The sequence below is a fragment of the Kitasatospora sp. NPDC049258 genome (genome assembly GCF_040678895.1).
GTDB lineage: Bacteria > Actinomycetota > Actinomycetes > Streptomycetales > Streptomycetaceae > Kitasatospora.
In genome coordinates, this window is the sequence record NZ_JBFAQT010000012.1 from 1 (window position 1) to 115343 (window position 115343).

The window sequence follows — 115343 nt, forward strand, 5'->3', positions numbered from 1 at the left end:
GGCTCCCAGTAGACGACTGGGTTGATAGGCCGGATATGGAAGCCTCGTGAGGGGTGGAGTTGACCGGTACTAATAGGCCGAGGGCTTGTCCTCAGACGCTCGCGTTCACTGTGTGGTTCCCGGGTAGCGAACAGCTATCGCCGGCGAATCCGCCCAATATTTGGCTCAGGCCAATGGGCAAAGAAACACTTATCAATTGAAGAGTGTGTTTCGCTGAATACCCGATAGGGTTTCGGTGGTCATAGCACGAGGGAAACGCCCGGTCACATTCCGAACCCGGAAGCTAAGCCTCGTAGCGCCGATGGTACTGCAGGGGGGACCCTGTGGGAGAGTAGGACGCCGCCGAACAATTATTCAAAGGCCGCGGCCCCAGCGATTCGCTGGGGCCGCGGCCTTTTTTGTTTTTCACAGCTCATGGAGTACACCGGCAAGGCCGGTTTGGCCCGCACGCGGGCTCGGACCGGATGCCGGACAATAGAGGTGGTGTGCGGTCAGGCGGCCGGCACCAGGATGCGATGACGCTGGTGCCCTTCCTGGCAGCGGCGGCAGAGGTCGAAGCAGCAGACAGAGGAGTCACCAGGATGTCGAACCCGCCCCAGGACCGTCCGGAGCGTCGATCGGACGAGGGCCGCGGTTACGAGCCCCGGTCGCGTGGAGGATCGTCGAACGACCGCGGCCCGCGCCGTGACGACCGTGATGACCGTCCGCGTCGGGATGACCGGCCGTCGTACGGTGACCGTGACCGTGGCAGCCGTCCGTCCTACGGTGACCGCCCCTCCGGTGGCGGCTACCGCGGTGGCGGCGACCGCCCCTCGGGTGGTGGCTACCGGGGCGGCGGCGACCGCCCCTCCGGCGACCGTCCGTCCGGTGGCGGCTACCGCGGTGGCGGCGACCGTCCGTCCGGTGGTGGTGGCTTCAACCGTGATGACCGTCCGCGTCGGGACGACCGGCCGTCGTACGGTGACCGTGACCGTGGCAGCCGTCCGTCCTACGGTGACCGCCCCTCCGGTGGCGGCTACCGCAGTGGTGGCGACCGCCCCTCCTACGGTGACCGTCCGCGCCGCGATGACCGCCCCTCCGGTGGTGGCGGTTTCAACCGTGACGACCGTCCGCGTGGCGACTTCCGCCGCGACGACCGTCCGTCCGGTGGTGGTGGCTTCAACCGCGATGACCGTCCGCGTCGCGACGACCGGCCGTCCTACGGCGACCGTGACCGTGGCAGCCGTCCGTCCTACGGTGACCGCCCCTCCGGTGGCGGCTACCGCAGTGGTGGCGACCGCCCCTCCTACGGTGACCGTCCGCGCCGCGATGACCGCCCTTCCGGTGGTGGCGGTTTCAACCGCGATGACCGTCCGCGCCGTGACGACCGGCCGTCCTACGGCGACCGCGACCGTGGTGCCCGTCCGTCCTACGGTGACCGCCCTTCCGGTGGTGGCGGTTTCAACCGTGATGACCGTCCGCGCCGTGACGACCGGCCGTCCTACGGCGACCGTGACCGTGGCAGCCGTCCGTCCTACGGTGACCGCCCCTCCGGGGGTGGCGGTTTCAACCGTGACGACCGTCCGCGCCGCGACGACCGGCCGTCCTACGGCGACCGTCCGCGCCGCGATGACCGCCCCTCCGGTGGTGGCGGTTTCAACCGTGACGACCGTCCGCGTGGCGACTTCCGCCGCGACGACCGTCCGTCCGGTGGCAGCTTCAACCGCGATGACCGTCCGCGTCGAGACGACCGACCGTCCTACGGCGACCGCGACCGCGGTGCCCGCCCCTCCTACGGCGACCGCCCCTCCGGTGGCGGCTACCGCAGTGGTGGCGACCGCCCCTCCTACGGTGACCGTCCGCGCCGCGACGACCGCCCCTCCGGTGGCGGCGGCTACCGCAGCGGTGGCGACCGTCCGTCGGGTGGCGGCTACCGTGGCGCCGGCGACCGCGGTGCCCGTCCCTCCTACGGTGACCGGGACCGCGGCGGCGACCGTGGCGGCCGCTTCGAGGGGCGTCGTGACGACCGTCGGGACGACCGCCGCGACGGTGGCGGCTACGACGACCGCCGGGGCAACTTCGAGCCCGTCCGGCGGCTGCCGATTCCGGAGGACGTCACCGGCTTCGAGATCGACGCGGATGTGCGCCAGGACCTGAAGAGCCTGCCGAAGACCCTCGCCGACGACGTCGCCCGCAACCTGGTGATGGTCGCCCGCCTGCTCGACACCGAGCCGGAGGAGGCCTACAACTACTCGCGGGTCGCCCTGCGGCTGGCGTCGCGGGTCGCGTCCGTCCGGGAGGCGGCCGGCTTCGCCTCGTACATGACGCAGCGTTACGCCGAGGCGCTCACCGAGTTCCGGGCCGCGCGCCGGATGACCGGCCGGGCCGACCTGTGGCCCGTGATGGCCGACTGCGAGCGTGGCCTCGGCCGCCCGGAGCGGGCGCTGGCGATGGCCGGCGAGCCCGAGGTGAAGCAGCTGGACAAGGCCGGCCAGGTCGAGATGCGTCTGGTCGCCGCGGGCGCCCGCAGCGACCTGGAGCAGTACGACGCGGCCGTGGTGACCCTGCAGAGCCCGGAGCTCGCCTCCAGCGCGGTGCACCCGTGGACCGCCCGCCTGCGGTACGCCTACGCCGAGGCCCTGATCGCGGCCGACCGTGCCGACGAGGCCCGCGACTGGTTCGCCAAGGCGGCCGAGGCGGACACCGACGGTGCGACCAACGCCTCCGAGCGGCTGGCCGAGATCGACGGCCTGGAGTTCGTGGACACCCTCGACCCGGAGCTGGTCGAGGACGAGGAAGGCGCCGAGGACGTGCGGGGCGACGAGCCGGCGGCCGAGCCGCGGGCCAAGTCGGTCGCGCCGGACGAGGTCGGCGACGACCGGGTGATCTACGAGGACGACGAGGACGTCGAGGAGTACTACGACGAGGACGACCTCGAGATCGACGAGGACGAGGACGACGAGGCCCGCCCGGCGCGCTCCGAGGACGAGCGCCGCTGACCGGCACCCCCGCCCTACGCCGAAGGCCCCATCGCACCCGCGGTGGGGCCTTCGGCGTACGCCCGTCCGGGCGGTCAGCCGAGTTCCAGGCTCCGGAGCACCAGGCCGGTGGCCGGCTTGGGGCCGAACGAGGTGGACTTGCGCGGCATGGTGACGCCCTGCTCCGCCAGTCGCCGCACCACCCGCTCCTCCACCGGGTGCAGCAGCACGGCGGTGCCGCCGGAGCGGGCGGCCTCGCGCTCGGCGCCCTCGGCGGAGTGCAGGTAGCCGATGTCGTCGGGGCCGTCGGGGATCCGCCAGGTGTGGTCCAGCAGGGTCGCGTGCAGCACGGTGGCATCCAGGTGGCGCCACTCCTGCGGCCGGTCGGTGCGGACGGTGGCGGCCAGCAGGGCCTCGTCCGGCTCGCCGGCCAGCCAGAAGGTGCCCCCGCCGGCCGTGAGCAGGAAGGCGTTGCCGCCGTGCCGCTTGGCCTCCGCGAGCGCCTCCAGCGCCGCCGGCAGCGGGCCGGGGACCTCCTTGACCTGCCAGTGCTCGGCCAGCGCCGCCAGCGCCTCGGCGATCGGCAGGCGGTACAGCACCCGGTGGATGGCCCGGACCTGCAGCGGGTAGCGGGCGGTGTCGACCAGCAGCACCAGGCCGCGGTCCCAGGGGCTGCGGGGAAGGTGGCGGTGCTCGCGCTGGAGCCGCAGGTACATCTCCCACCGGTGGTGGCCGTCGGCGATCAGCGCCCGGCAGGTGCTCAGGTCGCGGCTGACGGTGGCCAGGTCGATCGGCGAGGTGACGGCCCAGAGCCGGTGGTCGGTGCCGTCCGAGGTGGTGGTGGACAGCAGCGGCTCGTCCTGCACGGCCCGTTCGACGACCAGGGCCGCGCCGCCGTTGCCCCGGTAGGTGAGCAGCAGCGGTTCGAGGTTGGCCTTGGTGGTGCGCATCAGGCCGACCCGGTCGGCCACCGGTCTGGGCATCACGTCCTCGTGCGGGAGGACCACGCCGGCCTCCCGCCCGCTCACCGCGAGGGCGCCGATCAGTCCGCGCTGCAGCACGCCGCCGCCGGGGGCGCCCGGCTCGTGGGTGCGCTGCTCGTAGACGTACAGGGCGGGGTGCGGGTCCGGTGCCAGGATGCCCTCGCGCTGCCACTGGGCGAGCAGGCGGGCGGCGTGCCGGTAGCGGGTGTCGCGGTCGGGCCGGTCGCCGCTGTCCTCGGGCTCGGGGCGCGGCAGGATCAGCCGGACGATGTTGTGGGGGTCGCCGGTCTCCAGGTCGAGCCGCCGGTTGGGGTCGACGACGTCGTACGGGGGCGAGGTGACCGCGGCGAGCGTGCCGACCCGGTCGGGGACGTAGCGCAGGCCGCGGAAGGGGTACAGGGAGAGGCCTGCGGTGGCGACGTGCCCGGGGTCCCCGGGGCCGCCGGTCGCAGGCTCGGCGCCGCTTTCGGCACTGGGTGCACTCATTGTGGGCATGTTAGTCGGGGTATGGGTGTTGAGTGATCGAAAGTGCTCGGTGCCGCTCAGCCGGATCGAGCCGGGAGCTCCGGGAACGAGGTACGGCATGAGTGGTGGGCAGGAGCGGCCGTCCGGCGACGACAGGGACGGCCGGACGGAGGTGCCCGTCCCGGGGGAGCCCGAGGGCGACGTGTACGACTGGTACCGGCGGGGTGTCCGGCTGCTGGACGAGCGCCATCCGGCGGCCGCCGTCCAGCTGCTCTCCCGGGCGGCGCAGCGCGAGCCGCAGTCGCTGAGCATCCGGGAGGCGCTGGCGCGGGCGCAGTTCGACGCCGGCGCGTACCGGGAGGCGCTGGAGAACTTCCGGGCGGTGGCGCTGGCCGATCCGTCCGACGACTACGCTCAGTTCGGTTGGGGCGTGGCCGCGGCCCGGACGGGTGACTTCGAGAGCTCGGCCGAGCACCTCGCCCTGGCCGTCGCGATGCGGCCGGGGAACGCGCACTACCGCTCGGCGCTCCGGCAGTCCAGAGCCACTCTGGCGGCCCGGGCCGGTGCGTACGGACCGCTGCAGCCCGGTGCACCGGGCTACCTCGCCCCGCCGGAGGACGAGAGCGGCGCCCGCTGAGCCCGGCCGGGCGGCGGGGACGACGGAACAGGGAGAGCCCGCATGACCAGCACGGCAGTCGGCACCGCACGAACCGCGCCGGGTGGCAGCGACCGCCCGCTGACCGAGGCGTACGACGTCGCGCTGCTCGATCTGGACGGCGTGGTCTACGCGGGCCCGCACGCGATCGAGCACGCGGTGGACTCGCTGGCGGCCGCCCGGGAGGCCGGCATGCGGTTGGCGTACGTGACCAACAACGCCTCCCGGCCGCCCCGGGTGGTGGCCGAGCACCTGACCGAGCTGGGTGCGCCGGCCGAGGCCTCGGACGTGATCAACTCCGCCCAGGCGGCGGCCCGGCTGATCGCCGGGAAGGTGCCGGCCGGGTCGAAGGTGCTGGTGGTGGGCGGTGCCGGGCTGGTCGAGGCGCTGGCCGAGCACGGCCTGGTGGCGGTCGGCTCGCTGGACGAGGAGCCGCTGGCGGTGGTGCAGGGCTACGACCCGTCGGTGGGCTGGCAGCAGCTCGCGGAGGCCTCCTACGCGGTGGCGAAGGGGCTGCCGTGGGTGGCCTCCAACACCGACCTGACGGTGCCGACCGCGCGCGGCATCGCGCCCGGGAACGGCACCCTGGTCGCGGCCGTCCGGACCGCCACCGGGGTGGAGCCGGAGGTGGCGGGCAAGCCGCTGCCGCCGATGCACCGGGAGACCGTGCTGCGGACCGGGGCGAAGCGGCCGCTGGTGGTCGGCGACCGGCTGGACACCGACATCGAGGGCGCCCACAACGGCGGGGTGGACAGCCTGCTGGTGTTCACCGGCGTCACCACGCCCGCGCAGCTGCTGGCCGCCGAGCCCAGGCACCGGCCCACCTACCTGGCGGCCGACCTGCGCGGCCTGCTGACCGCGCAGCCCGCGGTGGCCGCCGGGGCGGACGGGGAGCACCGCTGCGGCGGCTGGAGCGCCCGGGTGCTGGACGGCACGCTGCTGATCTCCGGCGACGGCGGGGACCGCTACGACGGGCTGCGGGCGCTGTGCGGTGCGGCCTGGACGGCGCTGGACCGCGACGGTGTGTCTGCGGACGGCCACAAGGCCCTCGCCGAGCTGGGCTTCTGAGCCCGGGGCCGCCGCGGCACGCTCGTTGACGGCCGATGCCCGTTCTGCCAGGTTGGGGCGGACCAACGAGGGGGAACCATGGCACGGACCGTACTGACCAAGGGCGCGAACGCCCCACTGCCCGGGGCGACGGTGACGGTGACCGTCAGCGCGACCGGGGTGCCGGTGGACGTCTCGGCCCTGCTGGTGGACGCCGGCGGGAAGGTGCGGGACGACCAGGACCTGGTCTTCTTCAACAACCCTTCGCGGGACGGGGTGTCGGTCGCCGGACCGGTGGTCACGGTGCAGCCGGGCGCGGTGCCGGCCGGGGTCGAGTCGGTGGTCGTGGTGGCCAGCGTGGACGTGGACCGGCCCGGGGTGGTGTTCGACGCCGCGGGGACACCGCGGGTCACGCTGGCCTGCGCGGGGACGGAGCTGGAGTTCGCGCCGCCCGCGCTGACCGGCGGCGAGACCATCGTGGTGCTGGTGGAGCTGTACCGGCGCGGCGCGGACTGGAAGGTCCGGGCGGTCGGGCAGGGCTACGCGGGCGGGTTGGCGGCGCTGGCCACCGACTTCGGCGTGGACGTCGGGGAGGCCCCGGCGGCCGCGCCCGCACCGCCGGTGGCCGCTGTGCCGCCGGCGCCCGTCGTGCCGCCCGGGTACGGGCAGCCCCAGCCGTTCGGCCAGCCTCCGGCGTACGGGCAGCCCCAGCCTCCGGCGTACGGGCAGCAGCCCGCCGGCTACCCGCCGCCGGTGCCGCCCGCTCCGGTGCCGGCCGGGCCGGCGCCCGCGATCAGCCTGGAGAAGGTGCGGGCGGCGGCGCCCGCGCTGCTGCAGAAGTACGAGTCGGCCGGGGTCTCGCTGGCCAAGCGGGGGATGACGGGGCACCGGGTCGCGGTGTACCTCGTGCTCGACTACTCGATGAGCATGAAGGGCTACTACGGCGACGGCAGCGTGCAGCACCTGGCCGAGCAGGTGCTCAGCCTGGCCGCGCACCTGGACGACGACGGCAGCGTCCCGCTGGTGCTGTTCTCCAACAAGGTCGAGCTGGTCACCGACATCCAGCTCGCGGGCCACCACGGGCGGATCGACGAGGCCCGGCGCTCGGTGCGGATGGGCGGCACCAGCTACGCGCCCGCGATGCAGGCGGTGCTCGACCTCCACCAGCGGCGTGGCGGCGGGGCCCCGGCCCTGGTGATCTTCCAGACCGACGGTGACCCCTATGACCGCCGGCCGACCCAGAAGCTGCTGAAGGAGGTGTCCGGGCTGCCGCTGTTCTGGCAGTTCGTCGGCTTCGGCAAGCGCGAGGACCTGACCTTCCTGGCCGGCCTGGACGACCTGGTGGGCCGGGTGGTCGACAACGCCGACTTCGTCGCGGTCGGCCCGCAGCCCCGGGCCTGGCCCGACGAGGCGCTCTACGACGCGCTGATGGCGGAGTTCCCCCGCTGGCTGGCGGAGGCGAGGGCGCGCGGCATCGTCCGCTGACGGGTGATCCGGGGCCCGGCTGGGTCCCGGCGGACCGCTCAGAGCAGCGAGCGCAGCCGGAGCAGGTCGCGGAAGCCGGCTTCCAGCCTGACCCGGCCGGAGGCCCAGGCGGTGGCGAAGTTGAGCCGGCCGCCGACCATCGCCACCAGGTCGTCGCCGGCCATCGCCAGCCTGATCTCGGCCCGCTCGGCCGGTGCCCCGGGGGCGCTGGTGATGTCCTGGATCCGGCCACCTCGCAGCCGCCCGGAGAAGGTCAGGTCCAGGTCGGTGATCCAGCAGCTCAGCGAGCGGTCGAGCTCGGCCGCCTTGCGCACGCCGCCCTCGGCCCGGGACATGTTGCGGCTGAGCTGCTCCAGGGCCTCGCGGCACTCCTCGATGCTGGCCATGGTCTTCGGCGGCTCCCGTCGGCTGCTGCTCTGCTGGGGTCGGTCGGCGGCCGGCCGTTGCTCGGCCGCTGGTCGGCGCCCCACGCTATCGCAGCGGGGCGGTCGGCCGATCGGCCCCGCAGGGGCGGGAAGGTGCAGCGGGCCCGGGGTACGAGGGGGTAGCGTCGGGGAGAGGTGGCGGGCCTCGAAGGGGCAGACAGGCCCTGGGCCGGGCCGCCGCGGAGCTGGGCGCCGGTCGGCGCCGGAGGAGGCGGGCGGATGCTGCGGGATGCGGTGCGGGGCGCGGTGGCGGTCGCCACGGCGGTCGCCGAGGAGACCGGCAGGCGGGTGCTGACCACGGCGACCGGACTGCTGGAGCGCGGTGGGGTGGACGTGGCGGCGGTGGAGCGGGTGATCGCCGAGCAGTTCCCGCCGTCCGGGCGGTCGTTGCAGAGCCTCACCCAGGAGGCGTTCACCGTCGGCCGGGCCGGGGTGGATCTGGCCGTCGGGGTCGCCCGGAGCGAGGCGGAGCGGATCTTCGAGCGGGTCGGCGACCAGGTGATGAAGGTCGGGGTGGTGCTCAGCTTCCTGGAGAGCCAGCTGCGGGACACCGAGGAGCAGCCCGTGGCCGAGCAGCCGGACGGCCGGGCTCCCGGCAGGCCGGCGCCGCGGGCCGAGGGCCTGTTCGAGGCGGGCTGGGACGACGAGGAGTGGGGCGGCGCCGCGGAGGAGGTCCCGGCGGACGCCTGGGCCGTCCCGGAGCCGGCCGAGCCGGTGACCGAGGCCCCGGCCCGGCCGGCGTCCGCGAAGAGCACGCCCACCGCGAACGGCAGGGCGGCGGGTGGGAGCAGCGCAGCGGCCGCGGGGAAGGCGCCGGAGGAGAAGGCGCCCGCGAAGAAGGCCAGCGCGAAGAAGGCCAGCGCGAAGAAGGCGCCGGCCGAGAACGCGGCGTCCGAGAAGGCACCGGCCAAGAAGACCACGACCAAGAAGACCGTCGCCCGCAAGACGGTCGCCACCGGCACCGAGGCCAGGAAGCCGGCCGCCCGCAAGGGCGCCGCCAAGAAGACCGTGGTGCGCAAGGCCACCTCCGCCCGGTCCGAGCCGGAGCCGGGCGCCGATGGCTGAGCCCGCGGCACCGTTCGAGGCGGCGGTCACGCCGACCGGTCATCCTGCCGTGGACGCGGCGCTCGGCCGGCTGGAGTCGCTGGACGGGGTGGAGACCGAGGCACACGTCGCGGTGTACGAAGATGTTCACCAGCGGTTGACGGACACCTTGGCCGCGCTCGACCACGAGCAGTGACCGCAGGAACAGCAGTAGGAGCTGAAGCACCAGTGGCAGTGGCACGACGCCGACTCGACGCGGAGCTGGTCCGCCGCAACCTGGCCCGTTCGCGGGAGCACGCCAGCGAGCTGATCGCGGCCGGCCGGGTGACGGTCGGCGGCGCCACCGCGACCAAGCCGGCCACCCAGGTGGAGACCTCCGCCGCGGTGGTGGTGGCCAAGGACGACAGCGACCCGGACTACGTCTCGCGCGGCGGCCACAAGCTGGCCGGCGCGTTCGCCGCCTTCGTCCCGCAGGGGCTGGTGGTCGAGGGCCGGCGGGCGCTGGACGCGGGTGCCTCCACCGGCGGCTTCACCGACGTCCTGCTGCGCTCCGGCGCCGCGCACGTGCTGGCCGTGGACGTCGGCTACGGGCAGCTGGCCTGGTCGCTGCAGAGCGACGAGCGGGTCACCGTGATGGACCGGACCAACGTCCGCGAGCTGGGCCTGGAGCAGATCGGCGGGACGGCCGTCGACCTGGTGGTGGGCGACCTCTCGTTCATCTCGCTCGGCCTGGTGCTGCCGGCGCTGGCGGGCTGCTGCGCGGCCGACGCCGACCTGGTGCTGATGGTCAAGCCGCAGTTCGAGATCGGCAAGGATCGCCTCGGCAGCGGCGGGGTGGTGCGCAGCCCGCAGCTGCGCGCCGAGACGATCCGTCAGGTGGCGGCCCAGGCCTGGGAGTCGGGCCTGGGCGTGCGGGCGGTGACCGCCAGCCCGCTGCCGGGGCCGTCCGGCAATGTCGAGTACTTCCTGTGGCTGCGCCGGGACGCGCCGCCGCTGGATCCGGCCGAGGCGGACCGGGCCGTGCAGGAGGGCCCCCGATAGGGTGCTCGGCAGACGTCCGAGCGCCGCGCGCACGGCCGCGGCCGGGACCGGGTCGAGGGCGAGCCGGCAGACGTGAGGGAGAGGGCAGCGGGCATGAGTGACGGACGTACGGTCTTCCTGATCGCGCACACCGGACGGGAGGCCGCGCTGCGCAGCGTCGAGGCGCTGGTGCACGGCCTGCTGAAGGCCGGGATCAGAATCCGGCTGCTGGCCTCCGAGGCGGTCGACCTGGACCTGCCGGAGGGCGTCGAGCGGGTCACCGGTGGGCCGGGTGCGGCGGCCGGTTGCGAGCTGATCCTGGTCGCGGGCGGGGACGGCACGCTGCTGCGCGGCGCCGAGCTGGCCCGCGAGTCCGGGCTGCCGATGCTCGGCATCAACCTGGGCCGGGTGGGCTTCCTGGCCGAGGCGGAGCGGGACGACCTGGCGGTGGTGGTCGAGCGGGTGGTCGACGCCGACTACGAGGTCGAGGAGCGGATGACCATCGACGTCCTGGTGCGCACCAACGGCGATGTGGTGCACGAGGACTGGGCGCTGAACGAGGCCTCGATCGAGAAGGCGGCGCGGGAGCGGATGCTGGAGGTGGTCACCGAGGTGGACGGCCGCCCGGTCTCCAACTTCGGCTGCGACGGGGTGGTCTGCGCCACCCCGACCGGCTCGACCGCGTACGCCTTCTCCGGCGGCGGACCGGTGGTGTGGCCGGAGGTGGAGGCGCTGCTGATGGTGCCGATCAGCGCGCACGCGCTGTTCGCCCGGCCGCTGGTCACCTCGCCGGCCTCGGTGCTCGCGGTGGAGGTGCAGCCCAAGACCCCGCACGGGGTGCTGTGGTGCGACGGCCGGCGTTCGGTGGAACTCCCGGCCGGGGCACGGGTGGAGGTCCGCAAGGGCCGGATCCCGGTCCGGCTGGCGCGGCTGCACCGGGCCCCGTTCACCGACCGGCTGGTGGCGAAGTTCGCGCTCCCGGTGACGGGTTGGCGCGGGCGCTCGCAGACCCGCTGAGCCGATTGGCCTGAATCCGCTGCCGCGCGGCGGAACATGATGAGGTGTCAGATGCGTTCGACGGTGTACGGAGTTCCGTCGGACGAGGAGTAGCACGTGCGAGTTCTGTTCACCGGCCCGGGCGCGGCGGGCCATGTGTTTCCGATGGTGCCGACGGCCCAGGCGCTGCGGGCGGCCGGCCACCAGGTGCTGTTCGCCGGGGCGTCCCCGATCGACGTGCTGCGCGGCACCGGGCTGCCGGTGGCCGACGTCGGCGACGGTTCCACGGTGCTGGACGGCTTCCGCCGGGCGGCCGAGCTGGAGCCCGGCTGGGGCGAGCCGCAGTACGTCGCGGAGGGTCGTTCGCACGAGGAGTCGATCCGGCTGGCGGTGCTGGGCTTCGCCGAGCACGGCCGGTCGGCGGTGCCCGGGCTGCTGAGGCTGGCCGAGGCCTGGCGGCCGGACCTGCTGGTGCACGCCGCGTTCCAGGCGGCGGGGCCGGTGGTCGCCGCCGCGCTGGGGATCCCCTCGGTGGTGCACAACTTCGGTGTGATGCCGACGCTGGAGGTGGTCGACCGGATGGCCGGCCACCTGGGCGACCTGTACGAGGCGCACGGCCTGCCGGTCGGCCCCGGGCGGCGGACGGTGCTGGACGTGGTGCCGGCCGTGCTCGGCGGCTCCGGCGGCGGGCTGCGGGTGCGCTACGTGCCGTACAACGGCGCCGGCGAGGTGCCGCCGGACCTCGCCGGCCGGTCGGGGCGGCGCCGGATCGCGGTGACGCTGGGGACGGTGCTGACCGAGGTCGACGGGGTGCGGGCGATCACCGGGCTGGTCCGGCAGGCCGCCCGGGTGGACGCGGACTTCCTGCTCGCGGTCGGCGGTGCGGATCTGGGCGCCCTCGGCGAGCTGCCGGACAACGTCCGTCCGCTGCCGTGGGTGCCGCTGGCCGAGCTGCTGGACGCCTCCGACGCGATCGTGCACCACGGCGGCTCCGGCACCATGCTGACGGCCGCGGTGGCCGGGGTTCCGCAGCTGCTGCTCCCGCAGGGCGCCGACCACTTCACCAACGCCGACGCCGCCGAGACGCTCGGCTTCGCGCTGCGCTCGACCGGTGAGGGGGTCGACGCCGAGCTGCTGGAGCGGCTGCTGACCGACGAGGGGCTGCAGAAGGCGGCCACCACCGTGCGCGCCCAGATCGCCGAACTCCCCACGCCGGCCGAGCTGGTGGCCGAGCTGGAGGCCGTCGTCCGGCGCTGACCTCGGGCTGCCGGGGGGCGCCCCGCCGCCGCGCTCAGGCGGCGGACGGGGCGCTCTCGACCGCACCGCCGTACCCGCCCCGGGCGGCCTGCGCGGCGGCCTCGGCCAGCCGGGCGACCGCCTCCGGCGCGGCGGTGGGCGGGACGGTCAGCGGGATCCGGAGGTAGTCCTCGAAGGCGCCGTCCACCCCGAACCGGGCGCCGGCCGCGAGCCGGACGCCGGTGCGCTCGCCGGCCCGGGCGAGGGCGGTGCCGGACACCCCGCCGGTGGCCAGCCACAGGGCGAGGCCGCCGGGAGGCATGGCGAAGCTCCAGTCCGGCAGTCGCCGGCGGAGCTCGCCGGCCAGTGCCTCGGCGCTGGAGCGCAGCCGTTCGTGCTGGTGCGCGCGGACCTCGGGCAGCCGGTCGGTGAGCAGCGCGGCGGCGATCAGCTGGTCCAGCACCGGGGTGCCGATGTCGCTGAACGCCCGGTCCGCGGCCAGCTCCCTGACCAGGGCGGGGGTGGCGCGCAGCCAGCCGATCCGCAGGCCGCCCCAGAACAGCTTCCCGGCCGAGCCGACGGTGACCACCTGGGCCGAGCGGTCCAGCGCGGCCAGCGGCCGCGGGAGGGCGCGGTCCGGTACGCCCCAGCCGAGTTCGGCGGTGGTCTCGTCGACCAGCAGCACGGTGCCGGCGGCCCGGGCGTCGGCCAGCAGGCGCCGCCGCTGCTCCTCGTCGATCAGCGCGCCGGTGGGGTTGTGGAAGTCGGGGATGACGTAGGCCAGCCGGGGTGCGGCGCCGCGCAGCACCCGCTGCCAGTCGCCCGGGCTCCACCGGGTGGGCCCGGCCGGGCCGTCGGGGCGGGCCAGCGGGACGGGGACCAGCCGGGCGCCGCCCCGGCGCAGGGCCTGCAGGGTGTGGGCGTAGCTGGGCGCTTCGACGGCGACCCGGTCGCCGCGGGTGAGCAGGGCCCGGCGGGCCAGGTGCAGGGCGCCCATCGCGCCGGTGGTGATCAGGATCTGCTCGGGGGTGGTGGGCAGTCCCCGCGCGGTGAAGCGGCGGGCCACGGCCTCCCTGAGCACCGGCACGCCGGTCGGGTAGTGCCCGTGTCCGGCGGCGTAGGCGGGCAGTTGCTCCAGGGCGCGGGCGGCGGCCTCGCCGAGGTACGGCTGCGGGGCGGGCAGTGCGGCCACGCCCAGGTCGACGGTGTCGGGCTGGTCCGGTGGCACGGGGTGCAGGGCGTCGGTGGGCGGCCGGCTGCCCTCGGGCAGCGCCGTCCAGCTGCCGGCGCCGCGGCGGCTGCGCAGGTAGCCCTCGGTCCGCAGAGCCTCGTAAGCGGTGGCCACGGTGGTGCGGCTGACGCCGAGCTCGGCGGCGAGCTCCCGCTCGGCGGGCAGCCGGGTGCCGACCGGCAGCCGGCCGTCGGCGACCAGGGTGCTGATCCGGTCGGTGAGCGTGCGGTAGGCCGTGCGGCGGCCGGGCCGCTCGGGCGGGCGGGCGGTGCGCAGCAGGCGGGCGAGGGCGGGCGGGGTGAGGGTGCTGTGCCAGTCGGTCATCGCTTCCGGTCCACTTTCCTCGGATTGGCCCTGTTTCGGCGTCGGGTGGCTCTCCCATGATGGCAGTGCGGCCCGCTCGGCCGCCATGCGGTCGACGCGGTCCGGGTCGCGGTTCGGGCCGCGGTCCGCGTCGCAGTCCACGTTGCGAGGAGATTCGATGGCCATCACCGCTTCCGGGCCGGCCTGGTCCGCCGACGCGCCCGCGCGCCGCCTGGGCCAGCTGCTGGTCGGGTTGGCGCTCTACGGGTCGAGCATGGCGCTGATGCTCCGTGCCTCGCTCGGCGCCAACCCCTGGGACGTCCTGCACCAGGGCCTGACCAGACACCTGGGCCTGAGCGTGGGTGCCTGGGTCACCATCACCGGTGCCTGCGTACTGCTGCTGTGGATACCGCTGCGGCAGCGGCCCGGGGTGGGCACGATCGGCAACGTGCTGGTGCTCGGCGCCGCGATGGACCTCACCCTGGGGCTGGTCGACCCGCCCTCCGGGCTGCCGGCCCGGGTGCTGCTGCTGGCCACCGGCATCGTGCTGAACGGCCTGGCCACCGGCCTGTACATCGGGGCCAGGCTCGGCCCCGGCCCCCGGGACGGCCTGATGACCGGCCTGCACCGCCGCACCGGCCGCTCGCTGCGGCTGATCCGGACCGGGATCGAGCTGGTGGTGCTGCTGGTCGGCATCGCGCTCGGCGGCACCTTCGGGGTGGGCACGGTGGCGTACGCGCTGGCCATCGGCCCGCTGGCGCAGTTCTTCCTGCGCTGGTGCACGGTGCCGGTGGCGGCCGCGGCGGGAGCGCCCGAAGCCGCCCGGAAGGGATGAACTTGGGCATCCGACCCCGCCGCTCGTCGCGCGGTGTGGGCAGAACCTCGTAAGGTCGTCTCCGTGTTGGACGAGATGCGGATACGAGATCTTGGTGTCATCGACGACGCCGTGGTCGAACTGGCTCCGGGCTTCACCGCTGTGACGGGTGAGACCGGGGCGGGCAAGACCATGGTGGTGACCAGCCTCGGCCTGCTGCTCGGCGGCCGGGCCGACCCCGGGCTGGTGCGGCGGGGTGCGGAGCGGGCCGTGGTGGAGGGCCGCCTCACGCTGCCCGCCGGCTCCCCGGTCGTCGCCCGCGCCCTGGAGGCCGGCGCCGAGCTGGAGGACGGTGAGCTGCTGGTCAGCCGGACGGTCTCCGCCGAGGGGCGCTCGCGCGCCCACGTGGGTGGCCGCTCCGTCCCGGTCGGCCTGCTCGCCGAGCTCGGCGAGGACCTGGTCGCCGTGCACGGCCAGACCGACCAGCAGCGGCTGCTGCGCCCCTCCCGGCAGCGCGGCGCGCTGGACCGCTACGCGGGCGAGCACGTCGCCGAGCCGCTGGCCCGCTACCGCGAGAGCTACCGCCGGCTGCGCGAGGTCTCCGCGACCCTGGCGGAGCTGACCACCCGGGCCCGCGAGCGCGCCCAGGAGGCGGACCTGCTCCGCTTCGGCCTGGAGGAGATCGCGGCCGCCGAACCGGTGGCCGGCGAGGACGCCGAGCTCGCCGCCGAGGCGGAGCGGCTCGGCCACGCCGACTCGCTCTCCTCCGCCGCCACCCTGGCGCACGCCGCGCTGGCCGGTGACCCGTCCGACCCGGAGGGGGTGGACGCCGGCACCCTGGTCGCCCAGGCCCGCCGGGCCGTGGACGCCGTCCGCCATCACGACGAGCGCCTGGCCGCCCTCTCCGACCGCCTGAACGAGGTCGGCTACCTGCTCGCCGACGTGGCCGGCGACCTGGCCGGCTACGCGGACGACCTGGACGCCGACCCGGTCCGGCTGGCCGCCGTCGAGGACCGCCGGGCCGTGCTGGCCCAGCTGCTGCGCAAGTACGCCGGGCCCGAGGGCACCCTCGCCGAGGTGCTCGCGTGGGCCGAGGCCGGCGCCGTCCGACTGCTGGAGCTGGACGGCGACGACGAGCGGATCGACGAGCTGGGCATCCAGGAGACCGAGCTGCGCGCCGAGTTGGCCGAGCTGGCCGCCGAGGTCTCGGCCGCCAGGTCCGCCGCGGCCGACAAGTTCGCCGCCGCGGTCTCCGCGGAGCTCGCCGAGCTCGCCATGCCGCACGCCCGGGTGACCTTCGCGATCGGCCAGAGCGAGGACCCGGCCGGGATCGAGGTCGGCGGCCGCACCGTGGCCTACGGCTCGCACGGCGTGGACGAGGTCGAGGTGCTGCTCGCCCCGCACCCCGGGGCCCAGCCCCGGCCGATCGCCAAGGGTGCCTCCGGCGGTGAGCTCTCCCGGGTGATGCTGGCCGTCGAGGTGGTCTTCGCCGGGGCCGACCCGGTGCCCACCTACCTGTTCGACGAGGTCGACGCCGGCGTCGGCGGCAAGGCGGCGGTGGAGATCGGCCGCCGGCTGGCCAAACTGGCCCGCAGCGCCCAGGTCGTGGTGGTCACCCACCTCCCGCAGGTCGCCGCCTTCGCCGACCGGCACCTGGTGGTGGAGAAGACCAACGACGGCACGGTCACCCGAAGCGGCGTCAAGGTGCTCACCGACGAGGAGCGGGTCCGCGAGCTCTCCCGGATGCTGGCCGGCCTGGAGGACTCCGAGCTGGGCCGGGCACACGCCGAGGAACTGCTCGCCGCAGCCCGCGCCCCGCGCACCGGCTGACGGACCGCCCGACCCCGGCCCTGGTCGACACCCCTGACCAGGGCCGGGGGACCCATCCGGCCCCGGACGTACGCCCATCCGCGACGCGCCCGCAGGCCCGGCCGACTGTCCAAGAACCCGCCCGACCTGGCATGGTGGCGGCTGGACATTGGCTTTCCAGTCCCGAGCGCCGACCCGAGGGCAAACCCTTCGGCGGCGTGAGTCGAGTGATCGAGTCGGAGCGAGACGACGTGGAGCATTCCGCCACCCGGGGCACCGCGGCCGCCCAGGAATCGGGGCAGCTGCAGGTGGTGCTCGTCCTGTCAGCGGCCACGGGCGGCATCGGAGCGCACGTCCGCTCCCTCGCCCAGGGCCTGGTCGCGCACGGTGTCGGGGTGACCGTCTGCGCGCCGGCCGGCACCGACGAGCTGTTCGGCTTCTCCCGGGCCGGCGCCCGGTTCCACCAGGTCGAGATCACCCCGACCGCCGGCGCCCGCAGCGATGCCGCCGCGATCGGGGAGCTGCGCCGGGCCTTCACCGGCGCCGACGTGGTGCACGCCCACGGCATGCGGGCCGGCCTGCTGGCCGATCTCGCGCTGCGCACCGCCGGCCGCTTCCCCGGGCTGCGCCCGCAGACCCCGCTGGTGGTCACCTCGCACCACGCGATGCTCTCCACCGGCATGGAGCGCCGGCTCCAGCGGCTGCTGGAGCGCCGGGTGGTGCGCGCCGCCGACCTGGTCCTCGGCGCCTCCTCCGACCTGGTCGCCCGGGCCCGCGAGCTGGGTGCCACCGACGCGCGGCTCGGCCCGATCGCCGCCCCGCCGATCCCGCCCGGTGAGCTGGACCGGCCCGCCGCCAGGGCGGCGCTGCTGGGGGAGCGGGCGGACTGCCCGGTGGTGCTCGCGGTCGGCCGCCTGGTGCCGCAGAAGTCCTTCGGGCTGCTGCTGGACGCGGCCCGCCGGCTGACCGCCCCCGAGCCGCTGATCGCGATCGCGGGCGACGGCCCGGAGGCGCAGGCGCTGCGCGAGCGGATCGCCGCCGACCGGCTGCCGGCCGAGCTGCTCGGCTACCGCACCGACGTGCCCGACCTGCTGGCCGCGGCCGACGTGGTGGTGGTCAGCAGCCGCTGGGAGGCCCGCTCGCTGGTGGTCCAGGAGGCCATGCGGGCGGGGGTGCCGGTGGTGTCCACCGCCGTCGGCGGGATCCCCGAACTGGTCGGCGACGCGGCCCTGCTGGTGCCGTACGGCGACCCGGCGGCGCTCGCCGAGGCGCTCGGCGAGCTGCTGGCCGAGCCCAAGCGCCGGGCCGAACTCGCCGAGGCCGGCCGCCAGCAGGCGGCCACCTGGCCGGACGAGGCCGCCACCGTGGCGCAGGTGCTGTCCACCTACGACGAGCTCGTCCAGCGCGGCTGACCGCCCTGGTCTACCGGGCGGCCGGCGCGGCGGAGCGCGGGTCCGGCTGGGGGGAGAGGTAGGCGCCGGCGGCCGCGGACAGCCGCAGCGCGGTGTCGATCAGCGGCACGTGGCTGAACGCCTGCGGGAAGTTGCCGACCTGCCGCTTCTCGCGCGGGTCCCACTCCTCGGCGAGCAGCCCGAGGTCGTTGCGCAGCGACAGCAGCTTGTCGAACAGCTCCCTCGCCTCGCCGACCCGGCCGATCATCGCCAGGTCGTCGGCCAGCCAGAACGAGCAGGCCAGGAACGCCCCTTCGTGCCCGGACAGCCCGTCGACGTTGTTGCCCTGGTCGTCGTGGGTCGGGTAGCGCAGCACGAAGCCGTCCTCGGTGGACAGTTCGCGCTGGATCGCCTCGATGGTGCCGATCACCCGCTTGTCGTCCGGCGGCAGGAAGCCGACCTGCGGGATGAGCAGCAGCGAGGCGTCCAGCTCCCGGCCGCCGTAGTACTGGGTGAAGGTGTTGCGCTCGGCGTCGTAGCCCTTCTCGCAGACCTCCCGGTGGATCTCGTCCCGCAGCGCCTGCCAGCGCTCCAGCGGGCCCTCGGCGGGGCTCTGCTCGATCAGCTTGATGGTCCGGTCGACCGCGACCCAGGCCATCACCTTGGAGTGCACGAAGTGCCGGCGCGGGCCGCGCACCTCCCAGATGCCCTCGTCCGGCTCGCGCCAGTGCTGCTCCAGGTACGTGATCAGCTTCAGCTGGAGCTGGTGCGCGTGGTCGTTGCGGACCAGGCCGGTCATGTGGCCCAGGTGCAGGGCCTCGACCACCTCGCCGTAGACGTCCAGCTGGAGCTGGCCGGCGGCGCCGTTGCCGACCCGCACCGGGGTGGAGCCCTCGTAGCCGGGCAGCCAGTCCAGCTCCGACTCGGTCAGCTCGCGCTCGCCGGCGATGCCGTACATGATCTGCAGGTTCTCCGGGTCACCGGCGACGGCCCGCAGCAGCCACTCGCGCCAGGCCTTGGCCTCCTCGCGGTAGCCGGTGCGCAGCAGCGAGGAGAGGGTGATCGCGGCGTCCCGCAGCCAGGTGTAGCGGTAGTCCCAGTTGCGCTCGCCGCCGAGGTCCTCGGGCAGCGAGGTGGTGGGGGCGGCGACGATGCCGCCGGTGGGGGCGTAGGTCAGTCCCTTGAGGGTGATCAGGGAGCGGACCACGGCCTCCCGGTAGGGGCCCTGGTAGGTGCACTGGCCGACCCACTCGTGCCAGAACCGGGCGGTGGCCGCCAGGGCGTCCTCCGGGTCGGGCGTGGCGGGTGCGGGCAGGTGCGAGGCCTGCCAGGTGAGGGCGAAGGCGATCCGCTCGCCCTCCTCGACGGTGAAGTCGGCGTAGGTGGTGAGGTCCCGGCCGTAGGTCTCGGCCCGGCCGTCCAGCCAGACCGAGTCCGGCCCGGCGACGGCGACCGTGCGGTGGCCGCCGTCGGACTGCTCGACCCGGTGCACCCAGGGCACGATCCGGCCGTAGCTGAAGCGCATCCGCAGCGCCGAGCGCATCCGGACCCGGCCCTTGACGCCCTCGACGATCCGGATCATCTGCGGCACGTCCGGGGTGCCGAGCAGGTGCCGGGGCGGCATGAAGTCGATCACCCGGACGGTGCCGCCCTGGGTGTCCCACTCGTTCTCCAGGATCAGCGAGTCGCCCCGGTAGCGGCGCCGGTCGCTGGGCAGCGCGGGGGCGGCGGCGGTGACCGGGGGCACCCGCAGGTCGCCGGTGTCGGTGAAGCCGCCGCCCGGCGGGGGCGGGGTCGAGGGGGTGCCCACCGGTTCGGCGGGGCCGATCCGCCAGAACCCGTGTTCATCGGTCCCCAGCAGGCCGGCGAAGACGGCCGGCGAGTCGAATCTGGGCAGGCAGAGCCAGTCGACCGCGCCGTCCCTGCTGACGAGGGCGGCGGTCTGCATGTCTCCGATGAGGGCGTAGTCCTCGATACGGCCGGCCACGTGGGTCTCCAGTTCGCAATATGTGCTCGGCGACGACCGACGGCGGAGCGCGGGATCTGCGGGGCCGGAGTGCTCGGGGCCGGGCACCGTGCAGGCCCCTGGGGGTGGAGGGACTCGTGGGGTGTCCGCACGGGCTCTGGTGGGCCCCTGGGGCGAGCGAGCTGAACTGGTACGGGAGGTTTCCGGTCGCGCATCGGGGACCGAGAGGCGTCGTCCGGACCCCCTCGCCCTCCGCGTGCTCTGCTGTCGGCGATGCGTCCGTGCAGGATACGTCGAGTGGCCGGGCGGGGGCACGCGGAGCGGCTCCCGTCCGGACGCACTCACACCAATAGATCAACAGTGACGTGGACCGGGGCAGCTGGAAATCACCCGGTCCGGCCATCCGGAAATGATCCTTCCGGGCCATGGGGTCGGCCCGGCGCCGCAGGCCGGGGGCTCGCCCGGAGCTGCCCCGGCCGGGCGCGCCGGACCCTCGCCGAGCGCGTGCCGTCCAGGGCACTGATACCCTGGTATCCCGTGGACTGGTGGGAAAAACCACCCCGGATCCGCCGACTCGACGACCCCGCCGGGCACCCCCCGGCCGAGCAACGTCCCCCGTCGCAGGGGGTCCGCTCCTCGTCGGTACGGACGGCGGAGCAGTCGGGTGAGCCCTCCACCGAGTCACTTCGACACGCGACCCACGGGAGCCCCCTCTTGGCACAGCCCCATTCCGGCAAGGCGGCCAGCAGCCGCGCCGTGACGACCAAGCACCTCTTCGTCACCGGGGGTGTCGCCTCTTCGCTCGGCAAGGGCCTCACCGCCTCCAGCCTCGGTGCGCTGCTCAAGGCCCGCGGCCTGCGCGTGACCATGCAGAAGCTCGACCCGTACCTCAACGTGGACCCGGGCACCATGAACCCCTTCCAGCACGGTGAGGTCTTCGTCACCGACGACGGCGCCGAGACCGACCTGGACATCGGCCACTACGAGCGGTTCCTGGACACCAACCTGCACGGCTCGGCCAACGTCACCACCGGCCAGGTGTACTCGACCGTCATCGCCAAGGAGCGCCGCGGCGAGTACCTGGGCGACACCGTCCAGGTCATCCCGCACATCACCAACGAGATCAAGTCCCGGATCCGCCGGATGGCGACCGAGGACGTGGACGTGGTGATCACCGAGGTCGGCGGCACCGTCGGCGACATCGAGTCGCTGCCGTTCCTGGAGGCCGTCCGCCAGGTCCGGCACGAGGTCGGCCGGGACAACGTCTTCTTCGTGCACGTCTCCCTGCTGCCGTACATCGGCCCCTCGGGCGAGCTGAAGACCAAGCCGACCCAGCACTCGGTCGCGGCCCTGCGCAACATCGGCATCCAGCCGGACGCCATCGTGCTGCGCGCCGACCGCGAGGTGCCGCAGGCCATCAAGCGCAAGATCTCGCTGATGTGCGACGTGGACGAGGAGGCCGTGGTCGCGGCCATCGACGCCAAGTCGATCTACGACATCCCCAAGGTGCTGCACGGCGAGGGCCTGGACGCCTACGTGGTGCGCCGGCTGGACCTGGCCTTCCGGGACGTCGACTGGACCGTCTGGGACGACCTGCTGCGCCGGGTCCACGAGCCCCAGCACATCGTCAAGGTCGCGCTGGTCGGCAAGTACATCGACCTCCCCGACGCCTACCTCTCGGTCACCGAGGCGCTGCGCGCGGGCGGTTTCGCCAACAACGCCCGGGTCGAGATCAAGTGGGTGGCCTCGGACGACTGCCTGACCCCCGAGGGTGCGCAGGAGCAGCTCGGCGACGTGGACGCGATCTGCATCCCCGGTGGCTTCGGCGACCGCGGGGTGGACGGCAAGGTCGCCGCGATCACCTACGGCCGGGAGAACCGGATCCCGCTGCTGGGCCTGTGCCTGGGCCTGCAGTGCGTGGTCATCGAGGCGGCCCGCAACCTGGCCGGCCTGCCGGAGGCCAACTCCACCGAGTTCGACGCGGCCGCCAAGTACCCGGTCATCTCCACGATGGCCGAGCAGCTGGCGATCGTGGACGGCAAGGGCGACCTGGGCGGCACCATGCGGCTCGGCCTCTACCCGGCCAAGCTCGCCGAGGGCTCGATCGTGCGTGAGGTCTACGGGGGCGAGCAGTACGTGGACGAGCGCCACCGCCACCGCTACGAGGTCAACAACGCCTACCGCGCCGACCTGGAGAAGACCGGCCTGCAGTTCTCCGGCCTGTCCCCCAAGGGCGACCTGGTGGAGTACGTGGAGTACCCGCGCGAGGTGCACCCCTATCTGGTGGCCACCCAGGCGCACCCGGAGCTGAAGTCGCGTCCGACCCGCCCGCACCCGCTGTTCGCGGGCCTGGTCGCGGCCGCGATCAAGATCAAGACCGACGCGCGGTAAGGCGTCGGAGCGCCGGACGGCGGTCGCACGGGATCCCCCGTGTGGCCGCCGTTCTGTTGTCGCCCCCCGGCTTCGATGGCATAGATTGTGTCGTACTGACGAAAAGGGGAGTCGCGATGACCGAGGTGCAGCAGCAGATCCGGGACCTGGCGGAGCAGTGGCCGGTCCGCTCCAGCGAGACCCCGTTCCAGGGCAGGGTCACCGGTGTGCGGACCGACGAGGTACTGATGCCCGACGGCAGCTACGCGCGCCGCGACTACCAGACCCACCCCGGCTCGGTCTCGGTGCTCGCCCTGGACGAGCACCAGCGGGTGCTGATCCTGCGCCAGTACCGGCACCCGGTGCGCCAGCGGCTGTGGGAGCTGCCGGCCGGGCTGCTGGACGTGCCGGGGGAGAACCCGCTGCACGCCGCGCAGCGCGAGCTGTACGAGGAGGCGCACTGCAAGGCGGGCGAGTGGCGGGTGCTGGTCGACTTCTACACCTCGCCCGGCGGCACCGACGAGGCGCTGCGGCTCTTCCTGGCCACCGACCTGGCCGAGGTCGAGGGCGAGCGCTACGCCGCGCACGGCGAGGAGCTGGAGATCGAGACGGCCCGGGTGCCGGTCGAGGAGCTGGTCCGGCTGATCCTGGCCGGCGGGCTGCACAACCCCACCCTGATCACCGGCACCCTCGCGCTGCACGCGGCGCTCAACGGCCCGGGTCTCGGCTCGCTGCGGCCGGCCGAGTCGCCCTGGCCGGCCCGGCCGTTCGAGACCGCCTGAGCGGCCTCCCGCCGGAGCGGCGAACCGGCGGCGGTTGATCCGGCGGGGTGATTTGCCGGTTGGTAGTACCGATGTCAGCTCGGCACGGCGGGGTGCTCGAACTACGCTTCGCGGACAGGGTCTGCTGGGCGACTGGTCGGGAGTGGCGCAGGTGGCGAGGAAGACGGCGACGATGGACGCACCGCCCACCGCGGCCGAGGTGTGCGACCGGCTGCCCGCGGGGGCGGAGCCGTTCGCCGGGCGCCGCACCGAGCTGGCCGCACTCGCCACCGCCGCGACCCGGACGGTGCCCGGCCGGGGCCGGCTGGTGGTGCTCGCCGGGCGGCCCGGCTCCGGGCGCACCTCGCTCGCGGTCCACTACGCGCGCTCGGTGGCGGCCGGCTACCCCGACGGGCTGCTGTTCGCCCGGATGTCCGCGCCGGACGGCAGCCCGGTGCCGCCCGGCCGGGCCGCCCGCCGGCTGCTGGAGCAGCTGGACGCGGTGCCCGAGGGGCTGCTGCCCGCCGACCCGGCGGCCGAGGACCCGGCCTGCGCGGCGCTGCGCACCGCACTGGCCGGCCGCAAGCTGCTGGTGCTGCTGGACGAGGTGCGCGAGGGCGCCCAGCTGCTGCCGCTGCTCACCGAGGAGCCCGGCTGCCTGGTGCTGGCCACCACGGCCGGCCCGCTGACCGGGATCGACGCGATCGACCCGGTGATCCTGGGCGGCCTGGACCAGCCCTCCGCGGTGGCGCTGCTCGGCGAGCTGATCGGCGGCACCCGGATCAGCTGCGACCCGGTCGGTGCCGCCGACCTCGCCGAGGCCTGCACCTCCCGGCCGGCGGCGCTGCGGCTGGTGGCCGGCCGGCTGCGCGCCGACGCCCGGGCCTCGGTCACCGACGCGGCGGCCGAGCTGGCACCCGCCGCGCCGTCGGCCGCCCCCGAGGCGCCGAAGTCGCGCGGCGCCACCAAGCCCAAGGGGCGCGGCCCGGCGGCCGACCGGCGCCAGGCTAGGGAGCTGCTCCCGGCGGAGCCGGTGCCGGTGCCGGACACCGACCCGCTGGTCGCCGCCTTCGCGCTGGTCTACCGCGCGCTGCCGGCGCCGGCCGCCCGGATGCTGCGGATGCTGACCCTGGCGCCGACCCAGACCGCCGACCTGCGGACCGCGTCCGCGCTGGTCGGCTGCCCGGCGCCGGAGGCCGGCGCGGTGCTGGAGAAGCTGGCCGGGCAGGAGCTGCTCGAGCGGGAGCCGGCCGCCGCCGACGGCACCGCGCGCTACCGGGTGCCGGGCCGGCTCCACCCGCGACTGGTCGAGCTGCGGACGGCGAAGGACCGCCCGGCGGAGGTCGAGCTGGCCCGCGCCCGGCTGCTGGAGCGGCTGGTGCGGCTGGTGGACTCGGCCCGGCTGCTGCTGGACCGCGCCGCCGGCCCCAACCCCGATCCGCTGCCCGGCCCGCTGCGGCTGCGCACCCCCGCCCAGGCGGCCGGCTGGCTGGCCGAGGAGCGGGACCAGCTGCTGGCCGCCGTCCGGGACGCGATCGGGCAGGGCGACCTGGACGGCTCGGCGGGCCGGCTGGTCACCGCCCTGCTGCGGGCCCTGCCGCTGACCGGCGGCACCGCCCCGGCCGACCTCCACCAGCTGCACGAGCTGGTGCTGCGGGTGGCCGAGCGGCAGCAGGCCCCGCGCCGGGCCGCCGCCGCCCTGCTCAACCTCGCCGATCTGCAGGCCGCCGCCGGCCACTGGCCGCAGGCCGAGGAGCGCTACCGGGCCGCCCTGGACCACGCCCGTACGGCGGGTGACGAGCCCGCCTGCGCCCGCGCGCTGGAGGGCACGGCGGGCTGCCACCGGGCGCTCGGCGACCCGGTCCGCGCGGCCGACTGGTACGGCCGGGCGCTGGCGCTGCGGCAGAGCCTGGGCGAGCCGAGGGCCGAGGCCCGGCTGCTGGTGCGCACCGCCGAGGCGCACACCGCCCAGCGCCGGTTCGACGAGGCCGGGCGGGAGTACCGGGCGGCCGTCGCGGTGCTGCGCCGGCTCGGCGAGGAGGAGGCCGCGGCGACGGTCTCCCAGGCGCTGGAACGCCTGCGGCGACTGGTCGACGGTGAGGGCATCATCCCGGTTTCGGAGTAGTGTCTGAGATGGGGGTTTTGCCCCCCATTGACACCTAGATCGTGATGCAAGCCTACGAAACTGCCAATGTGTCCGGCAGATTTATTCACTTTGGAAGGCTGACGGATCTGCTGGGCTTCATTACACTCGACAGCAGTCGCGCAGCGATCCGTGCCCCGGCCTGTCCCGGAGGCTTCCGCCTGCGCGTCACCCGCCGGTCTTCCCCGGCCGGGACCCCCAGGTAAGAGGGACGTGTTTAGCCGTGAAGGTCGGCATCCCCCGCGAGGTCAAGAACCACGAGTACCGCGTGGCCATCACGCCTGCCGGCGTGCATGAGCTGGTCCGCAACGGCCACGAGGTGTTCATCGAGGACAACGCCGGTGTCGGCTCCTCGATCCCGAACGAGGAGTACGTGGCCGCGGGTGCCACCATCCTCCCCACCGCCGACGAGGTCTGGGCCACCGCCGACCTGCTGCTGAAGGTCAAGGAGCCGATCGCGCAGGAGTACCACCGCCTGCGCAAGGGGCAGACCCTCTTCACCTACCTCCACCTGGCCGCGGACCGCGCCGGCACCGACGCGCTGGTCGCCTCCGGCACCACCGCGATCGCCTACGAGACCGTGCAGCTCGCCAACGGCGCCCTGCCGCTGCTCGCCCCGATGTCCGAGGTCGCGGGCCGGCTGGCCCCGCAGGTCGGCTCGTACCACCTGATGCGCCCGGCCGGCGGTCGCGGCACCCTGCCCGGCGGCGTGCCCGGCACCCACCCGGCCAAGGCCGTGGTCATCGGTGGCGGCGTCTCCGGCTGGCACGCGGCCACCATCGCCATCGGCATGGGCTACGACGTGACCCTGCTGGACCGCGACATCAACAAGCTGCGCGAGGCCGACAAGATCTTCGGTACGAAGATCAAGGCCATCGCCTCCAACTCCTTCGAGCTGGAGAAGGCCGTCCTGGACGCCGACCTGGTGATCGGCGCCGTGCTGATCCCGGGCGCCAAGGCCCCGAAGCTGGTCACCAACGAGCTGGTCTCCCGGATGAAGCCGGGCTCCGTGCTCGTCGACATCGCGATCGACCAGGGCGGCTGCTTCGAGGACTCCCGTGCCACCACGCACGCCGAGCCGACCTTCCAGGTCCACAACTCGGTCTTCTACTGCGTGGCGAACATGCCGGGCGCCGTCCCGAACACCTCCACCTACGCCCTGACCAACGCGACGCTGCCCTACATCGTCGAGCTGGCCAACCGTGGTTGGAAGGAGGCGCTGCGCCGCGACACCTCGCTGGCCAAGGGCCTCAACGTGCACGAGGGCCAGATCACCTACGCCGCCGTCGCCGATGCCTTCGGCCTGGAGGCCGTCTCGCTGGACAGCGTCCTCGCCTGACCCGCAGTCCGTCCGTACGCCCCCGGCCCGCTCCCCTCGGGCCGGGGGCGTTCGGCATGCCCTCGGCCGGCCCGACCGGCCCGGCGGCGGGTGGCCGGGCGGTGGCCCCGGGATGTCAATTTATGTGCATCATGTCACCCGCCCTGTGGACCAGGGCTTCTGACTCACCCTCCCGGGAGCGCCGGGCTCCGCAGAAACGTTAGGGTCACAAGCCCGGGCATCCCTTGACAGGGACCGTCCCGACGGCCGACACATCCGGCCCACTACCGTGGATTGTGTTGCTGCGAACGCCCGAAACGGCCTAGAGTCGCAAACCGTCGGCTAGCTGCCACGCTGACGAATCGACTTAGAGTCCGGGAAACCCAAGGAGGTAAGACGACTTGTGAATGAGTCGACATTTGCTCCCGGGGGTGGTCAGCCAGGACTGGCGGAGCACACTGCCGGACAGTCGAACGAGGAGCTCACCGCCCGGCAGGCCGCGGTGGGCACGGTGGAGGTCGGCTCGGTAGCGGTCCGCACCTTCGAGGCGCGCCAGCACGCGGCCGCGGCCCCCGCCGACCTCGACGCGGAGTTCGCGGCCTACGGGCTGGCCTACAACGAGCTCGGCTACGGCCCGTACGACGACCCGGACGCCGAGTACGAGCCGGACCCGGAGTACGCCGCCACCCTGGCCCCCGACGCCGCGCGCCAGCGCCGCGAGCGGGTCGGCCCCACCGGCCGTCCGCTGCCCTACTTCCCGATCCCCGCGCCGCTGGCCGAGCACGGCCCCGCGCAGATCATCGCGATGTGCAACCAGAAGGGCGGGGTCGGCAAGACCACCTCGACCATCAACCTGGGCGCCGCGCTGGCCGAGTACGGCCGCCGGGTGCTGCTGGTGGACTTCGACCCGCAGGGCGCGCTCTCGGTCGGCCTGGGCGTCAACCCGATGGAGCTCGACGTCACCGTCTACAACCTGCTCATGGAGCGGGGCCTGACGGCCGATGAGGTGCTGCTGAAGACCGCCGTCCCCGGCATGGACCTGCTGCCCTCCAACATCGACCTGTCGGCCGCCGAGGTGCAGCTGGTCAGCGAGGTCGCCCGGGAGTCGGCGCTGGCGCGGGCGCTGAAGCCGCTGCTGCCCGACTACGACTTCGTCATCATCGACTGCCAGCCCTCGCTGGGCCTGCTGACGGTCAATGCCCTGACGGCGGCTCACAGCGTGATCGTCCCGCTGGAGTGCGAGTTCTTCGCGCTGCGCGGGGTCGCGCTGCTCACCGAGACCATCGAGAAGGTCTGCGAGCGGCTCAACCCCGACCTGCGGCTGGACGGCATCCTCGCCACCATGTACGACTCCCGCACCGTGCACAGCCGCGAGGTGCTGGCGCGCGTGGTGGAGGCCTTCGGCGAGCACGTCTTCCACACCGTCATCGGCCGTACCGTGCGGTTCCCGGAGACCACCGTGGCCGGCGAGCCGATCACCACGTACGCCACCAACTCGGTCGGCGCCGCCGCCTACCGTCAGCTCGCCAGGGAGGTGCTCGACCGGTGCCGCCCCGTCGAGTGAGTCTCCCGGGGGCCGACGAGCTGTTCCGGGCCACCGGGGGGATGGCCCTGTCGCCCTCCCTCAGGTCGGCCGAGGCATCGGCGGCCCGAGCGGAGACCGCCCGAGCGGCCGAGGCGGCCAGGAAGGCCGAGGCCGGCCCCGGGCCGGCCGAGGTGCCCGCGGCCCGTCCGGAGCCGCTCAGCGGCCCCGCGGAGGCCGCCACGGCCCCCGCCAGGCACGCCGGCGCGGAGGAGCAGGCCGCCGAGGCCACCCGGCGCCCCCGCCAGCGCGGCCGGGGTGCCAGGCGCCCCACCGGTCGGGAGCGGCACGACGAGAAGATCACCGTGTACGTCTCCGCCGAGGAACTGATGGACCTGGAGCACGCCCGGCTGGTGCTGCGCGGCGAGCACGGCCTGGCGGTCGACCGCGGCCGGGTGGTCCGCGAGGCCATCTCGGTGGTCCTCGCCGACCTCGAGCAGCGCGGCGAGGCCAGCATCCTGGTGCGGCGGCTGCGCGGGCGCTGATCGCCCGCGTGTCGCGGGCCCCGGCGCGGGCCGCGGGCCGGGCCCGCGCGAAGATGGACCGCCATGTCCAGCACCACCGAACCCCAGCAGACCACCGCCCCCGGGCCCGCCGCGGCCGACGGGCGCGGCGGCTTCCAGGTGCGGCTGGACAACTTCGAGGGCCCGTTCGACCTGCTGCTCAGCCTGATCGCCAAGCACAAGCTGGACGTCACCGAGGTCTCGCTGTCCACCGTCACCGACGAGTTCGTCGCCCACATCAGGGCGATGGGCCCGGACTGGGACCTGGACGCGGCCACCGAGTTCCTGGTGGTCGCGGCCACCCTGCTCGACCTCAAGGCGGCCCGGCTGCTGCCCGCCGCCGAGGTCGAGGACGAGGAGGACCTGGCCCTGCTGGAGGCCAGGGACCTGCTGTTCGCCCGGCTGCTGCAGTACCGCGCCTACAAGGAGGCGGCCGCCCGATTCGCCGAGCGCTGGACCGCCGAGCTGCGGCAGCGGCCGCGGACGGTGGGGCTGGAGCCGCGGCACGCCGCCCTGCTGCCCGAGGTGGTGCTCTCGATCGGCCCGCAGCGGCTGGCCGAGCTGGCGGCGCGGGCGATGGCCCCCAAACCGAAGCCGGTGGTCTACGTCGACCACATCCACACCCCGCCGGTCAGCGTGCGCGAGCAGGCCGCGGTGGTGGTGGACCGGCTCACCGCGCTCGGCGAGGCCAGCTTCGGCCGGCTGGTCGCGGACGCCGAGAACACCCTGGTGGTGGTCGCCCGCTTCCTCGCGCTGCTGGAGCTCTACCGGGAGAAGGTGCTGGACTTCGACCAGCCCGAGGCGCTCGGCGAGCTGCTGGTGCGCTGGATCGCGGAGACCGACCGCCGGGTGGAGGTCACGGACGAGTTCGACCGTCCGGCGGGCGAGCCGGCGGCAGTGGTGAAGGACACGGTGGCGACGGGCCCGGCGGAGCAGGACCCGGTGGAGAAGGACGGTGCGCAGCGGTGAGCGACGAGCGGTCCACGCGGCGCCGGCGGGCGCTCGGCCTGCCGGGCCAGGCCCGGCCCGAGGAGTGGCAGGAGTCGGCCTACCTGGCCGAGGAGGCCGCGCCGCCGGTGCCGGCCCCCGCGCCCGCCCTCGCCCCGGCCCCGGAGGCCCCGCAGACGGCCCTGGAGGTGCCCACGCAGTCCGCTGGGCCCGCGGCGGACCCGGAGGGCGACGAGGCCCCCGACGGCCCGCAGGTGCCGCTGCGGGCCGCGCTGGAGGCCATCGTGATGATCGCCGACGAACCGGTGCCCGAGGGGCACCTCGCCGACGTGCTGGAACGCCCGCGGGCCGAGGTCGGCGCCGCCCTGCGCGAGCTGTCCGCCGAGTACACCGACCAGGGCCGCGGATTCGACCTTCGGCAGGTCGCCGGCGGCTGGCGGTTCTACACCAGGGCCGACTGCGCACCGGCCGTCGACCGCTTCGTCCTGGACGGCCAGCAGGCCCGGTTGACCCAGGCCGCATTGGAGACGCTGGCGGTGGTCGCATACCGGCAGCCGGTGTCCCGCGGCAGGGTCTCAGCGGTACGTGGTGTGAACTGTGACGGCGTGATGCGTACCCTGGTACAGCGAGGACTGGTGGAAGAAGCCGGATCCGAGCCCGAAACAGGTGCGATCCTGTATCGGACGACGAACTACTTCCTGGAACGGATGGGGCTGCGCGGCTTGGACGAGCTGCCGGAGCTCGCGCCCTTTCTGCCCGAGGTCGACGACGTGGAAGCGGAGTCCCTCGAAGGCACGGTGATCGCGGAGGCGGTCGCGGCCGCGCAAGCGGCGGGCGACCGCGACGAGGCGGGTCGGGAAGTGCGGTGAGGTCGGCCGGCACGACTTGCACATCCCAAGACGGAACACGACGTACGGACATTTGATGCGTAGCAGTGGCAACGGCAGGAACAGCAGCGGCGGCGGCCAGGGCCGCAGTGGTGGCCAGGGGCGGGGCGGCCAGGGTGGCCAGGGTCAGGGTGGCCAGGGGCAGGGCGGGAGCCGGGGCGGCGGCTCGTACGGCGGTTCGTCGTACGGCGGTGGCTCGGGCGGCGGCCGCGGTGGTTCCGGCGCCGGTGGCGCCCGGGGCGGCTCCTCGTACGGCGGTGGCTCGGGCGGTGCCCGGGGCGGTTCGTCGTACGGCGGTGGCTCGGGCGGCGGCCGCGGTGGTTCCGGCGCCGGTGGCGGCCGGGGCGGCTCGTCCGGCGGCGGGTTCTCCCGCGACCGGCGCGACGACCGCAGGGACGACCGGCGGGACGACCGGCGCGGCGGCGAGGAGCGCCGCTTCCCGGACCGCCCGCTGCGTCCCGAGGAGCGCCGCTACGACCGCCCCGAGTTCGGTGGCGGCCCCAACGCGACCCCGAGCCGCGGCAGCTACGCCGCCCGCCGTCCGGCGCCCGCGCCCAAGCCGCGCCGCGAGGGCCAGGGTGCGCCCGGCGACCCGCGCCGCCAGCCGCAGCGCTCGCGCGAGCTGCAGGGCCGGATCGAGGACGCGGTGCTGGCCCGGCACGACAAGCCGGCCGTCAAGCTGCCCAAGACCTTCGGCGAGCCCGAGGGCGAGCGCCTGCAGAAGGTGCTGGCCCGCGCGGGCATCGGCAGCCGCCGCGCCTGCGAGGAGCTGATCGAGCAGGGCCGGGTGCAGGTCAACGGCAAGCTGGTGACCGAGCAGGGCAAGCGGGTCGACGCCGAGAACGACGAGATCAAGGTGGACGGCCTGACCGTCGCCACCCAGTCGTTCCTGTTCTTCGCGCTCAACAAGCCGGCCGGCGTGGTCTCCACCATGGAGGACCCGGACGGCCGCCAGTGCCTCGGCGACTACGTGACCAACCGGGAGACCCGGCTGTTCCACGTGGGCCGTCTGGACACCGAGACCGAGGGCATCATCCTGCTCACCAACCACGGCGAGCTGGCCCACCGCCTCACCCACCCCAAGTACGGCGTGACCAAGACCTACCTGGCCGCCATCCAGGGCCCGATCCCGCGTGACCTGGGCAAGCGCCTCTCCCAGGGCGTCGAGCTGGAGGACGGCTTCGCCCGCGCCGACAGCTTCAAGGTGGTCTCCAACGTGGGCAAGAACTACCTGGTCGAGGTGACCCTGCACGAGGGCCGCAAGCACATCGTCCGCCGGATGCTCGCCGAGGTGGGCTTCCCGGTCGAGAAGCTGGTGCGCACGCACTTCGGCCCGATCGCCCTCGGTGACCAGAAGTCGGGCTGGCTGCGCCGCCTGACCAACCCCGAGGTCGGCCGGCTGATGGGCGAGGTCGGCCTGTAACGGTCGCGGTGATCTTCCTGGGCCCCTCCGCCGCTGGTGGAGGGGCCCTCGGGCGTTGCCGGGGCTTGGTGTGAGCCTCGCCGCAGAGCCTTGTCAGCGCGCGGATCCGTGGCGCAGGATGGCCACGAATACTCGCCTCCAAGGATGGCGGAACTGCGCCACGGTGACGCCGTGGCCGGGTGGGGGAAGGAGCGGCATGCTCGACGCATTCGGAGTGCTCGGCCTCGGACGGCCGGACGGTCAGGTGTACGCGGAACTGGTGATCGCGCCGCAGTCGACCGCGGGAGAGCTCGCGGACCAGTGCGGCCTGACACTCCAACAGGCCCAGGACGCGCTGGACCGGTTGGCCGACCAGGGGATGGCCACCCGGGCGCCGGTGGACCGCGAGCGCTATCTCGCGGTCGCGCCGGACGTGGCCATCGGCACGCTGATCGGCCACCGCGAGGCCCAGCTGCGCAGTGCCCGGGCCGAGATGCACCGGTTGATGGACGCCTTCCGGGAGGCCTCCCGGTACACCGACCCGGCGCACTCGGTGGAGGTGCTGACCGGTGGCGAGGCGATCGCCCAGCGCCTGGAGCACCTGATCGAGACCAGCCACTACCAGGTGCGCGGCTTCGACTGCCCGCCGTACATCCAGGACCCGGTGGCCAACCTGCCCCGGCAGCGGGCCAAGCTCCGCTCCGGGATCCGCTTCCGCACGGTCTTCGACAAGGAGGCCATCGCCTGGCCCGGCCGGCTGGAGAAGGAGATCCTGGTCGGCGTGGAGGACGGCGAGGAGGCCCGGGTCCGGCCGACCCTGCCGATGAAGATGATGATGTCGGACGACCGGATGGCGATCATCCCGATCAGTGTCGGGGACGCGGTGCTGGACGCCGCGTACGTCATCCACCCCTCCGCCCTGCTCCAGGCGCTGGACGCGCTGTTCGAGGCGGAGTGGGAGCGCGCGGTGCCGTTGCAGACCGCGATCGGGAACGGCGACGGCACGGACGGGCCGGACGCCGACCACCTCAAGCTGCTCGGGCTGCTCGCCGCCGGTCTGACCGACGAGTCGATCGCCCGGTCGCTCGGCTGGAGCGCCCGCACCACCCAGCGCCGGCTGCAGGGGCTGATGCGGGAGCTGGGCGCCACCACCCGCTTCCAGGCAGGCATGGCGGCCCGCGAGCGCGGCTGGCTGTAGCGGGCCGGGCCCGGCCCGGTCAGCTCCAGGGGGTCAGGGCGGCCCAGCGGCCGTCCGGGCCGCGCTCCAGCTTCTCCAGACCGAGCACGGCGGTGCGGTTGAGGCGGCCGTAGACGTGCGGGAACAGCACGCCGGGGGTGGCGCCGGGCGGCGGCCCGCCGGTGGCGGCCTCCCACTTGACCATCGGCTCGACCAGGCTCTCCTCGATCAGCAGCGCCATCAGCGGGCCGGGCGTGTCCTGGAAGAAGGCGTTGGCCACCGCGAGCAGGGTGGGCTCGTCGGCCGAGCAGTGGATGAACCCGTCGGTCAGCAGCGAGGCTGCGGTGTACGGCCGACCGGGGTCGCGCAGCCAGTCGTCGAGTGGGGCGAGATGGTAGATCATGCCTCTTTTGTACCGGATTCGTACCGGAGTTGACGGAACGGATCCTGCCGAACCGGCCCGCCGGCCGGGAACGGCGCCCGGATCGGTGTTCTGATCGGCGCCCGGAACCGCGGTCGGGGCGCCGTGGTCCGGGTGCCGGGGCCGAGGGCTCAGAGGCCCGCGACCTTGCCGGTGCCGGAGACCTCGTAGACCAGGGTGACCGTGCGGCGGCCGCCCGGCGGCAGCGTCACCTGCCAGCGGACGATGCCCTCGGCGTCCAGCTCGTCCGGGGCGGGTACGCAGGACTCCTTGCGCAGCCGTACCTCGACCGCGGAGACCTCGGACACCGGGATCCGCTCGCGGACCGCGACCACCTGTTCGTCGTGCTCCTCCGGGCCGGAGAAGCGGGACAGGTGCAGCCGCACCGTCCGGGTCAGGACGGTGCGCTGGGTCAGCCCGGCCGAGGCCCGGCTCTCCTCGGTCTCCCGCACCACCCGGTAGCCGTCGCAACTGCCGAAGGCAAGCTCGGCGGGAGCGCCCGGGGCGGTGAAGCCCAGCTCGCCGCGGCCCGTGAAGCCGCTGCCGCGGATCAGGTCGACCGGGCCGGCCAGCAGCGCGTGCCCCGAGTCGTTGCGGAACCGGACCACCTGGGTGACCAGCGGGGACAGCTCGGGCGCACAGGCGTACTCGCTGCCGGCCCGGGTGCCGAAGGCGGTCAGCGGGATCCGGTGGGCCCGGCCGTCGGAGGGCACCGAGACCGGGTGCGGGGCGCGCAGCACCCGCACCTCGCCGCCGTCGTCCACGCCCGGCAGACCGTCCTCGGCGGCCGGGCCGGTGCTGCCGATCTCCTCCTCGCGCAGCTCCACCTCGACGGTGCGGCGCTCCTCGGCGGAGCGCTCGCGGAGCGTCAGCCGGTCCTCGGTGAGCCGCGGCGGGTCGGTGGCCAGCGCCGAACGGGCGGTGGAGAAGGTCATCCGGGCGCCCGACCAGTCCTCGCCGGTGCGCTGCCAGACCACCGCCTCGGTCTCCAGCCGCAGCTCGCCGTCGGCCAGGGTGGCCCGGTAGGCGGGCCGCCAGAGCGCGCACGGGGTCAGGTGGCCGACCCGCAGCTCGGCCGGGCCGGCCGCGTCGGCCTGCACGGTCAGCTCGATGTGCGCGAGCAGCTCGGCGGGCTCCTCCTCGGCCTCGTCCAGCGCCCGCAGCGCGTCGGCCAGCTCCTCGGAGAGTGCCGCCAGCCGCGCCCTGGCGGCGCGCAGCCGCTCGCCGGCCTCGAAACGCTCGCCGTCCACCCGGTCCAGCTCGCGGGACCACCGGGCCCGCTCCACCTCGCCCTGCCCCGCCCCCTCGCCGATCTCCCGCAGCAGGTCGGCGCCGAGCTGCCGGAGCAGGGCGAGCCGGGCCTCCAGCCGCTCCACCAGCCGGCCGTCGGCGAGCTGCCGCTCGGTCAGCTCGTGGATCCGGTGGCGCAGCGGGGAGTCGTCGTCGCCGGGCGGCAGCGGGCTGCGCGGCGTCCAGCTGCGGACCAGCCGGACGTCGAGCACCTTGGCCGGCCGCTCGGCGGCCAGCTCGGCGTGCAGGCTCCGGTCGACCGCCAGCGCGGTGACCGGGCCGAGCCGCAGCCGCTGCACCCCGGCGGCCAGGTCGAGCACGGTGCTGCGCTCGACCTGGGCGCGGTCCTCCAGGCAGCTGACGGCGGTGACGGGCAGCGGGATCGGCGCGGTGACGGCGGTGACGGCGGAGGCGGGCGGGATCGGCGCGGTGGGCTCGGTGGTCATGTGGGGTCAGCTCCTGCGGTTGCCGTCGACCAGGGCCTTGCCGGCCGGGATGCGGATCTCGTAGCCGCCGTCGAGTGCGGCGGTGCCGCCGGCGGGCAGCTCCACCCGCCAGATGCGGGCGCTCGGCGGGTAGCTCGCCGACGGCTGGTCCGGGGCCCGCCAGTCGGCGCGCTCCTCGACCCGGACGTCCGGGTCGGAGCTGACCGGGACGCGCTCGCGGACCTCCACCAGGGCCGGCCCGGCCAGGCGGTTGGCCAGCTCGACGTGGACCCGGTGGTCCAGCACGGTGGTGTTGTTCAGCATCCCGGCGGTCGACTCGCGCAGCTCGGTGCGGCGGGCCACCCGGATGCCCTCGGCGAGGCCCAGCCCCACCCGGCGGGAGCCGCCCGGCGCGAGCGTGGGCAGCGCCGCGGTGAGCAGGTGGTCGCCGTCCACCGAGACCTCGACCGGCCCGGCCAGCAGCGCCTGGTCGGTGGCGTTGGCCAGCACCAGGGTGGCGTACACGGCCTCCTCGACGGCGGGCACGCAGACGTACTCGGTGCGCAGCCCGACCGGCAGCTCGGCGACGGTGACGGTGTGCCAGGTGCCGTCCGAGGGGATGTCGGCCGGGGCCGCGGCGTCGAAGCGGTGGTCGAAGGAGCCGGCCGACTCGCGCGGGCGGACCGCGTGACCGGGCAGCGGCAGGCCGGCCACCTGCTCGGCCCGGCGGCGGTGCTCGGCCGCCACCGGATCGGCGCCCTGCCGGGGCAGCAGCCGGCCGCGGCGGGCGGCGGGGGCCTCGGGGCCCGCCAAGGTGAGCGCGCTGTAGTCCAGCAGCGCGGCGTCGGGCTGCGGCGGACCGGGCGGCGGGGGCGGTGGGGCGGGGGCGTAGCCGGCCGGGGCGGACGCGGACGGGGCGAACGCGGCGGGCGCGGAGCGGCGCTTCATGACGTCGGGCGAGGCCCCGCCGCCGCCGAACGCCCTCGACCGGGTGACGGCCGCCTGCGCGACGGGCGCGTGGGGCTGGGGGACGGGCCCGGCCGCGCCGACCGGCGGCGGGCCGCCCGGGGCCGCCGGGAAGGGGGCGGTGTCGGCGCCGAGCGTGCCGCCGTAGCCCTGCGGGGCCGCCGCGCGGGGGCCGGGTGCCGGGGGCGGGCTCGGCCGGGCGGCGGCCGGCGGCAGCGGCCGGACCCGGTCCGGGCCGGGGCCGGCGGTGTCGTACCCGGCGAACAGGTCGGCCAGCCCGGCCGGCGGCTCACGCCAGCCGGACGGGGCGGGGGCGCTCTGACGGCGGCCGATCCGGATCGAGCGGAGCTTCGGCAGCTCGGCGCGGCGGCGCAGGTCGGCGGTGGACAGCGACAGCCGCACCCCGGTCCAGTCCTCGCCCGTGCGCTGGGCCACCGAGGCCCGCAGCACCAGCTGTCCGGTCGGCTCGCCCTGGCGGTGGCTCAACCGGTAGGTCGGCACCCAGACCGCGCCGGGCACGCCGTACTCCAGTTCCAGCTCCAGCTCGGTGCCACCGGCGCCGGCCACGGTCAGCAGCGCGGTGGCGCTGGTGGCCACCGGCCGGTCGGGCGTGGAGTCGGCGGCCCGGGCGAGCTCGTCCTCGGCGAGCGCCAGCGCGTGCTCGGCCAGCCGGAGCTGCTCGCCGAGCTCGGCGGCCCGCTCGTGCAGGGTGGTGAGCCGCTCCTCGACGAAGTCGGCCAGCTCCAGCCAGGCCTCGGTGGGCGTCCGGCGGTGCGGCTCCTCGCGCCGGCGCTGCGGCGGGACGGCGCGCAGCGCGGCGACCTCCTCGACCAGGGTGAGCTGCCGGGCGTGCCGCTGGTGGGCGGCGTCGCGCTCGTCCCTGGCCCGGTCGGCCCGGCGGCGCAGCTCCGGCAGCGCGGACGGCTCGCGCAGCTCGGCCTCCACCGCCAGCCGGGCCTCGGTGACCCGTGCCGTGCCCTCGCCGAGCACCCGGGCGCGCAGCGAGCCGGCGTCCAGCGAGCGGGGCAGCCCCGGCAGCCGGATCCGGCCGTCCGCCGGCACCGGGCCGCGGGCCCGTCTGCGGCAGAGCGCGCCCGTGGCGTACACCGTGACGGAATCCAGCTCCGACTCCCAGCCGAGCACTGTCCGATCTGCCACCCTGCAGCCCCCTTCGCCCGCCTGCCACCGTCCGGAGCACCCTCCTGCGGCTGCCCCGGGCGCCCAGTCTGCCCCCAGCCGCCCCGGCTGTCCGGGGATTTCGGTGGCGCGTCGGGGGAGTGGACGGACGGGGCGGGCCGTTGGTTCCGCCGCGGCGTGGTGGTTCGGGTGCGGTGCGCGGCTGCCGGACACCGCGTGCGGCGGCGCGCCGCGGTAGGGGAGGATGGGGGCCACCACGCCACCGGTACACCAGGAGACCCGCCCCCATGCGCACCGCCGCCGTCGTCGGCACCGGACTGATCGGCACCTCCGCCGCCCTCGCCCTGACCGGCCGCGGGGTCAGCGTCCACCTGGAGGACGCCGACCCGGACGCGGCCCGTACGGCGGCCTCGCTCGGCGCCGGCACCACCGACCCGGCCGAGGGGCCGGTGGACCTGGCGATCATCGCGGTGCCGCCCGCGCTGGTCGGCAAGGTGCTCGCCGACTGCCAGCGCCGGGGCCTGGCCCGCTGGTACACCGACGTGGCCAGCGTGAAGGCGGGCCCGCGGGCCGAGGTGCTCGCGCTGGGCTGTGACACCGCCCACTACATCGGCAGCCACCCGATGGCCGGCCGGGAGCGCTCCGGCCCGCTGGCCGCCCGCGCCGACCTGTTCGAGGGGCGCCCCTGGGTGCTCACCCCGACCGCCGACACCGACACCGGCACCCTCAACGCGGTGCTGGAGCTGGTCGCGCTCTGCGGTGCCATGCCGGTGGTGATGGACGCCGCCGCGCACGACCGGGCCGTCGCGCTGGTCTCGCACGCCCCGCAGCTGCTCTCCTCGCTGGTGGCGGCCCGGCTGGAGCACGCCGACGAGACCGCGGTGCGGCTGTCCGGCCAGGGCGTCCGGGACGTGACCCGGATCGCCGCCTCCAACCCCGCGATGTGGGTCGAGATCCTCTCGGCCAACGCCGGGGTGGTCGCCGACATCCTGGAGGAGGTCGCCGCGGACCTCGGCGAAACCGTGACGGCGCTGCGCGCGCTGCAGGCCTCCGACGAGGGCGAGCGGCGGGCCGGCGCCGGCGGGATCGAGGCGGTGATGCGCCGCGGCAACATCGGCCAGGCCCGGATCCCCGGCAAGCACGGCGCCCCGCCCACCCGGTACGAGACCGTCACCGTGGTGCTCGGCGACCAGCCCGGTGAGCTGGGCCGGCTGTTCGGCGAGGTCGGCGCGCTGGGGGTCAACATCGAGGACGTCACCATCGAGCACTCCACCGGCCAGCAGGTCGGCCACGTGCACCTCGCGGTGGCCGCCGGGGCGGTGAAGGAGCTCACGGTGGGCCTGCGCGCGCGGGGCTGGAGCGTCCGGGACTGACCCGGCGCCGCGGTGCGGGCGGGCAGGGCGTTCCCGGGCGGCGGGGGAGCGGTCGCCGGTCGTCTAACCTTGAGGGAGTCCCCCGGTTGTTTGGAGAGAGGTTCGCCCCGTGGAAACTGCCGACCGAGCGCACGTCCCGGTCGTCGTCGCCATCGACGGACCCTCCGGCTCCGGCAAGTCGACCGTCTCCCGTGCGGTCGCCGCCCGGCTCGGGCTGAGCTTCCTGGACACCGGTGCGATGTACCGGGCGATGACCTGGTGGATGCTGAGCAACGAGATCGACGTCGACGACCCCGACGCGGTGGCGATCGCCTGCGGCAAGCCGGTGATCGTCTCCGGTACGGACGCGGCCGGCCCGACCATAACGGTCGACGGCCAGGACGTCTCCGGCCCGATCCGCGGCCCCGAGGTGACCGCCCAGGTCTCCGCGGTCTCCGCCGTCCCGGCGGTCCGCGCCCGGCTGGTGGAGCTGCAGCGCGGCTGCGCCGAGGTGGCCGAGCGGGGCATCGTCGCCGAGGGCCGGGACATGGGTTCGGTGGTGTTCCCGGACGCCACCGTCAAGATCTTCCTGACCGCCTCCGGGGCGGCCCGCGCCGAGCGCCGGGCCGCGGAGCTGCGGGCCAAGGGCGTGGACGAGGCGACCATCGCCGCGATGGCCGCCGATCTGGCCCGCCGCGACGCCGCCGACTCCTCCCGGGCGACCGCCCCGCTGACCCAGGCCCCGGACGCGGTCCTGGTGGACACCAGCACGCTCACCCTGGACCAGGTGATCGACCGGATCACCACGCTGGTGGAGGCCAGGGCCGGCCTGTCGGCGGTCTGACCCGTCCGAGCTCCACCTCGGCCCGAGCCCCAGCCTCACCCCGTCCGCAGGCGCTGTCCTGCGGCACCCCCTGATCCGCGGTAACCGACCGCAGACCGCAGTACTCGCGCTGCCCGCCAGGGCAGGTACGCACGGCACGCCCCTGGGAAGGGCCGCGCCGGGAAACGGAATACGAAGATGAGCAACGAGACCGCGACCGGTTCGGCCGCCGCGCACGGTGGCCCGCACGGCGAGCTGGACTCGGCGGAGTACGCCGAGTTCATGGCGCTCGCCGCCGAGGAGGGCTTCGACGCCGACGAGATCGACGCCGACCTGGACGCCTCCTCGGCCGGCCCGCTGCCCGTGCTGGCCGTCGTCGGCCGCCCGAACGTCGGCAAGTCGACCCTGGTCAACCGCATCATCGGCCGCCGCGAGGCGGTCGTCGAGGACAAGCCCGGCGTCACCCGCGACCGCGTCACCTACGAGGCGACCTGGAACGGCCGCCGCTTCAAGGTGGTCGACACCGGCGGCTGGGAGATCGACGTCCTCGGCCTCGAGGCCATGGTCGCCGCGCAGGCCGAGCTCGGTATCGAGACCGCCGACGCGGTGCTCTTCGTGGTGGACGCCACGGTCGGCGCGACCGACACCGACGAGGCCCTGATCAAGATCATCCGCAGGGCGGGCAAGCCCACCGTGCTCTGCGCCAACAAGGTCGACGGCCAGTCCACCGAGGCCGAGGCCGCCTACCTGTGGTCGCTCGGCCTCGGCGAGCCGTACCCCGTCTCGGCCCTGCACGGCCGTGGCTCCGGCGACCTGCTGGACGCCGTCCTGGCCGCCCTGCCCGAGGCGCCGCCGCAGACCTTCGGCGGCCCCGCCGTCGGCGGTCCGCGCCGGGTCGCGCTGATCGGCCGCCCGAACGTCGGCAAGTCCAGCCTGCTCAACAAGGTGGCCGGCGAGGAGCGCGTGGTCGTCAATCCGCTGGCCGGCACCACCCGTGACCCGGTCGACGAGCTGATCGAACTGGGCGGCAAGACCTGGAAGTTCGTCGACACCGCCGGTATCCGCCGCCGGGTCCACCTGACCGCGGGCGCCGACTTCTACGCCTCGCTGCGCACCTCCTCCGCGCTGGAGAAGGCCGAGGTCGCGGTGGTCCTGATCGACGCCAGCGAGACCCTGGCCGAGCAGGACACCCGGATCATCTCGATGGCCGTCGAGGCCGGGCGCGCCGTCGTGGTGGCGTACAACAAGTGGGACCAGCTGGACGAGGAGCGGCGCTACTACCTGGAGCGCGAGATCGAGCGCGATCTCGTCCAGGTGCAGTGGGCTCCCCGGGTCAACGTCTCCGCGCTGACCGGCCGGCACATGGAGAAGCTGGTCCCGGCGATCGAGACCGCGCTGGCGGGCTGGGAGACCCGGATCCCGACCTCCCGGCTGAACGCCTTCCTCGGTGAGCTGGTGGCCTCCCACCCGCACCCCATCCGGGGTGGCAAGCAGCCGCGGATCCTGTTCGGCACCCAGGCCGGCACCCGGCCGCCGCGGTTCGTGCTGTTCGCCTCCGGCTTCCTGGAGGCGGGCTACCGGCGGTTCATCGAGCGCCGCCTGCGCGAGGAGTTCGGCTTCGTCGGGACGCCGATCTCGATCTCGGTGCGGGTGCGCGAGAAGCGTCGCCGCAGGTGAGCCGCTGCGGGTGATGCGCTGCGGGTGAGCCGCCGCGGGTGAGCCGCCGCGAGTGAACTGAGCTCTGGCCCGCGCCCCGCTGGCCGGGGAGACCCGGTGGGTGCGGGGGTGGGGTGGGTACGGCGGAGGCCGGGCAGTCGGGTGACTGCCCGGCCTCCGCCTTACCCGGGGTGCCCCGGAAGCCCCTGGGGCTTCCGGGGGACTGCCGTGGGGCTCAGCTCTGGCCCGGGACCCGGCCGGGCGGCAGCGACAGCATCGAGCGGTGCCGCCCGCCGGTGCCGGGAGCGCCGCCGTCCGCGCCGACCGCGCCGGCCGTCGTGGCTCCGGTCGGCTGGGCCGGGGCGAGGTAGCCCGCCGCCACCCAGCCCTGGCCGGTCGCGGCGCCGGCTGCGTACTGGCCCGCGCCGTTGCCGTTGCTGTTGCCGCTGCCCCCGCCGTTGCCGCCGCCGTACGGCGCGGCGGCCGGCTGCTGGGCGCCGGCCGACTGCTGGCCGGGCATGAACTGCGGCGAGCCCTGGGTCTGCCCGGGCCAGGTCTGGAAGGTCTGGTGGAGCTGGTAGGGCGTCAACTCGTGCCGTGCGGACGCCGGTTCCCGTACCGCGAAGCCGGTGAACCGCATGCTCTCCTCGTCCGACCGGTCGCCCGGCAGGGCCCGGAAGAGTCTGCGGTACTCGGAGTACAGCGTGTCGTAGATCGGGGTGGCCGAGGACGGGTGCTCCGCGTCGTACGACGGGCGCATGCTCGGGATGGAGCGGCTGGCGGGCGGGCGGCTGAGGGAGGCGACGTCGTAGCTGTACACACAGGGGCAAACGAGCGAGCCCGGCCGGGGGATGCGGGGGTGACGGGCGGCGTCCTGCGCCATTGGGGGGCGGTCACTGCCCGCCGCGCGCCCCCGGCCGGGGCCTGGCCCGGTCGGGTCAGGTGCCGGCCAGCGGCAGCATCCCGGCGACCAGCCGGCCCTGCCCGGCGGCCCGGTCCAGCGCGAACCGCAGCAGGTCCTCCCGGGGTTGGCGGCCGATGGTGTCGGCGGGCACCGCGTACATGATCACCTCGGACTGCTTGGCCGCGGCGGCCCGCCAGGCGTCGGTGACCTGGAGCGGCTGATGGGCCTGCCACCAGGCGGCGCTCCCGCCGGTCGCCGAGGGCTGCAGGATCGCGTGCAGCTGGCCGATCGCCATCAGCACCGACCAGCCCGCGAGCGGGCGCACCGGCGCCTTGTTGACGTCGCCGATCTGCTGGAAGCCGTGCTCGACCAGCAGCGAGAGGAACTCGTCGCTGCCGGAGCCGTTACCGGGGCGGCCCACCGGACCGGTCGGCTCGACCACCAGGGCGGCGTGCCCGGTGTCGCCGCACAGCACCAGTCCGCAGGTGACACCGAGGACCGCGGGCTGGTTCCCGGCGGCCGGCGCGGCGGCCGCCGCGGCCGGTGCGGCCTGCGGAGCCGGGGGCTGCGGAGCCGGGGGCTGCGGGGCCGGGGGCTGGAGGGTGGGGGCCTGGGGGGTGGCCGCCGCCGGGGAGGCGGGCGCGGTCGGTGCGTCGGGGGAGGCGGCGCTGCCCTGGGCCTGGCTGATGCTGCGGACCGCGCCGAGCAGCTGCTCCTCGGAGACCGGCACCACCTGGGACGGGATGCACCGGGAGTGGGCGAAGGCAAGGACGGCGGTCTCGTCACCGACGAAGAGCACAGTGCTGGTGGGCTCCTGGAGGGAGTCACCCGGTTGTCGGCAGGAGGTGCAGTCGTAGGCGTCGGGTGCGTGGGCGCCGCCCAGCAGCCGGTCGGCCTCGTCGTCGCCGATCTCGGCCCGTACGTCGTCGCTCACATCGAGCATGCGCGGCACGAAGGCTCCTCTGTTGGTCTGGGACGTGGCGCGGGCGCGCGCCCGGCCGCCATTACCAACGGGCCCCTGTGTCAGGGGTCACGGGTGAGCTCGGCTCCGACGGGATTTGCCGCAGATCTGACTGCCGTGAGTCGTCGCGTGGTCGCAATGTGTCGATGCTGTGCCCGAGGTCACAGGGGTCAAACTGTGGCCCAGGCCACAACGGGCCGATGTTTGAGTTTCGCAAAGCAGGACAAATCGGTCAATTGCCATCGATCTGCTTGATCGATACCGCCGGTAACGCACGATTGACCTGGGATGACCCGAAAACGTTTGGTACTCAACAGTTCGCCTCGTAGCTTCGATCCCAGTGCAACGAGCACTACCCGGGTTCACCCCCAGGTGCCAGAGCGGCCGGCTGACCCCCGGCGCGCGGGGCACCGACCGGCGCGCAGGCCCCGTACGAAGCGGGCGCGGAGCGGAACGGTCGGGCGGGTGGCCGGGGCGGCGCGGCACGTCGGACACGTGCACGGCCGCCTTGCGGACGCGGCAAAGCGAATCCTGTCCCCTCCAGGGGTCTGGTTCCGCATGCCCGCCCGGGGCTGTCGAGAGGAACCTCATGACCTTCCGTAACGAGACCGCCGCTGCCACCACCACCGCCACCAAGCGCAACCGCGTGCGGATGGCCGTCCTGGGCAGCGTCGTCGTTGCCCTTCCGGTGGCCGGCCTCGTCACGGCCACCTCGGCCTCCGCCGCCTCCGTGTCCACCTGGGACAAGGTCGCGCAGTGCGAGTCCACCGGTAACTGGGCCATCAACTCCGGCAACGGCTTCTACGGCGGCCTCCAGTTCACCAGCAGCACCTGGGCCGCCTTCGGTGGCACCGCGTACGCCCCGCAGGCCAACCTGGCCACCAAGGCACAGCAGATCGCCGTCGCCGAGAAGGTGCTCGCCTCCCAGGGCCCCGGTGCCTGGCCGGTGTGCTCCGTCAAGGCCGGTCTGACCAAGGGCGGCGAGGCCCCCCAGGTCGACACCGGCGCCGCGGCCACCACCAAGACCGAGACCGCTCCGAAGCCGGCCGCCCCCAAGCCGGCCGCCCCCCAGCAGGACGACCGCGCCAACCGCAGCACCGAGCGCCAGGCGCTGGCCGCCGAGGCCCCGAAGGCCGCCAAGGCCCCCGCCGCCCCGGCCGCCCCGGCCGCCCCGGCCGAGAAGACCAACGGTGGGACCTACACCGTCAAGAGCGGCGACACCCTGAGCGACATCGCCGCCGCCAAGGGCCTCGACTGGAAGACCCTGTACAAGAACAACGCGAACGTCATCGGTGGCGACGCCGACCTGATCCTCCCGGGCCAGGTGCTGTCCGTCTGACGGACCGCTCGATCGCAGGCGCAGGCCGTACCCCGTCGGGGTGCGGCCTGCGGCCGTTGCGGGTCCGGTTGCTGACGGGGCGGCCGCCGGCGGATGCTGACCCGTCCGGCCGAGCGCGGGCCTGACCCGTCCGGCCGAGCGGTGGCCGGGCGGGGCGGGCGTGGGCCCGGGGCGCCGCCTACCGTCGGGGGATGGGCATACGCGAGCTGAACCGGGTCCTGCTGGTCACCGTCCTCCCCCTGCTCTGCGCCGTGCCCGGGGCGGCGGCCGCGGCCGCCCGTCCGGCCGCCGCGCTGCGCACCCCCGACCAGGTCTGGGACCGCCTCGCCCGCTGCGAGAGCGGTGGCGACTGGCAGGCCGACACCGGTAACGGCTACTACGGCGGCCTGCAGATCTGGCCGCCCACCTGGGAGGAGGCGGACGGGCTGCGCTTCGCCGCCCGGCCCGACCTGGCCACCCGACGGGAGCAGATCACCGTCGGTGAGGAGATCCTCCGGCAGCAGGGATGGGAGGCGTGGGGCGGCTGCGCGGTCTCGCTGGGGCTGCTCCGGCCGGACACGCCGGCGCCTGCGCCCGCGGTCGAGCCGGTGCCCGCGCCGGCGGTCGGGGGCTCGATCGGGGGCGCGATCGAGAGCGGGGCTCCGGGGGGCCGGGATTGGGCGACGGGCTTCGATGTGCGGGACTGGTCGGGGGGACCGCAGGACTGAGGTGGCCCCGGTGGGGGCGGTTCGGGCGGTGCGGGGTGGGCGCGACCGTCCGGTCGGCCGGCGGTGGGACGGCCCGGTCGGGCGGCGGGGGACGGCCCGGTCGGGCGGCGGCCCCGGTGCGAGGATGGGGAGGTGCCAGGCGAACCGTTCCCTCAGTTCCCTCCGTCCCCCCTGTTCCCGCGTGAACGCTCGGACCCGGCCCCCGGGGCCGTCCTGCTGCCCGGCTGGCTCACCCTCGCCGAGCAGCGTGAGCTGGTGGCCGCCTGCCGGGAGTGGGCCCGCCCGCCGGCCGGCCTGCGGACCGTCCGGCTCCCCACCGGCGGCGAGATGTCCGTGCGCACCGTCTGCCTCGGCTGGCACTGGTACCCCTACGGCTACGCCCGCACCGTGGTGGACGGCGGCGGCGAGCCCGTCAAAGCCTTCCCGCCACTGCTCGGCCGCCTGGCGCTGCGGGCCGTCGCCGACGCGTACGGGCCCGGGCCGGGCCGGGCCGACCTGCGGCCGGGGATCGCCGGCGCGACGGCGTACGAACCCGACGTCGCGCTGGTCAACCACTACGCCGAGGGTGCCCGGATGGGCCTGCACCGGGACCGGGACGAGCGGGTGGACGCCCCCGTGGTCTCGCTCTCGCTCGGCGACAGCTGCGTCTTCCGGCTGGGCAACACCGAGACCAGGACCCGCCCGTGGACCGACCTGGAACTGCACAGCGGCGACCTGCTGGTCTTCGGCGGCCCGTCCCGGTTCGCGTACCACGGTGTGGTCCGCACCCACTTCGGCAGCGCCGAACCGGAGCTGGGGCTGAGCGGCCGGCTGAACATCACCGTCCGGCAGTCGGGGATGGCCTGAGCCCGGGTGGGTCGGGTGCGCCCGATCGGGCACCCCGAGCGGCGGGAATTCCACGGCGGCGAGCAGACTTCTCGGTAGACGAGGGCGGTGGGGCCGGCGGAGCATGCTTCCGGGCCCGCCGCCGGCCGGGCACACCGGCCGGAGAGGAACGGATCATGGGAACGCCTGTCGACCAGCTCGTCGACCTGCTCGACCTGGAGCAGATCGAGCTCAACATCTTCCGGGGCCGCAGCCCCGAGGAGGCCCTGCAGCGGACGTTCGGTGGCCAGGTGGCCGGGCAGGCCCTGGTGGCCGCAGGGCGTACGGTCGACGAAGGGCGCCCCGTGCACTCGCTGCACGCCTACTTCCTGCGCCCCGGCGTACCCGGGGTGCCGATCGTCTACCAGGTGGACCGGATCCGCGACGGCCGCTCGTTCACCACCCGCCGGGTGCTCGGCATCCAGCAGGGCCGTTCGATCTTCGCCCTCACCGCCGACTTCCACCTGCCCGAGCAGGGCGGCATCGAGCACCAGGAGCCGATGCCCGACGTGCCCGACCCCGAGGACCTGCCGAGCGCACTGGACGAGGTCGGCGCCAAGCTGGGCGAGCTGCCCCCGTTCATCAGCCGCCGCCAGCCGTTCGACATCCGCTACGTCGACCGGCTGCGATGGACCAAGGAGGAGCTGGTCGGGGTCGAGCCGCGCAGCGGCGTCTGGCTGCGCACCAACGGCGCGCTGCCCGACGACCCGCTGATCCACGTCTGCGCCCTCACCTACGCCAGCGACATGACCCTGCTCGACGCCGTCCGCGCCCCCGTGGAACCCCTGTGGGGGCAGCGGAACTTCGACATGGCCTCGCTCGACCACGCGATGTGGTTCCACCGCCCCTTCCGGGCCGACGACTGGCTGCTCTACAAGCAGGAGTCGCCGATCGCCCACGGGGCGCGAGGGCTGGCGCGCGGCGAGATCTACGACCGGAGCGGGCAGCTGGTCGTCTCCGTCATGCAGGAGGGGCTGTTCCGGCCGCTGGCCTGAGCGCCTCGCGGCGGTGGCTGCGGGCGGCTCGTCCCGATCGGCTTCCGTTCCGCTACTGGTCCGCATTCATGTTCGCCACTTGTCCGCTTCGACCCAGTAGGGAGGGGATGCTCCGATGACCGCCGCCGAGGAATGGCAGCACTGGACGGAGGCGCGCACCGCCGCCGCCGGTGCCCCGCACGGACCGCTCGCGCTCACTGGCACGCACTGGCTGGGGCCCGAGCCCGCCGAGATTCCCGGACTGCCCGGGCACTGGTGGGCCGCCGACGGCCTGGTACGGCTCAGCGTGGCGGCGGCGGACGGCGTCCGGCTGGAGGAGGTCGGCAGTCACCCGCTGGACGGCGAGGCCGCGCTGCGCCCCGACTCCGACCCGGCCGCGCAGACCGCCGTGCTCGGGGACATCCGGCTGGTCCCGATCGACCGGGAGGGCGAACTGGCGCTGCGGGTCTTCGACCCGGCCTCGCCGGCCCGGGCGGCCTTCGCCGGGATCACGGTCTTCCCGTACGCGCCGGAGTGGGCCGTCCAGGCGGTCTTCACCCCGTTCGAGGACGAGCGGGCGGTGGTCGTCCCCAACGCGGACGGCCGGGAACGGTCGCTGGAGGTCAGCGGGCAGATCGCGTTCAAGCTGGCCGGGGAGCCGCACACCCTCACCGTCAGCCGGTCCGGGGACCGGCTGGCCGGGGTGATCGCGGACGGCACCAGCGGCAACCTGACCTACCGGTTCCGCTTCATCACGCTGCCGGCGCCGGACGGGGAGGGCCGTACGGTGCTCGACCTCAACCACGCCTACCTGCCGCCGTGCGCGTTCGCGGACCACTTCATCTGCCCCTTCCCGCCGCCGGGCAACCGGCTGACGGTGGCGGTGGAGGCGGGGGAGAAGCACGTGCTCGCGGGGTGACGGTGGTGGGGTGATGGCGGTGGCGGCGTACAGGGTGGCGTCGGTGGCGGGGCGTGTGGTGACCCCGGTGGCGGGGCCGGGTGGGCGGTGGACGAACATGAGTGGCTGTGTCGACAGATCAACCTGCCACCGGTACCGGGGCTCCGTCCGCCGCTGACCCTGCCACCTCCGCTGCTCCCGTTGCTCCCGCTGCTCCCGCTATTTCCGTCGACGTGCCGGGCGGTGAGGGTGCCGGGCGTTCCGGGTGGCTGGGGAAGGCCGCCCGGGGCGCCTTCGCGGACCTCGGACCGCTCCGTGACAACCCCGACTACCGCCGGGTCTGGCTCGGGCAGTCGGTCTCCTCCGTCGGCCAGCAGATGACGGCCGTCGCCGTCTCGGTGCAGGTGTACGACCTGACCCGGTCGAGTTTCGCCACCGGCCTGGTGGGCCTGTTCTCGCTCGGCCCGCTGATCGCCTTCGGCCTGTACGGCGGCGCGGTCGCCGACCGGGTCGACCGGCGGAAGCTGGGCCTGATCGGCTCGGCCGGCCTGGCCGCCGTCTCCGCGGTGCTGGCCGTCCAGGCGCTGCTCGGGTCGGGCGTGGTGGCCCTGCTGTACGCGGCCGTCGCCGTCCAGTCCGGCTTCTTCGCGATGAGTTCGCCCGCCCGGTCGTCGATGATCCCGCGACTGGTGCCCCGTCATCAGCTCCCGGCCGCCAACGCGCTCAACACCATCAGCATGAACCTCGGCATGACGGTCGGGCCGATGCTCGGCGGCATCCTGATCGGCGCCTACGGGGTCCGCTCCGCGTACGTGGTGGACACCGTGGCGTTCGGCGCCACGATCTACGCGATGTGGCGGCTGCCGGCGATGCGGCCGCTCGCGGACGCGTCCGGGCGCCGGGCGTCGGTGCTGGACGGGCTGCGCTTCCTGCGGGAGCAGCCGAACCTGCGGACCAGCTTCCTGGCCGACCTGGCCGCCATGATCTTCGGCCTGCCGCGCGCCCTCTTCCCCGCCATCGCGGTCGGGTTCTACGGCGGTGGCCCCGGGACGGTCGGGCTGCTGGTCGCCGCCCCGGCGGTCGGGGCGCTCGCGGGGGCGCTGTTCTCCGGGTGGATCGGGAAGGTGCAGCGGCACGGGGTGGCGGTGCTCGCAGCGGTGTGCGCGTGGGGGCTGTCGATCGCGGCGTTCGGGCTGGTGCGGGAGCTGTGGCTGGGGCTGCTGTTCCTGGCGGCGGCGGGGTGCGCGGACACCGTCAGCATGATCTTCCGCAACACGATGATGCAGGTGGCTGCGCCGGACGAGATGCGCGGCCGCCTGCAGGGCGTCTTCATCGTGGTCGTCGCAGGCGGGCCCCGGCTCGGCGACTTCGAATCCGGCACCGTCGCCGCCCTCACCAACCCCGCCGTCTCGGTCGTCACCGGCGGCCTCGCCTGCGTCCTGGCCGTCCTCCTCCTCGCGGCCCGCCGCCCCGCCTTCCTCCGCTACGACGCCCGCCGGCCCACCCCCTGACCTGCCCCTCCACCCCCACCCCGGGGGCGCCGGCCACCGCACCACGCCGCGGCCCCGCCCCCGGATACCTGGCAGCGAGCACCCCTCCACGTGCTGTATTGTTTTCCACGTCGCCGGGAGACCGGAGGCAAGGTCGAGAAGCCGAAGATCATCGCGAGATGGCCGGAGGCGGCGAGACCACGGGACGTGGCGCAGCTTGGTAGCGCACTTGACTGGGGGTCAAGGGGTCGCAGGTTCAAATCCTGTCGTCCCGACGTATGTGACCAGCGGGTCTGTCAGAAATGACAGGCCCGCTGTTCTCGTTCGGGTGAACGGTGATGGCGACGTGATGGCAGTACCCGTAGCCCTGGTGACGTCTCGTCAACTACGCGCCGTCTGTGATGTCTGAGGTTCTCCCGCCGATGCGGCAGGCGGGGGCGAGGCTTCGTTCAGCGCGTGGCACAGAGCGGTAACGGCATCACGGGCTGCGTGCGGGAGCAGATGACCGTAGATGTTGACCGTCGTCGACAGCGTCGAGTGCCGAAGTGTTTTCGATACCACCGCCAGCGGGACCTCGGAGCTGATCATGATGCTGGCGGCCGTGTGCCGCAGATCGTGCACTCCGATCCGGGGCAGACCCAGTTCCGCCAACCTGCGGCGAAGCGTGACCAGGAGCAGCTGCGGGCGCAGCGGGGCACCGTCCGGGTCGCAGAAGACGAACCCTTCGAGGGGCGCACCGTCCGGCAAGCTGGCCCGCGCGGCTGCCGCACGCCGTTCCAGCGCGGCGACGACTCGAGCAGAGAGGCTGATCCAGTTGCGGCTCGCCTTGGTCTTGGGGTGGCCCAGGTGAAGGTGGTTGTTGTCGACGGCGGTGAGGTTCCACCGCACCAGCAGCAGTTGTTCGGCCAGGTGCACATCCGGCCAGTGCAGGCCCAGGAGTTCCCCGCGGCGCATCCCGGTGCCCAGCATGACCTCGAAGGCGTCCGCGAGCTGGTCGCCATGCGTGTCGTGGTTGTGCCGCAGGAACGTCGCAGCCTGCGATGGGGTCCAGCAGATTCGCTCAGGAGCGGCGGGGCGGGGCATGACGGCGTAGCGGGCTGGGTTGTCGGCCAGCCGTCGGGTGCGGACTGCGGTGTTCAGGGCGCTGGAGAGGGTGGCGCTGGCCCGGTAGACGCTGGTGCGTCCCCGTCCGCGGGCTAGCTCGGCGTCGCTCCAGGCGGTGATGTGCCACTCGCGGAGATCCGCTAGCTTCAGCCGGCCGAAGGCCAGGATGAGGTCGCGATGCACGTAGTCGCGGTAGCGGGCGAAGGTCGTGGGCTTGAGTATGTCCTCCTTGGCGGCCAGCCACTCGGCCAGATACGCCGCCACCGTAAGCGCCTCATCGAGGTCCAGCCCGGTGCGCTCGCATTCCTGGGCTCGCGCCAACGCTGCCCGTGCGGCAGTGCGAGTGGGGAAGCCGCTGCGACATCGCTGCCGACGGCGTCCGTCGGCTGATGGCACATCGAAGGCGTAGGCCCAGGAGCCGTGCCGTGAAACTCGGGTGAGGTCAGGACAGCGCGCGCCGAACTGCTTTCCGCTGCTGTCACGGCAGCCGCATCGCCGAAAAGTCCGGCCCCGGTCGGGGTGACCAGCCATGGTGAACCTCCGGATGGAAGTGCTTGATCCCACGGTGGCCCGCCAACCCTTCAGACGGAAGGTGGCGGAGCGTAGCGCCTGAGGTGCCATCACTTCGCCATCTCCCGCCACCCCTTGGGAGTCGTGACCAGGGAGTTTCACTTGTGAGTGGCCATGGTCGGGAGGGCTCCTCTTTCGATGGCCGGTCCGGTTGGGACAGCGGGTAAGCGGTCCCGAGGTTGCCGATGTGGTTTTGGTAGGCAGCAACCTCGTAGGAAGGGAGTTTGGAGGGCGTCGGCCGGGTTCGTCGTCGATAGCGAGCTCCGAGAGCACCTGAGTTGGCGCTGGCATCACCGAACCGTCACGGTTCCGGTCCTACCTCACCTGCAGCGATTCAGCCCACAGGCGTCAGGTGACCGATTCGAAGCTCCGCGCGCTCACACGGCCCACGGACGCATCCCTTGACCTAACGAGGCACCGCCGGCACGCCGTCGTGGCCAGGCCGCCGAGAGAGACAGAGCAGTCGGCCTCCAGATCTCGGCAATGCTCCTACGACGAACCGTCATCAGTGGTAGGACATAAGCGATTGGGCAGGAGCTTTCGCGGTGGGGGATTGTGGGCTGGCGAGAAGAGATCGTGACGGCGCTCGACACCTGGCTGGCGGTGGAGGGCGGTACCGGACGGAAGCCCCACTGGCGGGTGCTGGGCCGCGCTGTCGCCGTCGGCCGCGGCGAGTACGCGGTCGACATCCGGGGCCTGACCATCGGTGCCGACCAACTCCAGACCGACGGCCTCCGGCTCGCAGAACCCGACGAGAACAGCATCGAGGACGGCTACCCGGTACTCGCTGTCACCCATGACGGCACCGCGCTGCGCATCCGCGTTCCCGACTTCGCCGAACCCGCTGATCCGTGCCTCTGGCTCTACCAGCAACCCTCAACCTTCCTCATCAAAGCCTTGCGCGACGGCATTGCCGGCATCACTGACGACGGGCTCGCCGGACTGCTCGCCTGCGGCGAACCCGGCGGGCAGCTCTCGCCGCACGGCCTGTCACACGGAGTCCTGTTGCCTGCCCAGGACCTCGCTTACCGGGCCTGTGTCGGGACGGGACTGTGGCTCGTGTGGGGACCGCCTGGCACTGGCAAGACCTCGGTCCTCAAACGCGCCATCAGCGACCTCATCGCTGACGGGAAGCGCGTCCTCTTGGTGTCGGCCACCAACATCGCTGTCGACAATGCCCTCCTGGGTGTCGTCAAGGAGCAGCGGCACTCCCCCGGACAACTCGTTCGCGTCGGCCCGCCACACCTCAAGCAGATCGCCGATGACGCCTCGGTGTGCCTTCCCCTCATGGTGCGCGCAAAGCTCGCTGACCTGGACCTGCAACGTGAAGCCGTGGCCGCCGAGTTGAGCGCCCAGCAACAGCGAGCCCGGCGTCTTGCCGCCCTGACGGTGCGCCTCGCCGGCTTCGACGCAGACCACTACGCCCGTCAGCGCCAACGCCTCGACGACCCAGCGTTCGCCGTCGAGCATCTCACTGCACAACTCGCCGCGTACTCCGAGCAGCACCGGCTCCTGCAACCGCTCCTCGCCCAGGCCGAAGAACGGTCGGCGCAAGCCCAGCAGATCAGTGGCGCGGCCGACGTCCACCGCACCGCATGGGCCGGGGTCGACGCGTTGGAGGCCGAGCTGGCCGAGGTGGAGGAGGCCGTCACCCGTGCCGAGGCCCGCGCGCTCCTCGCGCACCAAGAGCTCGCCGAGGCTCAACAGGCCCTTGACGATCTCGGATCCAAGAAGGGCCTCGCCAAACTCGGCGCCCGGTCGGCCATCGCCGCCGCCGAGAAGCGTCGAGATGCCATCCGCACACGCCACCAACCCGCCTTCGAGAACGTCCGGCAGGCCCGAGCTCTGGTGGATCGCCACCGGCTCCAGACCCACACCGCCGTCACCAAGCTCAACCGACAGATCCCGATCACCCGCGCTGACCTTGCCGACATTGACACCGAGCTGCACCTGGCCCAGGCAGCCCTCCACCAGACTCGCCGTCAGGAGGAGGAGGCGGGTGCCCACATCGTCCACCTCGATGAGCAACTACGACTCACGCACGCTGCCTCCGATGACGTCAAGAAGGCCGACCGCCGCGGCTACCCGGACACTCATCGCGAAGCCGAAAGCTTGCGGCCACTGGTAGCCGCCGACGCAACACGCCAGGCAGCACTGACCAAGCAGCACCGTGAACTCCAAGGCCAGTACGAGCGCCTCGCCCGCGACGCTCAAGGCCAGATCATCCGCGAGGCACGCCTGGTCGCCACCACCCTCGCCAGGTTCCGGACCAACTCGACTGTCTTCGAAGGCCCGTACGACGTCGTGCTCATCGACGAGGTCGGCGCCGCCACACTGCCCGAGGTACTCCTTGCCGTGGCGAAGGCCAAGAGCACTGCCGTGCTCCTCGGGGACTTCATGCAGCTGGGCCCCGTGCTTCCAGAAGCGCTCAAGGGCAACAAGCGTTCCGACATCCGGCGATGGCTCCTGACCGAGGTATTCGACCACTGCCGCATCAACACGCCTGCCGCCGCCCAGGCCCACCCGGGCTGCATCAGCCTCGACGTCCAACACCGCTTCGGGCCGGACGTCATGCGCCTCGCCAATACCCTCGCCTACGACGGCCTGCTCACCGGAGGGCCCACCGTCCAGGCCCGGGCACGCACCAGAGCGGTCGACGATGCGGAGATCGTCATCGTCGACACCGACGGTCTTGGCAACCTCGCCCAGATCCACCGCATCGGGCAGTCCAGCGGATGGTGGCCAGCCGGCCTGCTCCTGTCCCGGACCCTCGTGGAACTCCACCGTGCCGACGGTGACACCACCGGCATCGTCACTCCTTACGGAGCCCAGGCAGAAGCGACACTGGCGGCCCTGCGAGACATCGAGGGCGACTCCGGTCTCCTCGCCGAGGTCGGCACCGCCCATCGCTTCCAAGGCCGGGAGTTCCCGGTCGTGATCTTCGACCTCGTGGAGGAACAACATGGCCGCGGCATGTGGATGGCCCAGGCCTCCCGCCGACCGGAAGCCGGAGACTGGGTCAACAACGGCGTCCGGCTGTTCAACGTCGCCACCACCCGCGTACAGAACCGCCTCTACCTCATCGGCAGTCGTAGCCGCATCCTGAACGCACACAACGACACAGCTCTCGGTGCCGTTCGCAAGCTGGTCGAAGCTGGCACCGTCCGTACCCTCCGAGCCGCCAACCTCGTCACCCCCCTCGCCGCAGAAGCCCCGGGGCTCGGCCCGGTCGGCGCACGGCTCGCGGATATCCTCAGTCGGCACGTCGAGATCTCCGACGTCCAGGACGAAGTCTCCTTCTACAAGACCTTCGCCGACCGACTCGCCGAGGCAAGACACTCCCTCTGGATCTGGACTCCCTGGGTCGCAAGCCGCGTACAGAGCCTCCTGCCCGCCCTGGAGGATGCCGTCCGGCGCGGCGTGCGGGTCACCGTCTTCGTCCGCGACCAGAGCGACCAGAACCAGCAGCGGTTCACCGACTACCTCGACGCGTTGAAGGCCGTCACGCCCTCGGTGATCCCCGTCAACGTCATGCACCAGAAGATCGTCGTCATCGACGAGAAGACCGTGCTCCTCGGCAGCTTGAACACCCTCTCCCAGAGCCACTCCCGCGAGATCATGCTCACCGTCCGAGGCACCCAGTTCGCCCGCAAGATCCTCGACCATGAGCACGCCGAGGCCTTCGCCCGCCCTCCGAAATGCGCCGGCTGTCAAGGAGACCAGCTCGACCTCAGGCGAGGCAAAGCCGGATGGTACTGGCGCTGCTACGACAAAGCATGTCCCGCACGCAAGGGCGACCGAGCGTGGACCGTCCCGGTCCAGCTCTCGACGTCCCGGCCCAGGCGCAGCACTCGCTGAATCCACACGATCCAACTACGCACTTCACAGCAGCGTTCAATCGCAAGGCAACAAGTCAGCCAGCGACCTGGACTGCTCGGCGTGCCAGTAGTCACCGACACCACCACGACCCCCAGGGTGAGCCTCCCTCGGCTGCCCCTGCGACAACTGTGCAGGTCAGCCCGTCCTAGCCCGGTGACGCAACAACCCCTGTGTCTCCAGCGCCACTTGAGTCAGTGTCACACGCTACTCTTATAAAAACTCGCCCACATGTGTGGTGCGATTCTTATAAGACCCGGAGGGTTCGTGCTCCTCAACGCTGCTCTCGGCACCCCGGATGACAGCGGGCGACTGCTCGCCGACATGGGCCTGCGCCCCGAGTACTTCGACCGTGCTGTCCGCATCGGAGAGCGATCCCGCGAACAATGCACCAACGACGACGCGAAGAACGCCCGCGGAACCCAGGACTACCTGACCCGCGTGCGGGAGCTCCGCTTCCTCCTCCGCACTGAGCTGGGCTGGAAGCGCTACGACCCGAAGCAAGCGCCCCTGATCGTCAACCCCGACAAAACCATCGCGATCGGCGTTCTGCTGGGCGATGCCCGCACTGGCCTTCCGGGCAACCCCCAACCTCGCAGCCATCGACCCGCAGGCATCACCAAGGAAGCCGCAGTCGCCCGCAACCAGAGCCTGCAGCAGCTGTCCCTGTTCACTCCGACCACCGGCCCCGACGACGAAGTCCAGCTGGACGACGACGAGTACGCGAACCTCGCCACCTGGTACCTGCTGACGCACCGCTTCGAGGGCAAGAAATCGAACATCGTGGAGATCCGCAGCGAGCTCTCACTTCCGGACAGGATAGGGCCGAAGGGGCGAATCGACAGCTGGAGGGCCCGGATCCTCCTTCCCCCCGTTCGAATCGAGGAGATCCAGGACTACACTGGCGATCACGCCGCAAGTTACGTGGTAGACGTCCAGGAGCGGTGACGGCCAAGCACATCGACGAGCTAAGGATGACGAGGAGCAATGATCAATTCCTCGCGCATCGTCGTCGCCCGCAAGCGGCGCGGATACACCCTCAACGACCTCGCGACCCGTGCGGGAATCAGCCTTCAGAGCCTGTCGAACTATGAGCGTGGGCGGACCGAACCGACTGCTGACAGCCTCGCGCAGCTGGCGGCCGCCCTCGACTTCCCCGAGTCCTTCTTCTACCAGCCGGACCTGGACCCCATCCCGCTCGAAGCCGTGTCCTTCCGGGCCCGCAGCAAGCTCGCTGCGGGCCCGCGCGAAGGGGCGCTCGCGGCGAGCCGCCTCGCTCTCGACCTCCACGACTGGATCGAAGAGCGATTCAGGCTCCCCGCAACAGACGTACCGACCCTGGGAAAGCCTGACCCCGAGACCGCCGCCGAGATGGTCCGCGCTCGCTGGGGCCTCGGCCACGCCCCTGCGGGGAACATGGTCCACCTGCTCGAGTCCCACGGCGTCCGTGTCTTTTCCCTGCCCCCCGAGTACACGGATGTGGACGCCTTCGCCACGTGGCGGCATGGCGTACCGTTCGTCTTTCTCAGCACACTCAAGACACCAGAACGCGGGCGGTTCGACGCCGCACACGAGCTCGGCCACCTGGTCCTGCACGGCGAAGACCGTTCGCTCATCGGTCCCCAGGCCGAGCAGGAAGCCAACAGCTTCGCAAGTGCGTTCCTCATGCCCCGGACCAGCGTCCTCGACCACATGCCCCGCTCACCGCTCGTCTCGCAGATCCTGCAAGCCAAGGCGATCTGGAACGTATCCGCCCTCTCCCTCACCTACCGCCTCCACGACTTGGGCCTCCTCACTGACTGGCAGTACCGGCGGACCCTCATCGACCTCGGTGAACGCGGCTACCGCACCGGTGAACCCAAGGGCATGCCCGTCCGCGAAAGCTCACAGCTCCTGGACAAAGTCTTCGCGAGCCTCAAAACCAAGGGCTCTGGCCTCGCAGACGTGGCTAAAGAACTCCACGTCACCCCCAAGGAACTGAGCAGCTGGGTGTTCGGCCTGATCGTGACCAGCAGAACAGGCAACAACGAACGGCCCGTAACTGAAGGTCGCAGCGCCCGCCCGAAGCTCACCCTCGTGCGTTGAGATCTATGCCGGTGGGATCTCGCACCTCACCCCGGACGGCAGCCGCTCCTTGCCTTCCTGGGGCAGCAGCATCGCAGCTCGCAGAGCCCCAAAGCCTTAGCTCTGCACGAGGAATCGGCACGCGACCGACTCGTCGCCGACCTGACTCCGGAGAAGCCCTGGCTACGTGACCAGCATTGTGCGTCGGAGGATTGCGGCCGCGGCCGCGTCGGAGTTCCCCGGAATAGGCTATGCCGCTATGGACTGGCTGGAGCGAGTGGCGAAGCTGAGACGATGGACGAGCAACGACGTTCGGGCGCCGCACAAACCGCTGCTGCTGCTGTACGCGCTGGGCAGCTACCAGCGCGATGCCGATGGCGATCTGCGGTACAGCGCGATCGAGGGGGAGTTGAAGCGGCTGTTGGAGGAGTACGGGCCGTCCCATCCGACCACCCCCGCGTATCCCTTCCACCACCTGGTCAGTGACGGGGTCTGGGAGGTCCGGACCGATCAGGGGCCCGGGAGTCCCGGGAGCGGCGTGCGGGTCCTGCGCTCCAGCGGTGCAACCGGGCGGCTCGCGCCAGAGTTGCGGGTGGCGCTGCGAAAGGAGCCGGCGCTCCTGGGCCGACTGGCGCGGGTCCTGCTGGACTTCCACTTCCCACCGTCGCTGCACACCGACTTGTGCGAGGCCGTCGGACTCGACCTGGACCTGGCCGACACTGAGGGTCTGACCGAAGGAGCCCCGGGCTGGAGCGAGCGGGCGGCACGACGGCTGCGGGACCGGCGGATGCGCGAACTCGTCCTGACCGCCTACGAGTTCCAGTGCGCCTTCTGCGGCTACGACGGGATGCTTGGTGCGAGCACGGTCGGGCTTGAAGCAGCCCATGTGCGGTGGTGGTCCTACGACGGGCCGGACAGAGTCGACAACGGCCTGTGCCTGTGCTCCTTGCACCACAAGCTCTTCGACAAGGGCGTCCTGGGGCTGGGAGAAGGGCACCGCGTACTCGTCTCCCAACGCTTCGTCGGACGCAGCGAGGCCAGCAGGCAGCACGTGCTCGCGTTGACCGGACGGCTGGTCCTCGGCCCGCAGGCGGGGACCCCACCGGTCGCGGACCGGCACCGAAAGTGGCATGCCGAACAGGTCTTCCACGGCGAGCCCCGGGAATCCACGAGCCCGCCGTCCACCGTGTGACCGCAGCCGTCCGACCGCCGGCCCGTCTGCGTCGACCACACGCGCACTCGGCGGGCGGACATCAGCCTCGGCGTACCTGCCCCACCTCGATCAGCCCTGCCTGCTGCCCGGTGACCAGCTCGCGCAGCTTGGCGCGGGTCTCCGGGTCCGTCGAGTACACAACCGTGCCGATCATGCCGCGGGTCAGCAGCACCTTGTAGGTGTTGCGGATCAGGCGGTCAATGTCGGCGTCGCTGGTGGACTTGCGGAAGACGGGGTCCTTGGAAGCCGTCCTGTCGGTGACCCACCGGTCGGTCCGCCAGACCAGGTCCGGCCCGAGGATGACGCCGCTCCAGTCGTACTCGAAGCCCTGGGCGGTGTACACGCAGCCGACCTGGCCGAAGCCGGCCGGATCGGTGGCCCACAGCGCGGCCGGCGGGGCGCCGGCGACCGAGCGGTCGCCGTACACGTTCCACGGGCGGGCCCAGTCACCGATGCGTACGTCGAGGGGAAGCGGCTCCCCCGGGGCCACCTTCGTGGTCCACTTCCAGCAGTAGCCGGCCGACATGCGGGCACCGTACCCCTCGGCACGCCGGGCCTCGAGGAACGCCTCCAGTTCCCGGGGGCTGTCGACCACCTCCAGGGCAACCTTGCCGTCCGGCTCCCAGCCGACAGGGCCGCCGGGCTCGAGGCCCAGCAGGCGCACCACCCAGCGCAGGTAGGCGTCGCTACCGCCGCAGCGGAACTGGCTGTCCAGCTCGACCACTTGGCACTCCAGGCCCTTCACCGCGGCAGCCGCCCTGATCTGCACCACCGTGCCCATCTCGCCCGGCCGGACCACCTGGTGCTCATCCAGCAGGAACACCGGCACCCTGGCGGCGTCGATCAGCTCCTCGATCTGGGGCTTGCCGGTGCGCTCGGCGGCCCTGGTGTAGCGGTTCGCCGACGTCTCCCGGATCCGGTGGGCCTCGTCGCAGATCAGCACGTCGAACCCGTTGCGCTCGGCCGCCATGAAGCTGTTGAAGTACTTGAACAGCTCCTGCACTTGGCGCTTCCGCGCCCCGGCCACCCGGCGCATCGTGGTGGTGAACGAGCTGGACCCAGTCGCGTGAAAGGCCGTCACACCGCGCCGGTACAGATCGCCGAGCAGGGACAGCGCGATCACGCTCTTCCCCGTGCCCGGGCCGCCCGTGATGACGACCACCTGCTTGTGATCAGACTGCTGCGCCCGGCGCACTGCCCGCAGCACCAGCTCGTAGGCGACCCGCTGCTCGTCCAGCAGGACGAACTGCTCGCGCTCACGCACCTCTTCGGCAGCCACAGCCATCAACTGCCTGGACGGGGCCACCTTGCCCGCGAGCAGCAGGTCAGCCGCCTCCGCGCCGGAGACCGGCTTCAACTTCGAGCGCAGGTACTCGACGAACTCCCCGCGCCGTTCGGCGGTGAAGAGCCGGCCGCGCTCGTCCTGCGGCACCTCGTAGAGGCCCTGGACACCGAACTCCGTCGCGTTGTGGAGGAAGGCCACGCCGGACAGCCGCTCGGGATGGTCGGCGAGCGCCCCGTTGAAGGAGATCAGGTAATCGCAGTAGCCGCGAACCTGCTCGATCGGGTTCAGCACCGGTCGGGTGTACGCGTCGACCCGGCACAGCAGCGGCTCACCGTCCTCCGGGAGCGCGCTGCTCCACTGCTTGAGCTCGACCACCACGTACGACGGTTCGCCAGTGCCCGGGTGGACGCCGGCGAGTACGACGTCCGCGCGCTTGCTGTTCAGCGGGAGCGAGTACTCGAGGAGCACCTCCACCATGCCCAGCCCCGCGTCCAGGAGGGCGTTGGTCACCTCGGGGATGCTCATCTCCCAGGAGCGCACCTCGGACGGGCTGGGCTTGTGGCCGTGCTGGTGGACGAACTGGTCGATGAGGCGCACGAACAGTGATCCGGCCAACCTCTCGGCGGCGACCGCGGACGCGGAGTCGCGGAACAGCAAGACATGCTCCCAGGCAGCACGAAGTGACTCGTGCGGGTGGGGGCATGTCCCTGGAGGGAAGCCCGGCGGGCCGCGCTGATGACTGCGCCAAACCTATAACGGGCGGTCTGAGCTTGTCCTCGAACGGCTGAGGAAGGGGCAGGAGACTTCCATTGGTGCCAGGCAAGGATACGGAGAACACGGGGCCAGCTCACCGTCTCTGCTGGTGATGCTCGCGGTGCTGCGTCGTCAGCCCGAGACCTCGGGAAGATCACTGGTGCCGGCCGCCCGAAGCTGCCGGATTCTATCCCAACTCCTTTCTTAAGAGAGGAATCTGATGGTTCGTCACTCGAATGGGGGAGGACTGTCGGCAGGGGCTGCTTCGATGCGAACTGTCCGAGAGGTTCTACTCAAGGAGGGTTTTCATGGAAGCGTTGTACGAGCGGTTGGCTGAGGCGGCGAGCGGGCTGTCGGCGGACGGTGCGATCCGGGTCGTGGCACAGTACGAGCCGGTGGCTGGCGCGGGGGCGCCGGTGGCGCCGCCGACGGTGAAGCTCAAGGACAGCGACGGTCCGGGCCAGTTGTTCGAGGACCGGTGGGTCGGCGGGCAGCGTACGAGGGTGGTGCTGCTGGATCAGCGGCAGTCGCAGGCGAACCGCTGTGAGACGGCCTTGCTGGAGGCCGTCGATCTGGGGGACGTTGTGGTGCCACACCTGGCGCTGCACGTGACCGCGGAGGGCCGCGAGCTTCGGATGACGAATCTGGACGCGCCTCATCGCTCCCGCGACGCGTACTTCCGGGACGCGTTGGACGAGTCCGGTGTGAAGTTCGACGAGACGGATACGGGCCGGGCGCTTCGCGATACCGGGACCAGCGATGTGAGGGCTTTCCTGGAGTGGGCGCCGTCGGACCTGGTGTTCGGCCTCTGGGACTCGCACCGCAAGCGCCGCGTGCAGTTGAAGGTGCCGCGCACCTACACCTCGGAGATGGTGGGTCTGGATCCGCTGTCCGGGAAGAGGGCGGCGGGGCGTTTCGACAAGTGGAACTTCCCCGGCGACAACGTGGAGCTGACCGCCGACGGCTGGCGGCCGGTCGACGGCACGGGCAAGAAGAGCAGCAAGGGGAAGACGCTCAAGGCGTCGGCGGTCGGGCACGGCATGATTCCGCCGGTCGAGGGCATGGGCGGGGTAACGGTGCAGGCGATCGAGCGGAACGCGACGCTGGCCACGGCGGGCCTGCGGGCGCTGCGCTTCGGAGATGCGTCGAAGGAGTACGTGCAGGCAGCGAGGGCGTTGCTGGCGGCGCTGGCGCTGGTGGGGGACCGGCTGGCGTTCGCGGGGCCGGCGGTGCGGCTGCGGTCGGGCTGCGACCTGCTGCTGGTGTCGGAGCGGATCGAGTGGGTCGGCCGCGGGCATGAGGGCGTGGCGGTGACGGAGCCGCTGGAGCTGGACACTGCAGGGCAGGCCCTGGAGTTGTTCGAGTTCGCGCGCTCACGGGCCGAGGAGGCGGGCCTTAAGTGGTCGAAGGAGCCGGTGCGGCTGCGGCCGAACTCGCAGGTGCAGCAGGCGATCGAGCGCTCCTTCCGCCTGGAGGGCATCGGCGAGGCGGAAGGCGAGTAGAGCGTCATGCCTTTCCACATCTCGGTGGAGCTGCTGGAACCGCTCTACCAGGCAACCGCGATGGACGGCGAGAAGGCCGAGTGGCCACCCCACCCGGCCCGCCTGTTCTGTGCGCTGGTCGCGCACGCCGACCTCGAAGACGCCGCGCACCGGATGGCGCTGACCTGGCTGGAGGCCCAGGACCCGCCAGTGGTCACCGTGCCGCCCAGGCCGCTGGAGGCGAACCACCCGCGCGCGGCGTGGGTGGTCACCAACATCGTGGACCCGAAGAAGGTGACCCACGGCCTGCTGCCGGGACGCACCGCTGGCGGCGTGCCACGAGCCTGGGCGCAGAAGACGCTGTCCGGTACACGGATGGTGTTCAGCTGGGCCGCAGAGCCGGGGGAGGAACTCGCCCCAGTGCTGAAGGAACTGGCCTTTCGGGTGCCGTACTTCGGGCGCTCGACCGGGGCCGGGCTACTGGATGCCTGGTGCGGCCCCGACGAGCCCGGTGACGAGGACGGGTGGCGGCAGCGCTGGAGGCCTGCGCCCACCGGGGAGTACCCGAGAGGCTCGCGGCCGATCCGGATCCCCTACCGAGGCTATCTCGCCTGGCTGGAGGAGGCATTCGAGGAGCAGCGGCCGGCCTGGAGCCAGTCGCTCACCCACCACTACCTCGACCCCGACCACAACAACCGGCCCGAAGCGCCAGTAGCGGACGGTCCGTTCGGTGACCTGCTGACGTTCTCCTTCGCCCCGGGCGTGGCGCTGGACCCGCGGTGGACGCTGGAGCTGACAGGCCAGCTGCGGAGCATGGTGATGGGCACGTTGGAGGCGATGGGTCACGACGTCGAGGCGATGACCACGGTCCACGGCCACAAGAACAGCCCGGACGGCCCGCGCCCAGTCGCCTACCTCGCGCTGCCGTTCACCGGCCACCACCACGCCGACGGGATGCTGCGCGGCCTGGGCATCGCCCTGCCCCGCGAGATGCCCAGGCAGGACCGCAAGGCACTGCTCGCCGCCCTCCTTCGCCACGACGGGGGCCTGCGATGGATCCGGTTCACGGACGGGGAACCGCTGGACCTGGTACGGGTCAGTCCCGCCGACCAGAACTCGTGGCCACAGACCGTCCAGCCGGAGACGTGGCAGAGGCCCTCGACGGTGTGGACCACGGTGCTGCCGATGGTCCTCGACCGCTTCCCCAAGAAGTACGAGGAAGCCGCGTGGGCGGACTCGGTGACGGCCAGCTGCGTCGCAGCAGGGCTACCCGAACCCGCGCAGGTGCAGGTGAGCCCGCGCGGCCCGCTCGTACCCGGGGCCCGGGGCGTGGACGGGTTCCCGGTGCGCCGCAAGGACGGAGAGCGACCGCTGCCGAGCTGCCACGTGCGCCTGACCTTCCCGGTTCCGGTGACGGGGCCGGTGGTGCTGGGCAGCAAGAAGAACTTCGGCCTGGGCCTGTGCCGCCCGGAGCCCAGCTTTCAGGAGGACGACCAGTGACGGGCACCGAGAGGCTGCCGACGATCGAGGTGGCCGCGTTCCCCAGCTTCTTCCGGGAGGTCCACCACCACACCCACTGCCCGGACGGGACACGGACCGCGGTGTGCGACGGGTGCGAGGGCTGGGCGCCGTTCCCTTGGCAGAGCGCCTACTTGGACGCCGTGGCCGACGGGGCGAACTGGCCCGACCTCGACGTGCCCACCGCCCTGGGCAAGACCACGTTCATCGACATCTGGCTCTTCCTCCTGGCCTGGGAACACGCCCGCGGGCCGGGTCGCGGGCACCGGACGGTCCCGCTGCGGCTGTTCTTCTGCGTCGACCGGCGCTTGGTGGTGGACCAGGCTCACCAGCACTCCGTCGAGCTGGCCGCGGCCCTCACCGGGGCGCCGCCCGGCTCCGTGCGGGCGAAGGTCGCCGCCGCGCTGCGCGACCTCGGCGGAGGCGAGTCGCCGCTTGAGGTGGTGCGGATGCGCGGCGGCACCAGGTGGGAGTCGAACTGGGTGCGCAGCCCGGCCCAGCCGCTGGTGGTGACCTCGACCGTGGACCAGTACGGCAGCCGACTGCTGTTCCGCGGCTACCACACTTCCCCCCAACGCGCCCCGATCGACGCTGCCCTGACCGGGCACGATGCCCTGCTCGCGCTGGACGAGGCCCACCTGTCGAAGGCCCTGCTCGCGACGGCCGCCGACACCGCGCTCTACCAGCAGACGGCGGCGCGCGCGGAGCTGGCGGCGCGGGCGCTTCGCGTGGTGAGCCTGTCGGCCACCAGCGCCACCAGCGGCCGTCCCCGCCAGGGCATCAGTGAAGACGACCGCGCCCATCCGATCGCCGGGCGCCGGATCACGGCCGAGCGCCACGTGACTCTTCTGGACGCCAGCGGCTGGTCGAGGAAGCCCGCAGAGGCGTTCGCGCTCGCGGCCGAGACCGGCCTGGACGCCGTCCTGCCCACCCTGCAGCTGCCCGCGGTCGCGGTGATCGCCAACACCATCACCCACGCCCGCGCCGCCCACGAAGCACTCTCCCGGCGCACCGACGTGGACGTGCTCCTGCTGACCGGCCGATGCCGGCCCGCAGAGCGCGACCTGCTCGTCACCGGCCCGCTGGCCGAACTCCTCACCGGCACCGACCCCGACCGCGAACGCCCCCTCGTCGTGATCAGCACCCAGACCCTCGAAGTGGGAATCGACTGCACCTTCGGAGCGATGGTCAGCGAATGCGGCGACTGGGCCTCCGCCCTGCAACGCCTCGGGCGCCTCGACCGCCGCGGCGAACTCGGCCCCGTACCCGTGATCCTCGTACGCACCCACAACCCCGAGGATCCGGACCGCATCCCCGTCTACGGCCCGGCCGCCGCCCACACCTGGCAGTGGCTCACCCAACACGCCCCCGCCCACGACACCCAGGACCCCGCCGAACTGACCCCCCACCTCCTGGACGGCCTGGTCCTCAACCCCGCCACCCTGCCCGGCCTCCTCGACGGCACCGACACCGCACCGCTCACCCGCGCCGGCGAACACATCCCACCTGTCCACCAGGTGCGCGTGGACGCCTTCGCCCGCACCAGCCCCATCCCCGTCCCCGACGAATCCCCCGCCCCCTTCCTCCACGGCCTCGACACCGACCAGCCCGAAGTCCAACTCCTGTGGCGCGCAGACCTCACCACCGACCCCGAGACTCTCGCCGAGTGCCTCCGCACCACCCCCGTCCACACCGCCGAAACCCTCTCCCTGCCCCTCGCTGCGGTGCGCCGCTTCCTCACCCAACCCCACGCGACCCCCGACACCAGCGACCTCGAAGGTGCCAACGCCGACACCACCCCCGAGCCCCGCAACCCACCCGCCCGCCTACGCACCACCGTCCTCCAACGCGAGAGCGACGGCACCTGGACCACCCCACGCGCCGCCGACGACCTGAAGCCCGGAGCCACTCTCGTCCTGCCCACCACCGCCGGCGGCCACGACGCCTACGGCTGGACCGCAGGCCCCGACACCCCAGTCCCCGACCTCGGCGACCACCCCACCGACAACACCCGCACCCCGCTACGCCTCGACCCCGTCGTCCTGGCCAGCACCACCGGCACCGCCCCCGAGCAGTTCACCCCGATCATCAAGCAGGCCCACACCGACCTCACCGCAGACCCCGACGACCCGGACGCCGTGAGCACGACCGACGCGGTCCGCGCCGCGATCACCAACCTGCTCACCGCCCTGCCCACCGACACCCCGCCCGACGGCCCCGCCCGACACGCCCCGGCGCTGCGCCAGCGCCTGGAGAACCTGCTGGCGGTCGCCGAGTGGCGCGCCGGACGGTCGGCTGCGGCCGGAGTGGTGCTGATCGACCACGGTGGTCCGGGCCGGATCGTCCTCGTCCCGCCCCGGCTGACCGACGCCGACCGCTACCGGGTCGCCGTGGACGACGAGGACCCGGATAGCAGCAGCCTCACCCGCACCGTCACCCTCAAACACCACCACCAGGCCGTCGGCGAACGCGCCCGCGACTTCGCTCAAGCCCTCGGACTGCCCGACGACCTGGTCGACGCCGTCGTACTGGCAGCCAGGGCCCACGACTGCGGAAAACACCACCCTAGGTTCCTGTGCATGCTCTGCTCGGGCGACCGCCTGCTCGCCGAATCCCTGCCCGAACCCCTCGCCAAGTCCGGCATGGACCCCGCCGACCGCGCCGCCCGCCAACACGCCGCCCGCCTGGCCAACTGGTCCAAGGACCTACGCCACGAAGCCCTCAGCGCCGCCGCCGTCCAAGCCTGGCTCGCCACCAACCCCGACGCCGCCCGAGGGCTCGACCACGACCTCGTCACCCACCTCGTCGCCGCCCACCACGGCTACGCCCGCCCGATGCTGCCCGCGTTCGCCGACCCCGAGCCGGTCCTTGTCGAGTGCACCATGCCCGACGACACCACCGTCACCGTCTCCAGCACCGTGATCGGCAGCGACTGGAACGGCCCACGCCGCTTCCGTGACCTCAACCGGCGCTACGGCCTCTGGGGCCTGGCGCTCCTCGAATCCGTCCTCCGCCTCGCCGACATCGCCTGCTCCGAAGAAGGCAACTGACCATGCACCAACTCGAACTCCCCGCACTCCGCTCCGACGACCCGCTCGGCTTCCTCTCCGCCCTCGGCATCCTCGAACTCACCACAGCAACCCTGCCCACCGAGCCCCTACTCCACTGGAAAGGCCCGGGCGGCGCAGCAGTCCTCACCACCGACCAACCCCTCACGCTCGACACCCTCACCAAGCTCCTCACCACCCACCTCCCGCCCAAGCCCGTCAAGACGGCACGCGGAACCGGGGAGCCCGCAGACACCGCCGAGGCGGAGGATGGGAAGAGCGACAACGCCGACGCAGCCGGCGTGGAAGGTGAACGCTGGGACTCCTTCCCGCACGTTCCCGGACTCCTGACCCGACCACGCGAGGACGCCACCGTCCCCAACGAAGCCCTGCGTATGCGCGTCGATACCGCGCACCAGACGCTGCGCGAACTCGCCCAGTCCGAACGCGAGACGAGCGACCGCCACGCCCGCTGGTTCGCCTCCCTGGCCAACGTCATGTGCTTCGAAGACACTAAGCCCAAGACCGGCAAGAACGACCCGGAGTCCACGGAAGAGCCCGAATCCACTACGGTGCGGCGCACCCGCGTCACCCCGCTGATCGCCGCCGCCGGCCAGATGACCATCACCGGCCTGATGCAGAAAGCCGTCCTCGGCTGCCAAAATGACCTGCGGCAGATCCGCTCAGCCCTGGACGGCTGGCGCCGCATCCCCGACTACGCGTCCGCCAACTTCGACCACCGCTCCCTCGGCGACGCCCACACCAACTCCGAAGGTAAGGCCTACCAACGCGGAGCCCCCGGCCCCACCTGGCTCGCCCTCCACGCCCTGGCCACCTTCCGGCTCACCGCCACCGGACGCACCCAAGCCGCCACCAGCTGGGACACCACCAACAGCCGCGGTGCCCTACGCTGGCCCGCCTGGACACCACCACTCACCACCACCGACGTGACCGTCCTCCTGGAACACCCCGCCGTTCGCGCCACCGAACCCGGCACCAACCGCAACGTCAGAATGCTGACCAACCTCGGCGTCACCGCCCTCTACACCGCCCCCCGAACCGGCCTCAAACAATCCAACGGCCCCCTCGCCGCCAGCCGCCACCTCTGGCCCTGAACTTCACCTCCGGCCACCCCTCTGACACCCGATCCTTGACAAGTCAACAGGCCAACACGCAGAACGAGGCCCCGGCCCGCCATGACTTCGAAACCCTAAGCACACACGAAAGCACCCCACCGCACCGAAGTAGTAAGTCTGAATTGCTCCGAAGGGCGCCCCCGCAGATGCAGCGACACCCCCCGCTGTACGACCGAACCGGCAGCTCAACTGCCGTCGCTACCCACCATCTGGGTGCGGCACCATCGCAGCCCCGCGATGTCGACTGCGACGACCCGCACGTACCGGGGTCGCTCCGCACTATCTGGGTGCGGCACCACCGCAGCTAGCCCAGCGGCAGCCTGGCCGCGAAAGCCGAGAACGTCGCTCGGCACCATCTCAGCATCGAGTTCCTCGGCTCGTCCAAGGGCGTCAAGACGGGTCGCTCCGCACCGTTTCAATGCGGCTTCATCGCAGCCGGATGTGGACGATCGGGATCTGCCCGAGCGGGTTGTCGCTCCGCACCGTCCCGTTGCGGCACCATCACGGCTCCAGCGTCGCCTCGGCGAGGGGCGCCTCCCTAGCGGGCCTTTTGTGCAAGTCCGGTGCGCACTATGACAGCAGGTATACGTGGCCCTGCCGTTCCTCTGCCAGAAGGATCCTCCCCAGCACACCGTTGGGGCACCGTCGCAGCTGCACTATCAACCCGGACTCGCCAGCTCACTGGCCATCGCTCCGCACCTTTCCCCGGTGCGGCACCATCGCAGCCCTTCGGCGGCCAGCCGGGCTATGGGCACCCAGTGATCTCTCCGCACTATCCCGCTACGTTGCCGTTGCGGCCCAAATTCTGGGTGCCCCGCTGTCCACCAAGGGTCGGCGCTACTCAGCAGCCGCCCGCCAGCGGGGCGAGGCCGGTCGCTCCGCACGGTCCCGATGCGACACCATCGCAGCCGCAGCTCTGCGGTCTGGAACTACCCGGCCTTGGCGGTCCCTCCGCACCATCGACGCGCAACCACTGCCGCATCGCCACAACGGGCAGTCTGTCCCGCGCAGACTCCGGCCACTCCATAGGCACCATCGCAGCCGCCATGCTTCAAGTGCCCGCATCCGGGCCTCGTGGTGTCCCTCCGCACCCTTTCGGTGCGGCACCATCGCAGCGACACCAAGGAGGTCGGCCCTGCCTCCTACGATCACCATCGCAGGTTCAACGCCATCGCGGAGTTTTCCGATGGCTGGGTGGCCGCTCCGCACGTCACCAGTGCGACACCATCGCAGACCGGCGTCGGTCGACAGGCTCGCCGAGACGATTCCGGTGTTGCTGCGCACCATTCGGGTACGACACCATGACAGCGTCGCGGCTGTCCTTCAGAAGCTGGCACAGGCCGAGAGTTCCTCCGTATCTCATCGACGCGCACCATCGCAGCTGCCGCTCGGTGTCCATCTGCGCCAGACTCGGGAAGTCACCCTGCACCCGCCGGTGCGGCACCATCGCAGCTCGTCGGCGTGCTCATGGATGGTGTACCGCCGGATAGTCGCTCCGCCATTCCGGTGCGGCACCATCGCCGTAGGTATGCCTCATACCAGAACGGGAAGTGAGCACCGGTGTCTCCGCATCGCCTCCGTGCGGCACCATCACAGCCCCAGCGTCGCCTCGGCGAGGGTCGTCTCGACGGCGGGCCCTCTGCGCGCTCCCGTGCGGCACCATCACAGCTCCTTCCCGCCGAAGGCGAAGACCCGGGCGGGTTGCCAGTCGCTCCGGACCGTCCGGGTGCGGCACCATCGCAGCTCGCAGTAGAGCACCAGGACCCGCTGCGGGCCGAGAGGTCACTCCGCTCCATCTCGGTGCGGCACCATCGCAGCACGACCTGGGCAACGTCGGCGCCGTCCCGGATCACCTGTCGCTCCACACGCCCCACCAGAGCAACATTGCAGCCCTGCTAGCCTGCTCGAACTCCAGCGGCGCTGGTACACGTCACCCCGCATTATCTAGGTGAGCACCATCGCACCATGTCGCCTTGGCCGAGGAGGATATCGGCGGGGATGTCCCTCCATACCCACCGGTGCAGCACTATCGCAGCGCTTCGATCAACGAGGGGCTGCAGCCTCTGCAGGGGGCGCTCCGCACCGTCCTGGTGCGGCACCATCACAGCCTGATCGACACGGCCCTGATGCATCACACCATGTGGGGCGCTCCGCACCGTCTGGGTGCGGCACCATCGCAGCGGCGAGTTCGCCGCAACGGACCTCGTGCCGTACGTGGTCGCTCCGCACCATCGCAGCTCGTCGCCCAAATCGGTCAGATGCAGTGACTCCACGCGTCGCTCCGCACCCTTCCCGGTGCGGCACCATCGCAGGAGCCAGTGCGCTGGCGAGTCGGGGTTGGTGGTGGCCGTCGCTCCGTACCATCCCGGTGCGGCACCATCGCAGCCGGATGCACAGGCCGAGCAGTTCGAGCTCACAGTCCTTCATGCGACGCACCTCACCGGTGCGGCACTATCGCAGCGCCGTTCCCGGAGGACCCAGCCGCAGGCTATGCCGCCTATCGCTCGGCACTATCCGGTGCGGCAGCATCGCAGCTTCACCGGTCTCCCCCATGAGGCGACGCATAACCCGGGTGCCTCCGCACGTCACCAGTGCGGCTCCATGGCAGCGACCGAGTCGTCCACGACCAGAACGACGGATGGAGCGTCGTCTCCGCGCCTCACCGGTGCGGCACCATCGCAGCACCCAGTGCTGGAACCCGCGGACCGCCAGGACCGCACCGTTTCTGCGCACCTCGCCAGTGCGGCGTTTTCGCAGCGCCGTCTGCTCGGTGCCCAGCTGAATGCCGGCTGCAGTCGCTTCGCACCGTCCCGGTGCGGCACCATCGCAGCACAGCCAACGGTGCCTCGAACGTCATCAACGTCTCGGGGCGCTCCGCACCATCACGGTGCGGCACCGTCGCAGCGATGACCTCTCCTCGGTGCTGGCCGCGATCACTCTGGTCACTCCGCAGCATCGTGTGAGCCTCGTCCGCGACGACCTGGCCCCAGATCACTCCGCACCCGTCCCGACGCAGCACCATCGCAGCGTGTAGCGGCGGCTCGCGCCCTTGAGATAGTCGATCGGCGCTCCGCACCGTCCCGGTGCGGCACCATCGCAGCTCCTGGAACGCGAAGTGGATGCCGCCGTCCCTCGTCGCGCCTCCGCGTTACTTCAGTGTGGCACCGTCGCAGCATCACCACTGCCGATGAAGGCGGCGAAGGCTCGATACTCCTCCGCACCTTGCTGGTGTGCACCGTCAAAGACCGCGTCGGTGGTCGCCCCGCACCTCGTCGGTGCAGCCCTATCGCAGCTCGATGTTTCCCACAAGGGCTCTACCTTCCAGGTCGGCACCTCCCGTACCCCATTGATGCGGCACTATCGCAGCCCCTGGTGGTCGCGGAACTTCGTCCTCGCTGACCTGTCCCTGAGCACCGTCCCGGCGCGGCACAATCGCAGCGGGTGCAGCTCGTGCTCGATCCGGTCAAGCCACTTGTCCCTCCGTACCTTTGCCGGCGCGGAACCATCACAACAAGCTGGCCAAGGAGTTCAGTGTCCTTGAGGATAACGACCCTCCGCACCTTGCCGGTGCGGCACTATCGCAGCGACGTTGACGAGTCTGCCAGGGCGCTGGTCAAGGCGTCCCTCCGTGCTTTGCCGATTCGGTACCGTCTCAGCAGTGCGTACGACGCGCAGGGCCAATTTCATCGGCCTGGCTCCCCCGCACCTCGCTTGTGCGATACCCCCGCAGCGGATCGCCCGTGTGGAGTCGGTACAGCGGGCCGAGTATTCCGCGCTGTTTCGGTGCGACACCACCGCAGTCAGCTGACCACCCGCGAGCAGCAGGACCCGTTTGCTGGCCCCTCCGTTTCCTCCCGGCAGGGGCACCATCGCAGGTTGAGTTCCCAGATGTTCTGGCCCCCGAAGCCGTCCTTCCCTCCGAACCTCGCTGGTGCGGCATGATCGTAGCTGGGTCACCCGCCAGCAGTGGTCGCCGGAGTTCGACCGTCACTCCGCATCATCTCGGTGCGGCTCCGTCGCAGCTTGAGGTCCTTAGCGTCCGCACGGAGCGAGGGGATATCGCTCCGCATCATCCCGGTGCGGCACCATCGCAGCGCGATCAGGATGGCCGCCCTGCGGGCGACGGGGTGTCGCTCCGCACCACCTGATGCGACAGCAGCGCAGTGCGTCGGCCATGACGTGCCAGCACATTGCCTGGCTGAATGGTGTCGCATCGTCCTGGTGCGGCATCATCGCAGTGACCCCGGCGTGGCTCCCTCCGAGGGCGGTTTTCCGGTCCTCTGCACCTCGCTGGTGCGGCACCATCGCAGCGGGATCGTCAGCATGACTTTGGTCATGCCGCCGTCCTCCCTCCGCATCATCTGGATGCCCCCCACACACACAGCGGCGTACCGCAGGAGCAGCCGGCGCGGGAACGCACCCGTCGCCCCGTACCGCCCTGGTGCGGCACCGTCCCAGCCACAGGTCCGTGCCCATAGTGCTCGGGAACTACATCGCACCTCCGCACCTCCCTGGTGCGGCACCATCGCAGCGCCGCGTCCAGGTAGTCCGCTGACGCTCTCAGCTGTCGATCCGCACCGTCCGGTGCGGCGCCATCGCAGCAACCACGCCGGAACGCCGATGGCAGGCACCCGCAAGTCCCTCTGCACCCCTTCCCTGTGCGGCACGATCGCAGCGCTGGCGTACGAGTCATCACCGAGGACACCGGCTCCCTGCCGCTCAGCACCATCCTGTTGCGGCACCCTCACAGCTTGAAGTGGAAGCGGAACGGGCCCGGCCAGGGCGGATCGCCGTTGGCAGAGCGGCCTCATCGAGCAGTGTGATCATGGCCCCCAGCCGTCCCCCGCACCCTCCCGGTACGGCACCATCGCAGCAACTACAAGGCCGGAGCTGGCCTTCAGCGTCCTGAACTGAGACGGTGACCGCATTTGCGCCGTTCCTCCACGCTCTTTCGGCGTGGCGCGATCGGGGCCAGACGTCTTCCCGGAAGAATTGCCTGAATATCGGGTTCCTCTCTATGCGGCACCATCGCAACATGTGGCAGACCGTCGACCGCAGAGCCCAGACTCTGCTGGTACGGCACAATCGCAGCTGGCCCGGGCAGTGCGCGCCTTGGAGGTTGCAGCCGCCGTTGGCCCGGGTTCACACCATCGCAGCGGTATTCCTGCGGTGGGCAGTGTGGTGACCCTGGCGCGTTCCTCCGCACCATCCCGGTGCGGCACCATCGCAGTCTCCGCGCAAAGTAGGGGAATTACCTCGCCATGCAGCCTTTCCATATCTCATTGGCGCATACCGTGGCAGCTGCGACGGTGAGATTCGCGCAGCCGCACTCAGCTGGTGCTGAACCCTCCGCATCCTGTCAGCTCGGCAACATCGAAGTAGATCTTCCAGCTCTTGGGCGGCCTCTCTGCGCGCGATCCCTCGGCACGCTGCTCATGCGACACCATCGCAGCTCCATCACGAATGGCTGCGGGCAGTAGTCGAATACCGTATCTCCGTACCTCGCCGGCGCGGCACCGTCGCAGCTCGAGTGTCGCCTCGGCGAAGGTCGTCTCACTGGCGAGTTCTCCGCACCCTCCCGGTACAGCACCATTGCAGCAAGCCAGCCAAAAAGTCTGCTGTGCTAGGAGATAGTCTCTCCCCCCCATGCCCTTCTGGTGCGGCACCATCGCAGCCCGTTTGCTTCCCTGCCCTGCAGTACCGCAAAGCATGTCCCTCCGTACCCTGCAGTGCGGCACCATCGCAGCGGATTGGTGAAACCCTCGACCCGACTGTATAGCTCGATTCGCTCGCACATCTCGGTGCGACACCGCTACAAGGCGTCGAGGGCGGCTTTCTTGCCATTCAGGATCGGTAATCTCTCGAACATAACGGCGCGACACCATTGCAGAGAGGAGCTGGCCCAGCAACTCGGCGACGTTTTCCCAGTTGCTCCGCACCGTCCCGGTGCGGCACCATCACAGCGCCGAGTACTTCGACGACACCACTGCCGCATTCATCAAGTCGCTCTGCACTGTCTCGGCGCGGCACCATCGCAGGCGCGGTCACACCGAGCTGGGCCGCCGGACACCTGCCGATCGCTCCGCAGCATCCCGGTGCGGCACCATCGCAGCATCATCGTGGTGGACGGGGCTCGTCACGCCGTCGGCGTCGCTCCGGACCATCCTGGTGCGGCACCATCGCAGCAGGATGGCCTGCTTGGTGGGGACTTGCCGGGGACCGCACGTCGCTCACCTTCATCGCCGAGGTGTCTTTCGGTGAACGGACAGCGCGGGCTGTCTACCGTCTGACGTGCAGCGATGCCCATCACCGGGCGACTGGGGGTCAAGGGGTCGCAGGTTCAAATCCTGTCGTCCCGACCAGCGTTTTCGCAGGTCGTAGGCCGCTTCCACCGATAGGTGGAGGCGGCCTTTTTGATGTTCGTCGGCTGGTGGTCGCAGTGTGGTCCCGAGGGGTTGGCCGGGGCGCTGGTTGGCGACGCTGTGTCGTTTTCCCGTGCCTGCTGAGTGGTCAGGCGTGGTGCGCGGGGGATTCGGGTGGCGTGGTCGCCGTGCAGGGCGTTGTGGTCGGCCTGGTCGAGGGTGTGGTTGATGGCGTCGACGGCTTCGCGGACGGCCTGACTGGTCAGGTAGTGGTAGACGTCCACGGTGGTGGAGAAGGTGGACTGGCGCAGCGTCTTGGAGACGATGGGCAGCGGCACGTGTTCGTCCATGGCCAGGGCGCAGGCGAGGTGGCGCGGGTCGTGGACGCCGATAACAGGGACGCCGGCTTCGCGGCAGAGGCGGTGGAATCGGCGCAGGACGTAGGAGGGGTGGAGCCGGCGGCCGTGGCGGTGGCGGACCAGGCCGTGTCCGGGGGCGGGGTTGGGGCCGCGGAAGGTGTCGGGGCGAGGCGGTGGGCGATCGCCGCGGTGGCGCGGTCCGACAGGGCGACCCGTTTGCGGCTGGAACGGGTCTTGGGTTCGGTGAAGACGAGTTCGGTGTTGTCGATGGCTGAGAGCGTCCAGCGGATGTACCTGTCCTGACAGCCTCTCATTGGCGCCAGAGTGGAATTTCGCCGTGCATCTGCTCGCCGCTGGGCAGGGAGAGGAGGAGGCCGAGGGGGTGGAGGCGGCTGAGGCGGACGGCGGCCGCGGCAACGCCGCACAGGACGAAGAGCGCGATCAGCGTCCAGGCGATCCCCAGTGCGATGCAGGCGAATGCCAGGCCCACGACGGAGGCGAGCAGGAGCGTGAAGCCCACCGCGGTGGTGATCGCTTCGCGCAGGCGGCGGCCGCGGCTGTGCGTGCGTTCCCAGGTGGCGCCGGTACCGGTCAGTATGTCGATGAGCGCCTTGGTGTAGATCACGTTGAGGAACTGGTCGAAGAGGACTTCCGGCACGATTGCGGCGGCCAGGACCAGGGCCTTCCATCCGCCGCGTTTGGCGGCCCAGACGCGTTCGATGGCGGCGACGGAGGTGATCGTGAGCCAGAACCACGGCCATCCGGGGAAGCCCTTGCTGACGGTGTAGTACAGCAGGACGGTGAGGAAGAAGGGGACGAAGGCCACGCTGAGGTAGGTGAGCAGTTGCCGGCAGACGTAGGGCAGCGTGACCCGGGTGATGCCGTAGGCCTTGAGGTTGTCCAGGGCGCCGCGTTGCCAGCGCAGCCGCTGGTAGTACAGCCGGGACCAGGTGGGCATGAGTTCGGTGCCTACGATGCAGGCGCACGGTGATACGCACCGGTATCCCAGGTGTTTGAGAGCAAGGGTCAGTTCGTTGTCCTCGGTCAGCGACTCCACGTCGTAGACGTCCCGGCCCCGGGGCAGTGAGCCGTGGGTGCGGGCCTCGTGGACCTGACGCAGGGCGTGTACCGGGTACAGCGAGGCAGTACCGGTCAGGACGTCGGCGCGGCCGTGGCGGCGGTGGAGTTCACGCGCGTAGCGCACGTACTCGTTGTTCTGCAGGTGACAGACCAGACCGCGCAGGGGGTAGCCGAAGAAGACGGCGCCCACGCCGCCGATGGGCACCTGGTTCGCCTCCTGATGGTGCAGGCGTCGGCCTGCCTCGGCGATGAACTGGGGGGACAGGGAGGTATCGGAGTCCATGACCATGACGGCGTCGTCCTCGGACAGCTGCGGCAGCAGCCGAGCCAGGACCTGGTTGAGGGCGCCCGCCTTGTCCTGCGTGTTGCCGACCGTTTCGACGGCCTCGGCGCCGTGGGCGGTGCTGATCTCAGCGGTGAGGTCGGTGCAGCGGTCGGCGACCACGATGACCTCGTCCGGGGGCCTGGTCTGGGCCGCGAGTGACTCCAGGGTCTCGCCGATGAGCGCCTCCTCGTTGTGCGCGGGCACCAGCACAACGATCCGGCCAGGTCCGGCGTGCCGGAGGTCGGGAACATGGCCGGGCTTGGTGCGGCCCTCCCGGGTCAGATTTCTGGGCCTGCGCACGAACGCGGGCCCCCGCGCCTCTTTGCGCGTCTGTCCCCGTGTCGGTCCGAACAGGCCCACCAGCGACTCCTCAACACTCCGTGGCGCCAGGAGATGGTCCGGCCGAGGCCTGGAAGGCGCACCTACGGGATTCTCACGCCGTGCCGCGCGACTCGGAAGGACTCCTGAGCCAAACAGAGCAGTATGTTCACTGCCGGGGCTGCTGGGGCTGCCGTGAATCCGTTGGCCCGCCAAGTGGCTTCTGCGGCCTCGTGCCCGAGCTGTCCACCACCAGGCATCGCCAACGGGGTCCCAGCACGGGCGAAGCACGCTCTCGGCGCTGCCCGCCTCACGCGGAGGTATGGAGCCGAGATGCGATGCCGGTCTGAAAGGCGCTCAAGGCCGCCGGGGACGACCAGACGCGCCAGTCGGTCTCCTTGTCGGCGTTGAACCACACCAAGGCGCTGATCCGGCTGTCGCCGGCGATGGCGGCGAGCATGGCTGTGATCCAACCTCGGTGAAGGTCTGCCAGGTCCTTCCGCTCCGGGAGGTGCCCCAGTTGTAGCCGTCGACGCCCACCAGGTCGACGTACTCGTCGCCCGGCTGGAGCGCGGACAGGGGCGTCGACTCGGCGTACTGGCTGATCGGCGTCCACAGCCACTTCACGTTGGTGACTTCCGGATCCCACGGGTTCCAGCTCCCGTTCATCTCCGCGCCCCACCGCAGGTAGACGGTGGTGCCGAAGACCTTCGCGGCGGTCGCTCACTGCGTGATGCAGGCGTCGAAGTTCGTGGCGAGAATGTTCGACAGTGCGTAGGCCGGCTGGTTCGCGTCGCCGGTCCAGTCCCAGGACTCCCAGGTGATGAGCGGCGTCTGGTTGAGCGAGCGGACGTAGGCGGCGTTGGAGGTGGGGAACGGCTGCCGTCCCTCCCACTGGATGTACCACGCACCAGGCTGGGCCGCCGCCAGACGGCAGCGTCGTAGCGGTCCAACTGGCCGTGCCATCCGGCAGGATCCCCCGAGTGGTCGGGGATACAGGCCCCGGTGGTGACTTCGCGGACCGTGAAAGAAGTCCCCTCACGCGAGGCTGATCCGAGATCGGTGCCGGTCGAAACCAGTGCCAGCAGCAGCAGCCACGTCCACCAGGCCTTCATTCACGGCCCCTCTGGAATCGGGCGGTGCGGGAAGGGGATTGACCCGTGGTCGACCGTCGGGCGCAGCAAGACGGTCCCAGGCCAACGTCCCGTCGCCCAGGGCCGGGTGGAACCGGCGAATCTGCAGGGCCCGCCGGTACAGCTCAAGCATCGACTGCTCGTCGCCGCGCTGTGACTGGGCGGTGTGATGCTTCCAGTGCGGCGGCTGTGGCAGCCAGGGAACTGCGCCGGCGCGGTCGGGGCTGAAGCCGAACGGCGGGGCGTCGCCGGACCAGGGCATCGGCAGGCGGGAGCCGTCGCGGCCGCGGTCAGTGCGCCCCGACCGCTCCCAGGTGGGGTCCTGCAGGGTCTCGTCGGGCAGGTCCTCGACCTCCCACAGGCCCAGCTCCTCGCCCTGATACAGGTAGACGGAGCCCGGAAGTGCCAGCATGAGCAGGGCGGCCGCCCGCGCGCGCCGCGTGCCCAGGGCCAGGTCGACCGGGCCGGGCGGAGAGTGGTTGGCGAGAGTGTGTACCGGGCCGTCGGGCTGCGGCCTCCCGAAGCGGGTGAGGTGCCGCACGACATCGTGGTTGGAGAGCGCCCAGGTCGCCGGGGCACCCACGGCGCCCATCGCGGTCAGGGAACTGTCGATCGCGATGCGCAGGTGTGCCGCCCGCCACGGGGCTGTCAGATAGTCGAAGTTGAAGGCGGTGTGCAGTTCATCGGCCCGGACGTAGCGGGCCAGACGCTCGGAAGCGCGTGCACACGCCTCGGCGACGAACACGCGAGGCTCGGGGTAGGAGTCGGCCACCGCGCGCCAGCCGCGGAAGATCTCGTGGACCCCTTCGCGATCCCAGTGGGGATGATCGGGATGGGCCGCCGACGCGACGAGTTCCATGTCCAAGGGACCCAGGTCGGGTAGACCCGGGGCCTTGACCATGGCGTGCGCGACATCGATGCGGATCCCGTCGACGCCCAGATCGAACCAGAACCGCAGGATCGACTCGAATTCCCTGCGAACCAGGCAACTGTTCCAATTGAGGTCGGGTTGCTCGGGCGCAAAGAGATGGAGATACCACGGGCCGGCCCTGCCGTCGGGCTCGACGATGCGGGTCCACGCGGAACCACCGAAGACGCTGCGCCAGTTGTTGGGCGGGGCGTCACCCCCCGGGCCGCTGCCCGGCCTGAAGATGTAGCGGTCGCGCTCGACGCAGTCCGGGCCACCCGCCAGCGCCTCGCGAAACCACGGGTGATGAGAGGAGGTGTGGTTCGGCACGATGTCGATCAGGATCCGCAGGCCCAGAGCGTGGACCTCCTCGATCAACGCCCGGGCGTCGGACAGGGTGCCGAAGACGGGATCGATGGCCCGGTAGTCGGCGACGTCGTAGCCTCCGTCGACCATCGGCGAGGGGAACCACGGGTTGACCCACAGAGCGTCCACCCCCAGATCGACCAGGTGGTGCAAGCGTTGGTGAAGCCCGGCGAGGTCCCCGACACCGTCACCGTTCCCATCGGCGAAACTGCGCAGGTAGACCTGGTAGCAGACCGCGTTGCGCCACCAGTCGAGGGCCTCGGCAGACGATCGGTTCCCGGAAGCGCCCAGGACCCACCCGGGCGAGCGCTCACGTCGTCGATCTGCTCTCACCGGCCCAGGATGCCCCGCACATGACGGCCCGTAGCGCTGGCACGCCGGAGAGGCGCGCGAGTGGATGGGCCTGAAGGAGGGGAGATGGGCGGCGCCCTGCCGCGCGGCGTGGCGCTGGATGCCTGTCGTAGCGTCATGTACGGGAAGCAGACAGTGCTGCCACGAACCATCAGTGCGGTGGAATTCGAGGGCAGCCGCAGCAATACGCGAAGTCCGCACCGCGACCGCGATGGTCGAGCCGGCGAAACGACCGGTCCGTCAGTAGCTGACACTCCTCGACGGATCGACACCGAAGCAGTGCGAAGTCCCTTTACGCAGGGTGTTGTTTCCATTACGCTGAGCAGGTGAAAGTGGCGTCGTACCGTGCTGCGCGGCACGTCGACGAACGTGCCCTCATCCGTTTCCCGGCCGGCCCATACCGGATTCCGTGACTGAGGCTGCTCTGACGTGGCCGGACTCCCATCACGGACTCAGCCCGAGTCAATCCGATCGAGTCGTTGGGGCTGGCAATTCCACCGCACGGTGGTGGAACCGCCAGTCCCAGCCGCAGCACCCTCCACCAACGGTGCGAGCTTGGACGGAGATCATCATGGCCACCAGTTACTGGTTCAACGTCCTGGATTACGGCGCGACAGCCAATGGCGTCACGGACGACACGACCGCGATTCAAACCGCGATCAACGCGGTGCCTTCATCCGGCGGAACCGTCGTTTTCCCCGCGGGTACCTACAAGATCTCCTCGGTGCTGGTCGCCCGCTCCAACCTGATCCTGGAGGGCGTCAGTGACGGCTCGTCGGTGATCGCCCAGAGCAGCACCACGGCCAACGGCCTGACCGGCTCGGACATCACCCGGTTGACCGTCCGGGATCTCACCTTCCAGGGGCCGGGCAGCGGTACCGGCAAAGGGATCGTGCTCACCCGATCCGCCAACCCCGCGACCGTCTCGCTGGCGTTCGCACGGATGACCGTGAAGTTCTTCGGCGACACCGGAATCGACCTCTCCAACCCGATCGTCTCCACGTTCGAAGGCGTAACCTCGGCCAACAACGGCAACCACGGCTGGAACATCCACGGTGTCTCCGGAGGCGCCGCGGGGACCAGCTGCTCGTTCATCTCCTGCTACGCCGACACCGTCACCAACGCGGGCTTCCACATCGACACCATGGCCTACTGCTCCTTCGTCGGCTGCGCTGCGGACCACTGCGGCATCGGCTACGAGGTGACCGGCGCCGGCAGTCAGGGCATCAGCTTCACCGGATGCGGCGCCGAATCCGCGGTCAACCGCGGCACCGGATACAACGGCTACAGCTGGAAGATCAACGCCGCGATCGGTGTCGGTCTGTACAACTCCTTCACCTACAACAGCCCGAACATCAGCATCTGGGTCACCGGTGCCGCGCGAGCGGTCAGCATCCTCGGTTTCGCCGAAAACACGCCCGCCGTCGCGGCGGTCAACTCGGTCAAGGTGGACGCCGGCTGCTCGGCCACCCTCGGCGACTGCAGCAACGTGAAGCCCCTGTCGCTGGCGGGCTACACCAACGTCATCAACGACACCGCCGGCGGCACGGTGGCCAGCGGGTTCGTCTACGGCTCGAACTCCGCCTACTACGAAGGCAATGTCTCCACCACCGCCGCACCGACGTCGGCCGAGCACCTGACGCGGAAGGACTACGTCGACGCCAGGGTCAACCCCGCCCCCGTCACCCTCACCGATGCGGCCACCATCGCCACCAACGCCGCACTGGGAAACCTCTTCCGCGTCACCCTCAAAGGCAACAGAACGCTCGGCACCCCCACCAACCCCACGGACGGGCAGCGCATCACCTGGGAGCTCGTCCAGGACGGCACCGGAAGCCGCGCACTCGTCCTCAGCGCCGCGTTCGGCCTGGGTGCCACCATCTCCTCGACCACGCTCACCACGACGCCGAACAAGCGGGACTTTCTCACCGCGGTCTACAACACCACTGCCGCCAAGTGGTACGTGATCAACTTCGTCAAAGGCTACTGACAGGCGACCGACGCGACAGCCGCACCGGACGGCGACCTCGACCGTACGAGAGGCCCCTCGACCGGAGCACAGTCGGACAGCATCGGCGCGCCGGGGCCGCCGGCGTCAGCAGCAGGCCTGGCGCGGCCGCAGGTCGCGCACCGAACGACGGGGCAGCGCTGTGTAGCGCTAGCCCGCCTCCTTGACGACGGTGTCGCGTCATGAGGGTGGCCCGGAAATCCGCCGATCCGGGCGGTGGGCGGCCCAGTCTCCGAGCCGGGCCCGGTCGGCTCCGGGCCGGGACTCCCGGGCGGGAGATCCGAGCTGGGTGCCCGAGAAACGCCTCCCTGCTGCGGCCGGAGTACCGTGGGAGGTGTCGGGGCGGTCGCGCCGTACGCGCTGCTCGCAGGCATTCCGCCGAAGGACTCGACCGGGGGCCCGGTGCCTCCAGGAGGGGTGCCGCCCGTGGCCGTTCGTGTTCCGTCCGCCCACTGTGCCGTCGTGCCGCACGGCACGAGGTGTCATGTACGTGGCAGATGACTCCCAGCAGAGCCCGGTCGGAGCCGTCGGGAGGGTGACCGTGCCGATCCCGACGGACGGGCCGGGCGAGGTGCTGGTCGGCCTGCGCGGCGGGTCGGAGGTGTTCGCGGCGTGGTCCGCCGGGCCGATCGCGGTCAACACGCGGGTGGTCGTGGTCGACACGATCTCCGCCCGGTCGGTGGTGGTCGAGCCGCTGCCGTCCTGAGCCCGGCGGCTCCTGCGGCCGTCGTCAATCTGTTGCAGGTCAGGTGGTTCGTCATGTTGTTCTGGCACGTGCCCGCGCCCAACGAGGCCATGCTCATCTCCGGTTCCAAGCGGCAGTCGCAGGACACCCAGTTCCGGATCGTCACGGGCCACGGGAGCTTCGTCGTTCCCGTCAAGCAGAAGGCCCGCATGCTGTCCCTGGCCCTGCAGGAGGCGGAGATCGCCGAGGACTGCGTCACCCAGCAGGGAATCCGGCTCACCGTCCGCGCGGTCTGTGTCTTCAAGGTCGGCGACGACGCCGTGTCGATCGCCAACGCCGCCCGGCGCTTCCTGTCCGAGCAGAACCAGATGCAGGAACTGGTCGGACGGATCTTCGCAGGCCACCTACGCTCCATCATCGGCGGGCTGACCGTGGAGCAGATCATCAGGGAACGCAGCCGGGTCGCCCAGGAAGTCATGGCAGGCAGTCACGGCGAGATGGAGAAGCTCGGCATCGTGGTGGACGCCCTGCAGATCCAGGAGATCGAGGACGCCACCGGCTACATCAACAACCTCGCCGCACCGCACGCGGCGGCGGTGGCCAGTCAGGCCCGGATCGCCCAGGCCAAGGCCGACCAGGAGGCGAGCGAACGGGAGCAGCAGGCCGCCGCGCTCAAGGCCGAGTACGAGCGGGACACCGCGATCAAGCGGGCCGGCTTCCTCGCGGAGACCGAGCAGTCCAGGGCGCGCGCCGCCCAGGCCGGGCCGCTCGCCGAGGCACGGGCCACCCAGGAGGTCACCGAGGAACAGACCGCCCTCGCGCAGCGCAATGCGGCGCTCACGGCGCAGCGGCTGGAGGCGGAGGTGCGGCGCCCGGCCGACGCCGAGGCCTACCGGAAGCGGACGCTGGCCGAGGCGGACCGCGACCGGGTGAAGTTCGAGGCTGACGCCGGCGCCTACACGGAACGGACCCTGGCACAAGCCCAGGCCGACGCCAACGCCGCCCGTGCGGCGTCGCTGCGGGACGGCAACCAGGAGCTGATTGCGGCCAACCGGATCGTGGAGGCCCTCCCCGCACTCGCCGACGCGGCGGCCCGGGGCTTGGCGGGCGCCGATCTGACCGTCCTGAACGGCACCGACGGGGTGAACCAGATCGCGGCCGGCATCGCCAGCCAGGGGCTGGCCATCCTACGGTCCCTCCAGCACTCCGCGGCGCCCACAGCGACCTCGACGGCTTCGACGACCGGCGCATCGGCCGCCGACCCGAACGTCAACGGCCGCTCCACGCCCCGGCTCCCCGAACGGAGCTGACCCCGACACTCCGCCGCGAGAGTCGTCGAGGACAGCTCGTAGCGAGTTGGCCAGGCTGGGCACGGTCAGCGCGGCCGCCTCGATGCCCGCCCGATCACGGTCTGTTCGTCGACGTGGTGAGGAAGTCCTCGATGAGGCGCTCGAGCATGCGCGTGGATACAGGCCGGGCGACGCCGGGCGTCCGGCTTTCGCGCGGCGGCCAGAACGGGGGCGCCACCGAGCGGTGGCGCCCCCGTTCGCTTGCGGTCGGGACTCGGACCGAAGCAGTGACGGTTGTCGGGTTCGCTCGCGTGGACGACACTCGACACCGCCGCCGAACACCCGCGCGAGGTGGTGCGGGCCCTGGTCGCCGCCGTCACCAGCGCCTGCGGAGGCAACGTGAGAGACGACGCCACCGGCCTGTGCCTCGACCGGCACGGCCCCCGATCCGCCACTCACCTGACGACACACCAGCACCGTCTTCACCGGCTGGTGCTGTTTCTGAAGCGGCCAGCGGCGCGGCGTTTCCGAGTCGTGGCGCTGGCCGAGTCTGCTACCCGGGGGCGGGCGCGGACATCGGCAGGACCCACTGCCACGACGTGGTGTTGGACTCCGAGGGCAGGAAAGCGCCCGTGCGGCCTGCCGTGGCCGTCAGATGTCGGAGTAGCTGAAGTCTCCGACCGTCCAGCTGCTGATGTCTTCGATCGCGATGCGGTACATGCCGCCGGTGTGGGGCAGTCCGAAGTCACCCTGAAGGATCTTCGCCCGGTGGAGGTGGAGATGGGTGGGCCGTGTGGGCGGGCCATCGGCGGGCGGGGCGAAGAGGGCGGCGAACGGCTTCAGGTGCTCCGATGCCTGGAGGACCTCCGCCACCCGCTCCCACCACAGGGTCACCGGCGCGAGCCTGCCGGTGATCACCGCTCCGGGAACCACCACGGTCAGGGACATCTGGTTGCTGTGCTCGGACTCGACCATCGCGGCGATGTCGACGAGCAGCCCGTCAGGGTTCGACATGCCCCCAGAATAGGACACCGTCTCCGCTGCCCCCACGGCCCCGGGCAGTGGCCGCAGCTGCCGATGGACTGTGCCGGTCGCTACGCGGCGGCGGCCTGACGCGCAGGGCGGCTGCGCCGCGGTGCGGGGCAGGTGGGGGCAGGCGTGAGTGCGTCTCCGGCGCAGGGCATGTGGGGGCCGGCGGTGACGGGCAGGGTCGGTTCCGAGGGTGGTGACGGCGAAGCCCGCGGTGCCGAGGATCTCCGAGAGGGCCAGCATGAGAGCGTTGCGGATGCCGCGGAACTCGGTGCGCCCGGCGGCGCGGGGCGGTGCCGGATCGAACCCTTGGCGGGAGAGCGCGGCGCAGACGGACTCAAGCAGATGTTCGTCATCCACCCGCTGAGCCTGTCTCCTACCCGGCCCGCCGCCCATGACGGGTCGTCACATGCCTTTCCGGCCATCTCCGATGAGGTTCCTGGGCCGGGGCTGTGCGTCCTCCGGGCTGCGTGCCGACGCGACGGATCGGGTGCCGGGTGCGTGCCGGGTCAGAGTTTGAACATCGCGGCATAGGGCTGGGTGATGCGTTCCCGCCGGGATCCGAAGTCGACGAGTACCGCGATGTCGCTGTCTCCTTCGACCCCGATGGCCCGGCCGAGGCCGTACGTGTCGTGGGTGACGCGGTCGCCGATGGCGAAGTGCTTGCGTGGCGCTTCGATCCGGGCCTTGAAGGGGCTGGTGGGCAGGGCGCGGCGGACTGCTGCAGATTTTGTCATTCCCTGCAGTATGCGCCGAAAGTCGCGGCAGCGGGCCTTTCCGGTGCACTCGATTTCTGAGCTGCGGCAGGAATGTCGCGAACGCCGTCCGCAATGATCACGGATGGCGCCGGTGGGCGCGCCGCGTGGCTGGCACGGCGGGGCAGGTGCTTGGCACCCGTCGGCCCGCCCATCCAAGGAGAGCAGGTCGCGGGCGCCGAGACGGCGGAGCTGGCAGCTCAACCAGGCCTTCCTTCATGCGTGTTGACGATCATGGCGCCTCGCGCCCTGCGGCCTCCTGGAAGGGGTCCCGCAGGACCGGGGGTGGAATATCCCCCCGTGGCGGGCCTGGGCCTGCTAGAGTCTCCTTAGTTGCAGTAGTGGTTCCCATGAACTTTGTGTGCGCCTGCTGATGTTTCGCAGGCGCCTTTTCTGTTTCCCGGCTCTTTTCCGGGTGGGTGCTCATCGCGGCGACTCGGAGTTCGCACTGTGCGGGCTTCGGACAGCCCCTTGAAGGAGATTTCTTTATGGCTAATGGCACTGTGAAGTGGTTCAACGCGGAAAAGGGCTTCGGCTTCATCGAGCAGGACGGTGGCGGCGCTGACGTGTTCGCCCACTACTCGAACATCAACGCCAACGGCTTCCGTGAGCTGCTCGAGGGCCAGAAGGTCGAGTTCGACGTCACGCAGGGCCAGAAGGGTCCGCAGGCCGAGAACATTCGTCCGCTGTAGTTTCTGCCACGGCACCCGCCTGGTAGCGAGGGGCCCGCACCGCGTACACATTGCCCGGTGCGGGCCCCTCGGCATTGCGCCACACGCATTCCCCGGCCGATTCCGGCCCCCTGGCTCCGCCACCGGCGGCCATCCCCACGCGAGACGCACAGTGCCGCGTCCGGATCGGCGCCCTGCCGTGACACCCACGGTTCGAGGTTCTTCGCTCCCGCCCTGCCGGTGAGCGCGCACCTGAGGTGACGTGCCGCACGGTTTCACCGTCCACGCCCCGCTCCCCACACTCTGGCCCGTTCCCTGCGGCCTCCTGCCGGCGCCCCGCGCTGCGGAGCCGCCTCGCGACGTGCCGCCAGGAAGGTTTCCCATGAACCGCTCCACGTACCGAAACACCACCTCCCGTTCCGGCGGTTCCTACGCGTCCCGCTCCGGCGGCAGTTCCTTCTACGGCGACCGGCCCTCCGGCGGCCGGAGCTCCCGGCAGGGCTCTTCCGCACAGGGGGAGTTCGCGATGCCGGTCAGCACCACTCCGGCACTGCCGGCCGTCGAGGCCTTCGAGGAACTGGACATGCCCAAGGCGCTGCTGTCGGTGCTGACCCGCCAGGGCGTCACCGCACCGTTCCCGATCCAGGCCGCGACGCTGCCGAACTCGCTGGCCGGCCGGGACGTCCTCGGACGTGGCCGCACCGGTTCGGGCAAGACCATCGCGTTCGGCCTCGCGGTGCTGGCCCGCACCGCCGGCCGGCGCGCCGAGCCGCGCCGTCCGCTGGCGCTGGTCCTGGTCCCCACCCGTGAGCTGGCGCAGCAGGTGACCGATGCGCTGACGCCGTTCGCCCACGCGGTGCGCCTGCGGATGGCGACCGTGGTCGGCGGGATGTCGATCGGCCGCCAGGCCCACGCCCTGAACCACGGGGCCGAGATCGTGGTCGCCACCCCCGGCCGGCTCAAGGACCTGATCCAGCGCGGCGACTGCCAGCTGGACGGCGTCGGCATCACGGTGCTCGACGAGGCCGACCAGATGGCCGACATGGGCTTCCTGCCGCAGGTCACCGAACTCCTCGACCAGGTCGCCGAAGGCTGCCAGACGATGCTGTTCTCCGCCACCCTGGACCGCAACGTCGACCGCCTGGTGCGCCGTTTCCTCAAGGACCCGGTCACCCACTCGGTCGACCCGTCCGCCGGGGCGGTCAGCACCATGGAGCACCACGTTCTCCACGTGCAGAACCACGACAAGAACGCCACGATCGCCCACATCGCCTCGCGCGAAGGCGGCGTGATCATGTTCATCGACACCAAGCACGGCGCCGACCGCCTGGTCGAGGACCTGCTCGCCAACGGCGTGAAGGCGGCGGCCCTGCACGGCGGCAAGTCCCAGCCGCAGCGCACCCGCACCCTGGAGCAGTTCCGCACCGGCCAGGTGACGGCGCTGATCGCCACCAACGTCGCCGCCCGCGGCATCCACGTCGACGGGCTCGACCTGGTCGTCAACCTCGACCCGCCGAACGACCACAAGGACTACCTGCACCGCGGTGGCCGCACCGCCCGGGCGGGCGAGTCCGGCACCGTCGTCACCCTCGTCCTGCCAAACCAGCGCCGCGAGATGGCCCGGATGATGACCACCGCCGCCATCACCCCCGTCACCACCCGCGTCAGCGCCGGCGACGAGGACCTGGCCCGCATCACCGGCGCCCGCGTGCCCACCGGCATCCCCACCGTGATCGCGGCCCCCGTCGTCGAGCGCCCGCGCCGCGGCACCTCCACCAGCCGCAACCGCCGCAGCCGCCCCGCCCCCACCGCCGGCGGAGCCTCCGGCACGGCCGCCGTGGGCCGCGTGAGCCAGGGTTCCTCCGGCCGCCGCCGGGCACCCCGACGCGTCGCCCTCGCCGCCTAGCAAGCACACGTGGGCCCGGACCGCACGCCCGGTCCGGGCCCGCCCCTGGCGGACCCCCGCCGGCCGTCCCGCCGTCGTCAACGCCCCCATCACCGCCGGCCAGGCGGAAGCGAGCCCAAAGGAGTCCGCCCATGACCCTCACCCTCGACCGCCCCGCCGCCACCACCACGGTCCGCGACCTCATGACCCGCCCCGAGCTCCAGATCAGCGACGACATCATGCTCGACGTGGCGATCCACATCCTGCACGGCTCCGGCGCCGACCATCTCCTGGTCCGCGACGACGACGGCCGCTGCGCGGGCCTCCTGACCCGAGGGCACCTCGCCCTGTTCCAGGCCCGTTCCGGGACCACGGCACGGACCCCGGTACGCGACATCGTCCTCGACCGGGCCCCGTTCGCCACCCCCGACATGCCCGCCGCCACCGCGGCTGCCGCCATGCGCGCCCGGGGCCTGGCCGTGTGGCCGGTCGTCGACCACGACGGCCACGCCATCGGCCTGCTCGCTCTCTGAACCCGCCCACCGGCTCACGCACCGCGCCCCCTTCCCACCGGCTCGGTCCCGTGTCGCGCAACCCACGACCCTTGCACGGTGCCGCACGAGCCGGGGATCCCCGCCGCCGCGAGGCTCACACCACCGGGGAGGGCGCACGCGCAGCACCCGGGCCGCACCAGGACGGCGCAGCAGGGCAACGACCGGTTCGGTCAGGCGGAGCAGGTGCTGCGCGCCCGCAGGTGAGAGTGGATGAGGGTGCTGAGGCCGCCGGAGTCGCAGAACACGACCCGGGACATGTCCACCACCGGCTCCCCTTGGAGGGCGGGCAGGCCGGCGGCGTTCTCCACGGCTGCGTCCAGCAGCGCAGCGTGTCCTGGCGCAGTTCCGGGACGCGCACGACATGAAGGCCAGGCGCGTCGCCACCGTGCGCTCGAAGGCTCCCGATCCGGGCAGCGGGGGAACAGCGCCGTGCTGCTGCACCATCCCGGAGACGGCGGACCAGATCCGCAACCGCAAGAAGCTCGGCTCCGGAGGCGGCCGGCCACCGAGCTTCGACAAGGAGGACTGCAAGAAGCTCCACGCAGTGGAGTGCGGGATCAACCGGCTGAAACGGTACGCGCGGTAGCCACGAGGTACGACTGTGAGGATGGTCGGGTGTCGCCCCGGGCGGTGGTCTGGCCCGAGATATTACTGGTGCTGATGCCTTGAGTTTGATCCGCCGACTGCCGTCCGAGGCGGTGCGTGCTGCCGCCGTCCGGGTGGGCGTGTCCCGATAGGGGCCGTCGCGACGCGCACCGTCACAGTCTCACCTGCACGAATTGACCCGCCTCCCGGAGGAGATCGTGCTGGGGGTGGACACTCACAAAGATGTTCAGTCGCTGCGGTGATTACTTGCGCCGGAGTCATGCTTGAACCCGAAGCTTCCCGACCACCCGCGAGGGCTACCGACAACTCCTCTCCTGGGCCCAGGCCTTCGGAAGGCTGCGGCGGGCCGGGGTCGAGTGCACCGGCTCCTACGGTGCTGCCTTGACCCGCCACCTCCGCAAAGAAGGCATCGCGGTCACCGAGGTCAACCAGCCGGACAAGGCCCTGCGGCGCCGACGAGGGAAGACCGACGCGATCGACGCAGGAGGGGCCGCCCACGCAGTGCTCTCGGGCCGCGCCACCGCCACCGCCAAGTCCGCCGACGGTCCGGCTGTTCAAGATGGCCAGGAGCTCCGCGGTCAAGTCGCGCTCGCAGGCGATCAACCAGCTCAAGGCCGTCCTGGTCTCCTCGGACCCCGCACTTCGGGAATCGCTGGTAGGCCTCAGCAACCCCAGCTCCTGGACTGCTACGGCGTCGGCCCCGACACCGCGGCCGCATTGCTGACAGCAGCCGGCGACAACCCGGACCGAATGAACGGCGAGGGCTCCTTCGCAGCCCTCTGCGGCGTCAGTCCGGTGGAGGCGTCATCCGGCAGGACCCAGCGGCGCAGGCTCAACCGAGGCGGTGACCGACAAGCCAACTCCGCCCTCTGCGCCATCGTCCTGGCCCGCCTGCGCTGGGAGCGTCGCAGTCGCGAGTACCTGGAACGGCGCATCGCCGAAGGCAGGACCCGCCGCGAAGCCATCCGGTGCCTCAAACGCTACGTCGCCCGCGAGATCTACCGACTCATCACCGCGGCGAGGAAGCCCACGCCAACACCAGCGTCAGCCGGTTGACATCCATAGGGGCATCAAGCTGGCCGTACGCTTCGAAGCATCAGTGCTGGTCACAGCCATCAACGAGTGGCTGTGACCAGCACTTTCGCAACAGGCCCTCGTTCGCTTGAAGCGGCGGGGCCTGGAAACGGAGCATCAGCCACCTCACCTCGCCATCGCGGGGTCCCTCGAAGCTCTTCGATAACACATTGATAACGACCCAGGGCCGGAGAAGCGGTGCGGCGCTCCCTCACTGGCAACCAGCTCGGAGACGACCGTTGATCACCTGTGTTCGATCGGCGTTCGGTTGGGGTTGGCAACGCCTCAAGGCTCCGTCGCCGTCCGATCGGGGTGACGGTGGGCATGCGAGGTGGGATGTCATGGGCTGTTCTGAGTGAGGGAGGGGCCGGGCGATGGGCTTGGCGAGGAATCGGGTCTGTGTGGCGGCGCTGGCGTTGGGGGTGGGGCTAACCGTCTCGGCGTGCCAGGACAAGGGTCGCCGTGATCATGAAGTCGCGACGACCGCAGGGCCCTCCGTCGCGTCGCCCGGAGGCTCTTCGTCAGCCGCTTCGGCTCCGGCGGCGGGCGTGTTCTACGAGGGGTTCGAGCAGGTCGCCGACAACGGTTGGAAGGTCGGCGTCAACGACCTCTCCGACGGCGACCGTCAGCAGCCCCTGTCGCAGCTGGCCCAGAGGCCCGCTGGTGCGCTGCGGCAGGCCACCTCACCGGTGCGGGACGGCCAACACGCACTGCAGGCCACGGTGCCGCACGAGCTGGGCAGCTTCCGCTCCGAGGTCGCCCGCCCGGCCGTGCCGATGGGCTCCGAGAACTGGTACGGCTTCAGCATCTACTTGCCGCAGACCTGGCAGGTGGACCAGCAGAGCACCATCCTTGCCCAATGGCACGCGCAGATTGGGCAGGACGCCAAGAGCCAGGACGACGACGTCAAGAACAACCCGCCCGTTGCGGTGAGCGTCAAGGGCAACCAGTGGATGCTCGATCTCCATTGGAACAGCCAGGGCGCCGCCGCGACCGGGCCCGGATCCGGCACACATGCATACACACTCGGGGCCATCCGGACGGGCGCGTGGTGCGATTTCGTGCTGCACGCCACCTGGTCGCCGACCGGCAACGGGGTGATCCAGCTGTGGCAGGACGGCCAGCAGGTGGTCGACTACACCGGACCGACGGAGTACAACAACAAGCAGGGCCCCTACTTCAAGATCGGCATCTACCGCCCCGGGTGGAAGACGAAGAACGCCACCCAATACGCCCAGGACACTGCCACCACCGAACCCATCACTGTCTACGACGACGCGGTACGCATCGCCCAGGGACCCGCGACCTACCAGGACGTCGCACCCGACCGCCACTAGGGAGCGTCTTTGGTTGTGATCAAGGCGCGGTCTTGGTGAGGTCCTTGATGACCGAACCGTGCGTCCGTACGGAGTGGTGAAGTCCCCGCAACTACACGACCTCCACCGCGACCGTCTTCCTCGACGAGAACCGCAAACGGGGACTTCGGTCCGTCGTCTTCAGCCGACGCCTCACCCGCACCGCACGGGAGGCCGGGCCCTTCGGCGAACGGGGCCGGCCCTCTCATGTACTGGCGGGTATCTGCGGACGGGACGGCCGCGCTTCGCTGAACCGGAAGGAGTGGCGGCGACGGGTGCGGCTACCTGCCGCGCCGCAGCCGGCGTCGGAACCTGCGCCACGAAGGTCACTGCGGGGGGCTTCGCGCGCTCCCTGGGCAACGCCGCGGGGCACGGGTCATGACCCGGGAGGAACGGTAGATGAACGCCTTGGGCGTGAACTCGACCGGGGAGGCGTAGCCGTCGTACCGGGTGGCCCGGGGCCGGCCGGCACCGGCGGGGCGGGGTGCCGGGCGGTCCTGCGTCGGTCGGAGGGCCGGTGTTCGGGGCGGCCTGCGGTGAGCACCTGTCGCTCACCGCGGGCCGGTCTCGTCGGCCTGGTGGTGGGTCAGGTGTCGGCTGCCGGTTCCTGGCCGTGCTGGGTGCGGCGGAGCTGTTCGTTGATGCGCAGGGCTTCTTCGAGTTGGTCCTCGAGGATGATGATGCGGCAGGCGGCGTCGATGGGGGTGCCCTGGTCGACGAGGTCGCGGGCGCGCATGGCGATCCGTAGTTGGTAGCGGGAGAAGCGGCGGTGTCCGCCGTCCGAGCGCAGTGGGGTGATGAGGCCCTGCTCGCCGAGGGCGCGTAGGAAGCCGGGGGTGGTGCCGGTCATTTCGGCGGCGCGGCCCATGGTGTAGGCGGGGTAGTCGTCGTCGTCGAGGGAGTCGGGGGTGTGCGGTCGAATGGTTGCCGTGGTCACTGCACCTCTTCTTGTTGTGTCGGGGGACGCGCTGAGGGGCCCCGGGGCCATAGTGGCTCCCGGGGCCCCGAAGGGTTTTACACCATCTACCGGCTCTGGGGCCGGGTTCCTTAGGTCCGCACCGCCCCGGGGGAGGGGGCGTGCGGGGATCGCGTATGCGTGACCGGAAACCACCGTCCTTGCCTTGGGGTCTACGGAGTCCGCCCGGGCTGATTCCTCACGGGCCGGGCGATCCTGATGGCGCGCTGTCCCTCCATTCATCCTCTGAACTGACCGGTTACTGCGAACTGCGTGGTAGTGCCAACTACCCGGTACTGCTCTGGCGGTCCCTGGTGGCCCCGCCGACTCCGGCAGCCAGCCCCGTCGCCCGTCCTGCTCAACCTGCTCGGCTTGGAACCCCACTGCCGGACCCCCGGCGCGCGCGCCCGCAGTCTGGGCGCCTTCACCGGGATACCGCGTACTGCGACTGCCGGTACCACTCAACTCAACTTCACCTACGGGTACTGCTCCTGCTGAACCGCGGTACCGCTCGATGGCGGCCCCTGATGCCTACGGGCCGCCCGGCCCGGCTGCCGGTCCTGTCGCCTTACTGCACCATCCCTGGCTTCAGGACCCTGCGACCGTGCCGACCTGCGAACTTCTGTACTGCTCGAACTTCTGTACCGCTGCCCGCCAGTTCGTGTCTGGCGGGTACCGCCGATCTCGTCTACGAGAGAAACACTAACCACGGTGCGCGGCAATGTCTACTCCGGCGGGCACAGATTTTTCCATGTCGGCCGGGGAGGTAGTCATCGGCCCGCACGGGGCGGGGCGGCCGGTCGCCACAGCCGTGCGAGACCGGGACGAGCGGGTCCGTCGCCGGCTGCTGGCGTGCTTCGCCGAACAGGCCGTCATCACGGACCTGCCCGCCCTGCGCGCCGCCGCCCTCGACACCACCAGGCAGCACGGCGACCGCCCGTCGGGTACCCGACAGGGCCGAGCCGGCCCGCCACGCTCGCGGCCCACCGCGCGGGCCCGGGCCGGAGGGGGCGGGAAACGGGAGTCCGGGCCGCGTCGCCGTGGTCAGGCGGAGATGGCCTCGCGTTCGCCCTTGGCGGTGATGGTGATCTTGCGGGGGCGGGCCTTCTCGCTGACCGGTACCCGCACGCTCAGCACGCCCTGGTCGTAGTCGGCCTCGATCCGGTCGGTGTCCAGCGCGTCGCCGAGGAACACCTGCCGCGAGAAGCGGCCCAGGACCCGTTCGTCCGCCAGGACCTCGGCGCCCTGCGGGAGCTCGGACGCGCGCTCGGCGCGCACGGTCAGGACGTTGCGCTCCACGTCCAGGTCGATGGTCTTCGGGTCGATGCCCGGCAGGTCCAGGCGCAGCACGAACACCTCGCCGTCGCGGTAGGCGACCAGCGGCATGCCAGCCGGCTGGGAGGCGGTGCCGACCAGCTGCTGGGTGAGCCGGTCGAGGTCGCGAAGTCCGCGCAGGGAGTCGGTGCGCATCAGCAAGGGGATCAGCTCCTCACGGTCGTGAACGGTAACGGGTGCCCGCGGAGGCCACGGCGGCCGGGCCTGCCCGGCTCTGTCCTCCCGCCCGGGCACCTCGACGAGAAGGTTATAGCGCCGCCAGAGCTTTCTTGACAAGCTGGCGCTCAACTTTGGAGAGCCTGCTACGCGCCACCTCTGACGCGTTACTGGCCGGCGATCAGGGCTCCCTGTGGGGGGCGGGTGCCGGGAGAAGGACATCACCCTCAGGGCGGCCGACCGCGCGAACAATCGGGCCGGAGGCTCGGCCGCCCGAGGCTGGCTTCGACCCTGCTGGTCCGGCCCGCCAGGACGGGCGGCGAGGCGGACTGCGACGGGCAGGTGGGGACGGATACCGCACGGGAGGCCATTCGGCCGGCCGAACGGCTGCTCGTCGATGGTCGTGATCGCGTCGGATCGTTCGGCCTCCATGCCGCCGCCGTAGCCGAGACCGACCTGGACGGCCAGGACTCCTAGCATCGACGGCACCCTGCCCGCGGACCCCGCGCCCGCCGTCCAGGCCAACTGGGAACGCATCACCTCCTGGTGACCAGCGACAGGACCGCCTCACCCTGCCGCCCGACTCGCCATCCCTCCCCGGCCTGCTCAAGGACACGCCATGCCCGCTGCCTTGCCCGCGCCCTTCGACGACGTCCGCGACGCCGCTGCCCGCCTCGACGGCATCGCCCACCGCGCGCGCAGCTGCCCAGAGGCATCGCCGCCTGCTCCTCCGGTAGCCATGCCCAGGCCACCGCACGCCCTGCGCTACGGCTACGGCCTCTTCCCCGTCGCCCCGTGGCTGCTGGAGGAGACCACCGGCCGCGCGCTGCTGACCGGCCTTGCTGTCACCGCACACATCGGCGCCGGCGGCACCCCGCCGCTGCCCTGCTCCACCACGACCGACGACGAGCTCGTCCGTACCGGCGGCCGGGCCCCCGAGCCCGCCGCGCGGGCCGGCTACCTCACCTTCGCCACCTCGGGCACCACCGGCGCCCCCCAGGCGGTCGTCCGGGCCCGCCCGCCACGACCCTACCGGGGCGTCGCGGTCACTGGCCGCGATGCCGCCGGGATCGGCCACGGCCCGCACCTGATGGCCAATCCAACCTTCCACCTCGGCACTCTGGGCCCGGCGCTCCACGCGCTCCAGGCCGGCAGCACCGTCGTGGTCCAGCAGGACTGGTCGGCCGAGGCGTTCGCCGAGCTGGCCGACGAACACCGGGCCGACAGCACCTTCCTCAGCCCGGATCTGCTGCTCGACGCCGTGGAGGCGCAGCACGCCCCCCGGCGCCCGTTCCGGATCGTCTTCCATGGCGGCGCCGCCTGCCCGCCGGCCGTCAAGCGGGCCGCGATCGACCTGTTCGGGCCGGTCCTGCACGAGTACTACGGCACCTCGAAGAGCGTCATCACCGAGATCGGCACCGCGGACTGGCTGCGCAACCCCGGCTCCGTCGGCCGGCCACTGCCCGGTGTCCGGATCGAGATCCGCGACCGGGACCGGCCGGTCCCGACGGGACAGATCGGCGAGATCTGCGTCCGGCTGCGCTCCGTGGACCAGGACGTCCCCGGCGAGGCGCCGCTGCGCACCGGGGACATCGGCTACGTCGACGCGGCGGGTTTCCTCTCGGTGATCGGGCGGGCCGACTCGCCCGAACTCGTCGGCCCGGCCCGGCTGGAGCACGCGATCCGGCTGCTGCCCGGTGTCGCCGACGTCGCGGTGGTCTCGACGGGGTCTGCCACGTCGAGACCACCCGGACCCACCCGCCCGGTCTCGACCGGACCGTCGCCGCCACGGTGCGGCGGCTCGGCGTCTCGGCGACCGGCGTGACACTGGCCCCGGCAGGCTCGCTGCCCCGCACCGCGAGCGGGAAGATCCGACGGGCCGCGCTGGTCTCGGAGGGCTGAGGCGGCGGCGAAGGCAGCACAGGCACCCGGCGCGGAAGTCCGTCAGGAAGCGGCGGACGTCCGCCGGCGTGAGACGGTTGAGGGGTTTTTGGCCGAGCGCGGGGGCGATGCAGACGCGGGCGATCGGCTCATGGCTGGTGCGGGTCGAGGGCTTTGCAAGCCGTCCGGGGAGACGGAGTGGGAGCAATCCCGGCACCGCCCCGGGCCTGCTCGGCGAAGTTCTGTACCGAACTGCGCCGGCGGCAGTGGCCGCCCCGGTGGATGGCACACGTAGCCATTGGGTACGCTTGGGTCGCCCGAAATGATCAAGAACATGGGGGAGTCAATGCTCTTTGCTCGTAAGACACTTGTCACTGCGTCAATAGCGCTGTCGGCCGTTGTCGGTGCCCTTGCCACAGCTTCTCCGGCGAGCGCGGCGATCTCGACCGGCTCGGACAGCGTCGGCGACTGTGACGCCCAGTGCCTGGTCCTCTACTACAACACCGGCTACGCCGGCTCGCACACGACCATTCACTCCACCACCCCCAACGGCGGCGAGGGCGTCTACGACCTGTCGGCGTACACCTTCCAGAGCGGCGGTGCCGGGCAGGGGAAGAACCTGAAGAACAACGCAGCCTCGGCGAAGGCCCGGATCTGGGGTATCGACTCCAGCGTGACGGTCTACTTCAACAGCGGCTACGCCGGCCCCTGCGACAAGTTCCAGAAGACCGAGTACCCGTCCGCCTGGCAGCTCTCGAACACGTACAACGAGAACGCGTCGGTGTACTTCCGGAACATTCCGGTCAACCAGGGCTGCGTCAACTTCGGTTGATCGCAGTCATGAATTCGTGGCGGCCGCGTACCCACGCGGCCGCCATATTCCTTGTGGGGAGATGTGGATGACTGTGGGGAGACAGGGCTTGCCGACCGGGGCATCACGCGCTCTGGTGTTCGTCGCGGCCGCGCTCATGGCGACGGCCTCCTGTTCGGCAACCGAGGACCGAGCCGGCGGTGAGCCCGGCGGTCGGAGCGTGGACGTTCGACCCTCGGCGGTGCCCTCGGACCGCGTTTCCCTGCCGATCGAGAGGTTCGCTCTCACCGCCGAGGAGTCCAGCGCGGTCGACCGGGCCAAGGTCCTCCTGGCCAACGAGTGCCTGGGAGGCTTCGGTCTGGACTACCGGATTCCGGAGCGCCCGCCGCTGGTTGTCGAATCCTCGAGGCGCTACGGGATATCGGACCGGGAGGTCGCCCGCGACCTCGGATACCACCTCCTGCCGCCGGCCGGCGGGGCAGGCGCCGCCAAGCAGCCCACCGAGGCGCAGGAAGCGATCCTGCTCGGAGCGACTCGTGCGGGAGAGCCGCAGTCGGCAGCCCCCGACGGCCGCCCGATCCCACCCGGCGGCTGCTACGGGGATGCCGAGTCGCGGCTGGACGGCGGCCCGCGCCCCGAGCCCGACATCGCCGCCGCGGCGGCCATCGACAAGGAGAGCTTCAAGCAGTCCCTGGCGGACCCGACGGTCGTGGCCGCCTTCCACGCGTGGTCGACCTGCATGGAACGCCACGGCTACCGGTACCAGGACCCCATGGCATCGGTAGGGGATCGGGCGTTCGACACCGCGGAGCCGACGGAGCGCGAGAAGGCCGTGGCTCTGGCGGACATCGACTGCAAGACCGAGACAGGTCTGCTGAAGACCTGGAGTGCGGTCGAGGCGGGGATCCAGACGCGCATGATCGAGGAGAACTCCTCGGCCCTGGAGCGGCTGAGCTCCTTCCAGAAGCGCAAGATCGGCCTTGCCCGCGAGGCCATCGCACGCCTCGGCAGCTGAGACGGGCCGCGCCGCCCGGGGCCTGTCCGGGGTTCGGATCGGGTGGGACGGGCCGGACGAGCAGGTGAACCGCACCGCGTCGGTCCCCGGCCGGGCACCTGGCCGGAGACCGAGGCGAACGTTCGCGCGGCGTCGGATCAGGGTCGTCACGCCGGGCCCGACGCGATGGTGTTCTCGAGCGACGCGTTCAGGTCCACGGTGGTGTACGGAGCGATGGTCCGGCACGCGACGCGGCAGTCGTAGGCGCTGTTGTAGTGGGCCGCGAAGTTGAGGTCGGTCCAGCGGTCCACCGCTGCCGCGTGGTTCGCGATCGGCGTTTCCTGTACGAAGTGGGCGTCGTATCCGTAGCTGCCGGAGTTGTCGTGGAGGCAGATCTGGCCGGTGGTGCAGTCGTAGACCGGGGCAGGTGTGGCCGATGCGGGGTGTGGCGGTGGCCGGCCCGGAGGCCAGGACAACGTGATCACCGTATCGCCGTCGTCGCGCCGGCGCCCGGACCATCGGGCCCGTCAAGGCATCCGGCAAGGCATCCGGCGGCAGGCGCGGCGGCGCGGTCGGGACGTGGCAGCCACCCAAGGGCAGTGAAGCCTCGGGTTCGCCACCGGGCCCGTGGTGCTGTGACAGCGGGGATATCCGGCAGATACCCGCCCTTCCTACGTTGGTCCCGAACCGGCCGCTGTGGGCCAGCGGCACCTACGACCAGAGCGTGGGCAGCCGGAACCACCGCAACACCTGATCGACCCGAAGTACCGCGACACCCACAACCTCCGCCGCGCCGCGCCGTTGCGCGGCGGCCCTTCGGAAGGACTCTCGTGACGCCCAGCAAGTCCGTTCGCTCCACGGCCCGCAGGCTCATCCTGCGCACCACCCTCGTAGGGACGGCGATCGCCTGCGCGATCGGCCTGACCGCCACCACCGCGTCGGCCACCGCCTTCGTGGCGAACTTCACGCTCTCCCAGTCCGACTGGACCGCCGGTCACAGCGTGGGGGCGGACAACGGCATGTCGCAGTTGATCCTCCAGTCCGACGGCAACCTGGTGCTCTACAAGTTCACCGGAGCCGACAGCTACCCGGCCTGGGCTTCGGGGACCGGCGGCCACGGCGTCGTGCGGGTCGACTGGTCGCGGTCCGGGTACGTCAAGCTCCTCAATTCCTCCGGTGGCATCGTCTGCACCCTGGGCGCGCTCAACCCGGCGCCCGGCGGCCACGCCGAGCTCCGGAACGACGGCAACCTCGTCTTCCTCAACAGCAGCGGCAATGCCACCTGGGACACCGGCACTTCCCACGGGACCGGCAACCGCAACTACTGCTACACCTGATCGGCCCTCCCGCCGGACAGCTCCGCGAACACACAGGGCGCTGCCCCGGGATGCCCCTGGCCCCGGGGCAGCGCCCTGTGCGTCCCCGGTCGAGCACACCCAGCCCCTGTGCGACAATCTGACGGTCAGCCATCTGGTGCGCGTTCCCTATTGCCGCAGGTCAGCAGTGGGGCCGGGGGGATCGTGGCAGCGAGACCGGCTACGGCTGACGGCAACAGGGCTGAGGGGGAATCCGGGGATGTCGGTACCAACCGTGGGCGGCGAAGGGGAGTCCGTTGCCCCGTAGGCCACGACCGCTCAACCCCGACGACGGCCCACTGCAGGCGTTCGCCTACGAGCTGAGGTGTCTGCGGGAGGCGGCCGGGAACCCGACCTACCGGGCACTCGCGGCTACCGCGGGCTTCAGCGCCACGACGCTGAGCGACGCCGCCGGCGGCGTGCGCAGGCCCACCCTGGACGTGACGCTGGCGTACGTCGGCGCCTGCGGTGGTGATGTCAAGCTCTGGGAGAAGCACTGGTACGCACTCGACCGCCGGCTCGCCGGCAGCTCCGGAGCCGACGCGCGGGTCCGGCCGTCGGGTGTGCGGGCCGCACTGACCGTCTCGGAGGTGATCGAGCCGACGCAGGCGGACGCCGAGAACCGCGCCCCGGTGGTGGACGCGTTCCAGAAACAGGGCTTCGAGCCCGAGCCGGTCGACGGCGATGAGCCGGGAGCACCGCATCGGCGCCCGTGGCGGTCACGGGCGTGGCTGCCCGTCATGGCCGTCGCCCTGGCGCTGGTGCTGACCGGCCTGCTCGTGGGTCTCAAGCGCGGGTCCGGCGACACACAGACGGTCTCCGGATCCGGCTGTCCGGTCGGCCCGGCCGTCGGGACCACCTTCCAGGGCACGACCTACAGCGGGAGCACCCGGGTCCGCAGCGGCGCCAGCCGCAGCGCACCGGTGATCGACGAGATCCCGCCCGGGTGTACGGTCCGGTTCGTCGGCTTCTGCATCGGTGACGCCGAGCTGGACCTGACGGCCGGCACTCCCGATGCGCGCTGGTTCAAACTGGGCAGCGGCGGGTTGGTCTCGTCGGGGGTGGTGCACGGCAATCCGCCGTGGGAGTTGCGGCCGGACCGCTGCCCTGGCGAGTTCCCGGCTCCATCGTCGATCTCCCTGATGGTCGCGCCACGGCCCTCCGACCCCGAGGCCGTGGAACTGCGCGCCAGCGGCTCCTACCTCGGCATCGTGGGGTTCGCCGGGTACTTCTCCGACAGCGGCCAAGCCGTGCCCGTGCCGCGCTGGCACCAGCTCGGCCTGATCGGCGTCGGCGTCGACGGCTTCGTGCTCCCCTGGCGGATCGCGAAGCCGACGGCTGATCAGGGCCCGATCCAGCTGGTCGCCGTCGCCTGCCTGGGTGGGGACGGCCCCACCGATGTGGTGGACGCGCTGATCCTTCCCCCTGCGGCTCCCACCCAGGCGCGGCCGCTGTCGCTGGGCGAGGGTGAGCGGAGCGCGGCCGCACGGACCGCCTGCCGCTACCCCGCCTAGGGCCTGATCCGGCCCCCGGGTGCGACGGAAAAGTTACCGCGCACGCGAAGAATGTCCGGGGCGGGGCGGGCCGGTTGTCGGACGGCGCCGCCGGCCGCGCCGCGCCAGGTCGTGCCTTCGGTCAGCGGGTGATCGGTGAGCTGCCGTCACCGTTCGGTCCTGGCCCGGGGGAGAGCCGGCTCCCCGGTCGGGTTCGCTCCGGTGCACCCCGACGACGTCCTTACCGCCTCCGTCGCCACGGGCGGCGCGGCTTCGCTCGCCCTCGACGACATCGACAAGACGGCTGGGACCTGCGCCGACACCCCGGCTCACAACAGCCTCGGCGGCTCGCGGCTCGAAACCAGCCGCTCCGGTGACGGTTCGGGCGGTCCCGAGTGCTGGTGCGCCGACTTCGTGCCGCGGGGGCCGGCGGTACTCCGGTTGCGCACCGGTGGGTTGGACGCCGGTGGTGCCATCTTCTACACCTACGGCCGGGGCAACGGCACCCGTACACCTCGGCCTCCTCCCGGCGCAGCCGGACGACGCGTTGCCCGCGGCAGGGTGAACGACGCCGAGATCCATCGTTGTCCGGCTGTCCAACGGCGCGCTCCGGCGTTGTCCGGACGTTGTCAGGACATTGTCCGGACCTCGTCAGGTCGGCCGAACGCCGGGCGATTGTCCGGGATTGATTGCCCATCACCGTATGAACGGCACTGGCCGACAGTCGTCGCATTAGATCTTGTTCGTCAGCACGGTGCGCCCGGCCAACCCGCGTGCACCGTTCGGAACACCGACGGCGCAGGAGAACAGGCGAGTGGAATTCGGGATCCTGGGGCCCCTTGTGGTCAGTGACGGAGTGCAGACCCGCCCCGTCCCCGGCGGCAGGCAGCGGGCTCTGCTCGCGGCGCTCCTGATCCGGCACGGGCAACCGACGTCGGCGCAGTTCCTGACGGAGGCCGTCTGGGACGGGCACCCGCCCAGCAGTGCCTCCGCCGCCCTGCGCAACTACGTGATGCGGCTGCGCAAGGCGCTGGGCGCGGCGGGTGAGCGCATCGTGACCACCGCCGGCGGCTACCGGATCAACGTCGACGCGCAGGAGTTCGACCTCCAGAGCTTCATCGTCCTGCGCGACGAGGGCATCGCCGCGCTGCGCCGACAGGACTTCGAGCGAGCCGCCACCCGGCTGGACACCGCACTGCAGCTGTGGCGCGGGCCCGCGCTGGCCGACATCCCCTCCGACGCGCTGCTCCGCAAGGAGGCCGGGTGGCTGGCCGAAGCCCGCCTGGACGCCGTGGAGGCGAGGCTGGAGGCGCAGCTGCGGCTGGGCGGCGACGTTCGGGCACTCACCGCCGAACTGCAGGCACTCACCACCGAGAACCCGGAGCGGGAGCGGCTCTGGGCCCAGCTCATGACGGTGCTGTACCGCAGCGGGCGGCAGAGCGAAGCGCTGGCCGTCTACCAGCGGGTGCGACGGACACTGATCGAGGAGATCGGCGTCGAGCCCGGCAGTGAGCTGCGCGAGGTTCACCAGCGGGTCCTGCGCGGTGACCCTGCCCTCGACGGGCCGACCCGACCCCGGCCCGAGGCGACCGGTGTCAACTCCGCGAGCGTCGACGCGTCAGCAGCGGCAGGAGCCGACGCGGGTGCCGGAGCGGGCGCGAACGGGGCCGGGCACCCGGCACCCGACCGGACGGCACACGGTCGACCTGTTCTCGGCATCACGCCATGTCAGCTCCCTTCGGCCCTACCCGACTTCACCGGGCGCGCGGGGGAGACGTCCCTGCTCACCGGCCGGCTGACCGCCGTGGACCGCACGGCACCGTTCACCGCCGTGATCTCGGGCCAGCCCGGCGTCGGCAAGAGCGCGCTGGCCGGCCAGGTCGCGCACGCCACCCGGGCCGCGTTCCCGGACGGCACGCTGCACGCCGAGCTCCGCGGGACGGACGACAGCCCAGCTCCTCCCGCCGCCGTGCTCCGGACCTTCCTGATCGCGCTCGGCGTTCCCGCCGACCTGGTGCCGGTCGGACTGGAGGAGCGGATCTCCCTCTACCGCTCGCTGCTGACCGGCCGTCGGGTCCTGGTGGTGCTGGACGATGCCCGCGACAGTGCCCAGGTGCGTCCGCTGCTGCCCGGCGGCCCCGGCTGCGCGGCGCTGGTCACCAGCCGCTACCGACTCGCCGACCTGGTCGGGGCAGTACAGCTCGAACTGGACGTGCTGTCGGCGGCGGAGGCCGAGCTGCTGCTGCGGCGGATGGTCGGAACCGCACGCTTGGCAGCCGATCCGCAGGCAGCCACCCAGGTGGTCGCCGCCTGCGGCCGACTTCCGCTGGCGCTGCGGATCTGCGCGGCCCGGCTTGGCGCGCGCCCCGGCTGGAGCATGCGGCACCTCGCGGATCGGCTGGCCGACCAGCTGATGCTGTTGAACGAGCTGCGGGTGTGCAGCCTGGACATCAGGGCCAGTGTGGAGCCCAGCTACCGGGCACTCGAGCCCGCCGCCGCCCGGGCCTTCCGGCTGCTCGCCACGGCCACGGACGGCCCCCTCTCGACCGCGCAGGCCGCCCGGGCACTGCACCTTCCGCTGCCGGCCGCGGAGCACTTGCTCGAACGGCTCGTCGACGCACACCTGCTGGTCACCGGTGCGCCCGGCCGGTACCGCTACCCGGCCCTGCTGCGGGCCTTCGCCCGCGAGCAGGGCGGCCTGCGGTCCGGGGTGGTGCCGGCGCAGCAGGACAGGCGCGCCGCCGAATGGCCGGTCACCCTCGCCGACTCCGGGTGCGCGCTGGGCCACTGAGGTCTGACGCGGCTCAGCTGTGGAACACCGGGCGGCGGTGGTCGGCCCTCGTACCGTCGGTGTCGTAGGTGATGCCGGTCACCATGACGCGGTGCCCTGCGCCGTGCACGGTGACCGGACCGGCGTGGGAGCCGTAGGAGATGTCGGCGCGGCCCGGATCCATCGGGTACTCGACGGCCGTACGCCGGCCGGGGCCGCCGCCCTCCGGGCCGTCCTGGCGGCAGGCGATCAGCGCGACCCGGGTCAGGGTCGGCGTGCCGGAGAGGCTGCCGGTGTTGACGTTGCCGGCACGGTTCCGCCCCGTGAAATTTCCATCTGTCCAGGGGGCAGATCGGATGGCCGGCCACCACGCGAGCATGGCGACTCCGCTTACCATCGCCGTCCCGGGGCCGGTGTCGAGTCATTCGGCTGAAGTGCGCGAGCTGAAAATCGGTCTGCTCGCACGGTTGATGACTTAGCAATATCTGAATTGCTGTCACATCACGTGTCACAGGCCGAGTTACCGGCCGATGACGGCCGTGATACGCGCCGCGTGGAGGATTTCCATGGATTCGCGACCAGCCGACCGCCGCACCGCCCCCAGCTCATGGAGGACCTTGGGCATGCATGCCTGTATGTGCACGAAACGCATCCGCACGCTCACTCCGCTGCTCGCGGTGGCCGCCGCGGCGCTGGGGGCACCCGTCCTCGCGCCGCGCTCCCGCGGCCGCCGCCCCGATGTTCAGCGCCGAGACCGACCAGGCCGGCCGTGACAGGCCGGCACTCGACGCCAACACCGTAATGATCTTGCACCTAGTTGCCAAGCGACTTGGTGCCAGCTCTGCAGCCGTGACATCGCCTCGTGTGGACGGCAGGATCCTTCTCAGCAGCGGAAAGCGACAAGAACCGGGACGGGTTCCGCGAACCGTTCACGGGCACAGCATTGGTTACGAAACAGGAGAGAACAGTCGTGGGTCACTCAATACGCATCGTGTGCGCTGCCCTGGTCGTGGCATCCACCGTCGGCCTGGGTGCCGCCGCCGCAAGCGGCGTCGTGGCAGATCGATCGGCCGTCCAATTCACCACCACCGCCTCAGGTTTCGACTGGGACAGCCCTCGCCCCGCACCACCCGTGCAGAGTTGACCGGATTCCGTGCATTTGGTCTCGGTGACTCTCATCCGTCCTGATCCGGCGCCATCGCAGCTGACGGCTGAAGCGGTCACCGATCTGATCTGGGCGCACAGCCAACACGAAGACCGGGTGGAGCACATCCGCGCCCGCGTCGAGCTCAGCCGGTGTCGCATCGCTGCCGCGATCATCGCAGACACTCCGGATGCGGCAATCGCGAACCTGCGCCGCGTCTGCGAACGGGCTCTGCAGCACACGCCGGCCCTGCGTGGCTGGTGCCTCGTCCTCATGTAAGACATCCAAGAACCAAGCCCACGGCTCTCCTGGCCACTTGAACGCAGTCGCAGCGGGAGCTCGAGAACCACCTGCCCCGCCTCCGCCCGAACACCTCGGTCGGCCGAGCACGCGTGGCGTCCGCTCGGAAGGACACGCGCCCGACCGCGACAGCCCCGATCCCCGGCGCAGTGGTCATCACCACGGGCCCTTCCGCCTCATCCGCCGGTGTCCGCGCGCCCTGAGGTCCCTGGCCCGGCTGCTCCGGCGGGGCGGGCCGGCGCCATGTGACCCGATTCGAACCGCAGCCCCCGTCACCTCGGTACCGGGGACTCGGCAGTCCGGCCTGTCTACGGAAGAGGCTCACGCCAACGCCCGGGCGGCGGTCGGGCATCTCCTCCAATCCCATCCCATCTCCTGAAAGAAGGTTTCACCATGCGCATCCTGACCAAGATCGCTGCCGTCTCGGCCCTTGCCGTGCCGACGCTCCTTGCGATTCCCGGGACTGCTCAGGCCTCCACTCCGTCCGGTTGTTCCAGCGTCACGCAGATCGGCAGCACCGCCTACCTCAACGTCGGCGGGGAGACGATGGCGTCGGTGAAGCAGTACAAGGGCTGCGGCAAGAACTACTCCTACCTGTACGTGTGGCAGGGCTACCGCTCCTCCCACAGCAGTTGGGACGTGTGCGCGGCCATCGTGACCGGCGGCGGACACGTCCAGGACCCCCAGTGCGGCCACAACGACGTGGAGATGTGGTCCTCCGGCGCCGACACCCTGTCGGAGTGCACCCAGGCACTGGGCTGGAACGGGACCGGCCCCATTCCCTACCCCGGCGAGGTAGCCGTCAAGACCGACGTCCGCTGCTGACCCCTCGGCGCCACGGCGACCGCCGTGGCGCCGGGTCCCACCTCCCACCATCGCTGTTGCTGACTGCCCGGCGGATTCCGCGAAGCCGGCCAGATCCATCGGGCGGTGCCGGTCCCCGGACCGTCGCCGGACCCGTACCGCCCACCCGGATTCGCCGGGCAGCGGCAAGCGCGCCCGCGCAGATGCCGCCCTGCTCCGCAGCAACCACCTCGGCGACGGCCGCACCCACCAGAGGTGCCGCTGAGCGCCGTCCCAGCCAGAAGCCCTCCATCAGACCTCTCACCCGCCGGTGCCCGACAGCGGGACGAGGTCAGGGCCGATCCTCCACCGAACCAGAAGGAACCACCACATGGCATCCGCCACCAAGACCCGCACCACCGCGACCCGACTGCTCACGGCCGTCGCCGTCCTGAGCGGCCTGGTGCTGAGCGCCACACAGGCCCACGCGGCAACCTCCCACACCGAGGTGCCGGCGGCCACTGCCGCCGCGCTGCCCGTGGTGGACATGGAAGCCACCGTCCTGGCTGCCCAGATCGATCCCCGACGCCCCGACAACACGCTGACCCCGGGCGCCAAGGACTCGGTCCTGGCCGTCGAGCGGGCCCTGCAGGCGCGTAATCTCCTCGACGCCCGCTGGGTGGACGGGTACTTCGGCACCACCACCATCACGGCCTACGCCGCCTTTCAGCGCTCCCTCGGCTACACCGGCCTGGACGCCAACGGACTGCCCGGCTCCTCCTCCCTCACCGCGCTCGGCCAGGGCCGATTCACCCTCACCCACCAGATCGCAGCCGGCGCGCGCGTGCAACGCGACGGATACACCGTCGACACCCGCACCCAGAAGATGCTCACCGAGGCCGAACGCCTCCTGGGCTTCCACCTCACCCTGGACCAGGGCTCCTACAACCCCGGCGGCGATCCCACCTCCGCGGGCACCCACGACGGCGGTGGTGTCGTGGACATCAACGTCGACGGCATGTCCAGCAGCACCCGCACCGCCGTCGCCCGCGCACTGCGCCAGGTCGGATTCGCCGCCTGGGTCCGCAACCCCAGCCAGGGCGACTGGCCGTGGCACATCCACGCCGCTGCGATCAGCGACACCGATCTCGCCACCCAGGCCCAGAACCAGGTCGGTGACTACTACCTCGGCCTCAACGGCCTGGCCAACCACGCCGCCGACGACGGCCCCCGCATCCCCATCCAGACCTGGGAGGAGTACCAGCGCACCCACTGACCGCGCCGGTACCGCCCGAGCACGACCGAAGAACCCGTCGATGACACGTCACGAAGAGAGTAGAGCCTTGAAGAAGATACGCACCACGCTCACCGTCGCCGGCACCGCACTGGCCATGGCCGTCCCCCTGATCGCCGCCACCTCCGCCCCCGCCTTCGCCGCCTCCCGCGACGGGGTCTGCGACTCCGGCGAGTTCTGCCTCTACTACAACAGCGACCAGGCCGGCTCGATCTCCGACTTCACCGGCTCCATCAGCGACTACGGAGCCACCCAGCCGAGCTGCTACGAGTTCAAGGGCGCCGGCAGCGGCCAGGGTGTCTGCGTCAAGAACAACGCCGCCTCGGTGTGGAACCGCACCGGGAAGACCGTCCGCGTCTACTTCAACAGCGGCTACGCCGGCGCCAGCCAGGACTTCGCCCCCGGCGCCAAGGGCAACCTCAACTCCACCCTGAAGAACAACGAGGCCTCCCACCAGTTCCTCGGCAGCAGCGGCGGCGGTAGCAACGAGAGCGCCACCAACGACTTCGACCACGGCACCCGCGGCTTCTCCGCCGACAACTGCACCGCCTTCGCGGCGTACCGCATCGCCAGCCGTCTCGGCGTCTCGAACTTCAGCAACTCCTGGGGCGGCACCACCTGGGGCAACGCCAACACCTGGGACGACGCCGCCCGCCGCGTCGGCGTCACCGTCGACACCACCCCCAGCGTCGGTGCCATCGCCGTCAACGACACCCACGGGGACTACGGCCACGTCGCCTACGTCAACGCGGTCTACTCCGACGGCTCCTTCGACGTCGAGGAGTACAACTGGAACAACCGCCTCGCCTACGGCACCCGCAGCCACCTCCGCGTCAGCAGTGCGGAGAACTCCTTCCAGCACATGCTCCACTTCTGAGCAACCACCGGCACGACACCGGCACACCCGAACCAAGGGCAGCTCCACAGCCGGGATGATCTCGTGAGTGTGCAGGCCACGGCGGTGTGACGATGTCCGCCGGAGCCGCAGCGGTACACAACGAAGCCCCGCCGGACGAAGGCGACCTGGAAAGGTCACCTGCCCGACGGGGCTTCGATGTGCCGCCGCTGTGCCGCCGACCGACCCGCCGAGCCGAGCCGTGCCGGTACTACAGAGGCGCATCGCGAGCGTGCCACCTGGGACGGCGCAGTCGGCCGACGGAGACGGCGGGCCCTCGAAGTGCCCCTCGGTGTCGGTCCAGCTGCTTGGGGGTCAGAGCCAGTCCTTCCGCACGGCTTCGGCCCCCGCCTGGAAGCGACTTTCGGCGCCCAGACGCTGCATCAGGTCCTGCATCATTCGACGCACCGTCCGCAGGGACAGGCCCAGCTTACGGGCGGCGGACTGGTCCGTGTGGCCATGGCCCAGCAGTTGCAGCAGAGCGCGCTCGGACCCGGTGAGGTCCTGATCGTCGCGGAGGGTGGGCTGACCGAAGTCGGCTCCGCTGCGCCACAGTTCGTCGAACAGTGCGCACAAGGGCTGGATCAGGGCCTCACCGTGCAGTTCCAGTGCGCCGCGGCGGCCGTCACTGGGGTCGGTCGGGACCAGGGCAATTCTGCGGTCGACGATCACCAGTCGTATCGGCAGTAGCGGCACGGTGCGCGTCAAACCGCCCAGATCGGCCAACCACCGCGCATAGCGCAGGGTGTCGGGATCGTTGCGGAAGCTGTCCTGGAAGATGCTGCGGATGACTACTCCGCGCTCCAGCGCGACCTGGTTGGGGTGTTTGCCGGCCTGGATGGAATCGGGACGAACGGCTCCCCCGCGCATCAAGGACAGGCATTCCTCGGTGGCGGTCGCGGCGAGTTCCTCGAGGCGGTCGCGGACGGCTTCGAGCGAATCCAGCCGCAGGACCATCTCGTCATCGGGTCGTCGGTCGATGTACTCGGCGGAAAGGGCTGCGATCGCGGTGCGGGTGCTCTCCAATTGTTGCTGACGAAAGAGCAGCTGGGTTTGGTTGTGGGCGAGCAGCCTGGTCAGTCCGACCTCCGGGCTGACGACCCGCGGAGTATGGGATTCGGTCGCGGGCCGCAGCAGTGTCAGTTCCAGTAGTTCGTCGAGTGCTTCGCGTGTCGCTGCTTCCGACACGTGCAGGTCGGCGGCAATTCGGTCGACCCCCCAGTCCGGCTCGGCCAGCAGGGTCCTGTAGACGTTCTCCGTCAGTGCGCTCAGTCCGAGTGCTTGCAGCACCGCTCCCCCTTCGATGTCGGTGATCATCATCGGTGCATGGCGGCCGGCGACGCAATACTCTTCTGCAGACTGAGAAGTCATCTCATGGAGGGGATTTGCGCGTGCAGACGAGGATTGCGACGGTATTGGTGGGGGCCGCGAAAGTGGTCGGGCTTTCGTTCGTGGCGGCGCTGGAGCCGACGCGAGCGGCCCGGCCGGGACCGCGGATTTCCGTCGGTCCCCGCCGGGAGGCTCCAGCCCGTTCAGCCGCGGGCAAGTTGGCCGGCGGGTGCGGTCGCGCCGTCAGAACGGCCCGCGCCGGCGAACCTCCACCGCCTCAGCCGCCGTGGGAATCGAGCTGTTGCGCCGAGTCGTCGCCGATCTGGGTGACCCGGTCGATGCACTGGCCCGGTGCGTGCAAGTAGACCGGTCCGGCGTAGGTGAGGATCAGCAGTCCTCGGCGAACCTCACCGAGGCGTTCTCGTTGTACGTGTTGACCAGGTTCGCGGCATTGCGGTAGTTGAACATGTCCATCGGGCCGCTGTAGTTCGAGTTGTAGTACACCCGGACCGTCATGCACACGTTGGAGACAGCCGATGCGGCGTTGTTCTTGACGTGCTGGCCCTGGCCGTTGCCGGGGCTGGTGAAGGTGTACCCGGCGAGGTCGCGAACGTTCGTCGAAATCGCCAAGTGGGAGCCCTGCTCGTTCGAGTTGTAGAAGAGGCAGAATTTGCTGTCCGGACAGTCGCTGACGGCGGCCTGCGCGGAGGTGGTGAGGGCGGGGACGAGCAGGGCAGCGCCCAGGGCTGCTGCGGCAAGCTTGAGGGTGCGCTTCATTTCTTTGATCCTCTCTTCATGGGACGTTCCAGGCGTGTGTGCAATCCCGTCGGCGTACCTGGGGAAGGGTGGGCGCGCCCGGACCGGAAAAAGATTCAGCCCACTACTTCACTGATCGCGCAGCACGGCGTCGGCCTTGGCGAGTTGCTCGGTCTTCGCCGCGAGCGCCGCCGTGAATTCGGCTTGTTGCCGTGCGATCAATTCCTTCTGCAGGGAAGCCTCGACCTCGAACCAAGTGTCGACCAGATTCACTTGCTGCTTGCAGGTCACGTCAGCCGTCGCCACCTGGAGCTCCAGCGGCGTGGGTGAGTCCCCCAGGAAGCGGCGATCGCCGATGGCATCCATCGGATTGGGGTAGGAGTAACCCCTGTTCTTCATGCAGCCGGACCACGCCTCGAATGCCTGCGTGACCTGCGTCATCGACATGCTGGCCTTGAAAGTCTGGAAGTTGGTCTGCTGAGCCAGGCTGCTCGGGCCCAGGTCCCCCGAACCGGCCAGGCCGCGCTTCGCCTCGTCGTAGCAGCCGCCCGGTGGTACCGGTACGCCGTTGACCTGGAGGTTCGTTTCGTCCGCACCGGTCTTCCCCGGGAGGTGTCCGGTGAGCACCTGTTGCTGCTCGGCGGAGAACTGCGGCGGGCTGACCGGGTGGGTGCGCGGGTCGCGGTCGCCGAGGTGGTAGCCGTTGGCCGCCACCTCGTCCTGGTCCGTCACGCCGTACCGGCGGTCCATGAACGGGCGCGGTCCGGTCGACGGGTCGGCCGGACCGATGGCGTAGTCGAGACCGAACCGCTGCATGCACGCCTTGCGCAGCACGGCTCCCGCCCTGGTCAGCTTCGCTGTCTCCGCCTCGGAGAAGAGATACGGCTCGATCGGAAGATGTAGATCAGCACTCCCCGGGAGCGCGGACGGGGACTGCGTGGTCCGCATCGCCTCTGCGGCCGGCTGCCCGGATGACGAACAACCGGCCAGGACACAGCACATGAGCCAGGCCAGCCCGGCCAGCCCAACTCCCACGCTGCTGCCGGTCGATCGCTGATGCGCGGCGGAACTCATACGCCGACGGCCTTGCTCGCGGGCACCGTTGCATTCGCGGCCGGGGGCTCGCACATCTTCCGCATCGCGTTCTGCGTCCTCTTTCGGTCCGTTGGCAGTGGGCCGCCGGGTGAACCCTCGACCTGGACGTCATCATGGCGCGCGGAGGTATCGCGGTCGTCTCATCCCCGTCATGGCCGGTGACGCCGGCCGAGCACCTCACACCGGTGCACTCGTCCGGCGTGGCCACCGCGGTGGACAGCGTGGTGGGCGGGGTCGCCCGGGCGGCACGGCGTTCGGGCTGGGTCGGGGTCCGGCGCCGGGTCGGGCGCGGACCAGGGGCGGCCGGATTTTCGGTATGTATGCGTGCTACCCCGCGATACCTGCGCGAGACCATGATCAACTAACGTCCCACGCAGGTCGCGCCACCGCCCGAGCCCGGGCGCCGCACGGACGCGGCCCCGTGCGAGGGAGTCCTCATGCGCCAGCTCGTCCGCCGTGCCACCACCGCCGTCGCGGTCGCGACCGCCGCCTTGGCCGGAGTGGTCCTCGTGCCCGGCTCGGCCGAGGCCGCCATCTACAACGGCGCCTGCGGGAGCGGCTACACCGTCATCGACTCCCTGGACGTCGGCGACTACGGGACCGTCTACCTCACCTACAGCCGGTCCACCGGCAAGAACTGCGTCGTGAACGTGCGCGACAACCCGGGCACCCGGCTGTACATGAACGCACTGGTCCGGGTGTCCGGCTCGCCGGACTGGATCGGCAACTACGGCCAGTTCACCACCTACGCGGGCCCGGTGTACGTCTCCGCGGCCGGCACCTGCATCGACTGGGGCGGCGAGATAGAGACCGTGTACGTCTACCGTCAGAACGTCCACTGCGGCTGACCGCCGCGGCGTACCAGCACCGCACGGCCCGGCCGCGTACCGACGCCGGGCCGTCCTGCCTGCTCAGGCCCCGATCCGCCGCGGGACAGGCCGGGTGGCGATCAGGTCACCCAGGTGTGCGGTGCGGTGGCATGCAGTTCGGCGGTGGTGAGCGCGCCGGCCCGGTGATTGCGTGCTGCCATGTACGGGAGGCCGTGTCGCGAATCTGCAGACCGTCGGAGGCTCCGACGCTTGAGCAGGTCGTGGGGCCGGCGCACGATCGGTGCGAGTGACAGTCGGGTGTTCGGGATCGGGCCGTACGGAGTGCCGTACTACTCGCCGGCGGTGGTCCGGTTGAGTTCGTCGAGTTCGGTCGAGACCTCCGACTGTCGCGGACTCTTCAGGAGGGCCAGGGCGTTGCCGGCGGCGACGAGGGTATCGCGGGCTTCGTCGTAGCGTGCGAGCCGGCGGAGGACGACGCCGAGGTCGAGCCGGGCCGGCTCGCTCCAAGCGGGCATTCGCGCGGCTTCGAAGTGCGCGAGGGCTTGGCGCAGCGGGGCTTCGGCCTCGGTCCAGCGGTGGAGGGCGGAGAGGTCCTTGCCGACCTCCTGCAGGGCGGCCGCGTGGTACATGGCGATCAGCTCGGCCGACTGTCCGGGCATGCCGTTCCGGCAGAGCGCTTCGCTGCGCCGGTGGACGACCAGTGCCTCCTGCACCCGGCCGGACATTCGCAGGTATTGGCCCAGCCCGTTCAGCACGGTGAGCTGGGCCAGCCGGCCCTGAGGAGAGGTCAGCGTGCCGGCGAGGGCGACTGCTTTCCGGAGCCGCTCGATGCCCTCGCCCGTCCGGCCGAGCCTGTGGAGGGCTCCTGCGGCGTAGGCCAGAGCCCAGGTCTCCTGGAGCTCGTCGGCGGCCTCGCGCGCCGCCGTGAGGGCGCGCTCAGCAGTCGCCAGTGCGGCGGGGTGGTCGTAGCGGCAGATGTTGTGGGCCCAGGCGAGGTAGTTGAGGTGGACGGCCTCGTCCCGCCTGCTGCCCAAGGCGCGGGCCGACTCGATGGAGCAGGTGAACACCTCTGCCCACAGGTCCCAGTGTTGGTTCAGGTCGGAGAACCAGTGCATGGCCTCCGCCGCGTCGATGACCTGCTGATGCCGTGCGGCCGTCCGAGACCGTTGCAGGGCCGCGAGCCACTCGGCCCGTTCGGCCTCCAGCCAGGTGCGGGCTTCTTCGCGGTCGGCGGGCGCGTGGTCGGGGTCGGGGTCGCCGGCGGGCGGTTCGTGGTGGCGATCGGCATCGAAGCGCAGTGCTGCGGCGGTGGCCCGCCGCAGCACCCACTGAGCGGTCCTGTCCCGTGCTGCTTCGCAGACCTCAGGGCTGTCCTCGGCCGTGAGTTGCTCGGCGGCGAACAGCCTGAGCAGGTCGTGGAAGCGGTAGCGCTCGGCGTCGGGGTCGGGTTGGAGCAGCCCGGCATCCGTCAACTCCTCGGCGTACCGGGCGGCCTGGGCGACCGGCAGGTCGGCGAGCAGAGCGGCGGTCTCGGGGCTGAAGTCCGGACCGGCCGCGAGAGAGGCCCGGCGGAAGAGGATCCTCGCGGGGTGGGCCAGGTGCTGGTACGACATGGTGAAGGCGGCCCTGATCTGCAGGCTGCCCGCCTGGAGCGAGTCGAGACGGCGCTCCGCCCGCGCGAGTTGGGTGACAAGCTTGGCAACCCGCTCCATGGGCCGTACCGCCAGACGCTGTCCGGCGATGCGTACGGCCAGCGGCAGGTATCCGCAGAGGTCCACGAGGTCGCGGACGGCCTGGGCCTCGTGCCGGACCCGCTCCGGGCCGATGATGCGGGTCAGCAGCTCGACTCCCTCCTCACGCCGCAGCAGGCCCAGAGCGGTGCGGTGGACCGACTCCAGGCCGGCCAGGGCCTGGCGGCTGGTGACGATCGTCATCGAGCGGCCGACGCCCGGCAGCAGCGGGCGGACCTGGGACTCCGATGCCGCGTTGTCCAGGACGAGCAGCACCCGGCGCTCCCTCACCTCGGCCCGGTAGAGCCCGACCCGGTCGTCCGTTCCGGCCGGAATCCCGCTCTCGGTGACGCCCAGGGCTCGCAGCAGCGAGGCGAGCGCGTCGCGCGCGGTGGTCGGCTCGGTATCCATGCCACGCAGATCGAGGACGAACTGACCGTCCGGGAAATCCGGGGCGAGGCGGTGCGCTGCGTGCACGGCGAAGGCGGTTTTGCCGAGCCCGGGTTGCCCCGCGATCACGGCGACCGGTGGGTGGCCCGGATCCGCCTCGTGCGCCAAGGCGTGCAGTCGGTCGAGGGCGGGGCCGCGCGCGGTGAAGTCGCCGATGTCACGTGGCAATGCCAAGGCGGAGCGCGTGCTGGTCGCCGCTTCGGGCCTGGGCCGTGGTCGGCCGAGGCCGGCCAATTCCTCCAGTTCCCCGGCGGTTTCCCGGTCCAGCTCCAACGCCGTGGCGAGTGCCTGCACGGTGCGGCGTTGCGGCCCCTTGGAGCGTCCGCGTTCGAGGTCCGCCAGCGCGCGGACGCTGATTCCCGCAGTGTGGGCCAGGACTTCCTGGCTGAGCCCGGCGCGCGTCCGTAGACCGAGCAGCCGACTGGCGAAGCCGCCCGTGGCCGATGTCCCTGTCCCCACTGCCAAGGTCCCCGTCCCTGCTTCCGATGCCTGACCGCCGGGACTTACCCCGAGTGGAAGTCTTCCACCGGCAGAAGTATGCCCGGCCGCAGTTCTGCCGGTGGAACCGCATGGTGAGCCGTTAGGTCAGGTGGTCGACTTACTTCTTCGAATCCTGCCCAAAGGGAGAGCAACAGACGTGGTCGGACAGATAGGTCACGCACTGACAGAGGCCGCGAAGAAGACCGAGCAGGCCCTTGCGCGGGATCTCTCGAAGGCCTACGGCGGGATTCTCAAAGAGACCGAGCGGAACGGCAAGCGGGTCGCGGACCAGGTCGCCGAGAACGAGCGAAAGATCGCGGGCGACCTCGCCCGGGGTGGCACGGGCCATGGCGGGGAGGGCGGCGGCCCGAAACCGCCCAGCGGTCCGGGCAAGGGCGAGAGCAGGGAGCCCGACCTCAACAAGGGGAAAGCGGGCGGCGGTCAGGGCACCGAGGGCAACGGAAAGCTGCAGACCGGTGGCGACCCCGTGGACGTGGTCTCCGGGCAGATGGTCATGACCGCGACCGACCTGGAACTGCCCGGGCTGCTGCCACTGGTCCTACGCCGTGCGTACGCCTCCGGATATCAGGCGGGCACCCTGTTCGGACCCGGTTGGTCGTCAACCCTCACCCAGCGACTGCAGATCGATCATCTGGGCATCCACTACGCCGGTGACGACGGCCAGATCCTGCACTACCCGGCTCCGGCCCAGGGGCAGAAGGCCTACCCCGAGGACGGCGCGCGCTGGCCGCTCACCTGGGACAGGACCGAGGACACGATCTGCATCGAGGACCCGCAGACCGGTTGGACCCGCCACTTCCCGCCCGTCCTCCCGGTCGCCGAGGGCGGCCCCGCGCGCTCGTCCCGGCCGCTGGCGGCGATCACCGACCGGAACGGGAACTGGATCGAGTTCCTGTACGACGCGGAGCGGCTGCCGGTCGAGGTGCGCCGCTCGGGCGGTCGGCCGATCGCCGTCGACACCGGGTACACCGCCGGCGGCTGGCGGATCGAGGAGCTCCGCCTGCTGGACGACAGCCGGGGTGGCCTGGGCACCACCGTGATGGTGTTCGGGTACGACGGCACGGGCCGGCTGCAGCAGGTCGCGAACTCCTCCGAGGTCCCGCTGGTCTACCAGCACGACGAGTACGACCGCGTCACGTCCTGGACCGACCGCAACGGGCACTGGTACGCCTACGAGTACGGCCGCGACGGCAGGGTCTCCGCCGGACGCGGCTCGCTCGGCGCCCTGGACGCCGACTTCGGCTACGACCTGGCCAACCGGGTCACCACCATGACCAACAGCCAGGGCGAGTCCACCGAGTTCCACTACGACGAGCACAAGCACCTCACCCGGATCGTCGATCCGCTGGGCCACACCACCCGCACCCAGCACGACCGCTACGGCCGACTGCTCGTCTACACCGACCCCCTGGGTCACACCACCCGCCTCACCCTGGACTCCCGCGACGACGTGGTGCGCGTGGACAGTCCCGACGGCACCAACCTCCGGTTCACCTACAACCGGCTCCACCAGCCCACCGAGATCCGCACGCCCGACGGCCTGACCTGGAGCCAGACCTTCGACGAGCGCGGCAACCGCACCGCGGTCACCGACCGGTCCGGGGTCACCACCCGCTTCGGGTACACCGAGCACGGCCACCTCGCCGCCGTGACCGACGCCCTCGGCAACACCAGCACGGCCGAGTGCGACCGGGGCGGGCTGCTGGTCGCGGCCACCGACGCGCTCGGCGGCCGCACCGAGTTCGAGCGGGACGCCTTCGGCCGGCCGGTGACGATCACCGACGAACTCGGCCAGCGCACCCGTTTCACCTGGACGGTGGAGGGCAGGGCTCTCACCCGCCAGGACCACACCGGCGCCACCGAAGCCTGGGCCTACGACCCCGAGGGCAACATGGTGCGCCACACCGACGCGACGGGCGCCGTCACCGAACTCGAGTACACCCACTTCAACCTGCCGGCCGCCCGGACGGCGGCGGACGGCGCGCGCTACACCTTCACCCACGACACCGAACTGCGCCTCACCCAGGTCGCCCAGCCGCAGGGCCTGACCTGGGACTACACCTATGACGCAGCGGGAAGGCTGACCGGGGAGAGCGACTTCGAAGGGCATGCGCTCCACTACGCGTACGACCCCGCAGGTCATCTGACGGAGCGTCGGAACGGCCTGGGTCAGAGAATCGCCTACCGGCTCGACGCCAAGGG

89 protein-coding genes, 1 tRNA gene, 2 rRNA genes and 2 pseudogenes (1 of these 94 running past the window's edge) are annotated in these 115343 nt (G+C 71.7%); 67 read left to right on the plus strand and 27 right to left on the minus strand.

Annotation, left to right across the window (positions count from 1 at the left end):
- The 3 genes from AB0K43_RS12705 to AB0K43_RS12715 form a co-directional block, all read left to right on the plus strand.
- Window positions 1–93, plus strand: a 23S ribosomal RNA gene (locus AB0K43_RS12705); the annotation flags it as partial.
- Between the two features lie 138 nt (window positions 94–231).
- A 5S ribosomal RNA gene (gene rrf, locus AB0K43_RS12710) occupies window positions 232–348 on the plus strand.
- A gap of 1727 nt (window positions 349–2075) precedes the next feature.
- A complete protein-coding gene (locus tag AB0K43_RS12715; RefSeq protein WP_363639065.1) occupies window positions 2076–2978 on the plus strand; it encodes a hypothetical protein in 903 nt (300 codons plus the stop codon).
- A 74-nt stretch (window positions 2979–3052) separates the two neighbouring features.
- Here the strand turns inward: AB0K43_RS12715 and AB0K43_RS12720 are convergent, their stop codons facing one another.
- A complete protein-coding gene (locus AB0K43_RS12720; RefSeq protein ID WP_363638804.1) occupies window positions 3053–4426 on the minus strand; it encodes a DUF1015 domain-containing protein in 1374 nt (457 codons plus the stop codon).
- 97 nt (window positions 4427–4523) lie between these two features.
- Between AB0K43_RS12720 and AB0K43_RS12725 the strand changes: the two genes are divergently transcribed.
- The 3 genes from AB0K43_RS12725 to AB0K43_RS12735 all read left to right on the plus strand — a co-directional run bounded on the left by AB0K43_RS12725 (window position 4524) and on the right by AB0K43_RS12735 (window position 7592).
- A complete protein-coding gene (locus AB0K43_RS12725; protein ID WP_363638806.1) occupies window positions 4524–5042 on the plus strand; it encodes a tetratricopeptide repeat protein in 519 nt (172 codons plus the stop codon).
- A 42-nt stretch (window positions 5043–5084) separates the two neighbouring features.
- Window positions 5085–6128, plus strand: coding sequence for an HAD-IIA family hydrolase (locus AB0K43_RS12730; protein ID WP_363638808.1), 1044 nt, complete (start codon window positions 5085–5087; stop codon window positions 6126–6128).
- Window positions 6129–6206: 78 nt separating this feature from the next.
- Window positions 6207–7592: a VWA domain-containing protein gene (locus AB0K43_RS12735; RefSeq protein WP_363638810.1), complete on the plus strand. Its 1386-nt coding sequence runs from the start codon at window positions 6207–6209 to the stop codon at window positions 7590–7592.
- Between the two features lie 38 nt (window positions 7593–7630).
- Here the strand turns inward: AB0K43_RS12735 and AB0K43_RS12740 are convergent, their stop codons facing one another.
- Window positions 7631–7978 (minus strand): sterol-binding protein, encoded by a 348-nt coding sequence (locus AB0K43_RS12740; protein WP_363638812.1) that lies wholly within the window; start codon window positions 7976–7978, stop codon window positions 7631–7633.
- Window positions 7979–8236: 258 nt separating this feature from the next.
- On the opposite strand from AB0K43_RS12740, the gene AB0K43_RS12745 reads away from it, so the two are divergent.
- From AB0K43_RS12745 to AB0K43_RS12765, 5 genes are all read left to right on the plus strand, one after another.
- On the plus strand, window positions 8237–9082 hold the full coding sequence (locus AB0K43_RS12745; protein WP_363638814.1) for a histone H1-like repetitive region-containing protein: 846 nt from the start codon (window positions 8237–8239) through the stop codon (window positions 9080–9082).
- Entirely contained in the window at window positions 9075–9257 is a 183-nt protein-coding gene (locus AB0K43_RS12750; RefSeq protein ID WP_363638816.1) for a hypothetical protein, read from the plus strand. The genes AB0K43_RS12745 and AB0K43_RS12750 overlap by 8 nt, the downstream gene beginning before the upstream one ends.
- 38 nt (window positions 9258–9295) lie before the next feature.
- The gene (locus AB0K43_RS12755) at window positions 9296–10102 is read left to right on the plus strand and encodes a TlyA family RNA methyltransferase (protein WP_363639067.1); all 807 of its coding nucleotides are present in this window, start codon (window positions 9296–9298) and stop codon (window positions 10100–10102) included.
- A 93-nt stretch (window positions 10103–10195) separates the two neighbouring features.
- Window positions 10196–11098: an NAD kinase gene (locus tag AB0K43_RS12760; RefSeq protein ID WP_350635920.1), complete on the plus strand. Its 903-nt coding sequence runs from the start codon at window positions 10196–10198 to the stop codon at window positions 11096–11098.
- Between the two features lie 96 nt (window positions 11099–11194).
- A complete protein-coding gene (locus tag AB0K43_RS12765; RefSeq protein ID WP_363638818.1) occupies window positions 11195–12334 on the plus strand; it encodes a nucleotide disphospho-sugar-binding domain-containing protein in 1140 nt (379 codons plus the stop codon).
- Between the two features lie 34 nt (window positions 12335–12368).
- Here AB0K43_RS12765 and AB0K43_RS12770 read toward each other — a convergent pair whose 3' ends face one another.
- Window positions 12369–13868, minus strand: a complete 1500-nt coding sequence (locus tag AB0K43_RS12770; protein WP_363638820.1) for a PLP-dependent aminotransferase family protein — start codon at window positions 13866–13868, stop codon at window positions 12369–12371.
- Between the two features lie 157 nt (window positions 13869–14025).
- Here AB0K43_RS12770 and AB0K43_RS12775 point away from each other — a divergent pair, with 157 nt between their 5' ends.
- The 3 genes from AB0K43_RS12775 to AB0K43_RS12785 all read left to right on the plus strand — a co-directional run bounded on the left by AB0K43_RS12775 (window position 14026) and on the right by AB0K43_RS12785 (window position 17882).
- Window positions 14026–14682 carry a hypothetical protein gene (locus AB0K43_RS12775; RefSeq protein WP_363638822.1) on the plus strand — a complete coding sequence of 219 codons (657 nt, stop codon included), beginning with the start codon at window positions 14026–14028 and terminating at the stop codon, window positions 14680–14682.
- 75 nt (window positions 14683–14757) lie between these two features.
- Window positions 14758–16491 (plus strand): DNA repair protein RecN, encoded by a 1734-nt coding sequence (recN, locus tag AB0K43_RS12780; protein WP_363639069.1) that lies wholly within the window; start codon window positions 14758–14760, stop codon window positions 16489–16491.
- 230 nt (window positions 16492–16721) lie between these two features.
- Window positions 16722–17882: a glycosyltransferase family 4 protein gene (locus AB0K43_RS12785; RefSeq protein ID WP_363638824.1), complete on the plus strand. Its 1161-nt coding sequence runs from the start codon at window positions 16722–16724 to the stop codon at window positions 17880–17882.
- Between the two features lie 10 nt (window positions 17883–17892).
- On the opposite strand, the gene AB0K43_RS12790 is transcribed toward AB0K43_RS12785, so the two are convergent.
- Window positions 17893–19848 (minus strand): glycoside hydrolase family 15 protein, encoded by a 1956-nt coding sequence (locus AB0K43_RS12790; protein WP_363638826.1) that lies wholly within the window; start codon window positions 19846–19848, stop codon window positions 17893–17895.
- A gap of 693 nt (window positions 19849–20541) precedes the next feature.
- On the opposite strand from AB0K43_RS12790, the gene AB0K43_RS12795 reads away from it, so the two are divergent.
- From AB0K43_RS12795 to AB0K43_RS12840, 10 genes are all read left to right on the plus strand, one after another.
- Window positions 20542–22218: a CTP synthase gene (locus tag AB0K43_RS12795; RefSeq protein WP_363638828.1), complete on the plus strand. Its 1677-nt coding sequence runs from the start codon at window positions 20542–20544 to the stop codon at window positions 22216–22218.
- 116 nt (window positions 22219–22334) lie between these two features.
- Window positions 22335–22979, plus strand: a complete 645-nt coding sequence (locus tag AB0K43_RS12800) for an NUDIX hydrolase (protein WP_363638830.1) — start codon at window positions 22335–22337, stop codon at window positions 22977–22979.
- A gap of 172 nt (window positions 22980–23151) precedes the next feature.
- Window positions 23152–25083, plus strand: coding sequence for a tetratricopeptide repeat protein (locus AB0K43_RS12805; RefSeq protein WP_363638832.1), 1932 nt, complete (start codon window positions 23152–23154; stop codon window positions 25081–25083).
- Window positions 25084–25324: 241 nt separating this feature from the next.
- On the plus strand, window positions 25325–26440 hold the full coding sequence (ald, locus tag AB0K43_RS12810; protein WP_363638834.1) for an alanine dehydrogenase: 1116 nt from the start codon (window positions 25325–25327) through the stop codon (window positions 26438–26440).
- Between the two features lie 481 nt (window positions 26441–26921).
- Window positions 26922–27983 carry a ParA family protein gene (locus tag AB0K43_RS12815; protein WP_363639071.1) on the plus strand — a complete coding sequence of 354 codons (1062 nt, stop codon included), beginning with the start codon at window positions 26922–26924 and terminating at the stop codon, window positions 27981–27983.
- Window positions 27980–28486, plus strand: a complete 507-nt coding sequence (locus AB0K43_RS12820; protein WP_363638836.1) for a hypothetical protein — start codon at window positions 27980–27982, stop codon at window positions 28484–28486. Before AB0K43_RS12815 ends, AB0K43_RS12820 begins: the two co-directional genes overlap by 4 nt.
- A gap of 63 nt (window positions 28487–28549) precedes the next feature.
- Window positions 28550–29473, plus strand: a complete 924-nt coding sequence (locus tag AB0K43_RS12825) for a segregation/condensation protein A (RefSeq protein WP_363638838.1) — start codon at window positions 28550–28552, stop codon at window positions 29471–29473.
- 266 nt (window positions 29474–29739) lie between these two features.
- The gene (gene scpB, locus AB0K43_RS12830; RefSeq protein WP_363639073.1) at window positions 29740–30321 is read left to right on the plus strand and encodes an SMC-Scp complex subunit ScpB; all 582 of its coding nucleotides are present in this window, start codon (window positions 29740–29742) and stop codon (window positions 30319–30321) included.
- A 55-nt stretch (window positions 30322–30376) separates the two neighbouring features.
- Entirely contained in the window at window positions 30377–31762 is a 1386-nt protein-coding gene (locus tag AB0K43_RS12835) for a pseudouridine synthase (RefSeq protein ID WP_363638840.1), read from the plus strand.
- 196 nt (window positions 31763–31958) lie between these two features.
- Window positions 31959–32939, plus strand: a complete 981-nt coding sequence (locus tag AB0K43_RS12840) for a helix-turn-helix domain-containing protein (protein WP_363638842.1) — start codon at window positions 31959–31961, stop codon at window positions 32937–32939.
- Between the two features lie 19 nt (window positions 32940–32958).
- On the opposite strand, the gene AB0K43_RS12845 is transcribed toward AB0K43_RS12840, so the two are convergent.
- The 3 genes from AB0K43_RS12845 to AB0K43_RS12855 all read right to left on the minus strand — a co-directional run bounded on the left by AB0K43_RS12845 (window position 32959) and on the right by AB0K43_RS12855 (window position 37178).
- The gene (locus AB0K43_RS12845) at window positions 32959–33321 is read right to left on the minus strand and encodes a DUF952 domain-containing protein (protein ID WP_363638844.1); all 363 of its coding nucleotides are present in this window, start codon (window positions 33319–33321) and stop codon (window positions 32959–32961) included.
- A gap of 149 nt (window positions 33322–33470) precedes the next feature.
- Window positions 33471–35075: a mucoidy inhibitor MuiA family protein gene (locus tag AB0K43_RS12850; RefSeq protein ID WP_363638846.1), complete on the minus strand. Its 1605-nt coding sequence runs from the start codon at window positions 35073–35075 to the stop codon at window positions 33471–33473.
- A 6-nt stretch (window positions 35076–35081) separates the two neighbouring features.
- Window positions 35082–37178, minus strand: a complete 2097-nt coding sequence (locus AB0K43_RS12855) for a mucoidy inhibitor MuiA family protein (protein ID WP_363638848.1) — start codon at window positions 37176–37178, stop codon at window positions 35082–35084.
- 266 nt (window positions 37179–37444) lie between these two features.
- On the opposite strand from AB0K43_RS12855, the gene AB0K43_RS12860 reads away from it, so the two are divergent.
- From AB0K43_RS12860 to der, 3 genes are all read left to right on the plus strand, one after another.
- Window positions 37445–38530 carry a prephenate dehydrogenase gene (locus tag AB0K43_RS12860; protein WP_363638850.1) on the plus strand — a complete coding sequence of 362 codons (1086 nt, stop codon included), beginning with the start codon at window positions 37445–37447 and terminating at the stop codon, window positions 38528–38530.
- 109 nt (window positions 38531–38639) lie between these two features.
- Window positions 38640–39353 (plus strand): (d)CMP kinase, encoded by a 714-nt coding sequence (gene cmk / locus AB0K43_RS12865; protein ID WP_363638852.1) that lies wholly within the window; start codon window positions 38640–38642, stop codon window positions 39351–39353.
- Window positions 39354–39530: 177 nt separating this feature from the next.
- A complete protein-coding gene (gene der / locus AB0K43_RS12870) occupies window positions 39531–41009 on the plus strand; it encodes a ribosome biogenesis GTPase Der (RefSeq protein ID WP_363638854.1) in 1479 nt (492 codons plus the stop codon).
- Between the two features lie 214 nt (window positions 41010–41223).
- Here the strand turns inward: der and AB0K43_RS12875 are convergent, their stop codons facing one another.
- Together AB0K43_RS12875 and AB0K43_RS12880 are read right to left on the minus strand one after the other, a co-directional pair.
- Window positions 41224–41748 (minus strand): hypothetical protein, encoded by a 525-nt coding sequence (locus AB0K43_RS12875; protein WP_363639085.1) that lies wholly within the window; start codon window positions 41746–41748, stop codon window positions 41224–41226.
- Window positions 41749–41926: 178 nt separating this feature from the next.
- On the minus strand, window positions 41927–42835 hold the full coding sequence (locus tag AB0K43_RS12880; protein ID WP_363639075.1) for a hypothetical protein: 909 nt from the start codon (window positions 42833–42835) through the stop codon (window positions 41927–41929).
- A 607-nt stretch (window positions 42836–43442) separates the two neighbouring features.
- Between AB0K43_RS12880 and AB0K43_RS12885 the strand changes: the two genes are divergently transcribed.
- The 7 genes from AB0K43_RS12885 to AB0K43_RS12915 all read left to right on the plus strand — a co-directional run bounded on the left by AB0K43_RS12885 (window position 43443) and on the right by AB0K43_RS12915 (window position 49400).
- A complete protein-coding gene (locus AB0K43_RS12885) occupies window positions 43443–44192 on the plus strand; it encodes a transglycosylase family protein (RefSeq protein ID WP_363638856.1) in 750 nt (249 codons plus the stop codon).
- Between the two features lie 191 nt (window positions 44193–44383).
- Complete coding sequence (locus AB0K43_RS12890; RefSeq protein WP_363638858.1) at window positions 44384–44899, plus strand: transglycosylase family protein; 516 nt, start codon at window positions 44384–44386, stop codon at window positions 44897–44899.
- A 132-nt stretch (window positions 44900–45031) separates the two neighbouring features.
- Window positions 45032–45745 (plus strand): alpha-ketoglutarate-dependent dioxygenase AlkB, encoded by a 714-nt coding sequence (locus AB0K43_RS12895; protein WP_363638859.1) that lies wholly within the window; start codon window positions 45032–45034, stop codon window positions 45743–45745.
- Between the two features lie 155 nt (window positions 45746–45900).
- Window positions 45901–46758: an acyl-CoA thioesterase II gene (locus AB0K43_RS12900; RefSeq protein WP_363638860.1), complete on the plus strand. Its 858-nt coding sequence runs from the start codon at window positions 45901–45903 to the stop codon at window positions 46756–46758.
- A 115-nt stretch (window positions 46759–46873) separates the two neighbouring features.
- A complete protein-coding gene (locus tag AB0K43_RS12905; protein ID WP_363638861.1) occupies window positions 46874–47656 on the plus strand; it encodes a DUF1684 domain-containing protein in 783 nt (260 codons plus the stop codon).
- A 212-nt stretch (window positions 47657–47868) separates the two neighbouring features.
- A complete protein-coding gene (locus tag AB0K43_RS12910) occupies window positions 47869–49146 on the plus strand; it encodes an MFS transporter (RefSeq protein ID WP_363638862.1) in 1278 nt (425 codons plus the stop codon).
- Between the two features lie 180 nt (window positions 49147–49326).
- A tRNA-Pro gene (locus AB0K43_RS12915) sits at window positions 49327–49400 on the plus strand.
- Window positions 49401–49506: 106 nt separating this feature from the next.
- On the opposite strand, the gene AB0K43_RS12920 is transcribed toward AB0K43_RS12915, so the two are convergent.
- A complete protein-coding gene (locus AB0K43_RS12920; RefSeq protein ID WP_363638864.1) occupies window positions 49507–50493 on the minus strand; it encodes a tyrosine-type recombinase/integrase in 987 nt (328 codons plus the stop codon).
- A gap of 882 nt (window positions 50494–51375) precedes the next feature.
- Here AB0K43_RS12920 and AB0K43_RS12925 point away from each other — a divergent pair.
- The 4 genes from AB0K43_RS12925 to AB0K43_RS12940 all read left to right on the plus strand — a co-directional run bounded on the left by AB0K43_RS12925 (window position 51376) and on the right by AB0K43_RS12940 (window position 57931).
- Complete coding sequence (locus AB0K43_RS12925) at window positions 51376–54657, plus strand: AAA domain-containing protein (protein ID WP_363638866.1); 3282 nt, start codon at window positions 51376–51378, stop codon at window positions 54655–54657.
- Between the two features lie 285 nt (window positions 54658–54942).
- Window positions 54943–55623: a hypothetical protein gene (locus AB0K43_RS12930; RefSeq protein ID WP_363638868.1), complete on the plus strand. Its 681-nt coding sequence runs from the start codon at window positions 54943–54945 to the stop codon at window positions 55621–55623.
- 39 nt (window positions 55624–55662) lie between these two features.
- Window positions 55663–56760 (plus strand): ImmA/IrrE family metallo-endopeptidase, encoded by a 1098-nt coding sequence (locus AB0K43_RS12935; protein WP_363638870.1) that lies wholly within the window; start codon window positions 55663–55665, stop codon window positions 56758–56760.
- 238 nt (window positions 56761–56998) lie between these two features.
- Entirely contained in the window at window positions 56999–57931 is a 933-nt protein-coding gene (locus tag AB0K43_RS12940; RefSeq protein ID WP_363638872.1) for a phosphorothioated DNA-binding restriction endonuclease, read from the plus strand.
- A gap of 61 nt (window positions 57932–57992) precedes the next feature.
- Here the strand turns inward: AB0K43_RS12940 and AB0K43_RS12945 are convergent, their stop codons facing one another.
- Window positions 57993–59894: a DNA/RNA helicase domain-containing protein gene (locus AB0K43_RS12945; protein ID WP_363638874.1), complete on the minus strand. Its 1902-nt coding sequence runs from the start codon at window positions 59892–59894 to the stop codon at window positions 57993–57995.
- A 404-nt stretch (window positions 59895–60298) separates the two neighbouring features.
- On the opposite strand from AB0K43_RS12945, the gene cas7u reads away from it, so the two are divergent.
- From cas7u to AB0K43_RS12965, 4 genes are read left to right on the plus strand one after another with little or no spacing between them, the layout of a single operon-like run.
- Window positions 60299–61492, plus strand: a complete 1194-nt coding sequence (gene cas7u / locus AB0K43_RS12950) for a type I-U CRISPR-associated RAMP protein Csb1/Cas7u (protein WP_363638876.1) — start codon at window positions 60299–60301, stop codon at window positions 61490–61492.
- 6 nt (window positions 61493–61498) lie between these two features.
- Window positions 61499–62971 carry a type I-U CRISPR-associated protein Csb2 gene (gene csb2 / locus AB0K43_RS12955; protein WP_363638878.1) on the plus strand — a complete coding sequence of 491 codons (1473 nt, stop codon included), beginning with the start codon at window positions 61499–61501 and terminating at the stop codon, window positions 62969–62971.
- A complete protein-coding gene (gene cas3u, locus AB0K43_RS12960; protein WP_363638880.1) occupies window positions 62968–66039 on the plus strand; it encodes a type I-U CRISPR-associated helicase/endonuclease Cas3 in 3072 nt (1023 codons plus the stop codon). The genes csb2 and cas3u overlap by 4 nt, the downstream gene beginning before the upstream one ends.
- A gap of 2 nt (window positions 66040–66041) precedes the next feature.
- A complete protein-coding gene (locus AB0K43_RS12965) occupies window positions 66042–67151 on the plus strand; it encodes a hypothetical protein (RefSeq protein ID WP_363638882.1) in 1110 nt (369 codons plus the stop codon).
- 6361 nt (window positions 67152–73512) lie between these two features.
- Here AB0K43_RS12965 and AB0K43_RS12970 read toward each other — a convergent pair.
- The gene (locus AB0K43_RS12970; protein ID WP_363638884.1) at window positions 73513–73884 is read right to left on the minus strand and encodes a hypothetical protein; all 372 of its coding nucleotides are present in this window, start codon (window positions 73882–73884) and stop codon (window positions 73513–73515) included.
- A gap of 30 nt (window positions 73885–73914) precedes the next feature.
- Between AB0K43_RS12970 and AB0K43_RS12975 the strand changes: the two genes are divergently transcribed.
- The gene (locus AB0K43_RS12975; protein WP_363638885.1) at window positions 73915–74196 is read left to right on the plus strand and encodes a hypothetical protein; all 282 of its coding nucleotides are present in this window, start codon (window positions 73915–73917) and stop codon (window positions 74194–74196) included.
- A 7-nt stretch (window positions 74197–74203) separates the two neighbouring features.
- Here the strand turns inward: AB0K43_RS12975 and AB0K43_RS12980 are convergent, their stop codons facing one another.
- The 4 genes from AB0K43_RS12980 to AB0K43_RS12995 form a co-directional block, all read right to left on the minus strand.
- Window positions 74204–75658 (minus strand): glycosyltransferase family 2 protein, encoded by a 1455-nt coding sequence (locus tag AB0K43_RS12980; protein ID WP_363638887.1) that lies wholly within the window; start codon window positions 75656–75658, stop codon window positions 74204–74206.
- 268 nt (window positions 75659–75926) lie between these two features.
- Window positions 75927–76076: a hypothetical protein gene (locus AB0K43_RS12985; RefSeq protein ID WP_363638889.1), complete on the minus strand. Its 150-nt coding sequence runs from the start codon at window positions 76074–76076 to the stop codon at window positions 75927–75929.
- 263 nt (window positions 76077–76339) lie between these two features.
- Window positions 76340–76582, minus strand: a complete 243-nt coding sequence (locus tag AB0K43_RS12990; protein WP_363638891.1) for a hypothetical protein — start codon at window positions 76580–76582, stop codon at window positions 76340–76342.
- Between the two features lie 72 nt (window positions 76583–76654).
- A complete protein-coding gene (locus tag AB0K43_RS12995; RefSeq protein WP_363639076.1) occupies window positions 76655–78313 on the minus strand; it encodes a glycoside hydrolase family 13 protein in 1659 nt (552 codons plus the stop codon).
- Window positions 78314–78439: 126 nt separating this feature from the next.
- On the opposite strand from AB0K43_RS12995, the gene AB0K43_RS13000 reads away from it, so the two are divergent.
- From AB0K43_RS13000 to AB0K43_RS13020, 5 genes and pseudogenes are all read left to right on the plus strand, one after another.
- Window positions 78440–78703 (plus strand): hypothetical protein, encoded by a 264-nt coding sequence (locus AB0K43_RS13000; RefSeq protein WP_363638893.1) that lies wholly within the window; start codon window positions 78440–78442, stop codon window positions 78701–78703.
- A gap of 241 nt (window positions 78704–78944) precedes the next feature.
- Window positions 78945–80363: a glycosyl hydrolase family 28-related protein gene (locus AB0K43_RS13005; RefSeq protein WP_363638895.1), complete on the plus strand. Its 1419-nt coding sequence runs from the start codon at window positions 78945–78947 to the stop codon at window positions 80361–80363.
- Between the two features lie 508 nt (window positions 80364–80871).
- A complete protein-coding gene (locus AB0K43_RS13010) occupies window positions 80872–81087 on the plus strand; it encodes a hypothetical protein (RefSeq protein ID WP_363638897.1) in 216 nt (71 codons plus the stop codon).
- Between the two features lie 53 nt (window positions 81088–81140).
- Complete coding sequence (locus tag AB0K43_RS13015; protein WP_363638899.1) at window positions 81141–82376, plus strand: SPFH domain-containing protein; 1236 nt, start codon at window positions 81141–81143, stop codon at window positions 82374–82376.
- A gap of 303 nt (window positions 82377–82679) precedes the next feature.
- Window positions 82680–82802 (plus strand): annotated as a pseudogene (locus AB0K43_RS13020) (serine/threonine-protein phosphatase); the annotation flags it as partial.
- Between the two features lie 204 nt (window positions 82803–83006).
- On the opposite strand, the gene AB0K43_RS13025 reads toward AB0K43_RS13020, so the two are convergent.
- On the minus strand, window positions 83007–83369 hold the full coding sequence (locus tag AB0K43_RS13025; protein ID WP_363639078.1) for a hypothetical protein: 363 nt from the start codon (window positions 83367–83369) through the stop codon (window positions 83007–83009).
- 524 nt (window positions 83370–83893) lie between these two features.
- The gene (locus AB0K43_RS13030; RefSeq protein ID WP_363638901.1) at window positions 83894–84121 is read right to left on the minus strand and encodes a hypothetical protein; all 228 of its coding nucleotides are present in this window, start codon (window positions 84119–84121) and stop codon (window positions 83894–83896) included.
- 506 nt (window positions 84122–84627) lie between these two features.
- Here AB0K43_RS13030 and AB0K43_RS13035 point away from each other — a divergent pair.
- The 3 genes from AB0K43_RS13035 (at window position 84628) to AB0K43_RS13045 (ending at window position 87228) form a co-directional block, all read left to right on the plus strand.
- On the plus strand, window positions 84628–84831 hold the full coding sequence (locus AB0K43_RS13035; protein ID WP_099897249.1) for a cold-shock protein: 204 nt from the start codon (window positions 84628–84630) through the stop codon (window positions 84829–84831).
- Between the two features lie 361 nt (window positions 84832–85192).
- On the plus strand, window positions 85193–86716 hold the full coding sequence (locus tag AB0K43_RS13040) for a DEAD/DEAH box helicase (RefSeq protein WP_363638903.1): 1524 nt from the start codon (window positions 85193–85195) through the stop codon (window positions 86714–86716).
- Window positions 86717–86847: 131 nt separating this feature from the next.
- Window positions 86848–87228 carry a CBS domain-containing protein gene (locus AB0K43_RS13045; protein ID WP_363638905.1) on the plus strand — a complete coding sequence of 127 codons (381 nt, stop codon included), beginning with the start codon at window positions 86848–86850 and terminating at the stop codon, window positions 87226–87228.
- A gap of 191 nt (window positions 87229–87419) precedes the next feature.
- On the opposite strand, the gene AB0K43_RS13050 is transcribed toward AB0K43_RS13045, so the two are convergent.
- Window positions 87420–87557, minus strand: coding sequence for a hypothetical protein (locus tag AB0K43_RS13050; RefSeq protein WP_363638907.1), 138 nt, complete (start codon window positions 87555–87557; stop codon window positions 87420–87422).
- A 53-nt stretch (window positions 87558–87610) separates the two neighbouring features.
- Between AB0K43_RS13050 and AB0K43_RS13055 the strand changes: the two genes are divergently transcribed.
- The 4 genes and pseudogenes from AB0K43_RS13055 to AB0K43_RS13070 all read left to right on the plus strand — a co-directional run bounded on the left by AB0K43_RS13055 (window position 87611) and on the right by AB0K43_RS13070 (window position 90266).
- Window positions 87611–87835: a hypothetical protein gene (locus AB0K43_RS13055; protein WP_363638909.1), complete on the plus strand. Its 225-nt coding sequence runs from the start codon at window positions 87611–87613 to the stop codon at window positions 87833–87835.
- 350 nt (window positions 87836–88185) lie between these two features.
- Window positions 88186–88317 (plus strand): annotated as a pseudogene (locus AB0K43_RS13060) (IS110 family transposase); the annotation flags it as partial.
- 39 nt (window positions 88318–88356) lie between these two features.
- Window positions 88357–88911 carry a transposase gene (locus tag AB0K43_RS13065; protein ID WP_363639080.1) on the plus strand — a complete coding sequence of 185 codons (555 nt, stop codon included), beginning with the start codon at window positions 88357–88359 and terminating at the stop codon, window positions 88909–88911.
- A 566-nt stretch (window positions 88912–89477) separates the two neighbouring features.
- Window positions 89478–90266, plus strand: a complete 789-nt coding sequence (locus AB0K43_RS13070) for a polysaccharide lyase (RefSeq protein ID WP_363638911.1) — start codon at window positions 89478–89480, stop codon at window positions 90264–90266.
- 604 nt (window positions 90267–90870) lie between these two features.
- Here the strand turns inward: AB0K43_RS13070 and AB0K43_RS13075 are convergent.
- Both AB0K43_RS13075 and AB0K43_RS13080 read right to left on the minus strand, forming a co-directional pair.
- A complete protein-coding gene (locus AB0K43_RS13075) occupies window positions 90871–91221 on the minus strand; it encodes a MerR family transcriptional regulator (RefSeq protein ID WP_363638913.1) in 351 nt (116 codons plus the stop codon).
- 1062 nt (window positions 91222–92283) lie between these two features.
- Window positions 92284–92709, minus strand: a complete 426-nt coding sequence (locus AB0K43_RS13080) for an Hsp20/alpha crystallin family protein (RefSeq protein WP_363638915.1) — start codon at window positions 92707–92709, stop codon at window positions 92284–92286.
- A 640-nt stretch (window positions 92710–93349) separates the two neighbouring features.
- Between AB0K43_RS13080 and AB0K43_RS13085 the strand changes: the two genes are divergently transcribed.
- The 3 genes from AB0K43_RS13085 to AB0K43_RS13095 all read left to right on the plus strand — a co-directional run bounded on the left by AB0K43_RS13085 (window position 93350) and on the right by AB0K43_RS13095 (window position 96437).
- A complete protein-coding gene (locus tag AB0K43_RS13085; RefSeq protein ID WP_363638917.1) occupies window positions 93350–94555 on the plus strand; it encodes a fatty acid--CoA ligase family protein in 1206 nt (401 codons plus the stop codon).
- A gap of 378 nt (window positions 94556–94933) precedes the next feature.
- Complete coding sequence (locus tag AB0K43_RS13090) at window positions 94934–95443, plus strand: peptidase inhibitor family I36 protein (protein WP_363638919.1); 510 nt, start codon at window positions 94934–94936, stop codon at window positions 95441–95443.
- Window positions 95444–95558: 115 nt separating this feature from the next.
- Entirely contained in the window at window positions 95559–96437 is an 879-nt protein-coding gene (locus tag AB0K43_RS13095) for a hypothetical protein (protein ID WP_363638921.1), read from the plus strand.
- 146 nt (window positions 96438–96583) lie between these two features.
- On the opposite strand, the gene AB0K43_RS13100 is transcribed toward AB0K43_RS13095, so the two are convergent.
- On the minus strand, window positions 96584–96901 hold the full coding sequence (locus tag AB0K43_RS13100) for a hypothetical protein (RefSeq protein ID WP_363638923.1): 318 nt from the start codon (window positions 96899–96901) through the stop codon (window positions 96584–96586).
- A gap of 345 nt (window positions 96902–97246) precedes the next feature.
- Here AB0K43_RS13100 and AB0K43_RS13105 point away from each other — a divergent pair, with 345 nt between their 5' ends.
- From AB0K43_RS13105 to AB0K43_RS13115, 3 genes are all read left to right on the plus strand, one after another.
- The gene (locus tag AB0K43_RS13105; protein WP_363638925.1) at window positions 97247–97753 is read left to right on the plus strand and encodes a hypothetical protein; all 507 of its coding nucleotides are present in this window, start codon (window positions 97247–97249) and stop codon (window positions 97751–97753) included.
- Between the two features lie 275 nt (window positions 97754–98028).
- A complete protein-coding gene (locus AB0K43_RS13110; protein ID WP_363638927.1) occupies window positions 98029–99285 on the plus strand; it encodes a hypothetical protein in 1257 nt (418 codons plus the stop codon).
- A gap of 835 nt (window positions 99286–100120) precedes the next feature.
- Window positions 100121–102055 carry a BTAD domain-containing putative transcriptional regulator gene (locus AB0K43_RS13115; protein ID WP_363638929.1) on the plus strand — a complete coding sequence of 645 codons (1935 nt, stop codon included), beginning with the start codon at window positions 100121–100123 and terminating at the stop codon, window positions 102053–102055.
- A gap of 13 nt (window positions 102056–102068) precedes the next feature.
- Here AB0K43_RS13115 and AB0K43_RS13120 read toward each other — a convergent pair whose 3' ends face one another.
- The gene (locus tag AB0K43_RS13120) at window positions 102069–102413 is read right to left on the minus strand and encodes a hypothetical protein (protein WP_363638931.1); all 345 of its coding nucleotides are present in this window, start codon (window positions 102411–102413) and stop codon (window positions 102069–102071) included.
- 789 nt (window positions 102414–103202) lie between these two features.
- Between AB0K43_RS13120 and AB0K43_RS13125 the strand changes: the two genes are divergently transcribed.
- From AB0K43_RS13125 to AB0K43_RS13140, 4 genes are all read left to right on the plus strand, one after another.
- Entirely contained in the window at window positions 103203–103457 is a 255-nt protein-coding gene (locus AB0K43_RS13125; RefSeq protein ID WP_363638933.1) for a hypothetical protein, read from the plus strand.
- Window positions 103458–103871: 414 nt separating this feature from the next.
- Entirely contained in the window at window positions 103872–104303 is a 432-nt protein-coding gene (locus AB0K43_RS13130; protein ID WP_363638935.1) for a hypothetical protein, read from the plus strand.
- A 349-nt stretch (window positions 104304–104652) separates the two neighbouring features.
- Window positions 104653–105537, plus strand: coding sequence for a peptidoglycan-binding protein (locus AB0K43_RS13135; RefSeq protein WP_363638937.1), 885 nt, complete (start codon window positions 104653–104655; stop codon window positions 105535–105537).
- Between the two features lie 67 nt (window positions 105538–105604).
- Window positions 105605–106432 carry a CHAP domain-containing protein gene (locus tag AB0K43_RS13140; RefSeq protein ID WP_363638939.1) on the plus strand — a complete coding sequence of 276 codons (828 nt, stop codon included), beginning with the start codon at window positions 105605–105607 and terminating at the stop codon, window positions 106430–106432.
- A gap of 333 nt (window positions 106433–106765) precedes the next feature.
- Here AB0K43_RS13140 and AB0K43_RS13145 read toward each other — a convergent pair whose 3' ends face one another.
- From AB0K43_RS13145 to AB0K43_RS13155, 3 genes are all read right to left on the minus strand, one after another.
- Window positions 106766–107770, minus strand: coding sequence for a helix-turn-helix transcriptional regulator (locus tag AB0K43_RS13145; RefSeq protein ID WP_363638941.1), 1005 nt, complete (start codon window positions 107768–107770; stop codon window positions 106766–106768).
- 396 nt (window positions 107771–108166) lie between these two features.
- Window positions 108167–108556, minus strand: coding sequence for a peptidase inhibitor family I36 protein (locus AB0K43_RS13150; protein WP_363638943.1), 390 nt, complete (start codon window positions 108554–108556; stop codon window positions 108167–108169).
- 108 nt (window positions 108557–108664) lie between these two features.
- Window positions 108665–109369 carry a hypothetical protein gene (locus tag AB0K43_RS13155; protein ID WP_363638945.1) on the minus strand — a complete coding sequence of 235 codons (705 nt, stop codon included), beginning with the start codon at window positions 109367–109369 and terminating at the stop codon, window positions 108665–108667.
- Between the two features lie 698 nt (window positions 109370–110067).
- Here AB0K43_RS13155 and AB0K43_RS13160 point away from each other — a divergent pair.
- A complete protein-coding gene (locus tag AB0K43_RS13160; protein ID WP_363638947.1) occupies window positions 110068–110478 on the plus strand; it encodes a spore-associated protein A in 411 nt (136 codons plus the stop codon).
- A gap of 311 nt (window positions 110479–110789) precedes the next feature.
- Here AB0K43_RS13160 and AB0K43_RS13165 read toward each other — a convergent pair whose 3' ends face one another.
- Window positions 110790–113099 (minus strand): helix-turn-helix domain-containing protein, encoded by a 2310-nt coding sequence (locus AB0K43_RS13165; RefSeq protein WP_363639081.1) that lies wholly within the window; start codon window positions 113097–113099, stop codon window positions 110790–110792.
- A 178-nt stretch (window positions 113100–113277) separates the two neighbouring features.
- On the opposite strand from AB0K43_RS13165, the gene AB0K43_RS13170 reads away from it, so the two are divergent.
- Window positions 113278–115343, plus strand: partial view of a DUF6531 domain-containing protein gene (locus tag AB0K43_RS13170; RefSeq protein ID WP_363638949.1) — the 5' portion only. Its footprint extends 1756 nt past the window's final position; 2066 of the gene's 3822 nt are visible here — the first part of the coding sequence; its start codon is at window positions 113278–113280; its stop codon lies off the right edge, out of view.

What these genes read in the sequence shown, in the direction of transcription:
- AB0K43_RS12840 (WP_363638842.1), top strand. Translation starts at nt 31,959, where the DNA reads ATGCTCGACGCATTCGGAGTGCTCGGCCTCGGACGGCCGGACGGTCAG.
- der (WP_363638854.1), top strand. Translation starts at nt 39,531, where the DNA reads ATGAGCAACGAGACCGCGACCGGTTCGGCCGCCGCGCACGGTGGCCCG.
- AB0K43_RS12940 (WP_363638872.1), top strand. Translation starts at nt 56,999, where the DNA reads ATGGACTGGCTGGAGCGAGTGGCGAAGCTGAGACGATGGACGAGCAAC.
- AB0K43_RS13035 (WP_099897249.1), top strand. Translation starts at nt 84,628, where the DNA reads ATGGCTAATGGCACTGTGAAGTGGTTCAACGCGGAAAAGGGCTTCGGC.
- AB0K43_RS13015 (WP_363638899.1), top strand. Translation starts at nt 81,141, where the DNA reads ATGTTGTTCTGGCACGTGCCCGCGCCCAACGAGGCCATGCTCATCTCC.
- scpB (WP_363639073.1), top strand. Translation starts at nt 29,740, where the DNA reads ATGATCGCCGACGAACCGGTGCCCGAGGGGCACCTCGCCGACGTGCTG.
- AB0K43_RS13090 (WP_363638919.1), top strand. Translation starts at nt 94,934, where the DNA reads ATGATCAAGAACATGGGGGAGTCAATGCTCTTTGCTCGTAAGACACTT.
- AB0K43_RS13055 (WP_363638909.1), top strand. Translation starts at nt 87,611, where the DNA reads ATGAAGGCCAGGCGCGTCGCCACCGTGCGCTCGAAGGCTCCCGATCCG.
- AB0K43_RS13005 (WP_363638895.1), top strand. Translation starts at nt 78,945, where the DNA reads ATGGCCACCAGTTACTGGTTCAACGTCCTGGATTACGGCGCGACAGCC.
- AB0K43_RS12725 (WP_363638806.1), top strand. Translation starts at nt 4,524, where the DNA reads ATGAGTGGTGGGCAGGAGCGGCCGTCCGGCGACGACAGGGACGGCCGG.
- AB0K43_RS12750 (WP_363638816.1), top strand. Translation starts at nt 9,075, where the DNA reads ATGGCTGAGCCCGCGGCACCGTTCGAGGCGGCGGTCACGCCGACCGGT.
- AB0K43_RS12875 (WP_363639085.1), bottom strand. Translation starts at nt 41,748, where the DNA reads ATGCGCCCGTCGTACGACGCGGAGCACCCGTCCTCGGCCACCCCGATC.
- AB0K43_RS12850 (WP_363638846.1), bottom strand. Translation starts at nt 35,075, where the DNA reads ATGACCACCGAGCCCACCGCGCCGATCCCGCCCGCCTCCGCCGTCACC.
- AB0K43_RS13160 (WP_363638947.1), top strand. Translation starts at nt 110,068, where the DNA reads ATGCGCCAGCTCGTCCGCCGTGCCACCACCGCCGTCGCGGTCGCGACC.
- AB0K43_RS12845 (WP_363638844.1), bottom strand. Translation starts at nt 33,321, where the DNA reads ATGATCTACCATCTCGCCCCACTCGACGACTGGCTGCGCGACCCCGGT.
- AB0K43_RS13135 (WP_363638937.1), top strand. Translation starts at nt 104,653, where the DNA reads ATGGCATCCGCCACCAAGACCCGCACCACCGCGACCCGACTGCTCACG.
- AB0K43_RS12760 (WP_350635920.1), top strand. Translation starts at nt 10,196, where the DNA reads ATGAGTGACGGACGTACGGTCTTCCTGATCGCGCACACCGGACGGGAG.
- AB0K43_RS12835 (WP_363638840.1), top strand. Translation starts at nt 30,377, where the DNA reads ATGCGTAGCAGTGGCAACGGCAGGAACAGCAGCGGCGGCGGCCAGGGC.
- AB0K43_RS12730 (WP_363638808.1), top strand. Translation starts at nt 5,085, where the DNA reads ATGACCAGCACGGCAGTCGGCACCGCACGAACCGCGCCGGGTGGCAGC.
- AB0K43_RS12970 (WP_363638884.1), bottom strand. Translation starts at nt 73,884, where the DNA reads ATGGACGAACACGTGCCGCTGCCCATCGTCTCCAAGACGCTGCGCCAG.
- AB0K43_RS12935 (WP_363638870.1), top strand. Translation starts at nt 55,663, where the DNA reads ATGATCAATTCCTCGCGCATCGTCGTCGCCCGCAAGCGGCGCGGATAC.
- recN (WP_363639069.1), top strand. Translation starts at nt 14,758, where the DNA reads ATGCGGATACGAGATCTTGGTGTCATCGACGACGCCGTGGTCGAACTG.
- AB0K43_RS12885 (WP_363638856.1), top strand. Translation starts at nt 43,443, where the DNA reads ATGACCTTCCGTAACGAGACCGCCGCTGCCACCACCACCGCCACCAAG.
- AB0K43_RS13145 (WP_363638941.1), bottom strand. Translation starts at nt 107,770, where the DNA reads ATGATGATCACCGACATCGAAGGGGGAGCGGTGCTGCAAGCACTCGGA.
- AB0K43_RS12745 (WP_363638814.1), top strand. Translation starts at nt 8,237, where the DNA reads ATGCTGCGGGATGCGGTGCGGGGCGCGGTGGCGGTCGCCACGGCGGTC.
- AB0K43_RS12990 (WP_363638891.1), bottom strand. Translation starts at nt 76,582, where the DNA reads ATGGCACGGCCAGTTGGACCGCTACGACGCTGCCGTCTGGCGGCGGCC.
- AB0K43_RS12985 (WP_363638889.1), bottom strand. Translation starts at nt 76,076, where the DNA reads ATGCTCGCCGCCATCGCCGGCGACAGCCGGATCAGCGCCTTGGTGTGG.
- AB0K43_RS12905 (WP_363638861.1), top strand. Translation starts at nt 46,874, where the DNA reads ATGACCGCCGCCGAGGAATGGCAGCACTGGACGGAGGCGCGCACCGCC.
- AB0K43_RS12880 (WP_363639075.1), bottom strand. Translation starts at nt 42,835, where the DNA reads ATGCTCGATGTGAGCGACGACGTACGGGCCGAGATCGGCGACGACGAG.
- AB0K43_RS12965 (WP_363638882.1), top strand. Translation starts at nt 66,042, where the DNA reads ATGCACCAACTCGAACTCCCCGCACTCCGCTCCGACGACCCGCTCGGC.
- AB0K43_RS13025 (WP_363639078.1), bottom strand. Translation starts at nt 83,369, where the DNA reads ATGTCGAACCCTGACGGGCTGCTCGTCGACATCGCCGCGATGGTCGAG.
- AB0K43_RS13130 (WP_363638935.1), top strand. Translation starts at nt 103,872, where the DNA reads ATGCGCATCCTGACCAAGATCGCTGCCGTCTCGGCCCTTGCCGTGCCG.
- AB0K43_RS13040 (WP_363638903.1), top strand. Translation starts at nt 85,193, where the DNA reads ATGAACCGCTCCACGTACCGAAACACCACCTCCCGTTCCGGCGGTTCC.
- AB0K43_RS12735 (WP_363638810.1), top strand. Translation starts at nt 6,207, where the DNA reads ATGGCACGGACCGTACTGACCAAGGGCGCGAACGCCCCACTGCCCGGG.
- AB0K43_RS12890 (WP_363638858.1), top strand. Translation starts at nt 44,384, where the DNA reads ATGGGCATACGCGAGCTGAACCGGGTCCTGCTGGTCACCGTCCTCCCC.
- AB0K43_RS13045 (WP_363638905.1), top strand. Translation starts at nt 86,848, where the DNA reads ATGACCCTCACCCTCGACCGCCCCGCCGCCACCACCACGGTCCGCGAC.
- AB0K43_RS13150 (WP_363638943.1), bottom strand. Translation starts at nt 108,556, where the DNA reads ATGAAGCGCACCCTCAAGCTTGCCGCAGCAGCCCTGGGCGCTGCCCTG.
- cas7u (WP_363638876.1), top strand. Translation starts at nt 60,299, where the DNA reads ATGGAAGCGTTGTACGAGCGGTTGGCTGAGGCGGCGAGCGGGCTGTCG.
- AB0K43_RS12900 (WP_363638860.1), top strand. Translation starts at nt 45,901, where the DNA reads ATGGGAACGCCTGTCGACCAGCTCGTCGACCTGCTCGACCTGGAGCAG.
- AB0K43_RS12800 (WP_363638830.1), top strand. Translation starts at nt 22,335, where the DNA reads ATGACCGAGGTGCAGCAGCAGATCCGGGACCTGGCGGAGCAGTGGCCG.
- AB0K43_RS12860 (WP_363638850.1), top strand. Translation starts at nt 37,445, where the DNA reads ATGCGCACCGCCGCCGTCGTCGGCACCGGACTGATCGGCACCTCCGCC.
- AB0K43_RS13030 (WP_363638901.1), bottom strand. Translation starts at nt 84,121, where the DNA reads ATGACAAAATCTGCAGCAGTCCGCCGCGCCCTGCCCACCAGCCCCTTC.
- AB0K43_RS13085 (WP_363638917.1), top strand. Translation starts at nt 93,350, where the DNA reads ATGCCCGCTGCCTTGCCCGCGCCCTTCGACGACGTCCGCGACGCCGCT.
- csb2 (WP_363638878.1), top strand. Translation starts at nt 61,499, where the DNA reads ATGCCTTTCCACATCTCGGTGGAGCTGCTGGAACCGCTCTACCAGGCA.
- AB0K43_RS12740 (WP_363638812.1), bottom strand. Translation starts at nt 7,978, where the DNA reads ATGGCCAGCATCGAGGAGTGCCGCGAGGCCCTGGAGCAGCTCAGCCGC.
- AB0K43_RS12825 (WP_363638838.1), top strand. Translation starts at nt 28,550, where the DNA reads ATGTCCAGCACCACCGAACCCCAGCAGACCACCGCCCCCGGGCCCGCC.
- AB0K43_RS12775 (WP_363638822.1), top strand. Translation starts at nt 14,026, where the DNA reads ATGGCCATCACCGCTTCCGGGCCGGCCTGGTCCGCCGACGCGCCCGCG.
- AB0K43_RS12770 (WP_363638820.1), bottom strand. Translation starts at nt 13,868, where the DNA reads ATGACCGACTGGCACAGCACCCTCACCCCGCCCGCCCTCGCCCGCCTG.
- AB0K43_RS13000 (WP_363638893.1), top strand. Translation starts at nt 78,440, where the DNA reads ATGGGCGGCGCCCTGCCGCGCGGCGTGGCGCTGGATGCCTGTCGTAGC.
- AB0K43_RS12805 (WP_363638832.1), top strand. Translation starts at nt 23,152, where the DNA reads ATGGACGCACCGCCCACCGCGGCCGAGGTGTGCGACCGGCTGCCCGCG.
- AB0K43_RS13120 (WP_363638931.1), bottom strand. Translation starts at nt 102,413, where the DNA reads ATGCTCGCGTGGTGGCCGGCCATCCGATCTGCCCCCTGGACAGATGGA.
- AB0K43_RS13080 (WP_363638915.1), bottom strand. Translation starts at nt 92,709, where the DNA reads ATGCGCACCGACTCCCTGCGCGGACTTCGCGACCTCGACCGGCTCACC.
- AB0K43_RS12720 (WP_363638804.1), bottom strand. Translation starts at nt 4,426, where the DNA reads ATGAGTGCACCCAGTGCCGAAAGCGGCGCCGAGCCTGCGACCGGCGGC.